This window comes from Pseudarthrobacter sp. TAF60_1 (assembly GCF_052113505.1).
Classification (GTDB): domain Bacteria; phylum Actinomycetota; class Actinomycetes; order Actinomycetales; family Micrococcaceae; genus Arthrobacter.
Map to the genome: position 1 here is coordinate 1 of NZ_JBFRDI010000010.1, position 115,343 is coordinate 115,343.

A 115,343-nucleotide genomic window follows, 5' to 3' on the forward strand; every position below is an offset into this window, starting at 1 on the left:
CCACGGCAGCAGCGGTCCAGCAGGCCACCACCGCCGAGGGCCTGCTCACCCTCACCTGCGGCCCCGCCGGAAACGTCGTCCGCCTCATCCCCGCCCTCGTGGTCACGGCCGAAGAAATCACCACCGGCCTCGAACGCTTCGAAAACGCCGTCGCCGCCGTCGTCGGCTCCGTAGCCGTGTCCACTGGATCCTGAGCCACTCATGATTGACGCCGTTCACTCCCCCGCCAGCCCGGTAACGGGCGGCACCCGCCGGTCCGGGGCGCCGGACCCCGGCCAGCCGGCTGTCCTGGCACGCCTGGCCTCGGCGGGTGTGGCGGCGGATAATTCCCCGCGCCGGCTTGCGGAATACTCCTATGACGCGTCCAACTACCGGGTTGCCCCGCTGGCTGTGGTGTTTCCGCGGACAGTGGAGGACGTCGTCGCGGTTGTCGCTGCGTGCCGTGAAACGGCAACGCCGCTGATCGGCCGCGGCGGCGGGACGTCCATGGCGGGCAACGCCATGGGCCCGGGCGTCGTGCTGGACTTTTCCCGCTACATGAACATGATCAACGCGGTCGACGAGAGCTCCGGCACCGTGGCCGTGGACCCCGGCGTCGTACTCGCCGTCCTCTCCCGTGAAGTGGAGAAAGCAACGGGCAACCGCTTCACTTTCGCCCCGGACCCGTCCTCTAAGAACCGTGCCACCGTGGGCGGTTCGCTGGGCAATGATGCCTGCGGAAATCATTCGGTCCGTTACGGCCGGACGTCTGACCACGTGGCAGAGATCGACGTCGTCACTTCCGACGGGGCCAGGCTCACCGCCAGTGCCACAGGGCTGCGTGCCACGAACCCGGAAGATAAGACCTCGGAAGCCCGCGCTGCCGCCCTGTCCACGTCTTTCAAGGACCTGGCCCACAACCACCTGTCCGAATTCCGCCTGGAACTGGAGCGCATCCAGCGCCAGGTTTCCGGGTACCACCTGGCCAACCTGCTGCCGGAAAACGGGTTCAACATGGCCCGCGCCCTCGCCGGGTCCGAAGGGACCTGCGCCATCATTGTGGGCGCCCGGATGAAGCTCGTTCCCAAGCCTGCCAGCGCCTTGTTGGTCTGCCTGGGCTACGCGGATGTGGTGGACGCGGCGCGCGACATCATGACCATCCTGGAGTTCTCACCGGCCGCCGTCGAAGGCATCGACGAGGCGATCGTGGACACCATGCGCTTCCGCCGCGGCGACGGCTCCGTGACGGGCCTGCCCGAGGGCAAAGCCTGGCTCTACGTTGACCTCGACGGCGACAACACGGACCAGGTCCGCGCCGAAGCGGACCGGCTGCTGGCCCGGCTTAGGGAAAACGGCCGGCTGCTGGATGGCCGGACCATCCCGGACCTGCAGGAACGGGCGTCCCTCTGGCGTGTCCGCGAAGACGGCGCAGGGCTCTCCGCGCGGCTCTCCACCGGCGGCGAGTCCTGGCCCGGGTGGGAGGACTCCGCCGTTGCCCCCGAAAATCTCGCGGATTACCTCTCCGACTTCCGCAGCCTTCTTGCCCGCCATGACCTTACGGGCGTGATGTACGGTCACTTCGGTGCCGGCTGCATGCACATCCGCATCACCTACGACCTGCGCACCGAGGCCGGCAGGGCCGTGTTCCGCGCCTTCACCAGGGACGCCGCCAAACTGGTGGTTCGCCACGGCGGCTCGCTCTCCGGAGAACACGGCGACGGCCGGGCACGCTCGGAACTGCTGCCCCTGATGTACTCCCCGCGCATGCTGGCCGCCTTCACCACCTACCGCCGCACGTGGGACCCGGCAGGAATTCTCAACCCTGGATCCCTGACCGACCCCGATCCGATGGACGGCAACCTGGCACTGGAGGGCATCCCGCAGAGGCAGTGGCGCACCAGCTTCGACCTGCGGCCGCTCGGAGCCGCCGGCGGTTCGGCCACCGAAACCGACACGCCCGAAACTTCCACGGGCGGCGGCACCGACCCCTGGGTTCACGCACTCCAGAGCTGCATTGGCGTGGGCCGTTGCCGCACGGACACCGGCGGCGTAATGTGCCCCAGCTACCGCGCCACAAAGGACGAAAAAGACTCCACCCGCGGCCGGTCCCGCGTCCTCCAGGACATGGTCCGCGGTGCCCGCACGGTGGAGGAAGGCTGGAAGTCGGAGGAGGTCCGCGAAGCCCTGGACCTTTGCCTGTCCTGCAAAGCCTGCTCCAGTGACTGCCCCACAGGCGTCGACATGGCCACCTACAAATCAGAATTCTTCTCCCACTACTACGAGGGCAAGCTCCGCCCGATGTCCCACTTCTCCCTGGGCTGGCTGCCCCGCTGGCTCAAGATCACGGGCCGAATCGCGCCGCTGGTCAACACCGTAATGTCCACCCCGCTCGCCAAGGTAGCCTCCGCCCTAGGCGGGCTCACCACCGAGCGGGCGCTGCCACGCTTCGCGGGTGCCAGTGAGTGGCGCCGCGAAGTGGCGGCGGCCGGCGTCGGGCCCGTTACCAGTTACGAGGACGGCGCGGGGTCGGATGCCGACGGCGTGGTGCTGTTCGTGGATACCTTCACCCGAGGCTTCCGGCCGGAGGTGGCTGGTGCTGCGGCCCGCGTCCTCGCTAATTCAAGCTCCACCACGGAATGCTCGGCGGATGCCTGCTGCGGCCTGACCTGGATTTCCACCGGCCAGCTGGACACCGCCAAGAGGCTGATGGGCCAGGCGGCAGTGGCACTCGACGACGGCACGGACCGGCCCATCGTGGTGGTGGAACCCAGCTGCGCTGCGGCGCTGCGCAAGGACCTTCCCGAACTGGTTCACACGGACCAGGCCCGCCGAGTCGCGGCCCGGGTGCGCAGCTTCGCATCGCACATCGAAGAGCTCACCAAAGCGGGCTGGAAACCGGCGCCGGCGCAGCCCCTGCCGAAGAACGTAGTGCTGCAGACGCACTGCCACGAGTACTCCGTCTTCGGAGCCGGCACCCAGCGTTCGGCGCTCGGCGCGGTGGGGGTGGAGGGCGTCGTGGACGCCACCGGCTGCTGCGGTGTGGCCGGGAACTTCGGTTTCGAAAAGGAGCACTTCGATGTCAGCATGCTGGTGGCGGAGCAGTCGCTGGCCCCGGCGCTGCGCCAGACGGAGGCGGACTCTGTGGTCCTCACAGACGGCTTCTCCTGCGCCATGCAGGTCAAGCAGCTCGACGATTCCAGACCGGGCCGCCACCTGGCCCAACTTCTAGACCCCGGCGAACAGGCGGCAGTGGATTCCCAGCGCAGCAGCCAGCCACTCCCTTCCATCCAAGAAAAGGATCCCTCATGAGCATCCAGGCAACCACTAATACTCAGATCTCGCAGAAGGCGATCGACGCCGTCGCCAAAGTCAGCACCAACCTCTACATTGACGGAGAATGGGCCGAAGCGGCTTCCGGCGCACGGTTCGATGTCATCAACCCCGCCACCGAGGAAGTCATTGCTTCCGTTGCCGACGGCGGCCCCGAGGACGCCCGCCGGGCGATCGAAACGGCCGGCCGGGTGCAGAAGCAGTGGGCCAAGACCGCGCCCCGGGAGCGCAGCGAGATCCTGCGCCGCGCCTACGACCTGATCATGGCCCGCCAGGACGAGCTGGCCTTGATTATGACCACGGAAATGGGCAAGCCCTTCGCCGAGGCCAAGGGTGAGGTGGCCTACGCTGCCGAGTTCTTCCGCTGGTTCTCGGAGGAAGCCGTCCGTATCGGCGGTGATATGACCACCACCGGCGACGGCAAGAACCGCATTCTGGTCACGAAGGAGCCGGTTGGCCCGTGCGTCCTGGTGACGCCGTGGAATTTCCCGCTGGCCATGGGCACCCGGAAGATCGGCCCCGCCATCGCAGCGGGCTGCACCATGGTCTTCAAGCCGGCCAACCTCACCCCGCTGTCCTCGCTGGCGCTGGCGGACATCCTGATCGAGGCCGGCCTCCCCAAAGGCGTACTGAACGTTGTCACCACCACCAAGGCCTCCTCGGTGGTGACCCCGTGGATGGAAAGTGGCATTGCCCGCAAGGTCAGTTTCACCGGTTCCACCGGCGTGGGCGTGCGCCTGCTGGAGCAGGCGGCCAAGAACGTGATGCGCTCCTCGATGGAACTGGGCGGAAACGCACCCCTTATCGTGTTTGAAGACGCAGACCTGGACCGCGCCGTGGAAGGTGCGTTCGCCGCCAAGATGCGGAACATGGGCGAGGCCTGCACGGCCGCCAACCGCATCTTTGTCCAGCGCTCCGTTTCCGCCGAGTTCTCCGCCCGGCTCGCCAAGCGGCTGGGTGACCTGAAAGTGGGCGACGGCGCAGTGGACGGCACCGACGTCGGACCCCTGGTGGAGGAGAAGGCGCTGAACAAGGTCCAGGAACTCGTGGATGATGCCGTTTCCAAGGGCGCCACCGTGGTTTGCGGCGGGTCACGTCCCGAGGGCAAAGGCTACTTCTACTCCCCCACTGTGCTGTCCGATGTCAGCTCCGACGCCGCACTGATGAGCGAGGAAATCTTCGGCCCGGTGGCTCCGGTCATCCCCTTCGACACCGAAGAGGAAGTGGTCCGGCTGGCCAACGACACCCCGTGGGGCCTGGCCAGCTACGTGTTCACCCAGGACCTTGACCGAGCCTTCCGCGTCGGCGACGAACTTGAGGTGGGCATGGTTGGCCTGAATACGGGCATCGTTTCCAACCCGGCAGCGCCGTTCGGCGGCATCAAGGCTTCCGGCCTGGGCCGTGAGGGCGGCCGCGTGGGCTTGGACGAGTTCCTGGAGATCAAGTACATGGCCATCCCGCGCGTCTAAGGAGCGCAAACCGCTCTCACCTATCGGAATAAAAGCCCCAACCCTCTCTCACCTTTTGCACCAAAACATCAAACGTTCTCTCACCTTTACCAAGGGATTCTCCGCAGGTGAGAGAGCGTAAGGGTGGAACGTGCGAAAGGTGAGAGAGGGTTAAAACGTAGATTCTGGTTCCACGCATTTAGAACGCAAACACGTAGTGGCCAGTAGGAGGAAAAGAATGAGTGATCTGACCGATCTGACAGCGGTGGACCTGTTGGCGGGCTACCGCGAGGGCACAATCTCCCCTGTGGACGCCACCCAAGCTGCCCTGGATGCTATTGAAGCGGTAGACGTGGACGTCAACGCTTTTGTCTCGGTTGAAGCCGAGAGCGCACTGCAGGAAGCCCGCGAGTCGGAGGGAAGGTGGCGCAAGGGCGAGCCCCTGGGTCCCGGTGACGGCGTCCCCACCTCCATCAAAGACATCTTCTACACCCGCGGCTGGCCCACGCTCCGCGGCACCAACCTCATTAACGCCGACGCGGCGTGGGTACAGGACGCGCCTTGCGTCGCTAGGCTGCGGGAAACAGGCGCTGTGCTGATCGGCAAGACCACCACCCCTGAGTTCGCGTGGAAAGGCGTCACCGATTCATTGCGGCACGGCTCCACCGGGAATCCGCGGGCGGCAGGTCTCACGTCCGGCGGCTCGAGCGGCGGCAGTGCCACGGCTGTTGGCCTGGGAATGGGTCCCTGGTCGGTGGGGACCGATGGCGGGGGTTCCGTCCGCATCCCCGCAGCCTTCACCGGGACGGTGGCCATCAAGCCGACTTACGGGCTGGTCCCCATGTTCCCGGCAAGCCCGTTCGGCACCCTGGCGCACGCCGGTCCCATGACCCGCACCGTGGAGGACACAGCGTTGCTGCTGGACGTCATCACCGGCTTCGATTCACGTGACTGGTCCGCCCTTCCCACGCCCACCCGGTCCTTCCTGGACGGCCTTAACGACGGCGTGAAAGGCATGCGAATCGCGTTCTCGCCCACCTTGGGGTTCGGCACCAACGATCCGGAAATCGAGCGGCTGGTCCGGGCGGCGGTTGAGGTTCTGGCCGACGCCGGCGCCGTCATCGAGGAAGTGGATCCGGGCATCCACGACCCCGTTGAGGCCTTCCACGTCCTTTGGTTCGCCGGTGCGGCCAAAGTGCTGGAGGCTTACGGCCCGGACGCCATCACTAAGGTGGATCCCGGGCTGCGCCGCTCCATCGAGGAACAGGGAGATCTCAGCGCCTCGGACTTCCTGGACGCCACCGCTGTGCGGATGGACCTGGGGGTGAAGATGGGCCTCTTCCACGAGACCTATGATCTGCTCCTGACTCCTACGCTGCCCATTCCGGCCTTCCCCCGCGGCACGGATGCGCCAGAAGGTTGGCATTCCCCGGACTGGACCAGCTGGACCCCGTATACGTACCCCTTCAACATGACCCAGCAGCCCGCAGTAAGCGTCCCCTGCGGCTTCACGCAGGCCGGCCTTCCGGCCGGCCTGCAGATCGTCGGCCCGCGTCACGCCGACCGCAAGGTGCTCCGTGCAGCGCAGGCCTACGAGAAGGCCGCTGCATGGGGCACGGAACGGCCGGCACGCATACCTGCCCGCCGCAGCTAGCAACTACAAGTACGAAAAAGCCCCCGGCTGCCCCTGAAATTCAGGAGCAGCCGGGGGCTTTCTACCGGCCCGCGACGGATCCGGCCTGCAGATCATCGGCCCGCGCCACACCGACCGCAAGGTGCTCCGCGCAGCGCAGGCCTACGAGAAGGCCGCTGCATGGGGCACGGAACGGCCGGCACGCATTCCTGCCCGCCGCAGCTAGCAAGTACAGGTACGAAAAAGCCCCCGGCTGCCCCTGAAATTCAGGAGCAGCCGGGGGCTTTCTGCCGGCCCGGGACGGATCCGGCCTGGAGCTACCTTTCCAGACGGCGCGGAATGGGCGCTTTCTTGATTCCGGGGATCTTCATGTTGCGAAGCGAAGCCCCGGCAGTCTCCTGCATCTTCCAGACGGCCACCAGGCCGATCAGGCAGGCACCCATCATGTAGTAAGCCGGCATCAGGACATTGCCTGTGGCATTAATCAAAAGCTCGTTCATCATTGGTGCGGTGCCGCCAAAGATCGCCGTGCTGACGTTGTAGGTAATCGCGAAGCCGGCATAACGGACCTGGGTGGGGAACATGGCCGGGAAGGTGGCGGAAATGGTTGCCAGCTGCGGGAGGTACAGGAGGCCCAGGACGGCGAACCCGAGCATCGCAAACCAGAAGCCGTTAGCCATGATCATGTACATCGGGATGGCCAGCACAAACAGGCCGATTAAGGAGAAGAACCACATTGGCTTGCGTCCGATCTTGTCGGAGCGGGCGCCGGCCAGCGGAATCATCAGCATCATGACAATCTGCCCCACGAACATCAGAGTCAGCACCGTGTTGGCATCCATGCCCACCGAACCCTCAAGGTACGTGGGCATGTAGGTAAGCAGGGTGTAGTTGACAACATTCAGCGGAATGACAAGGCCGGCCATGATCAGCATGGGGCGCCAGTAATCCCGCAGCAAGTCCTTCAGGGCTGTGCTCGTGTGTGGTTCCAGCTCTCCGCTGGCCTCCAGTTCGCGGAAGACCGGGGTGTCTTCAAGCCTGTTGCGCAGGTACATGCCGATGATGCCCATCGGGCCGGCAATCAGGAAGGGAAGCCGCCAGCCCCATTCAGTCATGGCGCCTTCACCCAGGAGCAGGGTGCAGAGCAGAACCACGAGGGAACCGAGGGCGAAGCCGCCCAGCGTGCCGAACTCAAGGAAGCTGCCATAGAAGCCGCGTTTCTTGTCCGGTGCGTATTCGGCCATGAAGGTAGCCGCACCGCCGTACTCTCCGCCGGTTGAGAATCCTTGGATCATGCGCAGCAGGATCAGCAGGGCCGGGGCCAGCCAGCCGGCCAGCGAATGCGTCGGGAGCAGGCCAATGGCGAAGGTTGAGCCTGCCATGAGGATAATGGTCAGCGCCAGGACCCTCTTGCGTCCGATCCGGTCGCCCAAGGGACCCCAGAACAGCCCGCCCAGTGGCCGCACGAGGAAGGAAAGGGCAAAGGTGGCAAGCGTCCAGACTGTTCCCATGGCACCTTCGCCGGGGAAGAAGTTGGCGGTGATATACGTGGCGGCTACAGCATAAACGCCGTAATCGAACCATTCAGTGGCATTACCCATAGCCGAGGCAGCGATGGCCCGGTGGAGCACTTTTCTGCCTGCTGGGGATGTTTCGTCTGGAGTCGTGAACCCCGCGCCGGAGGCGGCGCTATGTGGTGCGTTAGACATGACAATCCTCGATTGGGAGCAAATGTATCGCTCATCACAATACGCTCATGTCTCATTGTTGACAATAGGAGAGTTGAGTTGTGGGCGCAACAAAAGGCCGCCGGGAACCTCGGCGGCCTTTTTGTGAAACGTCAGGATGCAGCCAAGGGCGCTACGGAATCAGCCGCATCAGTGCGTCATCCATATGCTCGGCCATAAGTTTCTCTGCGAGGTCCGAGTCGCCGCGGAAGATGGCCTCTGCGATGCCCTTGTGCTCGGCGATGCGCCTCTCGGCCGTGTCGTAGGTGCTCTTGAGGGCGTTGAGACACATCCGCGTCTCCGTCAAAAGTGTGTCGTGCATTCTTGTCAGGCGCGGACTGCCAGCCAGTTCCACCAGGAGGGCATGGAAGCTCATGTCCGCCTCGGTCATCGCTTCGCTGTTTGGGGAGTCGGCCGTTTCCTCCATGGCACGCACCGTTTCCATCAGCTTGGCGGCACTGCCCTGCGGATCCATACTGATCACGCGGTTAATGGCGGCAGCCTCAATAGCGGAGCGGGCCAGGTAGACGTCCCGGAAGTCGTCCTCGTCCATGGAAACTACAAAGAGGCCTCGGTTCCGGTGACTGACCAGCAAGCCTTCCTGGGTGAGCCGCTGCATGGCCTCCCGCAAAGGGCCGCGGCTGACTCCCAGTTCCTTGGCGAGTTCGGCCTCACCGAGCTGGACAGCCGGAGCGAAGTCACCGCGGGCAATAGCGTCGCGGATTTTGCGGGCGATAATGGCCGGCGTGGACTCCTGCACAACCGGGTCTAAGGCTCCCCTTTTCATCCTGTTTCCGTCCTTGCTGCGATGAGCTCTACCAGGCGGGCCTGAGTGAGTTCTGGAACTTTTAGCGGTCACTGCCATCATGTCTCATAGTTGACAATTTAATAGTTTACTATGCGGACGTCACATCGCTGGGGGTGGCGACCGCCCGGTTGTCAGGTGGTCAGGTAACCGGAAAAAGTTCTTCGATTGTCTACAATCAAACTGTATGCTATTTCTGCAGAGGTGGAAATACCCTTCTGCCGGAAATGCGGCTCATCTCACTGGAGAAACCATGACAACTGTTGGAATGCTTTACCCCGGCCACAGCGCCGAGGATGAATACCCGTACCTGGAGTCGATCCTCGGTGAGGACATTCACCTGCCCGTGGTCCACACCTCCGTAGGCGGACCTGACGAAATCACCACCCACGAGGTGCAGGCACTGCTGGACCTCGGCAAGTCTGAGCGGCTGCTCGAGGGCGCTGGCGAGATCGTGCGGAAGTACAGCCCCGACGCCGTCATGTGGGCGTGCACCTCCGGCAGTTTCGTATTCGGCTGGGACGGCGCGCACCAGCAGGTGCGCGAGATCCAGGACGTCATTAATGTACCCACGTCCTCCACCTCACTGGCCTTCGCTGCTGCACTCCGGCACCTGGGCATCTCCAAGGTTTCCGTCTCAGCGACCTACCCCGACGACGTGTCCCGCCACTTCGTGGAGCTCCTGGGCCACCAGGATATCCAGGTCCTCGATCTCGCCTCCCACGACATTGCTTCAGGCGAAGATGCCGGCGAGTTGGACCACGACGGTGTGGTTGAACTGGCCCGAAGTGCCAACGCGCCGGACGCCGAGGCAGTCCTGATCCCGGATACGGCCCTGCATACTGTCCGTTGGCTTAATGAGCTGGAGTCAGTCCTCGGGAAGACCGTCCTGACGGCCAACCAGGTGACCGCCTGGTACGGCCTACAGTTGGCCGGCCGTACGGTGCACTCCGACCAGCTGGGCAGCCTGTTCCGCCGCTGACCCTGACGAGCAACAGAAAAAGGACCTCCTGGCCGTCGGTTCATCCGATGGCCAGGAGGTCCTTTTTTGTGCGGGATAAGGCGGGTTGAGCTACCCTTCCGTGGCCTGAAGCAGGGCCTGGTGCGGCCCCACGGCTTCGCGGCCCATCAGCCGCAGGGCGCTCCACGCGGTTACCTGGTTGGCCGTGATCACCGGTTTCCCCAGTTCCTGCTCCATTTGGGCAATCAGGTCGTAGGTGGGCAGGTTGGTGCAGCTGACGAAGATTACCTCCGCGTCCGGACGGTCCGCCCGGCGGATGAGCTCGCAGGTGGTGGCATAAGGGATTTTCCAGATGTCCCGGTCCAGGCCCAGCCCTTCGTGCGAGACCACCGACTTCCCGCCCTGCTCAAGGAAGGACGTCAACCGGTCGGTCAGCTCGGCGAGATACGGCGTGGCTACCGCAACCCGGGTCATCCCCAGGGCGTCCAGCGCCATGAGCAAGCCTTCGGACGTAGTCACCGCTGCGGGGGCGCCCGCGGCGGCCATGGCCTTGGAAAGGTTCCTCGCACCCTCGACGCCATGGATAAAGCTGCCGGACGTGCAGGCGTACGCAACCACCGCCGGGCGAATGGCCATCACGCTGCGGACGGCGTCCTGGATCTCGCCGTGATCGCTGATCTCTTCCGCCATGTCCAGGCCTACCGGCTGGTCGTAGTAGGGAGTGCGGGTGAAGATAAGGTTCACGCCATCAGGCATCCACCGCCACAGCTCGTGATCAAGGGCCATGTCGAAAGGGCAGACGACGCCGATGTCTTGCCACGCCTGCGGACCCGGCAGGTCTGAAACGGCCGCGAAGGAGGGGTTTCGTTCAAGTGTCATGAGTCACTTTCTCACATTTGTTCAATTGTCTACAATGGCTAGTTATGGACGACAACCAGAAACCGATCACGCCGCTTCCTCCTACCCCGGTCCCGGCTGGGAACTACGTGCCGGTGCGCGAAATAGCTGGTGTTCTATACACGGCAGGCCACACGTCCTCCGTCCAGGGAAACCTCGAATACCGCGGGCGGGTGGGGGAGCAATTGACGGTTGCGGAAGGACAGGCTGCTGCGGCCACCGCAGTCCTGAACTGTCTGGCGTCCCTTGCAGCCCATGCCGGCGGACTTGACCGCATTAGTGAGATCGTCTCCATGACCGGTTACATCGCTGCCGGGAGCGATTTCACGGACCATCCGCTGGTGATGAACGGGGCGTCCGAGGTACTGGTGTCCTACTTTGGTGAGCACGGGCGGCCGGTACGCGCCGCCGTCGGCGTTTCCAGCCTGCCCGACGGCGCGCCCGTGGAGATCTCGCTGATCGCGAGCCGCCGCAGCAGCTAGCTCAATGCTGCATGACGGCCCGGAGGAAGCTCCTGGTCCGCTCCTGCTGCGGGTTCTTGAAGATCTGGGCCGGCGGTCCGCTCTCCACGGCCGCGCCGTTGTCGAACATCACCACCCGGTCCGAGATCTCTTCAGCGAAGCGCATCTCGTGCGTGACCATCAGCATGGTCATGTCCGTGGTGTGCGCCAAGTTGCGGATCACGTTCAGTACTTCGCCGATGAGCTCGGGGTCCAGCGCCGATGTGGGCTCGTCAAAGAGCAGTACTTTGGGCCGCATCGCCAACGCCCGGGCAATGGCCACGCGTTGCTGTTGGCCGCCGGACATCTGCGGCGGGGTGTGGTTCATGTGCTTGCCCAGACCCACCAGGTTCAGCAGTTCGGCCGCGCGTTCGCGTGCCTCAGCCTTGTTCAGGCCGAGAACGTGGATGGGCGCTTCAATGATGTTTTCCATTGCAGTCATATGCGGGAACAGGTTGAACTGCTGGAAGACCATGCCGATCTTCTTGCGGGTCTCGCGCAGCTGCCTGGTTTCGCGCACCTTCTGGCCGCGGGTGACATCCCACAGGGTGTCCCCATCCACAGTAACTTTTCCTTCGCTGGGGGTTTCCAGCGTCATCAGGATGCGGAGGATGGTGGTCTTGCCGGAGCCGGAGGGTCCGATGATGGACACCTTCTCGCCCGGCGAAACGTCGAAGTTCAGGGACTTTAGGACGTGGTTCGTTCCCCAGTTCTTGCTGACGTTCTCGAACCGGATGAGCGGTTCCGGGGGCAGGACAACGCCTGCGGTCCGGGGTTGGGGTTCAGTGCTGGGGCGCATAGCGCCGCTCCAATCTGTTGACGAGGCGGGAAGCCGGGTAGCTGACTGCCAGGAACAGCAGGGCTGCCAGGGTCAGGGGTTCCAGGTAACGGAAGCTTGAGCTTCCGATGGCTTGGGCTGTTGCCATAAGTTCAACCACCGTGATGGCGGACAGGACTGCGGAGTCCTTGAACATCTGGATGAGGTAGTTGCCGAGCATCGGGACCACGGTCCGGATGGCCTGTGGCAGGATGATGCGGCCCCAGGTCCTTGAACCGGGGAGGCTGAGCGCCGTTGCCGCTTCCCATTGGCCGGTGGGAACACCCTGGATGCCGCTGCGGTAAACCTCGGCCATGTAGGCGCTGTAGTTAACGCCGATCACCACAATGCCGGTGGTGAGTGCATCGAAACTGATGCCGTAGGCAGGCAGCACGAAGAAAGCCACGTAGGCCTGCACCAGCAGCGGCGTGCCGCGGACAAACATCACCAAGAAGGTCACCACCTGCGACAGCACGGGAATGGCGAGCCGCCGGAGAACAGCGAAGACCAGCCCCAGACCGGCCGCCAGCAGCGTGCCCATCACCGTGATATGGACCGTGGTCCAGAGCCCCTGCAGCAGGACCGGGAGAACGGAAAACGCAAAACTGTTATCCCAAATCATGCTGCACCTACCTTCATGAGGGTGTTTTCCTTCTTCTGCAGGGTCAGGGCCTTGCGGTCAAGAGCGAAACGCTTCTCCAGCCAGTTGGTCAGCAGGGTCAGCAGATAGGACAGGGCGAAGTACATCACCAGGATGGTGATGAAGATGGCGGTGGTCTGCCCGGTGGTGCTGCGGATCATCTGGGCGCTGAAGGTCAGGTCCGCCACCGTGACCAGCGAGACCAGCGACGTGTTCTTCAGCAGGTCCACCATGACATTGCCGAATGGCGGAAGCATGGCAGGGATGGACTGCGGAATGATAATCCTGCGGAGCCTCAGGGCCGGTTCCATGCCCAGGGCGATGCAGGCTTCCGTCTGGCCCTTGGCCCGGCTGGCGATGGCGCCGCGGACCACTTCTGCGGCATAGGCCCCCTCGTTAAGGCCGAGAGCCAGGACTGCGGCCGTCAGAGGGTGGAGCTGGATTCCGAAGAACGGCAGCGCGAAAAACAGCCAGAACATCTGCACCAACAAGGACGTTCCGCGGAACACCTCGATGAAGACACCGGCTGGCCACCGCAGGATCCAATGCCTGGACAGGCGTGCCAGGCCGGCCGCAAATGCGACTATCAGGCACAGCGCGCCACCCAGTACCGTCACCAGCAGGGTGGTCAGCAGCCCCTGCCACAGCAGGGGCGCGTACTCGATTATCGCTTCCACGCGGTACTCGCTTTCCGATTCCCGCGGATCAGCCCTCGGTCTTGCATAGTTCCTCGGTAGTGACGCCTACGACTACGGCGGGGTCGAAGCCCCATTTGGTGAGGATCTCGCCAAACTCAGGAGTGGCCTTGAACGCCGCAAGCTCCTTGTTGTAGGCCTCGCGGAATGACGTGTCAGCCTGGCGGAAAGCAGCACCCGAGCCCGTGCGGGGGGCGTCTTCGATCGGCGCTGTGATGTCGAAGCTACTGTCATTCTCTGCAAGTGACTTAAGCGACAGGGTGGGGAGCATGAAAGCGTCCGCACGGTTTGCCTTCAGCGCTTCGAGGCCGCTTCGACCGTCATTGACCTTAACCTGCTGGTTGGCAGGAACGTTAGCCGCCTTGAGAACTCCTTCTTCAAATCCACCGGGGAGAACGGCGATACGCAAAGCGGGATCTGCGATGATGTCAGCGACCGTGAGGATGCTTTTCGGATTGCCCTTGGGCGTGGCGAAAGATTCGGTAGAAACAATGACTGGCTCGGAGTAAAGAATCTGCGAGCATCGTGACTGCTTCATGAACAGGCCGGCTGCGATAACGTCCCAGCGGTTGGCATTCAGTCCGGGGATCATGGACTCATACGGCGTGATGATGCCCTGAACCTCGTCGATTCCCAGGCGCTTACAGACTGCCCGCAAGACGTCGGGTTCGCATCCTGTGACCTGACCGTCCGGGCTGACCTGCGTATACGGCGGCTCATTGGCTATGCCTACTCGGATGAAGCCCTGCGCCTTTGCAGTTTCCAGCAGGTTGCTCGTCGCGCCCGTTGCCGGGCTACCAGCGGGAACAGTGGAGCAACTGGTTATCCAACCAGCTACCGTCACTCCGAGAGCGGCTGTGCCAGCACCTCGAAGGAGGTTCCGCCGTGTGATATTGCTTCTCATTTCTTCTCCATTCGCCCGGCCTCGCCGGCACTAAATCAGGGCAACCGCCCTGTGAGCTGTGTTACACAACCTAAGACAATGGTGTAGTATTGTCAACAATACGAATGTACGATGCTTCACAGAAACTCCCCGAATCCCCCAAGGGGGACATCGATATACCGGAGGGCCTGCAGAAGAGCTTGGATTGGAGCTACGAAATGATCATTGGTGTCCCCGCAGAAATTAAGAACAACGAATTCCGGGTGGCTATCACCGCTGCCGGTGTCCATGAGTTCCGCACCCACGGACACACGGTCCTTGTGGAGCGCGGGGCGGGACTTGGTTCGGGCATCACGGATGAGGAATACGCCATCGCCGGTGCCGAGATCGTCAACGAGGCGGACGACGTCTGGGCCCGCGCGGACATGGTGATGAAGGTCAAGGAACCCATCAAGGCCGAGTACCACCGGTTCCGCAAGGGCCTGATCCTCTTCACCTATCTCCACCTCGCGGCCGAACCTGAGCTCACCCGCGAACTTATCAACTCCGGCGTCACCGCGATTGCCTACGAAACTGTCCAGGAGGGGCGCGCGCTGCCGCTCCTGGCCCCGATGTCCGAGGTAGCCGGACGGCTGTCCGTGCAGGTAGGCGCCACGTCCCTGATGGCACCCGCCGGCGGCAAGGGTGTTCTTCTGGGCGGCGTTCCGGGCGTCCGCCCGGCCAAGGTTGTTGTCCTGGGCGCCGGCGTTGCCGGCACCAACGCCGCTGCCATGGCACTGGGCCTCGGCGCCGACGTCAGCATCCTGGACATCAACATCAACCGCCTGCGCGAACTGGATGCCCAGTACCAGGGCCGGCTGAAAACGGTGGCGTCCAACAGCTACGAGATCGAAAAGTCAGTGGTGGACGCGGACCTGGTGATCGGCTCAGTCCTGATCCCGGGCGCCAAGGCCCCCAAGCTGGTGACCAACGAACTCGTGGCCCGCATGAAGCCCGGCTCAGTCTTGGTGGACATCGCCGTGGACCAGGGCGGCTGCTTCGAGGACACCCGCCCCACCACGCACCAGGAACCCACCTACAAGGTGCACAACACCATCTTTTACTGCGTGGCCAATATGCCCGGCGCCGTGCCGAACACTTCCACCTACGCCCTGACCAACGTGACCCTGCGGTACGCCGTGTCGCTGGCCAACCTGGGTGTCAAGGCCGCCTTCGACCGCGACCCCGCCCTCGCCTCCGGCCTGAACACCGCCGCCGGCCACGTTGCGCACCGCTCCGTGTCCGACGCACACAACCTGCCCCTCGTAGCGGACTGGCACGAACTGGTTTCCGCCTAGATACCCCAGAGCTCCAAACTCGCTTACAGAAAATAGGGAGAAATGAAAAAGCGAATCCAACTCAAGTCCCCCGCGGAGCGCAACCTTTCAGCGTCGTACAGCGTGCGGACCGGGGACCACTGCCCTGCAACCGGCTGGTGGGCCCGGCTCGGCGATGGTGGGACCCGCCGCTTCATCACGGAGGGGAGCATCATGCCCTCAGCCAACGGTGAACCCAGCAACTGGAAACTCCTTGTTAGCAATCACCACCCGTACCAAGTGCCCCGACATGATCTACCGTCGAAGGAAAACTCCCTGGACGCCATTTGACTCTGCGACCTTATGGGAACCGCCGTCTAGGTGTGCATGCTGAGCGGAACTATCACGGCTCGCAGGCTGTCCTACGGGGTTATTAGGGCAAGGACTCGAGCCCGGCATAGACCGGGACTTTGTGCTGTCCATCCTCTAGCCAATGAACGTATGCAAAGGAGAAGCTGGTGCGAGAAACGGAAGAACTTTCGGTCCACTCCTGCTTAGATCTACTGCCTGGAGACGAGATTACTGCGGCTCATATGGGGACAGTCGTACACCGCGGGCGGGTGAGTGATATAGCCACTAATCACGGAATATTCTGGATCCTGGATGATCTAAGCGGCGGGCGCCGGTTGCTTGACTTGTCGGAGGTGCAAGTCATGCGCACCAAGGGTAGAGCACCTGAGATCCCTCTGTCATCTGAAAACGAATGAACCGCAGCTCACGGTTCTCCTCTTTCTTCTACAGGGTGTCTAGGACTAGAGGGACGTCTAACGGCAACTCAGCATCAGGAACACCAAAGGACCATGCCAACAGTCGAACAGCAAGTGCAGCAGCACCAAGACGTGCGCCCCACTGCAACAAGCGGGGGACCTCGCACCGGTCAGTGGGTGGTGGAGGCCCGACGGCGACCCTGCGCCATTTCGCTACCGGGAGCAAGGTGAAACCATGCCACGACTGGGTGGAAAAAGTACCCTATGGGCCCTTGTGTTCGAGTTGGCACCCACAGTTAGAGCCCACGTTGGCATATCGACGCCCGGACGTGAGAGGCCTCCCACCCCAGGACCCACCACGAAATGAGAGTAGGGCTACAAGTAGTTAGCCCGGAAACAGAAAGCAAGCAAAGGGTGAACCCTGAAAGCATCTTCCACGACCCGCTCGCCGACCTCGATGCACGCCAAGCACACCCTGAGCGCAGCCAAAAACCGGACCGCATCCCTCCAAAGCACACATATTCGAAGAAACTCAGAGGTAGTCGCACGCGGATGGAAGCGATCGAAGCTGTTTCGCAAGAACTAGCACGCCTCCTATCCCAAAAGTCCCGCGTGCGGTAACCAGCCACGAAAGGACCCGTGCTCTGAGCGCGAACCGTCCTCACCTTGGCTGCACAAACGCGGAATCTCCCGCAGTCCGAGTAGCCAGTACAGCAGGATCTATAACAAAGAAAACCCAATGAGTGATACATGGTTCGCAGTAGAGGACAACAACGGCAAGTTATTCTCGGTGGACGAGGTGAAGATTTCCTTTAGAAAGGATCCGCAAGTTGCGAGTGTGTGGACTATGTCGCAGGCCCAGCTATCCGACCTTCAAAGTGCCATCGAAACCTACTTGGCGATGAACTGACTAGCTTACCGCGGCAGGTTTGCAGAGCTCGGCTTGGTCTGCCCGCATGACAGCCGCTGGGAGGCTAACCGCCATTTCCCGTGATCTCGCAATCTTTGCGCTGAGGAGAACGACTCCGCGCGAGAGCTATCTCGCAGGCTAACAGTAGGAGTACGGCCGACGGCATAAAACGTCCTTTGAAGGCATGGCGTCTTGTCAGCCTGAAGTACAACCAAACCTGACTCGGAGCGGCCTGACGTGGGAGGACTCGGCCTGTGGGGTGGAGCTCTGGATTGTTCTCCGACGTCCGGCCAGTTTTACATCAGGTGACATGGCCGCCCACTGCCCCAAATAGACTTCATAAGGTGTGCAACTCCATGGACTTTCCGTGTTTTCGAACTTCCGGCGACTGTCAGGGTGGATTCTGAGAACATCATGGAGCCACTGTCAGGGAAGCGGAATTTCGCTCTATTCTGATACCAGCGCGTGAGAGCGGCGCGTGCCCTCTCCGAGAAATGCAAATTAGGACGATCGCCCGAACCGAGTAAGCCACCACTATCGGGGTGGCCACCCGAGGCCGGCTTCGGGCGGCCATGCCGCAAAGGATCTTTATCGGTTGAGGGATGCCTTGGGTCGACTCACAACCACCTCATCGTCACGGAGGCCTTTCTTCATAAGGGCAATTGCGCTGTTGTACGCAGTTCTTCGGCTGTCGCAGTGCCGAATCCGAAGAACTCGAGGTAAGCGGGGATCATCTCGAACAGCATGTCGCTGCCCACCTGAACTGTGCATCCCTTCTGCTTGGCGGCCTGCAGGAATGGGGTCATTCCGGCCTTCAGCACGACGTCTCCGACATAGGAGCCGGGGGATGTCGACAGGCATGGGGTCACCGTCCCTCATGCCGAGCGGGGTGGCGTTGACGATCAGGTCGTAGCCCTCGGGATCTTTGGACCCCACGGCGATCTGCACGTCAGGGTAGTGCGCGCTGATGCGCCGGGCGAGCCCATCGGAGGCACCTGTATCGGGGTCGAACAAGCCGATGCCGGCAAGTCCGAGGCCGGCCAGTGAGGCGGCGATCGGCGAGCCCACGCTGCCGTTGCCGACGACCAGGGCCCGCTTGCCGTGAGGGTCGAATCCTTTGCGCAGGGCGCCGCGGACGAAGCCTGCTCCGTCGAACTGCTCGGCCAACAGTGATCCGTCATCTCGCCTGAGGACGGCATTGGTGGCACCGGCGATCTGGCAGTTGGGCTGTGTCCCCGTCCGAGGTCTGAAGCGGGATCCGGACGGCGAGCACGGAGCGCATGTGACTGGCGGTCATGGCTGCGATGAATCTTGGCCACTTGGTCTCCGCCCGTGTGTCCACGACTTCGGCGGCCCGTCCTGTCAGCGCAGCCTTGATGCAGGGGCCCTCGTTGGTCGCATACTGGACCTCATCCAACGCCGCCGTCTCCGGGTCACTGCTGGCAATCGTCATCGGACGGCGCTTCCGCCACACCGTCACACTGCAGTGCGCCAACTCTTCCCCATTGGCAAATTCCGCGCCCGCAATCTACACCAGGCCCTGCAGGAAAACGCGGAGGTCGGCGCTGTCAAGGAGCGCCTCGATGAGGGCGCCGAGGCCTGCGCCGGTCAGCCCGTCATTCATCAGTTCCTCCAGTTGGGAAGATATTGCCTCGAAGGTATGGGCCTCACAGTTTGCGCTAGGGATTAGGTGAGTTGGACAGCTGGCATCCTTTGGGCAGGAGAATTGTTGGCTCCAACGATCTGCGCGCGGTAGTTTCAACAGCTCTTGCCACCGCGCGAGTTACGTCGCGGTCCTGCCGGTCCGGGACTACCTGATCACGCCACAGGTGCTTCTCCGCGGCAATGTCGGCTATAGCACCCGCTGCCGCGATCTTCATGTCCAACGTGATGCACTTAGATCCGCCGTCAAGGGCACCCTGAAATGTGCCTGGGAACGCGAGAAACTTGTTGATCCGAGTGGAAAACACGGGCTTCCCGGCCCCATCTGTCGGCTCCCTGGAGGGTGCAACCCAGGGATGCGACGGAACGAGTTCAAGAACAACGGCCTCGCGGGCCAGCCCTTCAAGGTGCAGTTTAGTCATTGCCTCACCATCTGATGCGATAACGGCGTCTGCTCCGTTGACGCTTCCTTCAATCCGCCTGTCCGATTACCCGGGTTGGTGAGCCATGCTAAATCATCCTGCACGGCATTCAACTCACTACGGTCCCGGGAAACAATGCCTTGGGAGTCCACGAGAATAATGTCGGCGGTGCCCCGGGCGAGGAGAAGCTCAGCTATCCCCGTGCAAGCGGGGCCATCTCCTGCTACGACCACTTTGAGTTGCCCAACTTTTCGGCCCCTCAATCGAGCAGCATTAATCAGCGCAGCATAGGCAACGATGGCAGATCCGTGTTGCTCATTATGCATAACGGGAATTTGCAGTTCGTTATTCAAGATAGTTTCTATCTCATAGCATCGTGAGGCCGAAATGCTGTCGAGACAAATGGCATCAACGTGGTGACTGATCTGCTTTACACTGTCGACGAACTCAACCAGATTTTGACTCCCAAAAGTTATCGGGAGCAGTTGCAATTCACCACAAACCCAGGAGCGGGCTTGCCTTGCCGCCTTGCCGGGCCCGGAGTCGCCGCTCCGTGCGCCGGGGCCACTGATGCGCGACCGCCTGTCGCTGACCACCGCCACCTTTCGCAGGTTCCTATCGCGGTCAGTGGAGTGGCACCCCGAGACAGTCCAGCCATTCTCAAGAAGGCCCGCCCCTGCCTCCATCCGCACGAAGGGTTTGGGTATGCCTCGGCGATGTTCATGCATGGCCCACGATTCTTTCACTTTTTCGGCTTTCACTTTGCTCTCAAGGGCTATCGGTAGTCCTACATCTGGATTACGGAAGATGTAGAACTTCTGTTCCAGAAGACCGTTTGGACTTGGTTGGCCGGCTTCTTCTGCCAACGCGCCTTCTTCATCGCAGACATCTGGAGCTCATCGGCGGATCTTGTCGGCATCTCGAGTGGATTTCTCTGGTTGCCTCAAAGGGCTAAAGAATCTAGGAAATGCTCGATCGCGGCAACTACTTCGGCACTCTTTTGCTCCATAAGAGGGATCCGACCACCTTCAACTTCCACGATCTGAACAGATTTTGCGTTTGAATATGCGGCCGCGATCTTGTGGGTGTGCGGGTAAGAGACCGGGTCTTCAGTGGGGGCGAGCAACAGGATTGGAGCTGTGACGAGCCCAACGCGGTTTTCCATGACATACCGTGCGCAAGCACGGTGGCCCTCGGCTGGGTCGACGCCTGGCGCCAGCGCATCCCGAATGAAGCGGTCCAGGAGATCGGGCCGCCCCTCCGGATAGAAGGAGTACCGCTTCGCCCACAGTTGCTTGAGATGCTCACCGTCCTCCTGCCCGGTGACCACGTCTACGCCTTTGCCCGGGGACGTGCTTTCGCTCATTTGGCGGGTGGTGCGAAAAAGCGAATCGGCGAAGGCCCCGGCTGACAGGACTGACGCCGAGACGCGGTCAGGCAAGGCGGCAGCAACCTCGGAGGCCACAAACATTCCTGTGTGATGACCGACTAAAGCGAAGCGCTCCAATTTAAGGGCGTCAGCGAGTGCGATCACACCAGCTGCGTACTGCTCAATGGTCTGAGGGCAGCCTGGCGCGGGTTTGGCGGACATCCCAAATCCGTACATGTCCATCGCTATCACCCTGCGTTTCGCCGCCAGCAGTGGGTGCACCTCGCGGAACTCATCAAGAGAACGCGGCGTCTGGTGAAGCAGGATCACAGCTTCACCTTCACCTGCCTCGGCGTAATGCAACTGACCGAGTGGCGTCTCGGCGTACCCGTAGCGGAGCGTTACTTCGGACATGGATTTCCCTTCGATGTTTGCTGTCAAGCATCGCCCTGCTGTTACTGCTCTACACAGCGAGTGGTCCGCTCACCGGACCGCTCGCGTAGGATCCGTGGTTAAATAATGAACAATTTGGATAGCGGCTCGAACCGCTGCGCCATCATGGACTAGGAGAATGCAAGTGAGTACTGTGCAGCGAAACGTCCAAGCACCGGGACGGCCGGACGTCAGTCAGCCCGACTCTGTACTCTCGAAGGCACATCTGTTGCTGAGCGCGTTTAGGCAGGGTGTTTCGACGCTGGGGTTAACGGAGCTTAGCCGCCGTTCCGGCGTCTCTAAAGCCAGCGCGCACCGGCTTGCTACGGAACTGGTGGAACTGGGCTATCTCACGCGGACTCTTGGCGGCTACCAGTTGGGTTTGCAAGTGTTCGAATTGGGTCGAATGGTCCCCGGTCCAGCGATCCTCCGCGACGTAGCGCGACCAGCAATGCAGGATCTCCGGGTTGTGACTCGTGGAATCGTGCACCTCGCGGTCCCTGAGGGTGGCGAGTGTGTGTATCTCGACCGAATCGCTGGACGGAACGAAGTCGTGGTCATCAGTTCCGTAGGTGACCGTGTCCCGTTTCATACGACCGCGTCAGGTCGTATCTTCCTGGCACACTCGGATCCGGGCACGATAGATCAGCTTGACACCGCCGGTCTGGCGGCACTCGGTGCCCGCAACCAAGCTGAGGCTACCGCTATATTGGCGGGGATCCGGACGCGTCGCTATGCGGAAGAGCGATCGACATGCTTCCGGGGGGCCAAGGCGCTGGCAGTTCCGGTTGTCTACCCGGATTCGGAGCAGGTGGTTGCAGCAATCTCTGTCACTGTGCCTCTTGAGCGTCGTGACGAGCAGGATTTGTTGCGCGCTCTGTGGGCAACGTCGAGCGATATCAGGGGGGGTCTCCTGCGGACGTACGACGACAGCATGCCGTATCATTCAACGAAAAGCCACCACTAGCTGTCAGGCGAAATCAAAGGCCAATCCGCCCAATGGACCAAGCACTTCCGTTCGACCCACACGGTAGGGAGAGTGGGGGCATGGACGAAAAAGCCACCACCATCGACACCCTCGTCAAGCGCATCGAGATCCTTGAGGCTGAAGCGGAAATCCGCCGGATACAGGCCCGCTACATGTTCCTCTGCGACACGCCATGTCCGGAGTTCGGGGTGGAAAGCGATCAGCAGCGTATCGAACTAATACTCGACCTGTACACCGAGGATGCGGTGTGGGAGGGGGTAGGCGAATACTACGAAAACCAGTTCGGCCGTTGCGTCGGGAAGGAAGAGCTGCGCGCTCATCTGAACCGGTTCTGGGCATCCGACCAGGACCCGAAACTCCTGCTGAACGCGCACTTTCTGACCTCAGAGCAGATCAACGTTCACGGCGACGAAGCGGACGGGCAGTGGATCCACTTTCAACCGTGGCTCTTCACAGACGGAACGTCTCTGATCCGGAGCAGTCGACTCAACAACGCCTTCCGCAAGGTCGACGGCGTGTGGAAGATCGCCCGAACCCGTACAGAGAACGTCGCGATCGTCGACCTTCCGAAGTTCTTCGCCACGAGCTACCCCGGCAAGTCTGTGCTCATGAAGCCTGCGGAAACGAACCAAAGCACCAACCACGTCCAAGTAGACGCATAACCGGTTGCACCTCTACCGGAGCTGGGCGAAAAACGGCCAACAAGCGCCGATATAGGCCAGCAGCCGCTCAGACCTTCATGGTTCCCGCGACGATGAAGGCAGCTTGACCCAGGAAACGTGCACCCTTCTCTAACCGTATCGGCGACGACGAGGTGTTCCGGCCGTGGACACCCGCCCTGGTCCCGGTGCCCCTGATGCCAGTGAGCCGGCAGACGACGGCTGAGCCTGCGTGCTGGCGCTGCTGCAGGACCAACCGCAGACGGAGTTCGACAATGATGTCTCATTACTGGTGAAGAGGGTTCGCAACAATGGCCGCCAGGTTTGTCTGGAAGGGACGAGTCTTAGAGGTGCCGCTCAGCCCACGCCGCTGCACGCAGCGCCTGGATTTCGGTTGCGGCAACAACCTGGAATCCCAGGGGAAGGCCGCTGGCGTTGCGGAGGCCCGGGACGGCGACGGCAGCCAACCCCAAAGCCTGCCAGGCGCGGCTCAGGACAGGATCTCCGGTGTTTGTGGTTCCGAGCGGTGCAGACCCAGGGGCGGCGGGACCGATAATGGCATCGTGATGCGCAAGTACTCGGTCAACGTTCCGGCGCGCGTCGGTCACCAATCGTCTTGCTTCCGTGTAATGTGCCTCGGGCATCGAGGATCCGGTCGTGAGGAGGGTAGCAAGGGGTTCACTGAGCTGGTCGATGTGTTCAAGTTCCGCGGCGCGTTCCCGCGAAGCTTCATAAGCCATGACAACCCGGTGGGCGGCCGTCACGTCGGCGATCAGCGCCTCATCCGGAAAGGGGTGGATTTGTGCTCCATTGTCGGAGAACGAAGCGCACGCGGCGGACATGGCCGTGCTCATCTCATCGGTGACCACCCCTAGCGGGTCGGCGGTCCAGAAGGCAATCCGTGGTGCCATCATTTTCCCCGGCAGATCTGGTTCCCCGCTGAGGGCCGACCACGCCAGTGAAAGGTCGGACGCAGTGGCGGCGAATATGCCATGTGCATCCAGGCTCGAGCTGAGGCCAACCACGCCAGTGAGTGGAAACTGCCCATTTTTCATCACCAGTGAGGCCACGCCGCAGTATGACGCGGGTCGGGTTACGGATCCGGCGGTTTGTGATCCGATTGCGATCGGTACCTGGCCTGCAGCCACCGCCGCTGCAGAGCCGCTGGAGGATCCCCCTGGTGTGTGATCGACATTGGCCGGATTCCGGGTGGGGCCGGGCTTAAAATAGGCAAACTCGGTAGTTACCGTCTTGCCCACTGGGATGGCCCCTGCAGACCGCCAGGCTTCGACGATCGTTGCGTCCTTCAGTGCCGGCTTGGCCGCTGTGCGTAGGACTGAGCCGCACCGGGTGGGCATGCCTGCGAGATCGATGATGTCTTTCACCCCCATGGGGACACCTCGGAGCGGCCCGACGCCGGTAATTGCGGGGGTCGGCACTAGATCGACCCACGCCTGCACAGCGGAGTCAGTCTCACGGATGCGGTTCAGTGCCCGTTGCGTTCCTTCTTCGGGACTTGTACGGTGCGCCGCCAAGTCCGCCACGAATTCTCGAAGGGACCACGGCTGCAGTAGGTTCATTCGTCACCCCAGGCTGCGTCCGCTTCCCAGTAGTCCATGCCATTGGCGCTCTTCAGGTGACGCCACTCCGAGGTCCGTAGGAGGGTGGGCTCAACAGTTGCTGTCACCTCGTCCGCAGCATCGGGACCATCAGCCGGCACCCCCCAGTGAACCCAGTTCAGTTCGAGGCCGCTTGCCTCCCGCACGAAGAGGTCAACATGTTTCCACCCGTAGCCGTAGGTGTCGTTGTAGCAAGTGAGGGTCATATGAGGTCGCGGATCAGCCATAGACCCATGCCATCGCAAATCTGCTTGCTGCACGAGCCAGTGGTTCGCTCAGCGGTCCAACCCCTGCGCTTGATCGGCCCTGATGCCTAACCATGGGGTTATCAGATTGCGAACGAGGAGGACCACCATGGGCAGCATGCGTACATCGTCGAAGGAGGAGATGTGGGATGCGGTTCTTGCAGAGCTCGCAGAGCGTCGTCAGGAATTCCATGTTCTTGGCTACGTACCACGCGATTTCATCGAGAAGTTTTTTCCGCTGGGGCTCTACCGTGCCGCGACTCCAATACAATTCGGCGGGGTCGTTATGCCTCCTGCGGACTTCCTGAGGAGCATCGAACGTATAGGCCGGATTGACGGCTCTACTGCCTGGGTCGTGGCGTTTGCGTCGAGCAACACCTATTGCGGGGCCCTTCCGCTCGAAACGCAGGCCGAAATCTACAAGAACGGCCCTGACGTTGTCTTCACTGGCGGCCTGTTCCCCATGCAGAAGGCTGAACGCACTCCTGGAGGTTTCCGGGCCACTGGTCGCTGGAAATTTGCCAGCGGATCCATGGCTGCGGACTACATCAGCGTAGGGCTGCTTGACGATTCCGCAGGGGGCAAACCTCGAGCTGCGGTGCTTCCCGCCGACAAGGTCAAAATCGTTCAGGACTGGGACGTGAGCGGTATGCGCGCCTCCGGCTCGTTCGACACCGTCGTCGAAGACCTTGAGATTCCCCTGGAATGGACCTTCATCCGCGGGGGCGAGTCACTCATTGACGAGCCGCTTTTCCGTTACCCGCTCATCGGATACCAGGCTCAATGCCATGCGGCCATTGGTCTCGGAGTCGCCCAGGGTGCTCTTGATTACGCGCAGTCTGCCGGCTCATACCGGGGAATCACAGGGGCCCCGCCGGTGGGGGAACGCGCCTACTATCGCGTCGAGTTCGCTAAGGCATTCGTTGCTCTCCAGTCAGCACGTTCCTACCTCCTTGATGTCGCGGAGGAAGTGTGGGAAACGGTGAGCAAAGGGCAGGAAGTGACCGACGATCAGAAGGCCCGCGTCCGGCTTAGCGCCGTCAACGTGTCAGATACCGCGAGCCAGGTGGTGCACGACGTAGCGAAGGTCTCCGGCGCTGCAGTCATCAACAACTCGCATCCACTGCACCCGATACGGATGGATGCCCAAGTCCCGCAGCTGCACGCATCACTCAGCCAGCACATGTACGACGACGCAGGCGCCGTACTGCTGGGTTTGCAGGCCACCACTCCCGGATTCCTGTGACATCAAATCCTGTTGCCCACCACCCATCAACACTGGAGCACTAAGACCATGACCATTGAATTCACCTCAGAGAACATTCATGACGTACATCCAGCAGACCTTGTCCAGGCTGACCGTGTGGCCGCACGGGTTTATACCGACCCGGAAATCTTTGAACTCGAGATGAAAAACATCTTCGAGAAGACTTGGATCTGGGTCGCGCATGAGAGCGAGCTTCCCAGTCCCGGCAGCTTCAAATCGACTTACGTCGGCCGGAACCCGGTCATCGTCACCCGGGACCGCAAGGGGACGTTCAACACTTTGGTCAACCGGTGCCGCCACCGTGGCGCCAGCCTCTGCGAACAGCGCACAGGAAAGTCCAATGGATTCACCTGTCCTTACCACGCCTGGTCTTACGGCCTTGACGGAAAGCTTCGTGGCATCCCATACCCCGAGGGATACGAGGGAGTTATCAAAAAGGAGGAGATGAGCCTGCAGAAGCTCCGTACCGAGAGCTACCGCGGCATTATCTTCGCGACATTCAATGCCGAAGCAGAGCCCCTCGAGGAGTTCCTCGGCGACGCCAAGGTCTGGATAGACCGCTTCCTGCAACAGGGTGGCGACTACCCGATCAAGGTCATTGGAACCCACCGCTTCAAATACAGCGGCAACTGGAAGATCCAGCTGGAGAACACGAGCGACGGATACCATTTCCCTATCGTGCACCGATCCTGGATGGCCACGGTTGACGCGGAAACAGCCAACATGCTCAGCTTCATGACCGACCCCGCCTCGACATGCCATGACCTGGGAAATGGCCACTCCGTCATGCACATGGTGCCCGAGCACATGGATCTGGGCGCCGACGACGGAACCGAACCGCTCCAACCGCGCTTTGACGACCTGGTCGCCGAACTGAAAGCGGCCGGCGTTGACGACAGTCAGATTCGAAAACAAGTACACGCCATGCACGGCACAGGTTCGAACCTCGTTCTCTTTCCCAACATCGGGCTCTCTTCAGCGTTTTTCCGCGTGCTGCGGCCAATCAACGCGAACGAGACGATCATCGAACACCTTGCCATCGGCCCCGACGCGCCACCTGAAATCGCCGGCCCGGTGAGCCGTGAACGGCTGCGCGTCCACGAACATTTCCAAGGCCCGTTCGGCTTCGGTACCCCCGATGATGCAGAGGGATGGGACCGCGTGCAGCGAGGAGCGCAAGCATCTCCGGAGATGCCGATCTTGGTCAACCGAGGGCTGAACCGTGAGGTCAGCACTTCCGAAGGCTGGCCCACCTCACACAGCACCGACGAAACCGGCATGCGAGCCGCCTACCAGATGTGGAAGAAGATGATGAGCAATGACTGAAGCCGTAACGATTTCAACCCCGCTGACCACCCCAATCGACGACGCCCGGGTCGTGCGTGCGATCCAGCTGATTTGGCGCGAAGCCGACCTGCTTGACCGCAAGGATTACATCACTTGGAACGAGCTGTACGCCGACGAAGGCATCTACGTCATCCCCGTGGATTCAGAGACTGATGATTTCGACAACAACCTCAACATGGTTTATGACGATGCCCGCATGCGAGCTCTCCGTGTGCAGCGTCTGGTGGAGGGTTATGCGATTTCAGCAGTGGACTCAGCGCGGACAGTTCGTACGGTGTCGAGGTTCGTCCCCGGGGAGGTAAGCGAAGATATCGTTTCCCTTCGCGCCGGCCAGGTGCTGGTGGCACACAAGCGGGGCAACTATGACCTGTGGGCCGCCGATGTCGACTACGTTATCCGGCTGGGACAGACTCCCGTTGATGACCGCATCGTCCGCAAAGCCATCCGCCTTATCGACGCTGGGGACGTGGTGCCGGCTGCCGGATTCCTCCTATGAGGGACGTACTGGTCGTTGAGGTCGCGGAGATCCTCCACGAAGCCGAGGAGATCCGCTCACTGCGGTTGAGAAAGCTCAACGGGGCTCCCTTTACGGCCTTTGAAGCCGGGGCCCATGTCGACGTCGCCGGCCCGACCGGGATTGTGCGCCAATATTCGCTGGCCTCTGACCCTCGCGACTCCTCTTCAATCATGATCGCCATCAAGCGCGAGTCAGCTTCGCGAGGCGGGTCCGAGGCGCTGCACCAACTTCGGGTAGGCGATCACCTCAGGATTGGCAAGCCCCGGAATCTGCTCTCGATCGTCCCCAACGCTGACCGCCACCTGCTCGTTGCAGGGGGCATCGGTGTCACTCCCCTACTCAGCATGTCCTATGAGTTGCACAGCCGCGGCGAAGAGTTTGCCCTCCACTACTTTGCACGGTCAAGGGACCAGCTTGCCTTCGCAGACTTCCTGGAGAACCGTGCGGAGTTCCGTGACCGAGTCACGATTCACCTCGGCACTCCGCGCACGCAGCTTCCTGCAACGCTGTCCTCTATAGGGGAAGGCCTCACGGGATCCAGCCACGTGTACACGTGTGGCCCCACCGGTTTCATGGCCAAGGTGGCCGAAACCTTCACGCCGGTGGTCGGCACCGACCACGTCCACATCGAACACTTCGCTGCCGAGGAGACTGAAACTTCGAGCAACCGGGCCTTCGATGTCCAACTCGATACTGGTGAGTCCTTTGAGATACCGGCGGATCGTTCGATTCTGTCTGTCCTTGAGGAAAACGGGATCGAAGTTTTCAAGTCGTGTGAAGAAGGTGTCTGCGGATCGTGCGTATCCGGGCTGCTGGAAGGAGTTCCCGACCACCGCGACCACTGTCTTTCCGAGGCGGATAAAGCGGCGGGGAAGGACATTGCGCTCTGCGTCTCCCGCGCACTGTCGGACAAGCTTGTCATCGAACTCTATTAAGCCTGAACAAAGAAGGACAGTCAGAATGCGCAGCCAGAAAGAGCGGACAGATACTCCTCCAAGGGATCACCCGGAGCGGAAGTCGCAGTGGCGTCAGGTTCTCGGAAAGTACCCCACCGGCGTCACGATCATCACAACGGTCGATGAGGCCGGACAACCAGTCGGGATGATTGTCGGGACGTTTACGTCGGTCTCCGAAGATCCTCCACTGGTCGGTTTCCTGCCTCAAAAAACCTCATTTACCTATGCCAAAATTGAGAGTGCTGGTCGCTTCCGCGCGTCGGTCCTCGGGGCTGGACATGAAGAGCTGTGCCGCGCATTTTTCCACGCGGCACCCAATGACCGTTTCGCCGGCGAGGAGTGGGAATTCGACGAGGGCGGCATCCCCAGGCTGAAGGACGCTGTTGCCTGGTTTGACGCCACCGTCCACAACATCCACCCTGCCGGTGACCACGTGATGGTTCTTGGCGAGGTAACGGACTTCGGGCTGGGTCCTCGAACAGGTGGACTGCCATTGGTCTTCCTCAACGGCGGGTATGGTTCATTCACGATCCCCCGGCAGGATTTCAACCTCGACAACCTGGGCGGCCAGTTGCGCCTCGCGACAAGCCTCGGGGATGAGGTTGAGGAGTTATCTCACAGCTTGGGACTGGAGTGCTCCATCTCAACGGTAGTTCAGGACACTGTGGTCGTGCTGACGGCATCTGATAGCCGATCACCGTACGTCGGCACTTACTTTCCCTTCGTCGCTCCAATCGATCCCGGCTTCGCGGCCTGGTCAACGCCCGCACTGCACCGCACGTGGACCGAAGGCTCCCGACATCTGAGAGGGCGGGTAGATGCGGCGCTGATCGAGGAAATCCTGACGCTCGTGCGGAAAAACGGCTATGCAATTTCCTTTGGACATACGAGAAGTGAGCAATTCAGCGCAGCCTTTTCGTCAGCTAAAGGCGACTGGGGCACGCTTTCGCCCGTTTGGGATTCCCTCGTGTCCGCCTATGAGGAATACTGCCGGCACCCCGAACCTGCAGCCCATGCAACCCTGATCCAAGTACCAGTCTTTGGACAAGACCAATGCGTGGCCTTCGAAATCGTGGTGAGCGGATTCGGACCTGGCGCCACCAGGGAACGCTTCCGGGAAATCGTATCGCGCACCCTTGATTGCGCGGCCCGGCTAACGGATAAGATCGGCGGGCGCGCCCCTAGCGATTACTCTATCCAGTTGCCCTAAAGGCAATGAACCGCACAAGCATAGGCCCCGGCGCGGGTTGCCGGAGCTACTCAGCGCCATGTGGAGTGGTGGCCACAGACCTTCACTCCACTTTCAGACGAACGATTTGCGAGGAAGCACCATGACCGCTCTGCACTCCATTCCCCTGACCCTCATCGACGGATCGGCCACTGATTTCGGCCGCTTCAAGGGCGAGGTGGTGCTGGTGGTAAACGTCGCCTCCCGGTGTGGTTTCACCCCGCAGTACGCCGGGATGGAGGCGCTGCACAACAAGTTCCGGGAGCAGGGCTTCACTGTCCTTGGAGTTCCTTGTAACCAGTTTGCCGGGCAGGAACCAGCCGCCGACACCGAAATCGCCGAATTCTGCGAACGCAACTTCGGTGTGACGTTTCCGCTGACCACCAAGGCCGATGTCCATGGCGGGAATCAGCACCCGCTCTATGCTGAGCTGACAAAATTCCGGTCCACTGGACTCCCGGAGCAGGTGCAATGGAACTTTGAGAAGTTTCTGGTCACTCGCGACGGGGCCGTCGCGGCACGTTTTGCCTCCGCTGTGGCGCCGGATTCCCCCGAGATCATCGAAGCTGTCCGGGCCGCTTTGAACGAGCCAGGGCAGAACCCCAGTGCAGGCTCCTATAGCTCTTGAGGAAAGAACCCGCATCCGGCGGCGAGACTCGCGGCGTTCCATTATGAGCCTCTACGAAGGCCTCACTTGGAACGGGTAAAGGTTCCCCGGGCACGGGCTACGCCCCCCTTCTCACGCCGGCCTGAAACTGTGGACGTGGATGGGCCCAGCAGCAGCACTGGGAGGGCTCCCAAAACGCAGGCAAAACAGTCCGTTAGGAAACTCGTCAAGCAATCACGTGGGTAATGAACCGGTACCGGCCGGGGTCAACGATGAGCAGCTGTAGTAAAAGCAAAAACAATCGGGGACCCCGGCTGCATCGGGTTCTCCCGCGCTGTATAAATTGTCGGCTCGGCCAGCTCCCCCTACGTGGTGTTAGATCCGGACTCAAAGAGCGTCAGAACAGGGCCCATCACCATTCCAGGACCCTGCCAAGGCCAAGACGCAGATCCCGCACAGAGGCGCCAATGCCAACGGTCACTCGCGTTTGTCCGCTCCCACTACGGCTTCATTCGTTCACCCAGCGTCTACTCGATGTGATCCGTGTGTTCGTGGCGACATGGCGGGGGTCGGGACTCCAGCATCCACTACTTCCTCGTGAAAGCCGGGCAACATTCGGCTGGATGGCGATGTGGGCGGAGGTGCGGTAATGGACACCGGCTATTGTGGGTGAACGACCCCGCATCGATCTGCAAACCGTCTTCGTGCCGTCGTTCTCCCCGGTGGTGCCAAGGGCACCCTGGTTTCCGTCTCCGGGACCGAATCCGCCAAAGTGCGGCCCCTCTATCAGGGTGAATCCCATTCGTTTGTATGTGCAGTAGGCGACGGAGCGGTCCCGGATCTCTATGCGGGAACCACGGGTTTAGAAGGTTTCTCCAACTCGGCAGGGCGTCCAAGGCATGCAACAGACAGTTGCGTGAAGGTTTACCGCACCGGCGACGACGAGCGGGGAGCGACCGTCCGGCAAGAGTCGGGGTAGGTGGCTGCTGCCGAGCTCTGGTCGGCAGACAGATAACTGAGGGAGCACCAGCCGCTGCTCTACCGGAAAAGGAAATCCGCTTTCGGGGTGATCTGGCTGCCTCACTTCGGCCAGGCCTAACCTGACTGATGCAGGTATACTCCGGCCTATTTGACGTCCGATGGGTGCTTTGCGAGCGGCACCACCGTGATGTCCATATAGGGGAACAGCGGAAGATTTTGCAGGACCTCGTGGAGTTCATCGTTTGAATCGACGTCGAAGATGGAGTAGTTGGCGTACTCCCCCACTACGCGCCAGATTTCCGGCCACTTGCCGGTGCGCTGCAGATCCTGGGAATAGGCCTTTTCCCGGGCCTTGACTTCGGCGGCTTCGGCCGGCGCCAGGTTCTCGGGCAGTTTGACGTCCATGTGGACCAGGTACTTCATGGTGTCCTCCCAATGGTTAGCGGTCAGTGCGGTAATGGTCCAGCTTGTCCTCGTCAATGGCAGTGCCTACGCCCGGTTCCTCGGGAACGCGGATGCGTCCGCCGGTGATGGCCAACGGCTCGGCCAGAAGATCGTCGGACATGTCCAGGTAGTTGGACAGTTCTGCTGCGCGTTTTGCCGTATGTGCGAAGGCTGCGCCGAAGGCAACGGACGCGACCGTACCCACTTGGGTGTCGATCTGGTTCCCAATGTAGACATCGATACCCATGCCCTCAGCCATCCCGACGATTTTGGCGGCCTCCGTAAAACCGGAGCGCGCTGTCTTCACTGCCAGGAGGTTTGCGCCGCCGGTCAGGATTTCCCGCGCTGCTTCACCGAGGTTGGCAGCGGATTCATCAGCAGCGATGGGAATGGGCGCATTTTCCACCAGGCGGCGGCGGCCCAGTACTTCGCGGGCGTCGTCAGGTTCCTCGAGGAACTGCAGGCCCAGATCGGCCGTGCGCCGCAATACCTCGGCCGCCTCGTTGGCGGACCAGCCGCGGTTGGCGTCCATGTAGAGCTCGGCGTCCGCGCCGAGCCCTTCCCTAAGGACTCGGGCGGCTTCGATGTCAAGGTGGAGCGGGTTGCGTCCGGTTTTAAGCTTGAATGTGTTGATGCCATATGTCCCACGAAATTCCAAGGCCAATGCCAGCAGTTCCTCCGCTGGTTTGAAGCCGAGCATGTGGGAAACCCGCAACGAGTCGGAGTAGCCGCCCAGGAGTTTCGTCACGGGCTGTCCAAGCGTTTTGCCGATAGCGTCCCAGACCGCGATATCAACGGCGCCCTTGGCTGTCTGGTTGTGGACCGTCCGGTGAAGTGTTGTCTGCATCTTCTCGCGGTCGAAAATGTCCACGCCGACCAGCTGAGGGGCGAAAACGTCTTCCACGATGGCAACAATCGATTTTTGCGTTTCACCGTACGTGTAGGGGCGCGGCGGCGTGTCCGCGGTGCCCACTGCCCCGTCGTCCGTGCGCAGCCGGATCAGGACATGGTCTGCCTCGTGCACGGAACCGGATGCGAAGTGCAGCGGTTGGAGGTACGGGATTGAGTAGGGTATCGCCTCAATGGATGCGATCTTCATCGTTCAGGAAGCCTTTCATCAGGCAACAGATGTGGACCCTGGCAGGCGGAAACGGGTGCACCGCGGGATCGGCGTCTTGGGGAAACCACATTAGCGGGCGCCAAAGAAGTTCCGTTTGGCGGGTACGACCAAGGTGAAGCCTCGCGAGGAGGCTTCACCTTGTCAGGAGCGTTTTGGTCTTCCCTGTCTATCAGTCCTCGGGGTCGAGGATGAAGTCGTAGGTCACTTCGCGGCCGTTTCCTCCAGCGCGTTCCGTCGGCACAAGGATCAGCTCGGGCTTTACGGCCGAAGCGATGTCGTCATCAACATGTTGATCACCCGGGAAGTACAGCTGTGTGGTGATGAGCTGGTGTCCCGGCGCCGAAACCTTGACGTGGAGGTGGGCTGGGCGCCACGCATGCCAGCCCGCTGCTGAGATGAGTGCTCCGCAGGCGCCGTCGGTGGGAATCTGGTAGGGCGCTGGCTGCACAGTGCTGATCTGAAAGTTGCCCTGTTCATCCGCAACGATAGAGCCGCGAAGGTTCCACTCCGGCAGGCCGGGGGCGAACTGGGAGTAGAAGCCGCGGTCATCGGCATGCCACAGCTCGATCAGGGCACCAAGGAGCGGTTCGCCGGCCGTATTACGGACCTGTCCCTGCAACAACAGCGCGGTGCCCGGCTCATCTTCTCGCATCGGAAGGGTTGCCGGTGTGCGCAGGGTCGGCGCGTTGGGAATGTAGTAGGGACCCTCGATAGTGCCCTTCGAGCCGTGGCGATTGGCGTTGGCTACTTCCTCCACCGAATGCTCGACCCAGACATCCAAGAACAGCGGCCACTCGCCGTCTTCCCCCACCTGGATAAGCCAAGCCTTGAATGCGTTGTATTCGTCGTAGCTCACTCTTTCTTCAAGGACCGTTTCATTAATCGCTTTAATGACGCGCCCTGCGAGAGTAGCAACGCGTTCTTGGCTTGCGTCAGCCGCGAACTTCTTATTTTCTCTGAAGCGCGCGGTTGCTCCAGCTCCCGAAGCTGCTGCGGTCGCTTGGGTTTCGGTCGTCATGTTGACTCCTTTGTCGCTGCACGCTCGGCGTGCCTTTTTCGATGCCCGCCAACTCAATTCTGACGGCGGATAGAGGATAGATCTGACATTTTGCGCGCTGGCATACCTGCGCGGTTTATTCAGCACGCGGGACGGGATTACTTGGATAGGAACACCACGAAATGCCGGTCCCGCAGCGCCGACTGACTTGATTTGCAGCCAAACACAAGCGGGCTGGTACAGCGATTAGATCTTTGCCTTATACTTCGCGAGGGGATTGACCAGCAACCGCAGGGCACGGTCGAAGAAGAATCCCAGGACTCCCAGAGTGATGATGCCGACAAATGTCCAATCGATACGGCCGTAGTTGCGGGAGGTCCATATCAGGACGCCGAGCCCTTGATCAGCAGCGACCATTTCAGCGGAAACGATGGTCAGGAAGCTGTTTCCCAGTGCCAGGCGCGCGCCCGTGACGATATGCGGAACAGCGGACGGAAGGACAATGGAATAAAGCGTCTGGAAACGGCTTGCACCCAAACTGGCTGCCGCCCGGAGCTTCGTCCCATCCGTTGCTACTGCGCCAGCCATTGTATTAATAACCACAACGAATACGGAAGTATAGAAAATCAGGAGAATCTGAGATATGTCGCCGAGACCGAACCAAACGACGGCAAGCGTCACGAACGCGATCGGAGGGATAAAGCGAAAGAACTCAATATAAGGCTCGGCGAATTCGCGAATTATTCTCACACGTCCCATAAGCAGCCCCAACGGTGCGCCAACGGCAACGCCGAGCAGCCATCCGAGGATAATCCGATAGCTTGAAGCGGTGATTGCCTCCCAGAGCGTCCCATCAGTCAGGAGCTCCAAAGCTGCTTCTGCCGTCTTGACGGGGGAAGCAACCAGAGCCGGCCCGAACTGCAGAGACAGAAGTTGCCAAATGACCAACCCGGCCAAGATAGACATACAAGGGATTGCAAGCTTGCGAAATTGAAAACCATACCGCGCACTCGGTCGTGCGATCGGCGGCGTAGCCCGTTGGGCCACCTGTACCTGCGTCATGAATTCTCCTTAGCGAGCCCCTGGTTACGGAGCGCTGCTCGCACTTCTTCGCCAATATCTGAACGGAGCTTCTTGTGCAACTCGATTGCCCCTGCCGAGGTCTCGTCCCTCGGGCGGGGAAGATCCACCTCATAGCTGGACTTGATTTTCGCTTTCGGTCCCGCAGACATAACCAGGATCCGGTCGGCGAGTAAAATTGCCTCGTCAATATCGTGCGTGACGAAAACTATGGTGCAACCGCTTTGCTGCCATATCCGATCCAATTCGGTCTGCATAATGTGACGCGTTTGGGCGTCCAACGCGCCGAAAGGTTCGTCCATAAGGACCACTCGTGGTTCGTTGGCGAGGACCCGGGCGATCTGCGCTCTTTGGCGCATCCCTCCGGAAAGCTGCGAAGGAAATTTATCCGAGGCTCCCGTCAAACCCACCAACTCAAGGTGCCGCTCTGATATTCGACGCCGTTCCGAAGAAGCCACGCCCCGCATCTTGGCGCCGTACTCGACATTCTGCCGGATGGTGAGCCAGTCGAATAGCGCCTCGGTCCCCTGAAAGACCATGCCCGTTTCCGGGCTCGGTCCATTAACCGGTAGGCCGTCAATGAGGAGGGAACCACCCTTGATCTTGTCAAAACCGGCCACAGCGGTAATGAGCGTCGACTTCCCACACCCACTTGGACCGAGAAGGCAGATAAACTCGCCGGGCGCTGCGGCAAAATCAACGCCATCAACCACCATGAAGTTTCCGAAGCCTAGTTGGACTCCTTCGGCGGCAAGGGCCGCTCCTGCCTTCGTCGGAAGGGTTTCTGTTTCGGGCATCATACTGACCTCAATCACTTCACATTTTCCGAATACCAGGACGGGATGAAGATTGTCTTCAACGCTGGTGCTTGTTTCAAGGTTCCGGCCTTGACGAAGAAGTCGGCCTGCTGTGCTATGGCGCTGTAATCTGATTCTTTGTAAGCTCGGGCGCCATAGTTCACAATCGCCATATCCTTTTCGCTCTGGTTTTTATCGCCCCCGGTCGCTTTAGCAATAGCAGCAGAGGCCTTTTCAGGTTCGCTCCGAATGAAGTCCGAAGCCTGTTGCAGGACCTTCGCGATCGTTACCACTTCGGTTGCATTCTGGTCAATCCACCCCTGGCTGCCTGCCATGACCTGCATGATCGGCTGACCGAAGGATCCGCTGTCCTTCAGGACTGTCAGCCCCATCGCGACTCCTCGGCTAGGCCAGGGCTCCCAAAGCACGAACGCGTCCACATCGCCTTTCTGGGCGAGGCTGGGAAGGGTCGCCGGGTCGCTGGAAACGAACTTAATATTCGCGGGATCGATGCCTTCAGATTGCAGATAAGCGTGGGCGAGAAAAGTACTCAACCCTGGAACTACGCCGAAGGTCTTGATGTCAGCGGCCGCTTTGATGGCCGGCCGTGCGACTACCTTCGTGTAGGAACCTGAATCCAAGTAAACAAATGGGGCGCGCAGATCCGGGTTTTCCGCTGCAACCGAAAGAAGCGTCGTCGGACTGGAGCCCGCGAGCTGGACCTCTTTGCCGGCAATTGCTTGGATCGCGTCGCCGCCAGCGGCGAATTTCCTGATCTTGACGTTCAGGCCGGCCTTCTTGAAGAGCCCCTGGGCATCCGCTACAAAAAACTGCCCATAAGTGGCATCGGCACCTACGCCGATAGTAATTTGGTTGGTCGAGCCGGATGTGCCAGAGCTAGCCCCATCCGCACCACTGGCGCACCCGGCAAGCAAAAATATGGCAAGAGCACCAAAGAGCATCTTTAGCACCCAACGATGACGTGTCTGCATGGGTTCAATTCCTTTGTCTGGGCCAGCCCAGCGCTGACCTGAGCGGGGCATAGGAATCAAGGTCCTCCTCGATCCCTGTTGAACTCAACACACAGGTTCGCTGAGCGGACCAAACAGCTGGGCCGGAGCCTTTTGTGACGGGGATAACCACTCAGAGGCGGCTGGTGGCAGTCACCCGGAGATGGCGGGTCCGCTCAACGAACCGAGGCGCCCAATCCTTCAGTCGGACGATGCAGGCTATGAGAACCCTTACTCCTAGCGTGAGAGGCTTTTCCATGCGCGCCGCCCTGATTCACGAGTGGAACACTCCCCCCCTCATTAGCGATGTTGCCGAACCGCACCGTCTTCCCGGCGAGACTCTCGTCCAAATTGATGCTGCAGCGGTAGGCCACCTTGACATCACAGTGGCAACCGGCGAGTTCACCCTGCAGCCGCCACTGCCCTATGTCCCAGGCGTGGAGGGATCAGGGACTGTGCTTGAATCGGACACGTTCGAGCCCGGGACTCAAGTAATTCTCCGGGACGGAACGATAGGCGTGGACCGTAACGGCACCTGGCGCGAACGGGCCGCTGTTCCTGACGCTGCGCTGACTCCACTCAGAATTCGTGTAAATCCGAGCGTCGCGGCGACCTTCTTTGTCCCGACTGCAACTGCTTACATCGCCCTGCACGACCTCGGAAGCCTCAAAAACGGCCAGACCGTCATCATTTCTGGCGCTACCGGAGCCGTGGGCTCAATGGCCGTCCAACTCGCGCTTCAAGCGGGCGCAAACGTGATCGCACTCGTCTCACGGTCCTCACGTCTGGCGCAGCTGCCCGACGGCGTACGTGGGATAACAGCAGATGATGCGGCAGCGTCCGCCCTTCTCGCAGCCGAACGACCGGCCGACCTGCTCTTAGACACTATCGGCGGCTCCGACCTAAGCCAACGAATCAAATGGGTAAGGACAGGAGGAAGGGCAATTTGCGTGGGATACACAGCCGGCGCGAAATTCACTATCGATCTACCAAACTGGTTACTCACTGACGTCAGCATCGTGCCCCTGAGTCTGATAAGCAAGCAAGCACGCGCCAAGGAAGTCATAGCGCAGCTGATACCCAAGATCGCCGATGAAACTATCCGCGTCGATTTCACCGAGTTCCCGTTCGAACAGACAGCAGACGCACTCCACCTGCTCATGAGCAGGGAAATTCGTGGACGGGCTGTAATCCGCTTTTAACCATGGGCCGGCCTGCTAGGCCCGGTACCAGTACTTACCCTCGGAGGAGCCACGGGTCGCCTGCCCCATGCGGAATCATTCGTCCAGATTCTTTGGACCTTTTCGACTGTTCTCAATGACCGCACCGCCGGTTACGTCCGACGCCGCTATGCGTAGGGCCCATAACTTGAAAGGAAGTAAGCCATCTTGGACCTACCAAAATACCTTGCCCTCTTGTTCGATCAGCAGACTTTGGACTTCGCCGCTTGGGAGAAGGAACTCTCACGCAGTAGGGTCACGTTGACATCGTCAGCATGGGCTGGCTGGTATGACGAAGACAGTTAGCGCAACTCCTGCAGTGCGGCCTCTCCGTGGGGAAACAGCGATTTGAGGTAGCTCCCGCCAGCCCACCTGTTAAGCCGGGGTTTCAGAATCTACCCGTCCCGCTTTGATGTGATGCCTCCGGCGTTTCGCGGCTGAGCATTCGATGGTGAGGGCGGCAGCACTACAGCGGCGTATGGCTGACCTACACCCCAATCTGACGTCAGGCAGCCCACACAAGGTTGTCAGAATAGGGTTTTATTTTTACTTTCCCTACAATGAGTCACGGGACTTATAGATCCCAACCAGACACTGCGAGCCTCCCCCAGGAAACCGCACGCGCCCCCGCTCGGACGCTACGAATGAGTCAGCATTGTGTTAAAGGTTTGAGCTGACCCTCACCCAGAAGCGGCTGCCGGACGTGGGAACCAACCCTCCGGTGTCGTCTTCGCCTCTAGGTGTTCGGATCACGATGTCCCTGCACTTACGGAATTGGTCGGTGTGTCCAACAAGGACATCTCCCGATCCCCGCACCAAGGCAGGAACCGCAACGAACGGTGCCCGCCCAACTGCAGACAGATCATTTTTGGCGTCTCAACGCGCAGACACTCCCTCATACCCGATAAGCGTAGACGCATAGTTCCCAAGGAATCATCTTGATTATCCAGTCTTCGAAAGGTCCCAAATGCTTCAGCCTTTAACCCAAGCCCACTCCGAATTCCGCCTAGACATCCTTGTCGATGATCCACAGGATCTGGATCGGCTCCTGGATCAGGCAGTACAGCGGTTGATTCCAGCAGCTCTAGAACGCAGGCAGGGCATTCTCGTTACCCAAGTCTTACCGGACAAGTACACCGTGGAAGTCGACGAAGGCGTTTTGTGTGGGGTGGTCCAGGAAAGACGAATCGACCCAAACGCACACGAGCCTCAGTTGCAAACCAACAGCATGAATTGAAAGGACGCTCGGATCCTTCGTGCAGGCGATATCACGGCTGGGGGCTTAGCCGCGACTAGACGAACGCGTCACCCGCGGCCCCTTCGGACTCCTGGAGCGCTGGCTGGGAAGCATGCTCGTCGTCGCCCGGGGACTACTGCGGTCATGTTCCTCAGTCGCGGCCGTGAAAGCCGCCGGCCACGTGTTCGGACCGGGCATCAGGTTCGCGCGGACCTCTGATTCACCTCGTCGATATTCAGACGGTTGGGTCGAACAGTTCCCGGAGGGATTCATGCCATCGTCGACGAGACATCCACGGTAAGCCGCAGGCGGCAAGTATCGACCGGTTAGGCCCTTCTAGTCAGTGCCTTCTATGGTCCCTGTGTCCGGTTCGGCCCATTCGAGGGCTGCTACGAGGTGCCCCTCGTTGGGGAGTGCTTGTTGTTCGGCTGGCGGGAGCTTGTCGTAGGTGTAGGCGGCGACGGCCATCGGTGATGTGGATCGGCCGAGGCTGTAGCGGACGCTGCGGTCGTTCTTGGTGCCGCAGATGAGGATGCCGATGGTTTCGTTGTGATGGTCGCGGCGGAGGACGTCGTCGACGAGGGCTACATAAAAATTGAGCTTGCCGGCAAATTCCGGCTGAAACTTCCCAGTCTTAAGTTCAATCACGACGTAGCGGGACTGTTCTATATGGAAGAACAACAGGTCTACGTAAAAGTCGTCGCCGTCAACGTCGAAGTGAACCTGCCGGCCGACGAAGGCAAAGCCCGGTCCAAGTTCGCGCAGGGTCTCCGTGATCCTGCTCATGAGGGCATTTTCGAGGTCCCGTTCTGCTACGTCACCGGAGAGGCCGAGGAATTCGAAGTTGTAGGGGTCTTTGGCCATTTGTTGGGCAAGTTCGGAATCCGGTGCCGCAAGCTGCCGGCTGAAATTTGATGGCGCCGTGCCGGTGCGCTCCATTGAATGGTTCATCATCATGTTCAGCAGCACGTTCCGGGACCAGCCGTATTGAACGGCGGCGGCCGCGTACCATTCTCGTTCCTCGGCGCTGGCAGCTTTGTCCAAGATCGTGCGGATGTGGCCCCAAGGCAAATGTGCCACAAGCTGTGGCACATTTTCGGTCGCGTCCCAAGCGCGAACCATCGCTGTCATGTACTGCAGATTCCTGTACGACAAACCCTTCATATCGGGAAATGAAGCCGCCAGATCGGCGGCAAGCCGGCGGATGACACCGCTCCCCCAACCCTCTCTTGCCTGACGGCCGATGATGTCCCGGCCCAGAGACCAGTACAGCTCGATGACCAGGGTATTGACGGTGCGCTGCGCATGGATCCTGGCACCGGAGATGCGGGTCTTCAGAGCCTCCAGCAGCTCGGCGTAGTCTGCTGGCAGATCGATTTCTGAAGACACCATGGCTCAACCCTACCGAGGATCAAATGTGCCACTGGATGCGGCACATTTGATCCCGCAAGGACGGGCATCCCACGGCCACCCCATCCCGGAAGGTTGGACTTTTTCTGGCGGCACTACGCGAGGGACCGGCAACGCAATTTCATCTCGAAACCAAGAGGCCGTGGCCATACATTGGCGAAGCCCCGGATCAAATAGCGGTTGACCGGGGCTCCATCCGAGATCTTGTCCCGCCCACCTGAAAATTCGCTGGGAGACCGCGCGTCGCGAGGGCTTGGTCGTTGGGTGCGTCCGGTCTAGCCTTCGCATTCGATGCAGTAGGAGTGGCCGCCACTTTCGCGGGCGAGTTGGGACCGGTGCCGGACCAGGAAGCAGGAGTAGCAGGTGAATTCGTCGGCGGCCTGGGGAATGACCTGGACAATGAGTTCCTCGGCGACGATCTCCCCGCCTGGGGTCAGGCCTTCATCGAGAGCGTCGGCTTCATCAAGTTCGCTGACGACCCTGCGGGCATCCGGGGCGTTCGCGGATTGCAATGCCTCCAGGGAACGGTCCTGAGATTCCTTGACGTCAGAACGGACTTCATCGTAATCGGTTGCCACTTTAAGTGCTTCTCATTTCTCACGGTCATGCCCGTGTGTTCATTGCTGACGTGATTCCAACACACATCATGGGGATGTTGTTCCCGGGCACATCAAGGACCAGCCGGATCATTGGTGTACTAGCGGCTGAGTCCACTCTTGCGTCGTTCGGCGCCTCGGGCTGCCCCGGCCCGTGTCTTTCTGGCCTTGGCCGCGTCTTTGCCGGGGGTGATGGCAGCTGTGGGGTGTGTGCCTTCGCTGCGGGCGGCGGCGAGGCGGCCACGGATCTGGGTTTCGTTCGCGCCGGTGTTCGACAGGGATTCGGCGAACTTTTGGTGGTGTTCGGCCGTGCCGTAGCCAGCTGCCGAGGCGCTTTCCTCTTTGAGTCCCTGGTCCAGGAGGCGGCCGGACTCATTGCCGGTGACCCGATTTTCGATCTCCAGGCCGACACTTTCCATTCGGGCAAAAAGGTCCTTCTCCGCCTTTTCGTACCGTCGCTCCAGTGAGGTGTCCCGGGAGCCGGTGAAGCCGCCTTCGGCGAGGATTTTTGTTTCGTGCAGGTCCGTGGCGGCCTTCACGAACCCGGCGTCCTGGAAGTGCGAGTCCTCGACACCGTTGATCGTGGCGGTGGTTTCAGTGCGGAGCCGGTCAATGTCGGGGCCGTTTATGCCATCCTTACCGATGAGGAACATCCGCTCCTTAATCTCCGCGTCGGCGGCTGTAACGGCGGTGGGGGTTTTCGCGTTGTGCGCCCGCTGCAGGGCCTGTGCCAGCTCAGGATTCGCCAGGTATGCGACGGGCACCTGGTGGCGTTCCATTTCCGGTGCGAGTTTCTCAGCCTGGGCGCGGAGCTCTTCGGCCCGGGCTGCTGCGATCAGGGCCGTTGCCTTCTCGTGCTCGGCGGCTTCGCGCTTCGCGGTGACGCCTGTGACGGTCTCCCAGTGCTTGATGAGAGCCCGTTCGCTGGAGCGTCCCTCTTCGACGGTGTCAGCGAAGCCATGGCGCTCCTTCCACTGGGCAAAGAACTTAGGCTCGTGCTCCGCGGCCCAGGCGCTGGCCTGTGCCAGCAGGGCTTGGTGGTCGTCCTGGCCTTGGCCCGGCTGCTCCCCCTTACCGGAGATGGTGCGGATGCCTGACTCCAGGTAAGCGGCGTCGGCCCCGACGTCGTGGGTGTCGATGCCGTAGCGGGTCAGGACTTCCTGTCGGATGCGTTCTGAGGCCGCCAACGCTCGGGGGTCGTGGTCTTTCCAGCTTTCGGCGACTGCGTGCGCTGTGGCAATGTCAACCGGCTGTGCCTTGTCCCACCACTGGTCCCTGTCAACCCCTGCCAGGGCCGCGTGGGCGGCGGTGCGCTCGGCTGCGAGTCGTGCCTGGGCTTCGTGCGCTGCCTGGGTGTCGTGGTGTTCCTGCTGTCGCTGGGTCTCCTGCCGGCGGCGTGTCAGCGTTTCGGCGATGCGTGCGGCGATCATCAGGGATTGCCGCATCCCATTGTCGAGAAAGTCGTCGATGCCGTCTGATTCACTCATGGTGTTCCCCTTGCACTTGGTGGTGAGATTTATCGGTCGAGTCCCGGTCCGGAGTCGCGCCGGCTGGGCGGATAGGTCTTGGCCGGGGTGGGTGTCGTGGGAACCACTGATCCCGGCCGGATGGGAGCCATACCGCGGCGGGCAATATCTATCGCCCTGGGAGGCATTGCCGCCTCTGCAGACGGCTGCTGCGCAGCGCCCACTGATACGGCCTTGGGCATCGTGGCAGTGAAGGGGGCCAGCTGGTTCTCCACCACTGACCGGATGCGCCGGGCTTCCCTTGCCCGGCCGGACTGGGCATGCATTTCGTACACCGCGAAGGCGGTGTTGATCAGCTGCACCATGAGCGCGGTTTGCGCGGCCGTCTTGTTCTTGCTTGACGCGGCCATGAACAACATCGCTGTGCCGGCGATCGAGGGCAGCGCGACGGGTTTGCTGTGCTGCCGGGGAGCCCGCAGTTGGGCTGTGCGGGACAGCTCAGCTGCCGTGGCCGCCAGGGGCCCTGGCGTCGGCTCCAGCCGGTGCGACCAGGCTGCAAAGGCACCGGAAACCTCGCGCGCAGCTTTCGCCCAAGTCGCGTGATCATCCCGCGGAATCGTGCGCAGCTGGTCCGCCAATGCCGTCGCGTTGCGGGTGTACTGAACCCACACATCTGCTGAAGGGGTCGCGTTCTCGGGCCCGGTCCTGGAGACCTTGCGCTTGTTGCGTGCGGCCGCGTTCCATTCCGCTGCGGCCTCGGTAGCCAGGTGGGGGGTGTCCTGCCATTCCTGGCGAAGTTGGCCGAGGCGGAGGTCCGTGGCGAGGGTGCCGCCGCCGAACCAAATCGGACGCTCTCCAGGCTTCGGCCGCTCGGCGACGGAGTAGCCAACAATGACGTCGGTGGTGTTCTTCGCGTAGCGCGGCCGGACCAACATTCCTGTGTCACGGGCACGGCGGACGAACTCCGCCTCGGTGGCCGAGGCACCCGCGCTAGCACGTACCTTCCGGGCCAACGAAGAACGGTGCATTTCCCGGTCATCACGTACAGCGGTGGCTTTCTCGGCCCGGTCGTAACCGCGGGTGGCGTGCACGGACGAGAGTTCCTCGAGCCCGTACTTGGTTTCCAGTTCCCGGCACGTCTGCTGGGCGCGTTTGTAGTCGCCGTGGGTGGAGGCTTTGGTGCCGTCTTCCCGGACGAGGGACACGGCGATGTGGATGTGGTGGTTGCCGTTCTCACTCGTTCCGTGGTTGATCGCGACCCAGCGGCACTGGGCTTTGCCGCTGGCTTCGGTGAAGCCCATCGCGTCGACGAAGTCGTTCGCGATATCCCCCCACTGCTGATCGGTCAGGGCGCCTTCCTCGGCGCGGAGGCTCAGCGAGCAGTGCCACACGTCGGCCTGCTTGTGCCCGTTCGGTACGCGTTCCTTCTTGACCGGGTCCCAGCGGAAATCCTTCTGCAACACCTCCACGCCGAACGCCTTGCGCGGCTGATCCAGATGCTTCGCAATCGCGACCGCGTCATCACGGTCGAGGACCCCGTCGTCGTACCATGCCATGATCGCCGCGTCCCCCGCGACCATGTGTGGATCCCTGTGCGAATTCTTCGTCTTATCCGTATCAGTGGAGGCCAGGTAAAGGAGCAGCCCGGACATCCGGGACCCGCGGGTGATGTTCGGAATCATCGCCTACATCAACCCCTCAATCGTCCGGTCAATCCGCATCGCAACCTCACGCACATACGCCAAAGCCGCCGCCGCGTCCTGGGGAAATTCATCGCCGGCGTTGGCGTGCCGGGCAATCTGATTCACGTTGTTCGACACCCGCGCCAACAACGTATGAATCGCCATCAGTTCAGCCATCGCCGCCCGCCGCTCCGTCGGCGTCTCCGACCCCTCCGACAACGCGGCCGTGAGCAGCAGGTTCGGGACAGTGACCCTCTCCCTCGCTGCCCGGGCCACCAGGGCCGCTTCCTCCTCAGCCGTCACCCAGACATCACGGCGCTTCTTCGACCCCGCCGGGGAATTCGCACGCCGCCGCTTCGAGACCCGGGAGCGCGGCACATCCTCTTCAGACACGCACTCCCCCAATCCCCTCAAAGCCCAGCGCAGCGACCCGAAACCCGGGACCACACAAGCCAGTGTGCCAAACGCCGACACAGGAGCAGTGCAGGACACGCCCATTTACACCCGTGTAAATGTATAGCTTGCTCCGCCTCAAATTGGTTTCCGACCCGCCGACCACGGGTCACCGGCCACGGGCTCTCCGGCAGATAGGCTGACACCGTCTGCACAGCCAACCTTGGGGGGAAACATGCTCACAGAACACGACTACGCACACGAGCCGGCGGCCCGCGTCACCTGGTCCACGTACGAGCAGGCAACCGCCTCAGCTCCAGCGCAGGTCTTTGTCGAACTCCGAGTTGACCGGAACCTCAACCGGGCCAACCTTGCCCGGTTAAGGGTTGCCGAAGACCGTCTCATCGGCGGCACCGACCAGGTATGCGGAAGCATCGATAATGTCGCCACCGGCCACCTGCAGGAACTCACCGGAACAAGAGCCCGCATCGCCGATAGCGGTTATGCCCTCACCATCGAGATGCACCTCCCAAACAGTGCGGAAGTTTCCAAAGGTCCTGCCGCATCTGGCACTGGCAACGATGCAGCATCCCCTCTGACATCAGATCAGCAATGGGTGCTTCCGGAACTGGTGCGAAGCATCGAAGCAGCACTGCCCCCTCAGGAACGCCACCGCACCGAACTTCTGGCCCTGATGATCGCCAGGGAGATCCCACCTACCGCAGACGTGATCCGCTCCAGCGACCGGGTAACGCTCGAGGAAATCATCGACCACCATGAACAGAGGATGGGAAGCGACGAGGTGCCGTTGCCGGCGTCGATACGACTCGCCGGGATCTCCTTCCCGCACCACCCGGGCGCAGCCCTCCACCACGAAGACACCACCGCGTCGGCATCGACAGGTGCAGCGCGCCCGCACCGCATCTCCCCCGCCCTCGAACGCTAAACAGCACCACCACGAAAGGCACCCGAACACCATGGCTTCCATCAACATCGAAGAAACCAAAAACCAAGCCCGCGCCCTGCTCAACTCACGCATCAAGTCCGTCGAAGAACTCGTCCAGGCACGCCAGCGCGTGACCGACCTCAAAGACCAGCTCACCGCCGCCGAACGCGACGACAAACGCGCCTACGTGCGTGCCACCCGAGACGGCTGGAGCCCCGAGGAACTCAAGAAGCTCGGCCTCGAACCAGCCGCAGCAGGCCGCCGCCGCAAAGCCCAGGCCAAAACCGCCGGCACCAACACCGAGACCACAGCACAAGCCGGCCCAGCCGACGAAGAAACCGCGCAGGATCACTAAAACCCTCTCACCCACACAGGCACGGCAAAAGCAATATTCCTTACGGTGATTGAGGCTGGATTGGGGGCGTTGTAGGCTCTCGACCAACCCAGGGGTGCCGGGTATGGCTAAAAGCTAAACGCCGGACTTTGAGTGACGGCTCCGAAGGAATGGCCGCCCGGCAACCCGAGATGGCTCGACCGCTAATTGAGAGAAGCGACCCGATCGCAATGTAAGGACACGACGGCGCGGCCATCCGCTTGGGCCCATAACTGGACAACGCGATGGAGGGGTATATGCCTGAACTCTGGGCCGGCATCGACGCCGGAAAAGCTCATCACCACTGCGTGCTCATCGACGACGAAGGTAACCGGCTGCTGTCCCGCAGAGTAGCCAACGATGAGGCCGCACTCATTGAACTTCTCGCCGACGTCGACGCCTTGGCCGCAGGGAGGAAAGTCCTCTGGGCAACTGACCTGAACCGGGGCGGTGCCGCGCTCCTCATTGGAGTTCTTGAAGCACACCACCAGCCGCTGGTCTACATCCCTGGAAGGTCCATCTACCACGCCGCCCGAACGTACCGTGGGGACGGCAAATCAGACGCCAAAGACGCAGCCATCATCGCCGACCAGACACGAATGCGCCGGGACCTCGACGCCATCCGAAGCAACGATCAGATCAGTACCGACCTACGACTGCTCATCTCCAGGCGCACTGACCTCGTCTGCGACCGCACCCGCGCGATCAACAGACTCAGTGCCATCCTGCTCGAATACTTCCCCGCCCTGGAAGCAGCCTTCGACTACGCCATGATCAAGGCCGCAGTAGTCCTCCTCACCAAGTACACGACCCCGGCCGGCATCCGCCGGGCCGGCAAAACCCGCATCGCCTCCTGGCTCCGCAGCCAAGGCTGCTACAACGCTAAGACCATCGCTTCGAGAGCAGTTGCAGCCGCCCGTGCCCAGGACACCACAGTGCAAGCCCAAGAAATAGGCGCCGAGCTCGTAGCAGCTCTCGCACGCACCATTCTCGACCTCCACGGACAAGTCGCAGAGACAGAGAAGCGAATCGAAGCCCGATTCCGGGCACACCAACATGCAGAGATCCTCCTCAGCATGCCAGGCTTCGGCACGCTGCTCGCCTCCGAATTCCTCGCTGCCACTGGCGGCGACATCACCGCCTACGACAACGTCGCCCGCTTGGCCGGCGTCGCCGGGCTGGCGCCAGTTCCCCGCGACTCAGGACGCATCAGCGGCAACTTCCACCGCCCCAAACGCTACGACCGTCGGCTGCTCAACGCCTTCTACCTCGCAGCCCAATCAGCAGCACGCTACTGCCCCCAAAGCCGCACCTACTACCAGCGCAAACGAAGTTAAGGCAAAAACCACAAACAAGCAGTCCTGTCCCTGGCCAGACGACGCCTCAACGTCCTCTGGGCCATGCTCCGCGACGGCACTCCGTATCGACAACCTTCCCCAGTCGGCTTCTGACCAGAAGAAGGGCGTCGAGCCATGAGGTCAGACAAGACCGCACGCAAGTTCCTTGCCGCTGTTCAACTCGCTGCATCTCTCGCGTGGCTAGAAGCGAGTTTTAACAACACACCCTAGGGCCTCTCCTGGGCATCACTACCCCGACCAGACACCGGACGCCAGAAGGTCAGTAAGGGCCTGGGATGGGTAAACCCAACCAGCGCCCCAGCCACGCCGGTACGTGACATACAGGTTCTTGTCAGGAAAACCGTAGGCGAGGTACGTTTGGCCGGCTGGCAGGCCGGGCTCCTGGAAACGGCCCTGCCATGTCGATGTCACTCCTCCGATCGTGATCGGAGGCACCGTCTCCAGGGAGGGCCCGCCACTCCAACTCATGACATCGGATTCCGACACAGAATATGGAGCGACTTGAAGTTCCGCATGAACCATTGGACTACAACCCACACAATCATTTGGACCAAGGGTGACACGAGTCGTGTCATTTGTCAGATCCTGAGCATCGCTGTCATTGCCCATCGGCTGGCCTACATTGGCCCACTGTGACGAGGGGTAATCCAGAGTCAAGGAGCCGACCGTGATCCGCGTGGACGTCGAACCGCCGACGAAGATGTTGTATGTGATCGTGGCGGACATCTCCTGACTGTCGACCACTGTAACGACGACTGTGGCCTGGCCGGTCGTTGAAAACGTTCCGGCCAGAATGCCGTTCTGCGACAACGAAAGACCGGGGGCGCTGCCTGATTCCAGGGTCCACCGGTACGGGGCGGAACCCGACTCGATAGAGGTGTTCAGATCGACCTGATACGGACTAGCAAGGTCACCGTTCGGTAATGCAGTGCTTCTCGTAGTCACTCGGGGAAGAGCTAGCTTAGTTGTCTTAGAGATGTTAGTTGCTGCCGAATCCACGAAGGCCACTCCAGCACCGCCAGGTTTGTAGTCATAGGAGTGGATCCGTAAGCCATCGGTCAGGCTCAAATGGTTGAAATCGCAGACAAGGTCACCTGCGTCGCAAACGGAGTGGAATCGTGAGGGTGACCAGGTCGGGCTAGGCGCGCCAACAGTGGCTACGGGAGGGTATGTGTACCTGATTCCCTTTGCCAGAGGCGCCCAAGACACACCGGATGCATCGGCCGTGGCCGTGCCGTAGGTCGAGCCGTTCTGATTGGAGTACCGATCTCCGTCAGCAATGGCCAGGACCCCATCGATACGCGGTGTCACTGAGCGACCCATCGCAGTGTCGGTGCCGCTAGCCGTGAGTACCTGTTGCAGAGTGCGGTGCATGACCATGGCACCTTGGGAGTAACCCGCTAAGACATAACGCTCATGGGGGCACATCGAATAACGGGCTCGGAGAAATGTCAGAGTCTCTTTCACCCCAGAGTCGACTGATGCGAAATATTGTTTGCGAATGGACCCATTGAGCAGCAGCAAGTCCGCATCAGGAACGGCCATCGCCGGGTACGGCACGGGGTAGTACCCGATGGTGTATCCGTCCATGTGCGACGCGTACGCATCGAGTCCTTCGCGCACCTCGTCGCCGAGTCCGTTCCACTGAGAGTACGTCTGACCGGAGCCTTCGGCACCGATCCATACGACGTTCTTGCACGGCGATGTGGATCCGATGAGAGTGGGTATCGGAGAATAGGCGGTGGCCGACGCATGGCCGACGCCTACCAAGACCCCGGCAAGGGTGAGGGACAGCATTAGTGCGAGTCGCTTGGCGGACCTGATCATGGCGTCAGTATCCTTTGAGCAGATCACGAAATCTGTCAGCGACACGATTCGCAATCCCATTGCCCACCTGCCGCGAGGTAGGGATGGTCTTGACGCCTACTGAAATGCTCCCCCAAGCCTAAGAACCGCACCGAAGTGAGAAGCGTGAGAAGGCATATGCGGAACACATTGCCGAACGTAAGGCATGGCAGCCGATCTTCCTGGCACTCGAGTTCCTAACACGAGAACTCACGGACAAGTGAGTCTGGTATCCATCGCCAAACCGGACTGGTTCCAGCTCAACGTGTAGCCCGCTCTCCCCCAGCATGTCCTTGACAATCCCTATTGAGATTCCTTCGGGCTTTTCTCGCACCCATGTGGACGACGGGACCCACCTGACCGGCTGCACACAAACGCCAGGACACCGCAGGAAGGAATGTCACCGCCGGGACCGGCGAATGTGCACAGCCTGGGAACCGATCGGTCACCAACGGAGCCCTTCCCCATGGACCAAGACCGGCGCCGCCGGCCAACCCGCCGTGCGGGTCAGGATTCTTTCAGCAGGGACAACACACCCCGTCCAGGCGGGGGCGTGGTTGGGCAGCGAGGGAACCGCCAGCAGTGAGCGGCTTCCAAGGCCGCCCGGGGGCTTCCAGCCTGGTCACCGGCGGTGACAACCACAAGCGGCAGGGCGGCCGCACGTCACCACCAAACACCGGCAGGCCCGCGTGAATCCACGCAATGGCACCAACCGCACAGACCGGCATCACCAACAACCGCCACGACGACGAAGGCCGGCACATTGGTGCCGGCCTTCATGCTGCTGTGGGGCTGGATCCTCTAACCGTCGGCAGGGACATCGCCGTCCGGAATGGCCTGGTCCTGCCCGGCCGCCGGCCGCAGCTCGTGATGGTCGCGCCATGCTTGCTCGCCGTCCTGGTACTCCACGGTCCACTCGTCCACTCCAACGCGTTCAACGATGACAGCCTGCTCCCAGCTGGACCCATCGCCGCGCAAAACTTCAACGGCGCTCTCGTCAGGGAACGGGTTATGGCTACCCAGGTACTCCCGGATGGTCTCCTCAAGCGGTGTTCGCCCGCCCTCGGGGGCCGCATTCACCCACTGCTCCATGGGGTCGGTTCCAGCCCAGCGCGTTGCAAGGCCAGCTACGTAGTTCGTCCCGTCATCGCTCATGGCTTCTCGCTGCTCCAATCCGTTGTTGTTAGGCCGGGAAGACTCTGTCGCCAGGTGGCCGTTATCGGTCGCGCTGCAGAGAGGTTCCCGATGGGAACTCACAGCCGATCCGAAACTCCCTCCCAACGAACGGCTCCCCCCGGCCATCGACTCCGTGACCGAAACCAGCATGGACGACAACCTGCTCCTGAACGGTATCGCCACCCGGTTCCTCGGCGACGTCCACGATGATTGGCAGGTCATCAGGCAGCCCGGCGAGGGCGTCACGCAACTGCCCTACGGTCCAGGCCTGAACGGCGTGTTCGAAGTCCATTCTCAGATCCTTTCACCTGCCACTGACAGCCAAGGCGATGACCGTTGCTTCAGTCCTCGCCGTCGAGGGCTTCAGCCTTGATGGTTCCGGCGGCGATGCGTTCCTGGGTCTCCTGGTAGCAGCGCTCCAGGTAGTCCGCGAGGTCATCCTCACTGACACGCCACATGCGGCGGCCTCCACTAAGCTGCAGGGCACGCAGCTCCCCCGATGAAACCAAGGCGTATACGGCCGGCATGCCCACGTTCAGGATCTCCCTGACCTGGGCGAGAGTCAGCAGCCGCGGGAACCTCGGCTGCCCCGGTTCAAATGCTGGCATTTCCTCGATGTCGTTGCTCGATTTCGGCATGCTTACTTGTCCTCGTTCCGGTGTCGGATTTCTTCGCGGGTGCGCTGCCCGGGGCGGAGTTCCCCCGCGGGGACCCCCGGCCATTTCCTGCCGCCGTTGTATTTGCGCTGCAGCCGCTTCACTTCCCGCAGCGTCGCCGCCTCGATCAGGTCGCTAATGGACGCGTACCCCTCGAGATGCCCGGCTTCCTGGACGGCCGCGCGCACCTGATCGGCGTCGGATTCAGTGAAGTAGGGCGAGAAGGATTTGGTCTTCTTAGGCACCGGGAGCCTTTGCCTCCGGGGCAACGCGTTGCAGCAACGCGTTGTGTACCGTCTCCAAGGTGGTGCTGCGCGCCTCGGCGCTGGCGAGCTTCTTCTCCGCCTCCGCTGCCGCGCCCGCGGCAGCACGTTCTGCCGCACGTGCTTCGTCGAGCTCCGAACCCAGGGCGGCCAGCCGCTGCTCCAAAGCCTTCACTCCTGACTCCACGGCGGTGATGCGGGCCTGGAAGTCCGCGGCCGCGGATTCCTTCTCCACGGCGGCCCTGTCCAGATCCGCCACCAGTTCGGCGATTTCCTGGTCCTTGTCCTTGCGTTCCTGCGCCCACGCCGCCTCGACCGCGGCGTGCCGTTCGGCGGCCTGGGTCGAGGCCTCGGCCCAGCAGGCCGCGGCGAGCCGGGTCGCCTGCTCGAGCAGAGCGGCCGGCGTCGCGGCCACCTGTCCCCCGGCAGCGAGCTTCTCCTCGTTCCATTCCTTCAGATACCGGGTAGCGTCCGCGTTGCTGACACCCGCGGCGGCACGGACCGTGGAGACGGTCGGGCGGCGCTCGGCGCTGATCTGCTCGGCGGCGGCAAACACACGGTCTTTCACACTCGTCATCATGGCGGCTTCTCCAGTAGTAGGAGTAGTAACGCTACTACTCCTACTACTACTTTTCAACGCTTAGAACGGCGGTTCAGAGTCGGGGCCGGTCCCCCAGCCGCCGGCGGTACTGGCCGCCGGGATACCCCACGGGTCATCCTGCGGGGCTGACTGCGAGCCCCTGCTACCGTTCCCCTGGTCGCCGAAACCACTACCTGCCTGCCCGCCTTGATAGCTGCGCTGGGTTCTGTTGACCTTGGCGTACCGGAGCGAGGGGCCGATTTCATCGACTTCGAGTTCGATCACGGTGCGCTTTTCGCCTTCCTTGGTTTCGTAAGAGCGGGACTTCAGCCGACCGGAAACGATGACGCGCATGCCCTTGGTCAGGGACTCGGCGACGTTCTCAGCGGCTTCGCGCCACACGGACGCCCGGAGGAAAAGCGTCTCGCCGTCCTTCCACTCACTGGAGGCACGGTCGAAGGTCCGGGGTGTGGAGGCGATGGTGAAGTTCGCGACCGCTGATCCACTCGGGGTGAAACGCAGCTCGGGATCGTTGGTGAGGTTGCCGATGACGGTGATCGTGGTTTCTCCGGCCATGAGGGTGGGTGCCTTTCGAGAGAGGGGGTTCCGGGTGTCGTTCTCGTCCTCGAACCCGGTCCAGTCCGGGTACGGGGCGTAGTGGTCCACGAAGGGGACGCTGATGGTGCCTTCAGGGTTGGCCTCGAGGCCGAACCATTCGTCCTCGTTGTAGAGTGCGCGGGGCAGGATCGGAAACCGGTCCTCTTCCATGGTGCCGGTCACGGCCTCTCACGCAGCCTTGTGGGTCATGCCGGCATGCACGAGCTTGTCGCGCCGAAGCCCAGACCAGTGGTCCTGATCATCAGAATTGTTCACAACAACGGGAGCCTGGGAGTAGCCCAGTTCAGCGGTGATGTACTCCAGGGCCGCGGGCACTTCGGTGATGTCCACGGACGTGTAGGTGATGCCCCTGGAGTCGAAGTACTCCTTCGTCTTCTCGCAGTTGGGGCACTCGGGCTTGGTGTAAACCGTGTAAGCGGTAGGTGAAGCAGTCATTTTCAGTACCTGGTTTCGTATCAACTGAGTTTCGTTCGTCTGGCTGACTTGCTACTTCAATTTTAGCAATCATTCAACTGAATGACTAGTGGTTTTACCGCCTATCTCGAGCATTTTCCTATACATATTTATACGTACAACGCGCACTTCCACTGTTCCTAGGCCGCGGGAACTGCTGTCATTTTCCGAAGTCGTCTGCATACATTTCAATACTCGTTTGCACAGCTGAGGCGGTCTGCTCGAGAAGGCTCTCACCCTCGGAGGACGTTCCCGCATGGCGCGCATTGGTCGGGAGACATTTCTCGCAAACGAAGGATTTCAAGAACAGTTTGAATCGAGAATCCCGGCCTCGATCGCTCATCGAAGTGGCGTGTGACTTTCGGCGTTAAATTGCGGTCTTTTGCGGCCCTATTTGGCGCCGTACGCTGCCCGCAAGGGGATCCTTTAAGGGACACCACCTGAACCACCGCCCTTTACGCCACCGTTCGGGTCATGGTCGTTGTGTTCATGAGGTGGTTGCTCCGTTTCGCTGGGGCGGGGCGGGTGCCTGACGTACCGGATTCCGTCTCCCCACCATGTTTTTGCCTGCTGGCGGAGCAGCGCGTAGCTGTGCCCGACGGAGCCGGGGCAACCCGAAGGGCAAGCAGCGGATGGATTGTGGGAGGAAATAAGCGAAGCGCCGACACAAGGCATCCGGTGCGTAGCCGTCCGCAGGACGGTTGAGCCGGTGGAGCGGGCACGTACGATCCACCGGACAGCAGCAAAAAACAGAAAAACGCTTCTACAGCCCGAGCGCAGCGAGGACCTTTCCTCCCGGCGCGGGCGCTGCATCTTGGCCGGAAGGGCAACGGCAGGTGGGAGCCGCGCGTATTAACGGGTGAGGCCGGCCCTTTTGGGGCCGGCCTCTGTTTTTCCCTCAGCAAAAGGAAACCTGTGGGGCAGCGTCGTCGCTGGGGAGTACTTAGTCCAGCGGGGATTTTTCCCAGCAAATGTCAACGGCGGCGGAGGGACCCTGAGCCATGGTCAATAGGGACAGCTCGAGCACGTCCTGGGCATGGGTGGCGCCGGCGGGTGCGGCGTCGTCGTCCGTGAGGATGAAGTCGTGGCTCAAGGTTCTGCTCCGTGGCGTGAGTCGGGTCCGTTGCCTTCTCACTGTAGCCCGACGGCAGTCTTTTGCCTCGCCCCTGTTGCTTCGCCCGCGTCAGCGTTGATCGGCGGCCGGAGGAGCGCCAGCGGGGGAGGCCGCCACCGCGGAGGAGGCCGAACCGATACCGGTCCGGCCCCCGTTCTTTTTAGCGGTGCCTCTTATACGCGGTGGCGGCGTCCTGCGCGACCGGGGCGATGGTTCCCCGGTTCACCAGCTGTTCCATCAGTTCAGCGAGCCGGTAGCCAGGCGTGTCAGCGATGGCCAGGGCGAAATGGTCACCGGCCACAGATGACTGGCCCTTGAGGTACGCCAGCCAGCCGATCAGGGTCAACAGGGGCGCCCGGTAGCCTTCCGGCGCCGCGTCGATCAGGAGCCGCGCCAGTTCCTGGGCCCGGTCGACCCGGTTCCAGTCCGGCGCGATTCCCTGCCCGATCAGAAGGTCGCCGCTTCCCTCCGCGTCGGGCTGTTCCGGATCGATCACGTTGCAGAACATCACGTCGCGCAGGTCAGGGCGCTGAAAGCAAGCCAGCAAAGCCACCGCCGTTGCCGGGTCCGTCCAACCGTCCCGGGTCAGGGCATCTGCCCACAGTGTCCGGCCGCTGTGCAGCTCTCCGGCCAATACTCCGGGCAGGGCTTCGCGGATCTGCTCGGCGGTGTCCGCGGGACCGGTAAACAGCGCGTAGGTGGTGCCGGGTTCCTTTTGGTAGCTGCTCCCCCGGAAGATCAGTTCTGCGTTCAGTTGCCCGTCGGTGATGGATTCCAGCGGTTCGGGCAGGCAGCACCCGGCGTCGCTGTCGCACAGCAGGTTCTGCCAGTGCTCCGAGGTGACCAGCCACGCGTCCTTCAGCGGGGTTCCAGCAATCTCCAGTTCCTGAATCACGGCTTCGACGTGGTCGTGGAACGGGCGCGGCGCCGACGCGGCCGGTGCGTCGTCCGTGTAGATGGCCAGCAGGACTGCGGTGGCCTGTTCGTCTACCGCGAGGTAGTTCACCATGGACCGTGCGAAACCGACGGCGTCCCCGAATAGGGGCGCGTCAACGCGGAGCGTCGCGCCGAGGGTGTTCTCGCGCAGGGTCAGGAACACGAAGGACTCCCGGGGTGTGAACCCGAGCGTGTGCGGGATGAAGCCGAGGATGTCGGCGGGGCTGGAAATGCGGATTGCGTCGTTCATGGTTGAAAGTCCTTTGCTGAGGATTCCGGTGGGTGGGGCGGCTCAGGTGACCGGCCAGCTCCCCTTCTCCCCCGACGCTTCTATGTCTGTCAAGCGGCTGGGAACGGGTGCGGACGCGGACCAAATCGGTGCCGGGGGCGGCCTGGTGACCGGCTAGTGTCCCCTCTCCCCCCTTGTTGTTTTGGCTGCTGGCGAAGCTTGCGGAGCTGTGGCCGACGGAGGCCTGTCTACCCGCAAGGGCAAGGGGCGGGAAATTCCCGGAGGAAATCAGCGACGAAGGAGCGCCGCAGGGAAATTCCCGTCACGCAGGCCCCGACGAAGGAGGGGCTAGACGGGCCGGAGCGGACACGTACAATCCGTCAGGACAGCAGCCAAAACGGTAATACTGGAACAGTCCTTGAGCCGGCGTGACCCAGCCAAAAATTGACGTACCAGGCGGCACTGTCTTCCCGACGATCTGTCCGCCGGCTCAAGGTCCGTTAAAAGGGGTGTCGGGCCAGGCGGACATGACCTCATAGGAGCCTGATACGACCAGTCCCATTACCGTTTTGTCTGCCCACCTGGCCCGCGCCCGATCAATCAGCATTCGACGCGACTGAGGGGCAATTTCCATCTTGGCAAGCGAACCAATAAAAGTCATCGCGGGTATCGACACCCACGCCGACACACACCACGTAGCCGTGATCAACGAACACGGCAAACCCCTTGCAGACAGGGAATTCCTGGCCGTGGGATCCGGATACCGGAAAATCATCGACTTCATCACTTCCTACGGCACAGTCGTAGCCGTCGGGGTCGAAGGAACAGGCTCCTACGGTGCCGAACTCGCCCGAACTCTTCGGGGTGAAGGGCTCACCGTGCTGGAGGTAAACCGCCCGAACCGGGCCGCCCGTCGCCTCAAAGGGAAGTCAGACCCGTTGGATGCCTACCAGGCCGCCAAGTCCGTGCTCGAGGGGCGGACCAAGGCGATCCCTAAGGCCAAAGACGGCCCCGTCGAATGCCTGCGGATCGTACGTTCCGGGCGCGCATCAGCCATCAAGGCCCGCACTGCGGCCATCAACCAGATCAAGGCGCTCCTCGTTTCAGCCCCGGACAAGATCCGGGCGAAATACCGGGCGCTGGCCACCTCAGCGCTGATTCCTGCCCTGCAGCGCACGAGACCTTCCGGGCATATGGCTGACCCCGAGTACGTGACTCTGCTGACGCTCAAGGCGTTGGCAGCCCGATGCCAAGCGCTGGGAACGGAAATCGCGGCTGCTGACGCTGCACTCAAGGAAATCCTGGACGGCTATGCTCCGATGCTTTGTGATCTCCCAGGAGTCGGAACCGAAGTGGCCAGCCAGTTGTTGATCACCGTCGGGGACAATCCGGACCGTCTGGGGAACGAGGCCCAGTTCGCTTCGCTCGTCGGCGTCGCCCCGGTGCCAGCCTCATCGGGCAAGACAACCCGCCACCGGCTCAGCAGGGGCGGCGACCGCAGCGCCAATAATGCCTTGCACCAGGTTGTTCTGGTGCGCATGGGCTCGTGCCAACGGACCAAGGAGTACGTGGCTAAACGCACGTCAGAGGGAAAGAGCAAACGCGAAATCATGCGCTGCCTCAAACGCTACGCAGCCAGGGAAATCTACCGTCAGATCACCAATCCCCGGCCCGCACCCGACAACTCCGACCTCCGCCGCAGGCGGACAGACCTCGGCATGACCTTAACGACCGTCGCCGGCGAACTTGGTCAATGGGTTTCCATCATTTCGCGTCTGGAACGCGGACATATCCGCAACGATGCCCTGGCCGGCGCCTACCGGAAATGGCTCATCGACCAGGCCGAAATGCCACGCCGCACACCTCCGACGACAGCTGCAGCAAGGACAAATGCGTTACCGGGCGCCGTTAGCTGAGACTCAAGGCTTGACGCTTTACTCAAACCAGACTTACTCTAAAACCACAAGGTTATATAACGACAAGGTTATGGTTTTGATGGTTGATGAATTGAGTGCAGTGTTCGCGGCGTTGGCCGATCCGACTCGGCGGGCTATTCTGCAGCGGCTCGCTGACGGTGACGCGCAGGTGTCCGACCTCGCGGCGCCTTTCAGGATCAGCCAACCGGCGATTTCGAGGCATTTGAAGGTATTGGAAAATGCTGGCCTGATCTCCCGGAACCGGGTAGCGACTGCCCGGTTCAGTCATCTGGAGCCCGACCGGCTTAAGGAAGCGAGCGAGTACATGGAGCGGTACAAGAAGTTTTGGGGTGAGTCCTTCGACAAACTCGACGGCGCGCTGGCCTCGTTTCAGCGCGACACCCCACCTACGGGAAAGGGCCGAGATGTCTGAGGGGCGCCAGCAGGAAGTCACAGAACACGATGTTTTCATTTCCCGCTCTTTCGCCGCCCCCAGGGACACGGTCTGGCGGTTCTGGACCGAACCCCAACTCCTCGCCTCATGGTTCGGGCCTGAAGGAGTTCACGTACCCGTGGACAGCATCATCGTGGAGCTCGTGGAGCAGGGCCGGTGGGAGTTGACCATGGTCGACAACGCTACCGGGGCCGGCCACCCCATCCGGGGGCGCATCACCGCCTTTCAGGCACCGGAATCCCTCGAGATTCAACTGACAGCGCTGACCGAGGCTGGGCCCGTGGACGACGTCGTGCTGCGGCTTCAGTTCCACGATCACGGCGACCGGACGCGCATGACCCTCCATCAAGGCCCGTTCACCGACGAGATCCGGGACATGACCCACGCCGGATGGATACTGTCCTTCACCAAACTCGACACCCTCCTCGAAAGGCCCACAGCATGAAAACCAGCGCCGCCCAAAGCCAGGTCACCCAGATCACCTCAGCGGACGGAACCCCCATCTCCGTCGAACACATCGGCTCCGGCCCCTCCCTGGTCCTGGTTGACGGCGCCTTCTGCGGCCGGTCCTTCGGCCCGGCGCGGGCCCTGGCCACCACGCTGGCCGACTCCTTCACCGTGTACTTCTACGACCGTCGCGGCCGCGGCGACAGCGGTGATACACGGCCCTACTCCGTGGAACGCGAAATCGAAGACCTAGCCGCCGTCATCACCCATGCGGGCGGAGACCCCTACGTCTATGGCATCTCCTCCGGTGCGGCCCTCGCCCTCGAAGCAGCAGCGGCGGGTATCCCGATGCGCAAGCTCGCCACCTACGAGGCCCCCTACACGGGAATCGGGAACGTCGACGGAACGCCCGTCGACCACGCCGGGCACCTGAACTCACTGCTCGCCCAAAACAAGCGCGGCGCGATGGTCTCCTACTTCTTGGTCAAGATGATCGGCGTCCCTGCATTTGTGCCCCTCATGCTGCGCCTCATGCCAAAGATCTGGAAGAGCCAAAAGGACGCCGCCAACACCCTCCCCAATGAAATTGCCGTTACCAACAACTTCACCGCACCCACCGGCCGGTTCGCCAAAATCACGGTGCCGACCCTTGTCATGGTCGGTGGAAAAGCCGCCCCGGTCATGACCTCAGCTCAAGCAACAACAGCCGCCGCGATCCCCCAGGCCCTTCACCGCACCCTCGAGGGCCAAACACACCAAGTCTCAGACGCAGCAATGGCAGCCGAACTCCGCGGGTTCTTCACCAACTGACCCGTTGACCACTCTCACCAAATTCATTTCGCCCACAGACCGGAATAGACCATGCCCAAAATCAGCTATCAGACCGAACATCAGGGATCCCAACGACGCCCGCCCGCCTCCTCTGCCACGCGGGTATTGCTGGCCTGTGGCATCACCGCCGGCCCCCTATACCTTCTGGTCAGCTATGCCCAGGCGTTTCTTCGCCCGGGCTTCGACGCGGCACATAACGACCTCAGCGTCCTAGCCAACGGCGACCTAGGCTGGATGCAAACCACAAACCTGATCCTCACCGGCGCCCTAACCCTCCTGACCGCCGTCGGATTCCGTCGCGCACTCAACCCCGGACGAGGAGCCACCTGGGGGCCGGTTCTCGTCGGAATCTACGGTGCCGGATTAGTGGGTGCGGGGATTTTCACCGCCGATCCCATGAACGGATTCCCTCAAGGCGCACCTCCCGGACCCCCTATCTCCGGGTCCCTCCACGGGTTTCTTCACTTCGTTACCGCAGGGATTGGCTTTGCCGCCTTCATCGCTGCCTGCTGCGTTATGGCCCGCCGGTTCTACACATCCGAAAACCGGAGGCTCGGAGCATTCTCCCTTGCTACCGGAATCCTCTTTCTCGCCGCCTTCGTCGGCATTGCCAGCGGGTCAACGTCAGCCGTCATCGTTCTTAGCTTCACAGCAGCCGTAGTCCTCGCTTGGACCTGGCTGGCAATAACGGCCGCCCACCTACGACGCAGCCAACCCCTGCCTCCCACCGTCCGCACCAGCTGAGCGAGCCAACCACTAAAAAGCACGATCAACAGCAATTTGACGACTATAGGAGCATCGTCGAAGACGTAAACAACAGGGCCAGGGGCGGCGGAGCTCTGCGGAGCCGGCACTGGACCCCACAGCCGGCCGCGCCAGCGGACGCCCTTTTCCTGGTGAGCTCTGCGAACCCTCCACGGCACCCCGGATCTCCTTTCGGCGTCCCTGACTTCGGCGGCCGCGCGCCCCGGTCTCCCACATGCGTCCTTGGCTGTTGGCGGTCCGCCGCCGCCAACCCACGGCGGAAGCCAGCCACGACGGCGGACCGCCCGCGGTGACCGCCCCGGCAACGGGACGGCCACCTGAAGGGACTAGTCTGCGAGGAGTTCGGCCAGTTCGGCCGCGTCGGACACCAGCACCGCCCCGCCTTCTTTCAGGAGCCTGTGGCATCCTGCCGAGTTGGCGCTGTGCACGCTCCCGGGGACGGCGGCGACGTGCCTGGCAATGGTTTCGGCGTGGTGGGCGGTGTTCAGCGCCCCCGAACGCCAGCGGGCTTCCACGACACAGGTCACCCCTGCGAGGGCGGCAATAATGCGATTCCTGTGAAGGAATCTGGCCCTACTAGGGGCGGAACCGGGCGGGAGCTCTGAGAGCGTCAGGCCGTTGCCGCGGATCGCGGCCGCGAGATCAGCATTGCCGGACGGGTAGTCCCGGTCAAGGCCACCGGCCAGCACCGCGACGGTCACCGGTCCTCCTCCCTGGTTCCCGGCCAACGCGGCCCGGTGCGCGTGCGCATCGATGCCGTAGGCCAGCCCTGAAATCACGCAGATTCCACGCTGGGCCAACCCGTATGCCATATCCCCTGTCACGGAGGCGCCATAGCTGGTGGAATCCCGGGATCCGGTCAGGGCCACGCATCGGGAAGGTGCCGGGATGCCGTTGTCGATGTTGCCCCGGTACCAAAGCCCGTACGGGGCGTCGGGCAGGTCGTCCAAACCTTCCGGCCAGTGCTCATCTCCTGGGATGAGGAACCCGCCGCCGAGGCGTTCGATGGTGGCCAGGTCTTCCTCCGGGTCGACCTCCGGCACCCGGGGCGCCCAGCGCTTCAACGCATCGGCCAGTTCCTCGGGCGTCACGTCCGGGAGGGTGTGCGCGGGTTGCGCGCCGGTAGCAAGCCGCAACGCGGCGTAGGCGCCGAGCCTGCCCATAAGGGCACGCCCGATACGGTCGCCGGGTTCGAAGAGGCGGGTCAGGGCGGCGCGTGCAATGCGATCGTTCATGGTTTCTCTCGTCCTTTGCTGAGGATCCGGTGGGTGGGGCGGACTTTGGTGACCGGCCAGCTTCCCCTCTCCCCCGGGCGTTTTTTGCCTGCTGGCGGAGCAGCGCGTAGCTGTGCCCGACGGAGCCGGGGCAACCCGAAGGGCAAGCAGCGGATGGATTGTGGAGGAAATAAGCGAAGCGCCGACACAACGCATCGGCTGCGCAGCCGTCCGCAGGACGGTTGAGCCGGTGGAGCGGGCACGTACGATCCGAAGGACAGCAGCAAAAAACCAGAAAAACGCTTCTACAGCCCGAGCGAAGCGAGGCCCGTGCAGTAGACCTCGGCGCCGGCTCAACGAAGCCGGCAACCGGAATCTTCAGGCAGCGTGCGGTTTCCGGGCTAGGTTGTGGTGCTCTCGCGTGCTGCACGGGCTTGCTGGTGGCGGTAGAGCGTTGCGCGGCTCCAGCCAACGAGACGGGCGGCGTCCTCGGCGGTGCGGCCCTTGGCGCGGGCGTCCTGGGCGATCGCGAGTTTGTCGGCAATGACTGCGGGGTCGGACAGCGGCCGGCCGAAACGTGTGCCGTTTTGCCGGGCGGCAGCGATGCCAGCATTGACCCGCTCGACGATGAGTTCGCGCTCATACTCGGCAAGGGTTGCGAGCATGTTCAACATCAGCCGGCCGGTCGAGGTTGCCGGGTCGATGCCATCGGAGATGGACCGGACCTGGACACCGCGGCCGCGCAGCAGGGCCACCGTGTTGAGCACGTCAATCAGCGACCGGCCCAGCCGGTCGACCCGCCACACAACAACGGTGTCGCCTTCCTCGGCGTACTCGAGGAGTCTTTTCATTCCGGGCCGCTCGATCGCCGTCTTGCTTCCGGAGGTCACGTCGGCAAAGACATCGCGTTTCTGCACGCCAGCGTCAACCAGTGCATCCAGCTGCAGCTGCGCGTCTTGGCTGGAAGTACTGACCCGGGTGTAACCCAGTTGCCTCACGAAGCAATTCTGACTCGAAAAGTCGCCGACTCGCCCACTACGAGACGAATTGCGGTGATACGCCTTTACGAGACGCTGAGTGGCCGGTTATTCCGCCTGCTCGCGCGGCCGCCGCTGCCCCTCCGGAGGGCCGTGGACTGTGTCTTGAAAAGCTGTTGCTTTTCGAGACACTGTCTCTGGTCTTGGTGAGACGTCTTAGAAGTCAAGGGTTTTGAGACGATCTCTTATGTAGCTTTCACAAGCTCACCCAGAACCCGGGAAGATGCACGATCGGGATCCATTTCCGTTCATCCACCGCTTCCTCAGTCGGGAGTTATGGGGTAGCTCTCTCTGTGCCGCAGTGGCGGCGCACAAGAATTCCTCCCCGGCGACGTAAGACAGTTCTTCTTTCAGTTCACACGAGGATTTGTGGTCTCCGACCATGGGCCGAGCTTTTCGCGGTTGCTGCCACTCACTCCCCCTGGGGTGGAGTCGGCGAGGTCGCCCACCTTGTGCACCTTCAGCGAGTTGGTGGAACCGGCCTTTCCAGGAGGCGAACCGGCGGCGATGACCACCAGGTCACCGTCCTGCACCAGGCCCATCTCCATGAGGCTGCGGTCAACCTGTGCGGTCATGGCATCGGTGTGGTCCACCATCTGCACCAGCACCGGCTGGATGCCCCACGTCAGTGCAAGCTGGTTCCACACGTGCTCCACCGGGGTGAAGGCGAACACGGCCTTGATGGGCCGCAGGCGGGAGAGGCGCCGGGCGGAGTCGCCGGACTGGGTGAAGGTACAAATGTACTTGGCGTCCAGCTGGTCGGCGATTTCGACGGCGGCACGGGTGATGGCGCCGCCACGGGTCTTGGGCTTGGTTCCCAGCGGGGGGACGCGCTCCAGGCCATGGACCTCGGTGGACTCGATGATCCGGGCCATGACCTTCACAGTTTCGATCGGGTACTTGCCCACGCTGGTCTCGCCGGAGAGCATGACCGCGTCAGCACCGTCCAGGACGGCGTTGGCGCAGTCGGATGCCTCTGCACGGGTGGGGCGCGGGTTGTCGATCATGGATTCGAGGACCTGGGTGGCCACGATGACCGGCTTGGCCCAGCGGCGGGCCAGTTCAATGGCGCGCTTCTGGACGATCGGCACTTCCTCCAGTGGCAGCTCCACGCCAAGGTCGCCACGGGCCACCATGATGGCGTCGAACGCGTCGATGATCTCGGGCAGCTGCTCCACGGCCTGCGGCTTTTCGATCTTGGCGATGACCGGCACGCGGCGGCCTTCCTCGTCCATGATCTCGTGCACGCGGGTGATGTCGGAGGCGTCACGCACGAAGGAGAGGGCCACCAGGTCAACGCCGCGGCGCATCGCCCAGCGGAGGTCGTCCTCGTCTTTTTCGCTCAGCGCGGGAACGTTGACGGCCACGCCGGGAAGGTTGATGCCCTTGTTGTTGGACACCATGCCGCCGACGGTCACCTCGGCGACCACCTTGACGTCGTCGACCTCGATGGCGCGCAGTGCCACCTTGCCGTCGTCGATCAGCAGGGCGTCGCCCACCTTGACGTCCTCGGTGAGGCTCTTCAGGGTGGTGGAGCAGATTTCCTGGGTGCCGGGAACGTCCTCGGTGGTGATGGTGAAGATGTCACCCAAGGCCAGGGCGTGCGGGCCGTCCACGAACCGGCCCAGGCGGATCTTGGGGCCCTGAAGGTCGGCCATGATCGCCACGGCCTTGCCCAACTCTTCTGCTGCTTTGCGGACGTTTTCGTAGGTGTTGTCGTGCACGGTGTAGTCGCCGTGGCTCATGTTCATGCGGGCGACGTCAACGCCGGCTTCCAGCACCGCCAGGGTGTTTTCGTAGCTGGCAATTGCCGGGCCAAACGTAGCCACAATTTTTGCGCGTCTCATATACCTACCATTGGTTCTCTTGCGGATTTGATGTTGAGCCTGAATTTGGGTCTGTGGTGCTTCGAATGCCCTTGGGTAGTGGGTGTCGGGTCAGGCGCCGTGGAGCTTGCCACGAAAAAGCACCCGCCCGTGTGACCCTCGGGCGGGTGCCTTGGTTTCCCGCGCTAAGTGAAGCTGAGCTGCAGGAGGCTTGTTCCGATGTCTTTGCCGATTTTTTGCAGCAGCGCAGCGGAAAGTTGGGGGTCTTTGGATGAGTCCCGGTCGGTGTACTCGGCCAAGGTGAATACACGGGTCAGATCCATTTCTGACCACCGCTCCTTGGGAAGCAGGGAGCGTCCGGCAACGGCGATGATGGGGCGGTTGCCTGAGCGCCGGGCCACCGCAGCAGGGAGTTTCCCGGCGAGGGTTTGTTCGTCGATACTGCCTTCCCCGGTGATCACTACATCGCAGTGGTCCTTGCGGCCGTTGAAGTCCAGCAGATCAAGGAAGTAGTCAGCCCCCGAGACCTGTTTCGCCCCCAGCAGCAGGCAGGCGTAGCCAAGCCCTCCGGCGCTCCCTGCGCCTTCGTGTGCTGCCAGCGCCCCTGCGTCGGCGAATCCTGCTTCTGCCATTTTGATCACGAAGTGGCCCAGGCTTTCATCCAGGAACGCCACTTGCTCTGGTGTGGCGCCTTTTTGGGGCCCGAAGACTGCGGGTGCCCCGTTGGGGCCGCGGAGGGGGTTGTGGACATCGCTGGCGACGATCAGTTCTGTATCGACAAGTTCGGGCAACGGGGTTCGGTGGATGGATTCTATTTGTCCCAGCGCTGTTCCGCTTCCATCGAGCTGGTGACCTTGCCCGTCGTAGTAGGTGAAGCCGAGGGCGGACAGCATGCCCATGCCGCCGTCGGTGCTGGCGCTGCCGCCCAAAGCCAGGACAATTCTGGCAGGGCGGAGGCTGAGCGCGAACAGAACCGCGTCTCCGAACCCACGGCTGGAGGATTTCAAGGCCTCCAACGTGCCGCCCGGCAACAAAGCGAGACCGCAGGTGTTGGCGACTTCGACAACGGCTGTGGTGCCGTCGAAGGCGATGCTGGTCTGAACGGGGTCGCCGGTCGGACCAGCGACGGTGTAGCTGCGGCGGGTGAAGCCCGCGGCGACGGCGGCATCGACGCTGCCGTCGCCGCCGTCGGCCAGGGGTAGCAGTTCGCACTGGACCGCTCCCGTTGTGCCGGCTTCATCAGCCGCGGAGCGAAGCCCCGCTGCCAGGGCCTGTGCGACCTCATTGGCGGTGAGACTGCCTTTGAACTTGTCGGGGGCGATGAGGGTCCGCACGGTTTTCAGGGCGGTAGTGCTGGTCATGTCAGACTTTTTCCGAGTAGGCGGGACGGGGGTCAGCAGATGGTGCTACAACGTCGACAGCGTGTTTAGGGGCCGCATCCGCGGATTCCTGCTGCCTGGGAGAGTGGTGGCCGTATTCGACGAGGTCATCATCGATGTCTGTAACGTCACCGACATGGGCGGGGTCTTCGTTCGGCATCGGTTCGACGGTTTCGCCGGCAAAGACACGGCGGACGCGGTCGGCGTCCAGGGTACGGTCCCACCAGGCGATGAACAGGGTGGCCACCGCGTTGCCGGTAAAGTTCACCAGGGCGCGGCATTCGGACATGAACTTGTCGATGCCGAAGATGAGCATGATGCCGGCGGCCGGGATCGTGCCGATGGTGGCCAGTGTGGCCGTCAGGGCGATGAAGCCGCCGCCGGCGACGCCTGCTGCGCCCTTGGAGGTCAGGAGCATGACGGCGAGCAGGCCCAGTTGCTGGCCGATAGTCAGGTGAGTATTGGTGGCCTGGGCGATGTAAAGGGCGGCCAGGGACAGGTAGATGGCGGCACCGTCGAGGTTGAAGCTGTAGCCGGTGGGGACCACCAGGCCGACGGTTTCTTTTTTGACGCCGGCGTGCTCGAGCTTGCGCATCAGGCCGGGCAGGGCGGGTTCGGCCGTGGAGGTGCCCAGGATGAGCATGTATTCCTCTTTGAGGTGCCGGATCATGCTGAAGATGTTCAGCTTAAGGAACGCCATGACCGAGCCCAGGACCACCACCACGAACAGGATCGACGTGGCGTAGAACAGTGCGATCAGGCCACCCATGCTGGTCAGGGACGAGACGCCGTACTTGCCCACGGCGAAGGCCATGGCACCGAAAGCGCCAAGCGGTGCTGCTTTCATGATGAAGCTCAGGATTTTGAACATGACCCCGGTGAGGCGCTGCACACCGTCCAGGACCGGGGCGCCGACCTTACCCATCGCGTTCAGGGCGATACCGAAGACGACCGCGATGAAGATGATCTGCAGGATGTCACCCGCCACGAAAGGCTGCACGACGCTGGTGGGAATGATGTTGGTAATGAACTGCCACCATTCCTGGTGCTGGCCGGCGTCGATCAGCTTCGCGGCCGAGTCAGAGGTTTTAATGCTGCCGGGGTCGGCGTTCACGCCTTCGCCAAGGCGGAATACGTTGATGGCCACCAGCCCGAAGGCCAGGGCGCAGATGGTGCCGACCTGGAAGTAGGTCAGCGCCTTCAGCCCGGTCATGCCGACCGTCTTCAGGTCAGCGACACTGGCGATGCCACCCACGATGGTGAGGAAGACGATGGGGCCGATGAGCATCTTCATCGCGTTCACGAACGTGGTGCCGATGGGTTCCATGGCGATACCGGTGGACGGGGCGAGCCAGCCGACCAGGATGCCGATGACGATGGCGGTCAATACCCAGAAGTACAACTGCTTGTACCAGCGGGGTTTGTTGGCCGGTTTAGCGTTACCGGCGGTGGTGATGTGGTCCATGATTCCTACCTCATTGTGGAATGTCGCTGGAGGATGTTCTGAAGAAAGATTGGTGCGGGGCGGGCGGCGGTACTGCTTCACCACCCGCCCCGTGCTTGGCACCGGCACCCGATGTCGGTGCCGGGGGGGGTACTGCGTGCTTAGACTGCTGCCGGGGCGAGCGTCAGGGCCTTGATGATGGCTTCGGTGACGTCCTCGGTGTTGGCGTCGCCTCCCACGTCGCGGGTCAGGTGGCCGGCGCCGGTGGCGGCTTCGATGGCGGCTTCAACCCGGCGGGCTTCCTCGTGCAGGCCGAAGTGGTCCAGCATCAGGGCAGCGGAGGCGATGGCGCCGATCGGGTTGCTGATGCCCTTGCCGGCGATGTCCGGGGCGGAGCCATGGACCGGTTCGAACATGGACGGGAAGCGGCGCTCCGGGTTCAGGTTGGCGCTGGCGGCCAGGCCCAGGCTTCCGGCAAGAGCGGAGCCCAGGTCGGAGAGGATGTCGGCGTTGAGGTTGGAGGCGACGACGACGGAGAGGTCCTCGGGCTTGAGGATGAACTTGGCGCTCATGGCGTCCACCAGGACGCTTTCGGTCTGGACGTCCGGGTAGTCCTTGGCCACGCGGTTGAAGACTTCGTCCCAGAGGACCATGCCGTACTGCTGGGCGTTGGACTTGGTCACCGAGGAGACCTTCTTGACCGTGCGGGTGCGGGCCAGGTCGAAGGCGAAGCGCATGATGCGTTCGCAGCCCTTTTCGGTGAACAGTGCGGTCTGCAGGGCCACCTCGTTGCCGGGGCCGCGGCCGCTGAGGTTGCGGCCACCCAGGCCGGCGTATTCACCTTCGCTGTTTTCGCGGACCACCACCCAGTCGAGCTCGGTGTTATCGGCCTTGCGCAGCGGGGACTGGACACCGGGGAGGAACTTCACGGGGCGGATGTTGGCCCACTGGTCGAAGTTCTGGGTGATGTTCAGGCGCAGGCCCCAGAGGCTGATGTGGTCCGGGACGTTTTCCCAGCCAACGGCACCGAAGTAGATGGCGTCGAAGTCCTTGAGGGCATCCAGGCCCTTGGGGTCCATCATCTGCCCGGTCTGTGCGTAGTACTCAGAACCCCAGGGGAACTCGGTCCAGTCGAAGGCGAACTTGCCGTTGGAGTTTTCGGCCAGGGCGTCCAGGACGCGGCGGCCTGCGGCAACAACTTCCTTGCCCACGCCGTCGGCCGGGATCGAAGCAATGTTGAACTTCTGAGTGGTGCTCATGGTGATGTGTCTCCTCGTTGAGTATTGGGTGCTTGCCTGTTAGCAGGGTCACACCGTTCCTTCCTCTTCAAGTAGACGGGCGTCCACCGACCCGCGTCCAAGACCAAGATTCAATCCGCTAAATAGGATCGGCCTATGAATGCTGATGAGGCACGTCTTCTGGCCTTGTTACATGCAGCTCGGCAATTTTCAGGAAAGCCCTTGCGGCTGGGGTGAGGTCCTGTTTGCGGCTCAGGATCGCCACGTCGAGGTGGGACACCGGCTCGATGAGAAGGGTGCGGAGCCCGGACTTGTGCGCCAGCGGGGCCCAGGATGATGGCATGACGGCGTGCCCGACGCCAGCCAAGACCAGCGGCAGGATAGAGGTCCGGTGCGCCACCTCAACGACGATCTCCAGATCGACACCGCCGGCCAGAGCATCATCGACAAGCCAGCGCATCAAAGACCCACGCTGACTCGCGATCAACCGGTGCCCTGCCAGATCTTCCCGTTGGATAGCAGTTCCAGGCCGAAAAGTATCGGCCTGCGGATTCACAATCAGGATCAGCGGCTGGCGCTCCAGCTCCAGCACCTGCACTCCGGGGACCCGGATGGGGTTCGGTGACCCAGCGAGTCCAACCTCAGTGCTGCCGCTGCGGACCGATTCGATGACTTCCTCCGGGGTAAACGCGGCTACCACGTTCAGTCGAACCGACGGGTGCGAACGGGTGAATCCGGCGATCATGGAGGTCAATGGTTCAATCCCAGGGGACGGCATCGTAATAATGTCCAGCCTGCCGCTCCGGATACCTCGAAGTGCCTGAACCGCGGACTGAGCCGCGTCCAAATCCCGCATCACTAACCTGGCTGGACCCACAAGTTCCTGCCCCGCTTCGCTGAGAACAGCCCGCCGACCGATTCTATGGAACAGCGGAACCCCCAATTCCCTCTCCAAACTTGCAATCGTCTGCGAAAGAGACGGTTGCGCAATCAGCAGATGTTCCGCAGCGCGATTAAAACCTTCGTGATCCACGACGGCCAGAAAGTACTTTAGTTTCCGGGTATCCACTCAAACTCCTCAACCAGCCGGGGCCCTGCAAGCGGCTAGGGAGCGGCCTGGCCCGTGCTGCAGGGAAGCACTAATAGCCTAGGCCTATCAGCTTCATTGCAAGTAGGTCTTGGACGCGCGGTAGGAACAGCGGCTCTAATGGGAGCGACGAGGCCATTCTGATCGCAGTCGACGTCCGGGCTCACGTCACCGGCCCGACCCAGTACGGTCGGCTACATCCTCCGCTTCACCCGATCCGCTCACCATCGCCAGCAAACCCCCGGAGGTGCAACCCCCATGGAACCTGCCCAGCCCGCCACGTCCTACCCTGTGGACTGGCACCCGCCCCGCAAGGAGATTACGACTTGGCGTGACTTGGCTCCGGGAGACGCCGTCGTTCTTCTAACTTCAGACCGGCGGAATGCCAGGATCTCAGGGAAAGTGGACGACCTATCCATCGACGGATCCTTCCTATGGCTAGTTCAAGACAATGGCGCCGGTCGGCGGCTCTTCCACCGACCCGAAGGGTACACAACTCTGCTGGACTCTACCGCCTCCTGATACGGGTTTGACCCGTACGGTCACGCGAATGAAACCAGATAGAAGAAGCGCCCCCTTCTGGTGCAGATCCATGACTTTGGCAGGAGCGCCGTGTCATGTGTCTCGAAACCTCAGCGTCTCAGAACCCTAGGGATTTGAGATGGGCACTAAGGCCGGTTCCGCCGTGGCATAGAGGGTATTAAGTTGGCGGTAGAGGGTTCGGGCGATGTAACGCTTGAGGGATCTGCGGATTTCCCGGTAGCTACGACCTTCTTGGGTGCGTTTGGCGACGTAGTCCCGTGTTCCGGGGTCGTGGACCATCCGGGTCATGGTGATGGTGTGCAAGGCTCGGTTGAGGCGCCTGTCACCGCCCCGGTTGAGCCTGTGCCGGACGGTATTACCGCTTGACGCAGGCAAGGGACTCACCCCTGCCAGTGAGGCGAAGGCAGCTTCGCTGCGAACCCTTCCTGGATGCGACCATGCTGTCAGGACAGTGGCGACTGTGACAGCCCCTGCGCCCACCATTTCCAACAGCGGTGCAGCGGGGCTTTGCTGGATCAGCTCTGTCATGCGCTTCTGGTTCGCAGCCAGTTGGGTGGTGACTTCGAGGACGCGCCGGGCCAACCTGACGGCTTCTTCGCGCGCGATTGATAGTTCGATCTGTTCCTGTCGTTCCCGCCACCTGGTGATCGTGGCGATCTGGGAGGGAATCAGCGGTTTACGAGCGTCGATTCCCAGATCATGTGCCCGGAGCAAGGCAAGTAGTGCGTTGGCATTCAATGTTCGGTCCCGGGTCAACTGGTCCCGGGCGGCGCTCAGGATCCTGAGCCCGGCACGGGTTCCTTCATCCCGGCGCGGGGCTCGGAGCTGAGACTCCTCCAGGCCAAGGACAGCGGTTCCAATGGCAGCCGCGTCCAGCGGATCGGATTTGCCGATCCCCCGGCGACCCCGGGCGTTCATCCGTGGAGCTTCGGCGACCTCGTAGCCAGCATGGCTTACTGCCCTGGCCAGACGTGCACCATAAGTGCCGACACCCTCAATTGCCCATAGACACGCCATATCGCCATCCGTCCTCCGGCCTACCCAGGCAAGTGCGCGGGAAATCCCTGCCGGCGTGGTCGGGAACTGCTCGCTCGCGACTTGTCGCTTGGTGCTGGCCTCAATGACTGCGTAAGTGTGGGTGCGGGCGTGACAGTCCACGCCGATGACGAACGGGCGGGTCTGAGCAACGATAGTCAACGCTGCAACCCTCCTTCCTTTCGAACGGACAAGAACGGCCGCATGACGGCCGACATTGAACCTGGGAAGAGTCACCTCGAGGCAAAACTGTGATGAGCCACAACCTGCAAAGGCTGGGCAAGCTTCTAATCAAGCCACCGACGTGGGACAGGCAACACCGGCCGCTCCACCCAGCGCGGACAAGTCGGGGGAAACGCACCCACAAGGGGCAAGTTGTTTTTCGAGTCACGTACCAGGCAGAACGACCGGCATCAACACTGCCAGCTAGTCCCAGACCAACCACTGCAAGACTCACAGTTGTTTTTTGGTTGCTGGCAAGCTTGCTTGCTTGGCGGCCGACGGAGGCCTGTCTACCCGCAGGGCAAGGGACGGGAAATTCCTGGAGGAAATCAGCGACGAAGGAGCGCCGCAGGGAAATTTCCGGGCCGCAGGCCCCGGAGGAACGACAGGGGCTAGACGGGGTGGAGCGGACGTCTAGAATCCGCAGGACAGCAACCAGAAAACGTCGTAGACAAATCAGGTGATGACGGGCAGGAGCCCTGCGACGGACCGGCAGCGCCCACCAGCCGGCTGCGCCAGCGGACGCCCATCAACTGGTTGGAGCGCAGCGGAGACCAGGTGCCTTGGCCAGGTGCCCTGGTCTTTGGGCTGTGTCGTGGCCAGAGGCCAGCCCCTGGGGCATGATTGAAGATGTAAGCAGCAGGATGTTTGCAAAGCAGGGGGTCCGCATGTGAATGCGGACCCCCTGCTGTTTCCCGAAGGATCCGGGAGGCGTTGTGCCCACTGGCGGGCAGGTGGAGCCCTTCGCGCAGCTCAAAGCTGTCCCCATTGGGTACAACCCCCCAGGCATCGTAATGCGGATCCCCCCTTAGGTTCCAGGGAAATTCAGCAGGCTGTCATCTCCGGCTGCTAGTGTCCGGCCATGGATGAACTGTTGCTAGTACCGGGTTCTGCTGCACGTGATTTGTCGGACCGGGAAGGGTTCGACACCGACTTCCTTGGTGTGCCCGTCCCGGTGCCGGCTTTGGCGGGCATCGGGACGGTCCTGCTGACTTACACGCACTTCTCGGTCCTGATGCGGGTGGATAAGCGGCTCGCCGCTGTCACGGCGCTCGGGATCGACGGGGAGAAGCTGATGGATCTGGACCGGTCCGGGATCCAGTGGCGTCTGGACCCCCGCTTGCCAGAGGACCAGCAGACCGGTGAGCGTTTGTACGCCCGCAACGACATCGACCGCGGGCACCTGGTGAGGCGTGCCTCAGCGGTCTGGGGTGATACCCGGGCCGAGGCTGCCCAGGCGAACGAGGACACCTTCCACTACACGAACGCGGCACCGCAGGCCGCGAAGTTCAACCAGGGTCTGGACCTGTGGCTTGGTCTGGAGTCCTACATGCAGGAACATGCCGCCGACTACGGCCGCCGGTTGGTGGTGTTCACCGGGCCCATCTTCGGGAAGAACGATCCGGTGTACCGGAGCGTGGACATACCGCTATTGTTCTTCAAAGTCGCCGCGTTCCTCCAGGACGGCAAGCTCGCCGCGACCGGCTACGTCGTGGACCAGACACCACAGCTGGCCGACCTGCCTGACGTGCCCCGTCCCGCGGCCGTGGATGAGGCTCCCCCGCTGGGCCCGTTCCGGACCTTCCAGGTCCCCGTGCGGGACATCGCCGCACTCACCGGGCTGGACCTGGACCAACTCATTGCCGCGGACCGGATGCCGATCGCGTCCGAACTGCCCAACGCCCGGGTGACCTCCACCTGGCGGGAACTTCTCTCCCCCGAATGCCTGGACCTGGACTTCGACCTGAACGGCGACTAACCAGGATGTACGCCAAAAGGCCCGATCCGCTATACGTTCCCCACGTGTACCGGGCAGTGTCAGATCTAGCCTCACTCTACTCATTAGCGGTTGAAGTGCTGGATGTCCTGCCCCCGCGCAAACTGGTCCTTTGACTTCGACGACGGCGTGAGCGCCCCGACGCTCAAAGGCCCTGAATCATATAGGTGCGGACGACGGGGGTGAGGAGCAGCATGATGCTGATTTCCAGTTTTTCATTTCGGTCCCATTCAGTAAGTAATGCGGCGATCGAGAAGGGTAAGCGACGTTGGGTATCTGACGCTTGAATGAGGGCCATGGCTACAGTCCAAGGCTTACGGCGGCGATGCCGGGGAACACCGCGAACGAGTGTCCCACCTGTTTCATCGGGTGCGCGTTTGCCCGCATATGATGGGCCAACAGACCTGCTTGGGGTTCGAGGTCATCACGAAGGACAATTTGGGGGAAAGTTGCAGAAGCTCCGTCGAGTATCGTCACTAAGCGCGCTGGGTCTCGCCTTGATGTTGGCAGGTACCGCCTGTGCTACGGCGGTCGAAAAGGACGCTACCTATAGGACCCTGGACGATTTGATCAGAGCTGTGCAGTCGACTGGTCTCAAGTGCGAGGGTAGCGTCCAGAAATTCCCGGACGGTTCCAGCGAGTCCCGGACCTGCGGAATGAACGGATGGGCTGCCATGTATGGAACCCCCGCCGCGCGAGACCGCCAGGTGAAGCTCCAAACCGGCAGCTCAAGCGCCGTTATGGTCGTCGGCCCAAACTGGATCGTAAAAGCGCCGATGGGCGACGCCAAAGTTGTCAACGGAAAACTCGGCGGCACAATCCGTGAGTAGATAGCTCCCGGAAAGAGCACGTGCCCACGAAAAAGCCCCGCCGAACGATCATCAGTCCGCGGGGCTTTTGGATTCCCATGAGTAGTCGAGCCCCGGGATTCCGGCCATGCTCGGCTCCGAATTCTCACACGTACGGTCTGGGCAGCGGAATCCCGACGGTACCCAGGTTTTGTGCTCCGCCTCGACAGCCGAGGCGTTGGACCATTGGAACGAAAGACGCCGCGCGCACGCGGGGCAATTCGGCGGTCGATAGTCCGATCGTTCCAGGCGCGTGTATTCCTTCACGTTCCCTCAGCCCCTCGCCACAGTCGTTGCGGGTAATGACCCGATGAGGTCCGATTGAAGCGAATCAAAAAGGCTCGCACTGGACTCCCCCTCGATTCCCCAGCGAGGCAACCCGACGGCCACCGGTTCAAGGCCGTCAAACGTTGCCGTGAAGGAAACAAGGTCAGGCCGCGCCGATGAGTCGTCATGCTCGACGTGATGCAGCGTCAGACTTCGGATCGCCGTGCGCGGAATTATGCGGACATCTCCAGACGGTGGGTACATGGCAGCCAGGTCGACAGTTAAGTGCCCGCTGAAGATCGCGTCCTCGGTGAATAGCGTAGCGACGTAGCGGCGTGGCTGCTCGTTACCACGAACACCCTCGACGGTTGCGGTCGCAAACACAATCTCACGGCCACCGATGGCCCGCGCCAACCTCCGCTCCAAGAATTCTGCTTGCTTGTCCGCGTTCGAGAATGGACGACTTGGCCAATCGTTGTTCGACGCCGCCAGCCTCTCCCGGATGACTTCAAAACCCTCTGCGGACATTTTTCCCCAATTCATTCGTGACTCATAGACCTTTGATAGTGCGCACCGGCAAAGACGAAGCTATGCCGACACCATGACCCTATAGATGAAGAACGACATTGCGAGTCATGGTTGAAGCGTTGGCTCCAACGTGGCCTCGAAAGTAAGTCAGAAAAAATTCGGTCGACGGGTCGTTAGGCCTGCTGATTTTGAGCGGTTGCATGGTCCACACAAGATTTGCAGGTTCTCCGCGTTATTACTTCCGCCCATTTTTAGCGGGATGATGTGGTCGTACTGCAGCTCGCTCGTAGAGCCGCAAGCTCGGCATTGGCCTTGGTCACGGGTCCAGATGTACTGCTTCAGATCGTCAGGGATCACCTGGCGGACGGTAGCGCCACGGGGCGCGGAGGCCATGGCGACAGTTGCTTGAGCGCGGTCGATATGCTGCCTTTTGCGTTGCTGCTGAGTTATCAACAGGGCGTGCACTTCATCCGATTTGAGGCCTTCTGATTCCCAGTAGAACTTGTTCTGGAACTGCCAGTAATGTCGGCCCCCGATCCGCGTAATGCGCATCGGGTAATGCATCTGTTTTTCTAAGCGCTCCCGAAAGAGTTCTTCCTTGACTTTGCCCAGCACATAGCGCTTTTGGCCAACGGTAATGGTGGCCTCCCCGTTGCTGGTCCAGAAGCCCCGGCGGTGTGAAATTTTAACGTTGTCGGCCCTGCGCAGCATCCCCAAATACCTACCTGATCTTGTCGAGCGGACGCGGGCCGCTCACCATCTGAAGTTTTCGGCTGAGTTTACTCGGTTTCCCAGTCAGGGCCGTCTTGTTCCCGGTCGAAGGGAGCTTCGGCGGTTCACATATATTCATCCTCTGTTGATAGAAGATCGTTCGAAAACTAACAGAACCGAGTGCACCCTGATCCTGGACAGAGAGACGCAGCTACGAGGTGCTAACCGGCTGGCGCGAAGTCCGCACCGACCCACTCCTTTGGGGCTCCGGGCTTCTCGAGACGGGGCGAGCATTGACCCCTTTGTCATCCCTCGGACTGAGGCTTTCGGCTGTTACTCGTCGGTAGACTCGAAAGACTATCGAACGGCCACCTTTTGGGGGAACAGCCTTGAGCGAAGCACTCGTCCACATTGACGGATTCAAGATGGATTTCGGGGACAAGACGGTCATCCGGGACCTGTCCTTCGATGTGGCCCGGGGTGAGACATTCGGGTTCCTGGGCAGCAACGGGTCGGGCAAGACCACGACCATCCGGGCGCTGCTGGGCATCTACCAGCCGACGGCCGGGATCCTCCACATCGACGGCAAACCGTTCAAGCCCGAGGACGGCGGCCGCCTCGGCTACCTGCCCGAGGAGCGCGGCCTGTATAAGAAGGAAAAGGTCATCGACATCATGGCCTACTTCGGCCGGCTCAAAGGCCTGGACCGGCACGCCGCCAAGACCTGGTCCCTGCAGTACCTGGAGCGGGTCGCCCTGGCGGAGAAGGCCAACGTCCAGCTGGACAAGCTCTCCGGCGGGCAGCAGCAGAAGGTCCAGCTCGGCGTGACGATCATGAACGAACCCGAGCTGCTGATCCTGGACGAACCGACCAAGGGCTTCGACCCGGTCAACCGTCGACTGCTGATGGACATCATCGCCGGCCAAAAGGCCAAGGGCGCGACCGTAGTGATGGTCACCCACCAGATGGAGGAAGTCGAACGGCTCTGTGACCGGGTGATCCTGCTCAAGAACGGCACCGCCGAGGCATACGGGACCATCGACGAGGTCCAGAACCAGTTCGGCGGCCGCGTCATCCGCCTCAAACACGCCGGACCCATCCCCGCCTCACCCCGCTACACGGTGACGGTAAACGACACCAACTACTCCGAGCTATCCATCGCCGATGACACCGACGAAGCGGACATCCTCAAAGACCTCATCGCCGCCGGCGTCACGGTCCGGTCGTTCACGACCACAAAGGTCTCCCTGGAAGAGATCTTCATCCGGGTCTACGGGGACCAGAACAAGGCGGCCGCCACCTACGAGATGGCGGGGGCATAACCATGGCACAGCACAACCTCGGCACCGTCGTCAGCTTCGAGTTCTTCCGGACCATCAGCAAGAAACGCTTCTGGGTCGGCACCCTCGCGGTCCCGTTCATCATGGCCGTCGTCTTCGGGCTGCTCTTCGCCTCCAACAGCGCCACCGACACGGCATCAGACGCGCAAAAGAGCGCCGAGTTCACCATCTCCTACACCGACGACTCCGGACTCATCACCCCCGAGCAGGCCGCCCTGTTCCACGCCACCCGGGCCGGCTCAGCCGGCGACGGCATCCAAGCGGTCCAATCCGGGACGGTGGATGCCTTCTTCGAGTTCCCCGCCGACCCGGCCAGTGAACACGTCCAGGTCCACGGGGCGGATCAGGGATTGTTCGAGAACAACAAGTACTCCGCCGTCGCCCAGGCCATGCTGACCCAGGCCGTGAACGCCAAGATCGGTTCCGCGGAGCTCTCTGCCCTGGCCGCCTCGAAAGCGGCCATCGAGGTGAAGACCTACAAGGACGGGGTGGAGTCCGGCGGGTTCATGTCCGCGGTGCCTCCTCTGTTCTACGTGGTGATCTTCTACGGCCTGATCATCCTGCTCGCCGGGCAGATGCTTTCCTCCACCCTGGAGGAGAAGGAGAACCGGGTCACCGAGATGATCCTGACCACCCTGAAACCGACGACGCTGATCAGCGGCAAGGTCCTCGCCCTGTTCGCGATCGGGCTGCTGCAGGTCGCGATCTTCACCGCCCCCGTGATCATCGGCTACCTGTTCTTCCGCGAACAGATCAACATCCCCGACTTCGACCTCTCCGCCCTCGTCTTCGAACCGATCCCCATGATTCTCGGGTTCCTGATCCTGCTCGGCGGATTCGCCCTCTTCACCACCACCCTCGTCGCCATCGGCGCCGTTATGCCCACCGCCAAAGAGGCCGGGAACTTCATGGGCGTTATGATCGCCCTGATCTTCGTCCCGTTCTACGCGGTGTCCCTGATCTTCTCCAACCCGTCAGCCCTCATCGTGCAGGTCTTCACCTACTTCCCGTTCTCGGCGCCGGTCACAGCGATGATCCGGAACGGGCTCGGTTCCCTCAGCCTCCTGGAAGCAGCCGCCGTCCTGACCATCCTCTACATCGGCGCGGTACTGATGTTCTTCCTCGCCGTCCGGCTCTTCCAGTACGGATCCATCTCCTACACCTCCAAGGTCAACATCAGGACGGCGCTCAGCGCAGGCAGCAGATCAAACCCTCCTGCAAAAACCAGCCCCCGCTAAAACGCGTATGAAGGCGGCACCCAAACCGTTCGTGCATGTTCTTCGGCGCCAACTGGCCAACAGACGACAGCTATCTCGCACTCCGAGCCGCGCCACTGGAATACTCACATCCATGGTGTACAGGCCGGAGATTCGCGTCTTTATGTTGCAAAGCTGAGGACAGCCGCGGCCGGCTTTGCCCTTTTCAAGGGGTAGACACATTGCTAATTTATAAGCATTCTTAGCTTTTCGCTGTGGTCACGTGCGCAGAGCCAGGGAGAAAACGTATGCCGGTCACAACAGTGGCTGTCGGTGTCCATCGATTCTCCGACGCCTTCGTCAACTTCTACGTACTGGAAGGCACTGACGGGCTCACGGTCGTGGATACTGGCCTTCCAGCGATGTGGAATACCCTGGCCGCGGGCCTGTTGAGCCTCCGTCTATCACCGGCCGATATCAAGGCCGTCGTCCTCACGCACGCCCACTTCGACCACTTGGGTCTGGCACACCGCCTCCACACCGAGCACGGCATCCCGGTATGGGTCCACCCCGGTGACGCCTACATCGCCCGCCACCCTACCGCTACCGCCACGAAAAGTCCCGGCTGGTCGTCATGATGACCCACCCGTCCGGGCTGCCGGTCCTGGCGCGGATGGCCAAAGCCGGTGCGCTCAGGGTTAAAGGCCTCGGGGACACCACCCCCATGCCGGACACCGGCACACTCCCCGTTCCCGGCGCCCCGGAAGTCATCTACTCTCCCGGCCACACCGCAGGTCACTGCGGGCTGTTCCTCAGGGACCGGAACATCCTGTTCACCGGGGACACCCTCGTCACGCTGGACCCCTATACGGGTAGAAAAGGACCTCATATCGTCGCTGGCGCGGCCACGGCGAACAGCATTCAGAACCTGGAGTCACTGACACAATTCGCGGCAACAGGCGCGAGCCTGGTCCTGCCCGGGCACGGCGAGCCCTGTCACCTGGGAATCGAGGACGCCGTTGCCATTGCCAGACGCCATGGTCCTGCCTGAACCCACCACAGCATGGACCGTCCGCATCGAACCCGGCGGCCCCCTTGTGGCAGGGCGGACACGGGTAAGAGGGGAGGTGCTGTAGTCGTCAGTACTGACTCCTCCTTGAGAATCAGATTGAAATGGTGGCGCAGGAAGGGTCCCACCATTGGCCGCTGTTCCGAGTCAGAGTCGTTTCGCTGGCATAAGGCTTTAGGGGCTGTCAGGACTGAGGCTCTGGGCGATGCCAATGGTAACCAGGAGACCCGAGACCGTGGCCACGACGCCAGCTCGACGCCGCATCAAGGAGGCGTAGCGTCAGGGAGACATGCTGAGGGTCGAAAGGCGCATAGTTGGACGATGACAAGTTCTTATACCCGGGGCGACTCGATAAGCGGCGGGGCTTGGCGGGAACATATCGAGCGGGCACTCGTGGCCTACGGGGCGACTGACGTGCTTCTTAGTCACCGTGGAAACCGGAGCGCAATCGCGTTCAGGGGCGACGGGAGAAAATTCCGGATCGTCGTTTCATTGCCGCAGCCGGATGGAATCTCGACAATCCGGGGGACACTGCTGAGGGCCCCGTCCGCGAAGCAAAGGCAAAGGCCTTCGAACGCGCCACCCGCAGGTTTTGGCAAGCCCTGGCCCTGGCCATAGATGCCAAACTCGGGGCGGCGGAGTCAGGCATTGCCACCCTTGAATCCGAGTTCTTAGCCCATGTCGTACTCCCCGGGAACCGGACTGTACTCGACGAACTCCAACCGGTTATCGACTCCGCCTACCGGTCCGGCCGGCACCCCTCATTCGGTCATAATGCGGCCCCGTCTTTCCCCTGACAAGGTTAGGCCGCGAGAGCGGGTAGCTGCACGGGGTCCACGTTCCAGACGGCCACGGCCCTCGCAGCGTTGTACATAGACCAGTTCCGAGGCCCACCGAGCCGTGGATTCGGCGTAGGCGTTGGACGTTGGGCTCCCCGGGGAAATGCCGATAATTCCTGCTAGTCATTCGTACGGGGGACTCCAGTCAGCTCATGAGGACCTGAGGCTCCGCTGATGTGCTTCCGGACGCGGAATCCATCGAGAACCAGTCCATTGCCTCTGCGCAGGGACGGGACCTCAAAATCGGTAGGAGCTCCTACGTCGAGCCGCTGGACGTTGCAGGAGATCCGCGAAGCCATCGTAGGGGACGCAATCCCGCCCGCCGTTCTGATGCCGATAACCAGGCATTCCGTCAAAGCCGCTGACTGCGTAACGGCCTGACAGAACGCTGGCGAACCAGCGCTGATCAGCACCTGAGTTTTACGAATCCGAGCCATCGGCTTGACCGATTTCGCTTTCCTCCTGCCCAGCATGGACTCCTTTAGTGCTAATAGCCAGCCGGACTGACTATCGCAACGCTCCGTCACTTAGTGAAAGTGATCCAAGTGGCCTGGGCGCAACACTCGGGGACATCCGGCAGGCCGGCCTGGTGACCGAGAAGTTAGAACCCTGGGCCTTTAGGCGGCCGGCTCGATGAGATCCGGCCCGTTGTTGCCCACCCTGTTCACCTTCGTGCTGACGATCCTCGGGGTAAGGACTGGCTCGGGCAGGGAGTCAAGCAAGCTCCGCACCTCGGTCTTGTCGGTCATATCCGGGTTAAGCCACTCCGCGAATGAGTCCCGCGGGATGATCACTGGCGAGCGGTCATGGACGTGCCCCAGGGCGTCCTGGGTCGTGGTGGTGAGCACGGTGCAGCTGAGCAGCCATCGTCCCGGGTCGTCCTCCGGCATCTGGGGATCAGGCCAGAACTCATACAGGCCTGCGAAACCGAGCAGTGGTTCCTTCTCGGAATAGAGGTAGTTGGGGATTTTCTTGCCGTCTTCGGTCTTCTGCCACTCGTAGTACCCCTCTGCCGGAATGAGGGCCCTGCGCTTGAGGGCGGCCTTGCGGAACGAGGGTTTGTCCAGAATCGTCTCGCTGCGGGCGTTAATGAGCTTGGAGCCGATCTTGATGTCCTTCGCCCAGGAGGGCACCAGACCCCAACGGCCGATGAGCAGGTGCCGGTTGATGCTGTCTTCATCCAGCCGTTCGGCGATGATGGGCACGTCCTGAGTGGGCGCGACATTCCAGCTCGGTGGCGGCGGACTGCCCTCTACTTCTTTGGCGTCAAAGTAGCTCAGGAGGTCACCCGTGGCTTTGGACATCACGTATCTGCCGCACATGGGCCCATTCTGCCTTACCACGTCAAGGAACATACGAATGCCTGCCCACTCCCCCGCGCAGCTTCACGAAGCCGGTTCGTGGCTGATCCCACATAAGAAACAGGCTCCCTTACTCCGGGCAGAGGTTGCCCTGCCGGGAGATAATTACCAGGACCGGGAAAGCACGCCCCTGTACCGGGGCCTCCCGCCTCGCTTCCCCACTACTCCGGAGATGGCCGTCGATGCCAGATGCTGAAACGTTTACCCTTGCCCTCACCTACACCGGAACACTGGCGGTGGCTGCTTTGATGTTCCTCGGCCAACTCGCCGCTTTCACCGTCCTCCTGGCTCTAGCGGGGATAGTCAGACTCCTGACCCTCCCCGCCGCCGCGCGGACACGACGTAAAAGATCAACCCTACCGAACACTAAAGAAGCACCAAATGTGGCCTTGCAGCTGACCCAGGCATGAGGCAGTCAGTGGCCGGGGCGAGGGGCCAAGGACAGCGTTCGGTGACTGTGAACTGTCCACAGCTAGGGTCAATTCGGGTTATCCAGGGCTGGAAATGGGAGCCATTGGGGCAGCTCCCTCGCAGCCGTAGCGGTGGATAACCTCTGAGAATTGTCCCCGGTTGTGGGCAGCGGAGCCGGGGCCTGCCCGTTGTCTTTTGGCTCCTCCGGCCACCTGCAGAGGATGCCCCATGGTGGAGAAGAGCCAATGTCAGGGTCAGAGAGTAGGATAAGGAGTCGAACATATATTCGAATAAAAGGTGTGTTGTGGTCGTTATTGTCGGTCCCCGCGTGATAGATGCGGGCGTCTCTTTGTTGTCGGTGCTGATATCCCCGGTGCCGGTCGCTGCCGGGTACCCATCGCCGGCGCAGGACTATTTTGACGGCCGGATCGATCTGAATGAGCACCTGATCAAGGACATCACCAGCACCTACGTGGTGCGGGTCTCCGGGGACTCGATGGAACGCGCCGGGATCAGTGATGGCGATGAACTGATCGTGAACCGGGCACTGGAACCGCGCGACGGGTGCGTCGTCATCGCCGTCCTGGACGGGGAGCTGACGATCAAGCGGCTGCCGATCACACCCACCGGGGTCGTGCTGCAGGCGGAGAACCCGGCCTATCCGGACATCCGGGTGCCGACCCTGTCGGACCTGGTCATCTGGGGTGTCGCCACCAGGTGCCTTCACCATGTCTAACGCGCGCTTTTCCGCCCAACGGGAACCTTGCACCCTGTTTGGGGAAGATGATGTCTAAGCTAAGCCGGCACTGATGCGGCACATGCCGCAGATCGCGCACGTGGACGTGAACTGCTTCTACGCCTCCGCGGAACGGGCCTTCGACCCGTCCCTGGAAGGCCGGCCCGTGATCGTGCTGTCCAACAACGATGGCTGCGCCGTGACCCGCTCCCCCGAGGCCAAAGCCCTCGGCATCCCCATGGGTGAGCCCTGGTTCAAACTCGCACCCCGGGCCAGGGAATGGGGACTCGTGGCTCTGTCCAGCAACTACGAGCTCTCAGCGCCCGGGTCATGGAACTGCTGGGCCGCTACTCGGCCTGGCTGGAGGTCTACAGCATCGACGAGGCCTTCCTCGGCGTCAAAGGCACCCCGGCCGAACTCCTCGCCCTGGGCCGGGAGATGAAGACCGCGGTCCGGCGGAACGTCGGCGTGCCCGTCTGCGTCGGCATCGCCGCCACCAAAACCCTGGCGAAGCTGGCCAACAAATGGGCGAAGAACAATCCCGCCTTCGGCGGGGTCTGCCACTGGGACTCCATCCCCGCACCCGAGCGCGAACGGCTCATGGAGCGGCTCTCGGTCATCGAGATCTGGGGTGTCGCCACGAGGCTGACGAAGCGGCTGAACGTGATGGGCATTTTTTCAATCCTTGACCTGACAAGGGCCGACCCGGTGATGATCCGGGACCGGTTCTCCATTGTCATGATGCGCACCGTCCTGGAACTCCAGGGCACCCCCTGCATCCCGATGGAGGAGGAACGCATCGGCCGGGACCAGCTGATCTTCTCCCGCTCCTTCGCCACCCCCATCACCACAGCCGCGGGGATCCGGCAGGTCCTGAGCGTGTACGGGCAGCAGGCCTCCGCCCGGCTGGCCAAACACGACCTGCAGGCCAAAGTTCTCACCGCTTTTGCCGGGACCTCCCACTTCAATCCCAACGACACTTCCTACCCCTCCGTCTGTGTACCGCTGCCGATGCCAACAGCGGACCCGGTGATCCTGACTAGGGCCGCCCACGCCCTGCTGCCCCTGATCCACGAGGGGATCCGGTACGCGAGGGCCGGGATCATGGTCACCGACCTGCGGCCCACCGGCAACCAGGCACCACTGGCCCTGTTTGAGAACCCGCACGAGGAACGCCGCGTCGGGAGCCTCCTCGAAGACGTCACCAAAAAGTATGGTCGTGGCTCGATCGGCCTGGGGTACGGCGGGATCCGCGGCGGGCCGGACTGGACCATGAAACGGGACATGCTCTCCCCCCGCTACACCACCCACTGGGACGAACTCCCCCTCGTCAAAGCCGCCTAAACCCCACCCCTGCACGACAGCACCAGTACCAGCACCACGGAAGAACGAACTGATGACGATCAGCCCCGAAGCACCCGCCCGGACCCACGACCTGCAGGTCCGCACCGACCCCGCCGGCACACCCCTGGCCATCCGCCACGACGGACAGATCTGGCTCGTGGACCCCGCCACCGACACCCAGCACTGGTACGGGCGCGACGCCTGGTGGGACACCCGCCGCACCGCCGCCGTGGGCAGCGGGGACCTGGTCAGCGTCGAATACTGGCGCGTCCAAGCCCAGATCCCCGGCACCAACAGCCCGCTGCGGACCTTCACCCTGCGCCGCCAGCCCCTGGCCACGCAGTGGCTGCTCGAGTCCATTGACGACGGCAGCTGATGCCACCACCCATCATCGGCAGACCCGTGCCCGACGAGGTCTGGGAAGCCGTCAGGGCCGAGTTCGCGCTGCCCACCCTGGAGCAGGTCCGGCGCCGGCTCGCCGAACTCATGGAGGACCCGGAACCGGTGATGCGGCAGCTCGTCCGGGTCTTCATCGACGACGGCACCTACTGCCCGGGCTTCCAATTCCTCCCTGACGGCCAGCTCCACCCTGCCGTGGTGTCCCTGTTCCGGCACGCGATGGAACTGAAGATCCCGCACAACTACTTCACCACCTGGATGATCACCCCCGCAGCAGACCTTCGCGGGGCACGGCCCGTGGACTCCCTCCCTCACCTACCGCGGCTGCATCACGCTTTGGAGGGCTTCGCCGCGCAACCGGCGGGAACCCGGTGAGCCAACTAGGCTGATCCCGTGGAAGTCACCGGAACAATCCAAAGCACCGACGGCAGCATCGACCACATCACCGCCCACGGCAAGGATTACGAGACCGCCAAAGCCGCCCTCGAGGCCGCCATCCCCGAGGGCACGAAGCTGATCACCATCCGCACGGACAGCTGACCGGAATGCCCGAACAGAAGCGGGAAGCACCGCACCCTGAGTGGGTCCAGATGTATCGGCAAGGCCTCACCACTACCAAAATCGCCGCCACAATGGGCGCGGCTCAAAGCACGGTCCGCTACCACCTGGCCATCGCCGCCGCGGCAGAACCGTTCATCAGGGATGACCACCGCAATGCGTCGCGCAAAGCTCCGGCCACGCGCGTCACTCTCGCCGGGCTGCAAAACCTTCACGACACCATCGCCCTGTACAAAGCCGAAGGGCGGCTCCCCTCGACCAAGTCCCCCTTCACCCGGGAACGAGCCCTGGCCACCTGGCTACTCCGACGACGCCAGGACCACGACCAAGGCACCCTCTCCCCCACCTACAGCGACGGCCTGAAACAAATCCCCGGCTGGGAACAACGCACCCGCAAAGACGACGACGAAAAACGCTGGAACCAACGCCTGCACGAACTCACCACCTACATGGCTGCCGGGAACGACTGGCCCCGCCACAAGAAGACAGGCAGCGAAGAAGAACGACTCCTGGGCATGTGGCTGCACATCCAACGCATGAAATACCGCCGCGACGAACTGGACCAGAACAAAAAAGCACAGCTCAACAGGCTCCTTCCAGGTTGGCGTGACGGCAGAACGCGCGGCCGTCCACCCGGATCCCGGAACGTCCGGCGCGGATAGCGCCTCCGGGAGTCGAACGTTCCGTGACGCTTATCCGCAGGAGCATCCTGGGCCGATATCGGCCGCGCCGTTGGCATCAGCCGACAGCCCGCACACGAACGGTGGAACGACAAGTGAATTGCCAGGGAATCGGAGGTCAGGCATGCCGCCTCGCACTGCTTGGGTCTGAGACTCAATTAAGCCCATGCATTTAGGGATGAGAGCTCCTCACTATTACTCAATCAATCCACGTTTTAGGTCCTTATTGAGAGCCGAACACTGACAGCTACAGCAAATTGGGTAAGGTCAACGTACTAGGGACGGGGAGGATGAGGTATGACTGTACGTGCGCCCATCCATGGCCCGACCCTCCTTTGGGCCCGGGAAGCCCTTGGCCTGGATGTTCCCGGCCTCGCCGCTAGCCTGAACGTGAGTCCACAGCAGGTTGAGAAGTGGGAGAGCCAGGAGACCTTCCCTACCTTGGTCCAGCTACGAAACATAGCCAAGCGCCTGGACCGGACCCCGGCATTCTTTTTCGTAGCGCCTCCCGAGGACACAGGCATACCCGCCACGCCGGATTTCCGTGGCCGCCAGGATGAACATCTACCTGCAGCGCTCCTCAAAGAGATCAAGCGCGCCGAAACCTACCGGAGAACGTACCTGGAACTGGCAGGGCCTCCAGCCCCAATGCAACATGGACCTTTCTCTTGGAACGAGATGACATCCAGGGCTGCAGAGTTCAAGACTGCCGTCGTCGGCTCCGCGGAAGGGGGGGATCCCCTTGCACGCCTCTCCGCCAACGAAGTTTTCTCCTACTGGAGGGCAAAACTCGAGGATTTAGGCTTCCAGGTCTTCCACACCACCGGCATCGACGTCTCCACCTTCCGCGGGTTATCAGTCCACCACGATGTCCTGCCCCTCATCTTGCTGAACGGCGCTGATTCCGCGTATGGAAAGGTCTTCACTCTTTTCCACGAAGTCGGACACCTCCTCAACCGTTCCAGCGGTGTGTGCCTCGTTCTGGATAACAGCGACACGGAGGCATTGTGCAACGCCTTCGCAGCGGAAGTTTTGATGCCCGCGCAACGGGTCGAATTATTCCTCAGGGCGATACCTCCTACCGAAGCCGCGGAAGCCATCGCGAACCGTTTCAAGGTCAGCGAACTAGCCGCAGCAGTCCGCCTCAAAACCCTTGGAATGATCGATCATGCAGCGTTAGAGGCTGCTCGAGCGGCATCTGACGAGCGCTGGGCGGAGACCCGCCGCCGTCAGACACAGCGCGACGGTTTTGTTCCGCACTGGCGGCTTCGCTACAGAGACCTCGGACCCCGCTACGTCAAAACCGTCATACGAGCCTTGGAAACGGACCGCATAGATGCCCTCGACGCTTGCTACATGCTCCAGACCCGGGTACCAACCCTCGTGAAAATGCAGGAAGAACTGCATAGGAGCGGAGAAGCATGAGCCGTTTCACCGTGGACACGAACATCCTCATCAACCTCAACCGGCACTATCCCCGTGACATCTTTCCAGGGCCGTGGGACGCGCTGGAGTCAATGATTGACGTCGGTAGGCTTTGCATGTGTCCAGACGTACTCGATGAGCTCTCCCGCGGCGGTGACGACCTGCACGGCTGGGCCAAACGATACGACGGTTTTGTCTGTGAAGTGTCCGATGAAGAGGTAGCCACTGTGGCGGAAATTGCCCAGCTATTCCCTGGGTGGGTTCAGGGCGAGTTCAACGCTGCTGACCCATGGCTCGTCGCTCACGCTTCAGCGGAAGCCCGGGCCATCGTCACGGAAGAAAAACTTGCTGGCCACGGCGTGTTAGACAAGAACCAAAAAGTACCAAATGTTGCCGCCGCCGTAGGTGTCGAAACAGTGAACTTCTTTGGCTTGGCGAGATCTGAGTCCTGGTCGTTCTAGCTGACCCTCCTGCTGCGTAAGTCACTCATTCGTGGGGGGTTCCCTCAGGATTGCCCCGCTGCTGGCGCGCACCCCGCACTGCCTGGCGCAAGGCAACGGCGCTGCTAGGGCCGCAAGATGCCCCCGCCGGGGCGTCATTGGGCGCACGACGCACCAAGAACAGGCCCTGCCCTCAATGAGTAGTGGGGAACGTAGGATCGTCGGATGGAACCGTCGGAAATGCTCAAACCTATTTCAGCACTCGCCAAGAAAGCCGTTAAGCCCGTGATGGAGAACGCTTCGGATCACAGCCAGTATCAACGGCTGATTGTGCAGAGCATGGCCCCGATCATTCGGAGATTACAGAAGCCACTGCACCTCACTGAAGCACGCGCGGCACAGCGCAACGTCTCAGCAGAGACAGCCGCCGAGTTCGCGGCGCTGTCTGAAGATGTCGGAATCATGGTTGATCTGATGGCGAAGCCGGAATGGTGGAAGCACCTATTGCGGTTGCTGGGGAAGCAACCGGATTGTCGCCCGGCATTGAAAGAGTTCAACGGCGCGTTATCCGAATCATCCTTATGCCTGACTCGTGCTCAGCGGACATTCTCTGATTACGAGGAGGCTCGCCGTAACTTCACGAAGACTAACGCAGCCGCCGAGGAGGTCAATGAAGTAGCCGACGAGCTACTGCTGAAGCTAGCGCGGCTAAAAACTGCCCGGGACGCTGCGGATGCCTTTGTTTTCCAATGGGCCAGGGACAGGGCCTAATGATTGAGTGTGACGGTGACATCCCAAGGAAACGCTGAGTAGTAGCGGGCGTCCGACGCTCCCTGCTTTTCCTTCAGTGCAGAGCATGCAGGCACTCCCGCTTGTATTCGGAAGATAGATGTTCACGGCCATCCAAGCGTCTTCACTGGCCCGGACGCCTATGTGCGAGGCTGAGTCCATGAAATTTCTACCCTCTCCAGAGCGGACAACCGCCATGCAAGCGCGCAAGGGACCGCCCTCGCAGGAGACCACCGAGTGGTCTGAGCGTCGGCGTCCCTTCGTTGAAGCGGGCTCTGTCCGGGACGCACAGGAACGCGCCGGAGCCCTCGAAAGAAGCGGCGGGCAGGAAAAGGCCCTCAAACTCCTTGACCAGGCGCAACTGTCCGGCGACAGCGTGATGGTAAAGCTGTTGTGCAACAGTCCCTTGAAAACGGCTGAAACAAGGTCGTCAACCTCTACGCGCAGAACAACCGTCTGGCCGCACAAAACTCGAAGAACTCCTTGACCTCCAAGCGCCCAGCGGAGTCCTCTCAGGCGGCCGGACGGCATGGACGACGGCTTCCTCCTCCACATCCCCAAGCCTAAAGAAGTCTTCTCAACGGCCTGGACTTGGGCGCCCCTTGGGTATACCCGGAACCAAGGGGCGCCTCAGCGTCTACCTCGGTCCAGAAGCTGGGCGCGCTGGCTATTAGGGATTACCGGGGGGAGGCCAAAAGTTGCAGCGCGTTACCGGTGGCGTGAATCTGGCGGGCCATACGGTCGTGTCGTCGTAACACACCCTGCGGACATCATTCAGAACGAGAATAGCCCCTTCCAGGTTTGCCCATGCCAAATTCGCTCCCCTCAAATTGGCGGAAACAAGGTTGGCGTCCTTTAGATTTGCCTGAAATAAAGATGCCCCTTGCATGTTTGCGCTATTTAGCTCGGCCCCGGATAAATCGGCCTCTCGTAGGTTGGTACCTACAAGGTCAGATCTACCCAGCTTTGCATCTTTTAGAACAGCCCCACTGAAGTCAGCCCCAGAAAGCTTGAGGCCTGTGAGGTTCTGCCCGGTTAGATCTATCTCCTGAAACGGCCTTTCCACCACTTGCGAGGACGACCGATCCCTAACGAAGCGAAGGTTTTCTTGCCGTGCCTCTCTAGCGGACCGCAACTCCTCCCGCTGTCCTTCTCTTTCAGATCTTATATCGTCGATTCGGGCTTGCTCGGAAACAGACCAGGCAGCCACGACGGTTCCTGACAAGCCCCCGGAGGCCAGCGCGATGCCCACCTCAAGCAGTAGCAGTGGCAAGGAGAATTTCCGGCGGGAGACTCGTTGCGCATTTTTACTAGGAACCTGAGAGGGCTCCTTAGCTTTCTCCGGGCTGGCGGCAACCATAACCCGACATTACGACAACTGACATGCAGTGCCTAGATCCCGCTTATGGCGGGTTTTTCCATACCTAATAACAGGAGTAAACGCTAACGGCGTACATGAAAGATTCCAGCGGGCACAAACCCAGCGAATACTCTCGGGCTACAGCCTTGACTCCCAGATCGAACAGATCGCCAACAGCGCCGACTAGCGGCGGTGCGGGTCATGAGGGTGCGGGTCGCCCTCATCAAGGAACAGGCGGCCACAAGTCCTCGCACCTCAGGGTGGAAATGTCCGGCCCCTGCACCCCAGCAGGCCATACAGTTTCGGAGTCCCAACACGGAGGGAGCCCGTAGGAGAAATTGGATTTGACGAGGATAGATCCGTACCCGAAAGATCTGCTCCCGAGAGGTTCGCGTTGGGGAGATCAGCTCCTGCCAATCTGGCCGCCCTCAAATTTGCGCGCCCGAGGTTGGCTTCAGCCAAACTAGGAAGCCTCAAATCCGCGGCGTAGAGGTTAGCTCTCTTAAGCGTCGCTGACCGCATATTAGCGTTGGCCAAATTCGTGAAAACAAGAGTTCGGTGCCATTCCGCCGCGAGGTCGGGTCTGAGCGTGGCTAGATCGTTGAAGCCCGTAAGCAGACGGTTCCCGGCGCAGAACGGGCACCCTTGGCCTAGCAGCCGATTGTACGCCGATGACTCCCACTCGTGGCCGCAAAGTCCGACCCACCAGACCTTCTTCGGAGACCCTGCGCTGAGCGCAGCAAGGTCTATCCCGGCATTCCGCTCCGCAACAAACTGTGCAGCCAGTTCAGGGGCGACCATGGCGAGCAGGCGGCTTCCTCGCGGCGCCTTTGATGTTGTCATTCCCTCAGGGTACGGATCGCTACCAACACCTCCGGGTCCGGGTCGGGTCTCATGATGAAGTGTCGTTTTTCGAACTCGACTGCAGGGAATGTTCGAAGCCGTTGCTCCGTAGACGCAGGGGGCCCTGCACGAAGATTTATCTTCCAAATTGATGACGCCCAAGTGTCAACCATGCACTCTGAGCTACTACCTATAGCATTAGCTCGCCGTCGTTCTGTGCGCCGGTCTATGGGGAAATGGGATAAACCGTGGCACTAGGGATCAGCACTAAGTCAAAGGTGCTTAGCAGTACAGAGATGACCAGGCGGGCACAAGCCTTCGTGGCTAAGTGGAAGAACGAAGGTCGCGAGAACGCCGAAGCGCAATCTTGGTGGAATGACTTTTTCAATATCTTCGGCGTTGACCGCTACTCAACGGCCACATTTGAACGCTGGGCCAAGCGAGCATCTACGGGACAGCAGGGGCGCATTGACGTCTTCATGCCCGGAGTGATGATCGCGGAACACAAGTCGCTCGGCAAGGACCTTGACGGGGCTGGCAACCAAGCCGATGACTATCTAGCAGGGGGCGATCTCAAGCCTGCGGAAATGCCCCGCTACATCGTGACGAGCGACTTCGCTGAGGTCCAAATCACCGATCTGGAATCACCTCTGGATCCGCCCTTCCGTTTCCCGATCTCCAAACTGCCAAGGAACATTTCGCGTTTTGCCTTCCTCTCCGGCTATCAGGCTCCGAAGCGGTCGTCTGAGGAGCAACGAGCGGTAAGCATCAAGGCAGCCCGCGCTATGGGCGCCCTCTATGACGCCCTGTTGGGCGATGTAGATGCGGCCGTCGACACTCAGGACGGTGAGCAGGCATCGATTTTCATGACCAGGCTGTTGTTCCTTCTGTACGGGGACGACGCTGAAGGGCTCTGGGAGAAGGATGCTTTCGAGACCTTCATCCGTGAGTTCACGGCAGAAGACGGTTCGGACACTGGCGCCCTTATGGCTCAGCTCTTCCAGGTTCTCGATTCGCCCACCAGGTCTTCCAAACTCGATAGTCACATGGCCGTTTTCAAGTACGTCAATGGCGGGCTCTTCAAGGACCGGGTAGACATTCCAGCCTTTGACTTCGACATGCGTCAGGCGCTCCTACGGGCAACGGAAGAGGAATGGAGTCAGGTCTCCCCGGCCATCTTCGGGTCCTTGTTTCAAGGCATGTCCTCCAAGGCGAAACGTCACGCGGGCGGCGAGCACTACACTTCTGAAGCCGACATCCTCAAGACTCTTCGGCCACTGTTCCTTGACGAGATGGAGGAGCGCTTGCAGGACGCATGGCTCTCCGAACAGGCCTTGGTCAAGCTTCATAACTCGTTCGAGAACATCAGATATCTAGACCCTGCCTGTGGATCGGGAAATTTCCTCATCGTTGCCTATCGCGAGATGCGTGACCTTGAACTGCGGTTGCTGGAGCGACTGCGCGAACTCCGGGGCGAGCAAAATACCTTCACTTTGGACGCCACGTGGGATCTCAAGGTAAAACCCGATCAGTTCGGCGGTATCGAAGTCAGCTGGTGGCCGGCCAAGATCGCCGAAACAGCAATGTTTCTCGTCGAGCACCAAGCAAACACCAAAATGGCTCATACGCTCGGGGGCGCCCCCGACATTCTGCCGATCAAGGCGGCCGCCAGAATCGTTCACGATGATGCCTTGACCACGGACTGGAACGCTGAATTTCCCACCGACGGGGTCACGACATACGTCTTTGGCAACCCGCCGTTTTTGGGAAAAAAGGAACGCAGCGACGTCCAGACTGCCCACATGAAAGGGGTCTGGGGCAAGGACTACTCCGGCGAAACAGACTTCGTCACAAGCTGGTTTATTCGGGCGCGACAGTATCTCGACAAGGCGGCCGGCCGCTTTGCCTTCGTCTCCACAAACTCCATCGTGCAGGGAACGAACGTTCCTCCGCTCTTCGGAAAACTGATCACCGATGGTTGGCGCATCCGTTTTGCCCACCGCACATTCCTCTGGAAGTCAGAAGCAACCGGGCCCGCCCAGGTTCATTGCGTAATAGTGGGCTTCGACCGTGAGGCATCCACGCCTCGACTCTTCGATTACCCACTGCTAAAAGGGACCCCGGTCGAGGTTCTCTCCGTATCGACGATCAACGGCTACCTCATTGACGCGCAAAATATTTACGTCGGGGAAAGGTCCACTCCACTAAACGAGTCCCTGACCAGCACGATCGGGTTCGGATCCATGGCTGGGGACGGTCGCAATCTTTTCCTTACCGACGGTGAGGCAGAAGAACTCCGCAAGGATCCTTCCGCAGCCCGCTATGTAAAGCGCTTCATCGGAGCTAAGGAACTCATCAACGACAAGGTCCGCTGGTGCATCTGGATGCCAGAGCCAGATGCCAAACTAATCACAGAGAACGACATCCTACGCGAGCACATCGCGGCTGTTAGAGCCTGGCGCAGTGAAGACGACCGCGACAAAGACATAGCGAAAAACGCAAACAAGCCGTACCGGTTTCATCGTCCAAAACAGCCTCTGACAAACTTCCTTTGCATCCCCCGCCACTTCAGCGAGGACCGGGACTACGCGACTGTCGCCTATTTCACGCCTGACGTTGTGCCTGGGGACGCAACGTTCACAACACCGGATCCTGACGGTTTCCTGTTCGCGGTTATATCCTCTGCCATGTTCATGACGTGGCAGAAGACCGTAGGGGGAAGACTCAAATCTGACCCCCGCTTTTCCAGCACTTTGACGTGGAACAACTACCCACTCCCGAACGTCGACGCGTCCATGCGGCAGCGCCTAATTGAAGCGGGAAAAGCCGTCATTGCCGCTCGCGAAGCACACCCACAAGCGAGCCTGAATCAGCTCTACAATCCCTTGGCGATGCCAACTGACCTGATCGAAGCGCATGAAAAGCTCGACAGGATAACTGACCGTCTCTTCGGTTTCGCAAAGCTGCCCTCGCTCATTCAACGACAAGAACGACTTTTCGAGCGATTCTTGGCGCTGATCGACGACGATCAATGACCAAACTTTTCCTCTTCCACGGCGGCGCTCCTGGGCTCGAGGACAACCGACTGATACTGCCCCCGAGCCGGACTGGTATCTTGTCCACCACCCTCCAATCGACTCTGGAAGGCGGCCTAACCGACATAGCCCAACGCCCGGACAAGGTGTACTTGACCTCGGATGTAAAGCTGGCCCGTGTATATGCCGGCATGTGGTCCGATCCAACGACCAAAACCCAGCCAGCAGGGGGCGGATCGGTCTATGAGGTTGAAGTTGACGACGGAAGCTTGGAACCGGATGAAGATCTGAAGTCCCTGTCCGGGGTTTCTTTCCAGGCCAACACGGCCGTCATCGTCCGCATTCAGTACAAGAACGTCCCCTTCAACAGAGAGCTGTTTGCAAAGAACTGAACGACGTTCTTCGTGCGCATGCACATGCCAAGGGAAGTTGACGTGGAGTACCAGGGGCCCAATCACGAAGAAACATGCCTTGAGTGTTGACGGCAGTGAATCTGCCGAGAACACGGACGCGGGAGTCTGCGCGGGCTTGGGCCGGTATGCGCCGTGATTTCGCTGCCATCAGTGACTGGCATGAAGGGAATATAAAATCCTACGAAACCGCTCCTGGGTCGCTTTTGCACCTTGCTGACGCGATGAGCGAACCGCACCAGGCTTCCCACGTAGTCGGCTACCTCCTACTAACCGCTGTAGACCACCTCCACGCCCTCAGAATGGTGATCGTCGACGCCGGCTCGCAGCACATATTTGCCCCGTACACCCTGATTCGTGGAGCAATTGAGAACGCATCCACGGCTCTTTGGGTCCTGCAACAGGATGAGCCACGCTCGATCGCCGTGCGCGCACTCACTCTGGAGTACCGCGGTCTCCTCGACCAGATACGAGCAGCCAGGGCTGTGGACCACACGGCTGAGATAGACAAAGATCTCCAAGACATTTTCACTGCGTGCCTGGACCGGCATGGATTTACCCAAAAAGAAGTCAAGACGGCTCTCCAACACCTGCCTCTCATTGACGAAATTTCCACGCACTTCCACGTTCGAAACGCCGCCCTGACCTGGCAATTTTGCTCCGCAGCTGCCCATGGCCGCCAGTGGGCTTGGAGGTACCTGACAGTGTTTCAAGCACAGGACGACGACGGGGTGTCCAAGGTCCTCAACGGCCAGTTGACTTCCAACGAAACGATCATCGCGTATTCACTCAACACTGCCTGCAATGTTGTACGGAAGGCCCTGACCGTCCGCAAACTTCATTCCCGGGACGCGTCCCATACCGGCACTAGCTTAGTAAAATCGGAATCTGCGCTCGACGTGGTCCGAGCCGGCCTTTACTTACCCGGTCGACCGCATGAACGGCCGTTCTTGGCGCATCGATGGCCTGGTCGGAAATACCCTCCGGGAGCGGCACATCGGCAGCGCCGGTTCAGATATATCGTAGCCGTGTGAGCGATGACAGAGCAGGAATATTCTGGGTAGGCAATGGCCCCCGCATCCCAGGGACTCTATCGCTGGAACAGAGCAGTTATTCTTTGGAGCTTGAAGGATTCTGCGTCACCCCACAAGATCTCGAGGTACACCCTGGCTACATCACTATCAGTGATGACCCTGCGGCGATTGTCGCGGACTTCGCGCCCCGCACGATCCTGGGTGAGCTGGATGCTCATGGCGCAGTAACGCTTCTCAATGCCCATATGGACACCAGCCCTTTTTTCCTTGGCCCTCTTACACAGACTTTCCATGGTTCCTTCCATGTCCTGGGCACTTACGTCGACGGCCACGAACACCCGATTCACGGCATCCGATGGACTTGGAAGTTCTCGTCCGGCCACGCGGGATGGCTCAACGACCCTCCGTCTGCTGTCACCGAAGGCCCTTGGCGCGGTACGCTAAAACCTTGGACCTTTGAAGACAGACCTGGTCTAGAAGTCCAACTGTCGGACCCCGCAGAACTAAGAGTCGTTCGGCAGGGAGTCATGACGGCGATCACGCAATTCCTGGTGCTGTGGACGGGTTGCCCGATTGATCTGTCTCACGTAGAGATTCAGCTCGACAACGGGAACTGGTACAAATGCTCTCCACCGCCCTCAGACGCGGCAAAGTTTTCGAGAACAAAGCTTCTGCCGCTCAACGAGATCTCACTCCAACACTTGGCTCGCTGGCTACTCATGGCGTTCAAGCTGGACCCGTTGCCCTACATCGCTTCCGCCACAGCCGGCGTACTCCAGATCGATGCCCAGGCGGTTGCCACCGCCCTTGAAGGACTTCACCGTCGATTGTTCGGCGAACGTCGCCCGTTCGCCCCCCTCAGTAATGGCGCCGTGAAGCGCGCCACGCGCGCGGCACGAGAAGCGGGCGTTAGGGATCTTGTCGTAAGCGGTTTCGAGGATGAAGCCCTTGCTGGCAGGTTGTTCAGCGAAGCCCTGAACCATATCGATCAGCCCAGCTACCAGCAACGTGTGGCGGAGCTGGCAGCCCCAGTAGTGGGCATGGCGCCGGGTCTCTGTGGGCCGGACCTGATCTCTTGGGTCAGGACCATGAAGAACATCCGCAACGATCAGAGCCACCAACTGCTCGACCGCTTTTATGACGAAGAGGTCACCCAGTACCACATCGCCAGTCTCTCGGGGCGGTGGGTTCTTAAGCTCAGGATCTTGATTGAATTCGTTGATGCCGTCCGGCTGAGCACTGCCCTTCGGGAGTCGCAATCTTTCGCCTTCACGCTCGCCAACATGGACGTCGAGCATTATTGGAAAGGGTTCTCCTGCTTGCAAACCTTCCGGCAGGGTGGTGAATACGCTTCGACCGCGGGAACAGGTTGATGTAAGAGCCTCAAGTCGCCAGCCTGTCGCCACACGCTGTTAGGTTCTCATAAATGCAGCAGGGCCGGCATGTGCCGGACCTGCCTGGTTTCCCTCTGCAAAGGAAATCCGGGGTTTTCGGGAGGTTCCCGGCCCTGCTGGGGTGGGTGGCCGGGCGGCTGCATTGGGGTCAGCCGTCCGGCTCGCTGTCCGGTTACTCGGTGTTGGTGGTGTGCTTGTCGATGATGATCTGCTCCACTGCGCTTGCGGTGTAGCTTCTCCGGACCACCCCGGTCAACGGTTCGGTCCTTTTGACACGGCCATTGCTGAAGGTCACGTCCCGGCACCCTGGTTTCCGGCGGCGTTCAACGCATGCTGCGCACTTCTCCATGGAGCTCATCGGCGGACCCAACGAGGTTCTTGCTCACGATTCCAGTCTTCGTTCCGGAAGCGCCAATTCTTGCCGTCCCCTTGTCCGCTCATAAAAGGGTGCCGCCAACGTTTTGACTGATTTAGTTTTCGCAGTCGACTAGCGTAGCGGAACGCTTAAATAGGCCTGTCTCATAAGACATTCCAGAACCGGTCCCCCCATGCATGCGGAAGTAACTTGTGGCGCAGTCGAGACTGGCAGGCATCTCAGGAAAGGATCCTTTGACAGGACTTTGCCCACCCGGTCGCCCGGTCCCGCCGACGCACCCCTCCGTACCCGGGTTTTCGCGCTCCCCCACTGTCCCAATAATGTGTCTCAACCTACTCGTCCAAGAAACAAGGGAAATTGCCCTTTGATAAGAAAATTGGGAGGGCACCGTATGAGGCGCCTCGGAGGATACGCCCCTGTGAGCCCGGCCGAGCAGGACACCGCCCTGCCACCCCGGGATCTGGAGGCCGCGGCGTGCGAACGCATCTATCGAGACCACGGAATCAGGGCACTTGAACCAGCCTCCCCGAGCTGGACACAATGATCGATCGCCTCAGCGGAGGGGACTAGGTCGCCACGTGGAAGCTGGACAGGCTCCGCCGCGGCACACTCCAAGTCAGCCCGCTAGGCTCACTCCCCCGCCAAATGGTCCAAACGTCCCTTCCGACCTTGCGACCGAGTTGGATTCCGGCAACGAGCCTCAAGCGGTCGTTTCGGACCCACCCAGCACACCCTGACTGGTCATGAACCCCTCGGCCCTTTAGTCCCTCGGCCATGCTCCTCAGCGCCACCACCACCAAACTTTGTGAGTCTGTGACTCCGGGAGTTCCCGCATCAGTGGGATCGAGGCCGCCGGAGCCGGCCAGGGAACACCCCACGCAACTTACCCAACTCACGAACTCTGTGACTCCGGCACCCTCAAACCCACAAACTCACAAGCCACCGGAGTCTGTTACTACGGAAGTACCAGAGTCATGCAGCATCCGGCGCCTCACGACAGCCAGTTCAAAGCTCTGTGACTCCGGCGCCCGCGAACCCAACAGACCACCGGAGTCTGTTACTACGGAAGTACCGGAGTCGGTGAGTCCGTAGGCCATACTCCTTAGCGCCACCACCAAACTTTGTGAATCTGTGACTCCGGGAGTTCCCGCATCAGTGGGATCGAGGCCGCCGGAGCCGGCCAGGGAACACCCCACGCAACTTACCCAACTCACGAACTCTGTGACTCCGGCACCCCCAAACCCACAAACTCACAAACTCACAAACTCACAAACCACCGGAGTCTGTTACTACGGAAGTACCAGAGTCATGCAGCATCCGGCGCCTCCACGACGCCCAGTTCAAAGCTCTGTGACTCCGTCGCCCGCGAACCAACAGACCACCGGAGTCTGTTACTACGGAAGTACCGGAGTCGGCGAGTCCGTAGGCCATACTCCTTAGCGCCACCACCAAACTTCGTGAGTCTGTGACTCCGGGAGTTCCCGCATCAGTGGGATCGAGGCCGCCGGAGCCGGCCAGGGAACACCCCACGCAACTTACCCAACTCACGAACTCTGTGACTCCGGCACGCTCAAACCCACAAACTCACAAACCACCGGAGTCTGTTACTACAGAAGTACCAGAGTCATGCAGCATCCGGCGCCTCACGACAGCCAGTTCAAAGCTCTGTGACTCCGTCGCCCGCGAACCCAAAAGACCACCGGAGTCTGTTACTACGGAAGTACCGGAGTCGGCGAGTCCGTAGGCCATACTCCTTAGCGCCACCACCACCAAACTTCGTGAATCTGTGACTCCGGGAGTTCCCGCATCAGTGGGATCGAGGCCGCCGGAGCCGGCCAGGGAACACCCCACGCAACTTACCCAACTCACGAACTCTGTGACTCCGGCACCCCCAAACCCACAAACTCACAAACTCACAAACCACCGGAGTCTGTTACTACGGAAGTACCAGAGTCATGCAGCATCCGGCGCCTCACGACAGCGCCCGCCCAACTCCAAACTCCTCTCATTTCATTTCAGTCTACGAACGAACCTGACCGCTGAATCCCGCGCCGGAATCCTTGGTCTTAGGGCTGCCAGTCGAGCAACATAGGAGGGAATCGGACGTTCGCGGGGGAGGGGTACGCACTGCAGGCCACGCTGACTGACTAGCTAATCAGCAGCACCCGCAGGACGAAGACGACGCCGGGTCTACGGAAGTAGGGCCTTCACCTTGACCGATCATCGAAGAAATGCCAGCCCAGTAAGCCTCGGGAATTCGTGCCAGGGTTTCCAGGGGCGTGTTGGCTGGGGGAGTGCCGCCGCCGTGAAGTAACCATCGCATTCCTTTCCCTCTTAATCGTCAAACCCCCGAACTCTCTGAGTCTGTTGCTCCGGGAGTAACAGAGTCCGGGGAATAGCGCCCCAGGGCCCGATCCCAGACTGCGCGAGTCGAGGATCTTCTGTATCTGTCCGCCAATTCCCTTGATTTGGAGAGCGCTCACTGGACGCTTTCGCTCCCATAATCCCTTGAGGGATGCTGGCCGAGCGGCAATAAGAAGGACGCAGGCATTCCCGAGGGGCGAACCGGCTGCTAACGAGAACACAAAAAACCACAGACTAACAGAGTTACGGAGTCATGGAGTCACAGACAACCGCACTCACTGACTCTGTGCGTCGACGGCGATTCGTACGGCTGTTGAGGAGAGTGACTGGTAATTTTGGCGTAGCGCTTGCCGGCGACTAGCAGATGTTTCTCCGTTTAATCGAGATGAGCAACCCCTTTGGGTTGACCACCTTTGGCGGAGTCCTATCCGCAGTCCGTCCGAGTGCCACGGAAACCGAAATTAAGGAAGCACTCATGAGAGTCGTATCTGTCGTCAACCAAAAAGGCGGCGCGGGAAAAACCACCACGGTGATGAATCTTGCCGCCGTTGCCGCTCAGAGCTCGAAGGTGCTTGTCGTTGACGCCGACCCACAAGGTTCAGTAACGATGTGGGCAACCAACGCCGAGGAACTTCCGGAAAAGGAGCAGTTGCAGTTCGACGTTGCAACTGAAACTGATCCCGAAGCGCTCACACAAATGCGCAGTCTCGACTATGACACGGTCTTCGTCGACACTCCTGGCAACCTAGAAAACATTCAGGTGCTCAAGGCGATCGTTGGCCAGTCAGATTTCATTGTGATGCCGACAGAAGCCACTCCTCTGGCCCTCTTACCTCTCGTCTACACTTTCGAGAAGATAGTCCAACCCTCCGGTCTGGACTACAGAGTTGTTGTCACTAAAGCCGATTCTCGCTCCCCGCAGGATGCGCTGGACGCCCAAGAGATGTTGCGAGAGCAGGGGATCCTCGTATGCAACTCTTTTGTTCGCTCCTACAAGGCTCACGAACGGGCGCCCATGTACGGGACGGTGGTCACTTCCTACGAAAAGACCCGGAACTCTGAGAAAGCAACTATGGATTATAAAGACGTCGCCCTGGAACTCTTCAGTCTCTGGGCCAAGACCAGAAAGGGCTGAACTCAATGGCGCTCAGAGGTGGATTCAAGAACTTTGCAAACCAGACACGGGAGATTAAGGAAGCCCCTCCTATTGACCTCGGTGGAGAGGCACCCACCCTGCATATTGTCCATGAGGCCGCTGCTTTGCATAATGAGTCACAAGCACCCTCGACAAGACAGGCTGACGCACCCGTTCCGGCTGCTGACCCTGCACCAGAGTCAAGTGGGGGAGTGAAGTCGGACATTCCGGCCACGCAGGAGAGGACCGACGCTCATTCTTCTTCGACTCAGACGGCAGATGAGGCTGAGCGACCCATTGTTTCCAGTCATACCCATTACACGGAACTGGTCCGAAAGGAATTGCGCCTGCATGCAGACCAAGCCGATGAGCTGACGGTACTAGCTACTAGGGTTCAACGCGCCCGTCGGGAAAAGGGAGAGCGGATTACGGACAACACATTGATCCGAGTTGCCGTAGACCTACTTCTGCAGCGCCAGAACGAACTGGTGGGTTCCACTGAGGATGAGCTCCGCGTTGCGTTGGGCCTAACCCCACGGGCCTAAATACATACGGAGTGTCACGTCCGCCTGGCCCCTGCGAACCTGACGCCTTCGGGGATAGGACACCGCGACTCTGTAAGTTCGCAAATACCGGACTTACAGAGTACGTCACTACCAGACTCTAGGGCTGGCTGACTCGTTTAGGACGCATCACCCTGCCCGTGTGAACGCCATATCTGCCATGGCCCAGTCGTCGGGCGGACCTTCGAAGTCCTCCCACGGGTAATCCTCACCGGGGGAGAGGAGCTCAGCTACAGTGTTGACGTTCTTGGACAGCCATTCCTTCCAGAGGATTCGTTCTATCCGGTAGCGGTGCATCTGCGCGGCGACAGCTTCCATGACCCCGAAATACTCGGCAAGGTCCTTTAACGACGTCCCAGCGACCACTGACCAGGCTCTTTTGTTGTCCCGGGCGATCATGTTCCATGCAGCCATTACCTCGAGGGCTTCGCTGACAGTCGTCCTGGAAAGCCTAGTCAGCGTAATGATGTCGGTCGTCGACAGTCCGGGGGAGTGCTCCAAGGCCTCGTAAACAAAGGCCGCCGGCAGGCCGAGTTCGCGGAATACGGGCCTCATGGCATGGATTTTGCCTTTCTGCCAGGACAAATCCTCGGCTGCCGCCTTCACATCTTCCGGCACGGTAAGCATGTAGAGATCCCCTTTAGTGCCGCGTCCTTCCTCGACCAGGGTCACCAAGCCGTCGTTCTCTTCCCGAAGGGCTCTCAGATGGGCTCCGACAGTCGTGTGGTCAAGTCCTGTAGCGATTGCGATCGATCTGACACCAAATTCCACAAACCTGGACGCGGTCATGTGTGCAGCCTCCCCAAGCGACCTTAGAACCATCCTGCGAGCCAGCCCGGTCCTCGAATCGGTGTAAGTGTGCTCCTTAAGCCTTAGAGCGTTGCGCCAGGTTCGGATGTGCTGGTGCTCGGCGTTGGAGTTCGTAGAGATCGAGTTTGCTTGGTTCCCTAGGGCGTGTGTAGCTGGCTGGCTTGTGGGGGATTTATGGGCATTGTTATTTCCTACTTTGGATCCTGGGTTTTTCTTTACATAGGAAACCGCTTCCAGCCAGTCACGGTGCAGCGATTGACGTCGGTGCCGGGAGGCATAGCGGGCGTAGAAAGAGGCCAGTCCTGGCCAGGTCCCCTGGACCATCCGGCGTTCCACATCGGTTAGTTCCATCCCGGCTGCCGCTGCTGCGACGAGGATTGCCTGCCGGGCATCGGAGTCGGACGCGTAGCGGTTCGCATCATAGAGTCCTGTTTGTGCCATTTGGTTCATAAGCCGGGACATACGGCCGGTGGGGTGTTGAACTTTGGGTGTTTCGTCGTTCGTTGGCGTGAACGTCTGTTCCAAACGCAGCACACGCACAGCGCTGATCTCGAGGGCTAGGTCGGCGTTCATGGCGGCCCAGACGGAGGTTGAGTTGGGCCGGCGGGCGACGTCGTAAGCCATGCTGAGGCTCATGGCCAGTTCCTGGTGGCCGCCGCGCTTGTGGGGAGAACCCGGAGTCCGCATGCAGCCGTGCAAAAGGTTCTGGTGAGGGGACTTATCGAGGCTTCGGTGACGGTTACCCAAGGCCTCTACAAGATCTCGGGCTTCCGAAAACGTGACACGCTTCTCCAGCGGGATGTAGACGTGTCGTCCGCCGTTGGGGGAGTAGTCCTCAATCCACCGTGCACCGCATGAATGCAACCAGGTCTGAACGGCTCGGACATCGGCTTCTACCCGGTCGATACCCGCGACTGAGGAGTCGAAGTCAAGGAAGATCGCCGTGCATGTGCCGTCCTTGCCGAAGATCCGGACTGCCGCAGGAAAAGCCGGAAGTGCTGGCGTTAGGGTTCGTTCATGTTTCTGTGGGTAAGTCTTTCCGCCGTCGCGGGAGAGGCGCATGCGAGGCTGTCCAGCAAGCAAGGGAGCTAGCGCGGTCCAGGCTTCGGTGGGACGGCTTGGTGCATGCGGCGCGCCCGGACTCTGTGAGTCTGTGCATGCGCGCATCTCGTGGGGTACGATGATGCTATTCCTCTCAAGGGATAGGAAGATGCCCGGACCGTAAGGCCCGAGTTGATTCTCAAGGACTCTCTACCTCGTCGCCGGCAAGCAAATAAGGTAGTGAGTCAAATGCTTAGAAGGCCCGCCTCGTGCGGGCCTTCGTCATTTAAGAGGCGATGCCGATGGGCAGCTCCTTTTGAAATTTGTGGTGGTCATGACGCCTTCGCCATAGGCAATTTGTCCTGGGCGTCGAGTGCTTCTAAGTCGATGGTCTGTAGGTGTTCATGTAGGAGCCTAGCCACGATGTCAGACCGGGTCTCAGCAGTAAGTTCTACGACTCTACGTAACTTATCTGCATCGGCCCTTGGAATCTTTGCCGTGACAACGTGACGGTCGCCTTTGTACATGCGTGCCATGAGTCCTCCTAAATAGGGTGCTGGGACCAGCCAATCGCAATTAGATTGCATTAAGTGGGATGCTGCGGCTCGGCGTGTCGGGGCCTCAGCCATGGGTCGACTCAGGCCCCGAAGCCTGTCCCAGTTCGGCATTACTTTTGCTCCGCATATTGTCACCAGGCTGCAGCGGACACGCCGGGTCGCTCCGCTCCTCTGACGCGGCCGGATCTTTGCATCCGCTCCTCAATCTGCTCCGTTCGTGGTCGACGCCAATTCAACCTCATTCCAATACTAGTGCAACTGCACTGCAATTAGTCGAGTTCATTGCATCTGCTGTCCTTCAGGCGCGTCCGGGCGGTGTTTACTGGCGCGCCTGTGTCCTCAGAGGCTTCACGTTCTCTGAACCATGCAGCAACCTCGTCTTCGAACAGCTTGGGTGAAGAGTTCCATTCGCACTGGTGGGGGACAGCCGGGAACTCCTTGAGCGTGACCTTTTCTGGATTGGCCATCGCGAACTCAGCCGACAGAGAGTAGGGCACTTCGGTGTCGCCGCGTGAATGCAGTACCAGTGCAGGAACGTCGAGTCGGGCAGGTGCGTGAGTCCAATTGAGCTTTCCAAAATCTACTGGCTCAGCGAGCGAGGCAAGGCGGCTGAGCAAGGGCGCTGACAAAATCTTCGGAACGATCTTTGCGATCATTCGGGGGAGGCCCGCGGTTCGGGCATTCTCGGCGATAACTGCTTCTGTGTTGGGTCCCGGTGAAACCAAGACGAGGCCAGTGATAAGAGACCTGTAGTTGGACGTCTCGGTGAGAAGGAGTGAGATCGTTGCACCCATTGACCACCCAAATAGATAGATGGCCTTTGCACCGTGCTCGGCTGCATAGGCGAGTGCCTTTTCAACGTCGTTCGCTTCAAGACTGCCGTAATGGCAGACCTGTCCTTGGGAGTGATTCTCGGCGTCTCCGAAGTAGGACGGGACTAGAGAGGTCATCCCTAGATTTGTGGCTGATTCAACGCTGCGAAGCATCGAATAGCGAGACGACCGGAGCCCGTGTACGTGGATTGCCCACATGTCAGGTGATGGGTGCGCGGGGTGGAAAATCCAGGCCGGGAGTTCCCCGGCTGCTGCCCCAAGGCTGACCTCTTCATAATCCATGTTTAGCTTTTCCGGTGCCGCAATTGCCTGGCCCGTCCAGCTGCCGCGCACCTTGCCTGCTACCAGGGGTCCGGTCCATTCAATTATTTCTCGGGTCACCTCAGATGATTCAGGGTTTTCCGAGACGACGGCTCCTACAACGATATGAATGCCGGGCAGGAGTAGTCCGTACGTACCAGGCGCCCGAGTTCTCGCATCTGCCTGCAATGTCACTTCGCGGCGGTCGGGGGAGATCGTCAGCTCCCGTTCTTTGGGTTCCTTCCAGGCAGTCATTTTCTGCCCTAGGGCAGCTGCTGCGGCGACTGGCAGCGCCAGCGCAACGAGAGCTGTAGCGCTGAGCCAAAGATTCGGAGCCATGCGTAAAAATTCCTTAGGTTGAGGACGTGAGTGGGAAATCGGTAAGAAGAACATCGGTCCGATGTGTAAGTGCCAGCTCCGAACCGGTGACGTTGAAGTTGTCAAGCGTCATTAGGTCTCGGAGGAGGATCAACGTTTGATAGCAGGCAATCTTCGGGTCCCGCAGCGCGTGGGCAACCGTGGGCTGTTCTACATCTGTCCGCTGGAGAATTCGGCGCAGCCGTAGTGCGCAGTAGAGAAACGCACAGTACTTGCGCAACGATCGGACGGAACCCCTCAGAAATCCAATGCAGAGAACGATGGCACCCGTGAAAAAGGCCGCGACGTACGAGGAATAGAGCAGAACCGATGCTTGACTACTGATGGAGCCAGTGTGCTGCAGCCAGAGAAGGCAGATATCGATGACGTTGCCTAGGGCGACCAGCGAGAAGCCCGCAATAAATACTCTGGAGCGCTGCTGTGAGTGCAGGACTGCCTCAAGTGAGAGCAGGGAGATCGTCGCAACGGCACCCAAGTAGATGGTGAGATAAAGAGCTGTCCAGGGTTGATCAATAAGTGCGCCAATGAACTCGTCCACAGACATAAACGTCTGTTCATCTGCAATCAGAATGAATGAGGCCGAGTACGAGAGGATGCCAAATATCAGGAACGGATGATAGCGTCTCGGTGCCGTTCTGGATGTGTGTATAAGGATGGCTTGATACATGAAGTGGAACGACAAGGTCGTGGACGTCGCACCCAATAGATTCCAGTAACCCTTCGATCCTAGTAAAGCGTCTATTTCTGGGACGGGCACCACGAAGCCGAGACAGATGACAGCCATTAAGCCAAAGGCGCCGGCAAGCCATCCGGGCCGCGAGGCTTTCGCCTTCAACGCGTACGGCCCCCTGAGCACCAAAATAAGCGCAGTCAGATAGAGCATTGGAGTCGATAATTCCTGCATTATCCAAAAGCCTGACTGTTGCGAGTTTTACGGCTAATGAGAGTAGTGATCTTGTAGGCGAGAAACTCTGCTTCCCGCTCTGCATCGTTCCACAGCAGTTGGTCAACTGTGCTGGTTTCAAGCGGTGTGGTTGGCCGTTCGCACAGCTGATGTCCGCAGAGAAGGTGGCCAAGTTCATGAAACAGGCTGTGCATCTGGTAGGCGTGTGGATCTATGCCGCGGAAGACAATTACGACAAATTCTGGCGTCATGGCGAAGCTGCCTGTAGTTGTTTTGAACCTGGCGTCTACCGTTGATTCGAGAAATATGGGCTTCGCTATTGCCGCTGAAACAGCTCCTACCACTTCGCAAGCGGTCATGCCGGGGGCCAAGTGAATCGCTGAGAGCGCAGTTGCTGTTACGGCCCGAGATTTGCGCGAGAGCGCGACAGGGAGTCGGTCGTACTTAAGAGCCACCGCTCAGTCCTTTTCGGAAGCGTCCAGTCTTTTCTGGACTAGCTCCGCAAGCGCTTGAAGTGCCTCGGCGTCCAAGATTCCTCGGCCGCCGAAGCCGGTAACCCCCGCGAGCAACAGCGCGTGCTCAGCCCGCATGCGGTTATCAACTTCCCGGAGGACTCTTTCGTCGTCCGTCAGAAGGTAGGCTGCGTTGCCCGTGATGACTTCCGATATATGGGCCAGGACATGGTCGCTGGCGGGCCCTCCTTGGTCCAAGAGAGTGGACCAAGCCCTGTATGTCAGTACGATATCGCGCTGAGCAAGAAGGGGACCGTACTTTTTGTAGGCCTCTCGGGCGTCGCCTGCCTCTTTCATGGCAATTATTTGATGCAGGCGCGCGGCCACCGCCGCCGAACGGTTCTTCTGCATCTCGGCCGGCGACTGCGCTGATAAGAGGTCAGCAATAGGAGTTTGCTGTGCCCCGAAGCGTTCTTGCAGTACATCTGATGGCGCTACGTTGCCCTGGAGCTCGCGCAGCAGACGCACCAGTGTGTTGGTGCTTTCAATCGGTAGGTCAGAAAGGAAGGATTTTAGAAGAGTAAAATCCGTCGCAACTATGGCGGATGCAGCTGCGGTGCCTTCAGGAGTAAGCGACCATAGGACTTTCCGTTTGTCCTCACCCGATCCACGCTCCACAAGCCCTTTGACTACGAGGGAATCTACGGACCGAAACGGATCTCGATTGAGGAGCAGCATCTGCCCCAGATCCTGCATGGAATGAGGACCGGATTCATTCAGCACCAACAGGATCTCGACCTGAGCACTCGTTAGCTCACGCGTATGTGCATGCTCAAGAATTGCTCGCTCCCACTCCTTAGAAACAGCCAGGAGTAGGTAACGAAGCTCCGACGGGGCCAGATGTTGGTTGGACATAGCTCCCTAGCGTCGGTTGATAACTTGCACCCATTCTAACTCGGTCCGTAACACCCTCCCCGGGTTGGTCTCCGCCCTACGGGGTATGACTTGCGCAAGTCGCAAAGTACTGCTAATCCATTATATTTCTATAGTTACAGTGCATATGCACTCTAACGTGTTAGATTTGCTGCATAGGTTCCCAAGCGCCTCGAGGTGAACTGCCGTAGTTCACCAAACAACTCTGCCGTTATGTTCGGAAGGTAGGTGACCCGATGCAGCGCAAATCGTTGTGCCTGATGGCCCTGATCGTGGTCCCTGGCCTCGTATTTGGCTTAGTTTTTTCCGTACTTTTGTTGCTTGCTCCGGCGAAGCCTGCCGTGGCCGCTTGCGGCTCCGCCGTCTCTGTTGTCATCGATGCCGACACCAAGGTCGAGGGCTACACCGAAGAGCAGCTGAAAAACGCCACGGCGATCATGAATGCAGCCAATGTCCTGGATCTGTCGGTCAAGGGTCAGATGATCAGCGTCATGGTTGCCCTGGGGGAGTCGGGGCTGCGTGTCCTGGATCACGGCGACGGGCCCGGGCCCGACTCGCGGGGCTTGTTCCAGCAGCGTGATAACGGCGCGTGGGGTTCCTACGCGGACCGCATGGACCCGACCATCAGCGCCAAGAACTTCATCAAGGCCCTGCAGGCCGTTGAAGGTTGGGAGCTGCTGGAGCCGACCATCGCCGGTAACAAGGTCCAGCGCAGCGCCGACCCGTACCACTACGAGAAGTACTGGCCCGAGGCAGTCAAACTCGTCCAGACACTCTCGGACGGGAAGTTCCCGCTGGAAGGCAGCGACTGCGCCATCCCGGGGCAGTCCGGTGCCGGTGACGACTACCCATGGAAGGCCTCTCCGACCTGGTTGCAGGTCGGCGCAGGCTCAGCCGCCGCATCGCCGCTTGGAATGTTCTACCGCGAGTGTGTGGACTTCGCCCTGTGGCGGGTGAACCAGCAGATGGGTTCCACCAGCGCCCCGTTCAAGGTCCTCAACGGCACCTTCCGCCCGGACGGGCAAGGCCTCGGTTCGGCCCTGACATGGAAGGCCGGCTGGGATGCCAAGGGCTGGTCGACCGGCAATACACCCCGGGTCGGTGCCGTCGTCTGGTACGCGCCCGGCGCCGGGGGAGCGGACCCGACCTTCGGCCACGTTGCCGTGGTCAAAGAAGTCAAAGACAACGGGACCTACGTCGAAGAGGGCTACAACGGCAACCCGCCCCCGGATGACCACAACTACTACACCCGGACCGTCAGTAACAACCTCCCATCAGCCTTCCTGTACCTGCCCACCCAAGAGGAGAAGAAGTGAAAAAGCCCCTGGCCCTCATCGCCATGGTCCTGCTCTGCGCTGCATGCGGCCCGGCAGCGAACACCACACCGGCACCGGCAGAATCAACCACCACGACGCTATCGGCTCCCGTGTCCCTGAGCGCCAACAGCGGTCCCCAGGCACCCGGTGGCACCGTCCCCGCCACTGTCGATATCTCCTGGGATCAGGCCAGCAAGGATCGGGCCGTGGACGTCGCTGAGAAGGCGATGGCTGACTTTGCCCGCCCGGCCGTGGAGGAAGGGCAGTGGGCCAACGACCTCGCCCGCTGGCTGACCCCACAGGCCACTGCCGACTACTCGGCGGTGGACCCGGCGAACATCCCGGCCAGCCGCGTCACCGGGCCGGCCGCGCTGAGCTTCGATGAAGCCAACGGCTACGGGGTCATCGCAGCGGTCCCCACCAATGCCGGGACCTACACCGTGCAGCTGCTCCGCACGGGCAAGGACGCCCCGTGGAAGGTCAACCGCCTCACCCCACCCTCGTCCTAAGCGCCGCACCTCTCCACCTCACACACGTAAGGAAGAACTTCATGAGCACCACACCAACCGAGGTCATGGCCTTTCCGAAGATCAGGGCCATCGTCCGCGATAACGGGACTGCCGAGGTCGTCGTCGCGGGTAACTCCCGCATCGTTCCTGACGGGGACTCCCTGCAAAATCTTCGCAACAACGCCCTGGCCCTCGTGGTGGGCGAGGCCCAGACGCTGCAGCGCCCCGTCAGGGTCCAGATCGAGGATCCCGAAGGGCACGGCGAACTTATCGTGCACCCGGACAACAAGATCGAATCTGTCTCCTACGAGGCCCGCCCCGCACGCCGCCGGGCAGAAGCCCCGGAAACCACGCCCGAGACCGTCGCTCCGACCGTAATTGATACCGTCCCTGTTCCCGCTCCTGAACCGGTAGCCGCCCCAGCAGAGCCAACTGCAGTTCCGGCCCCTGCCGTGGCGGTGGACAACCAGCCATGGCCGCCCCCACCGGTCGCCTCCGACACCACCCCAACGCCGGCCAACCCTGAACCACAGACGGCGGCCGCCGCAGAAGAACCGCACACCGCCGTTGTCTCTGTGGAGACAACGGCGACCCGGCGGAGTTTGAAGGACACCTCGTTCCTGGTCAGCGCCCCGGTCCTGGAACCGGCCACACAGGGCTGGCGCGGGACGCTTACGCGCCTGGGATTCCGGATGGACCCCTCAGAGGAAGAACTCTCTGAGCGGGAGGATATTCGCACGGTCAGCCAGCACTGGCCCGGTCCCCGGACTATTGCCGTGGTCAACCGCAAGGGCGGGGCGAACAAGACCCCCACGGTAGTCATGCTCTCGGCCATCCTCGCCCGCTACAGCGGGGCCGCCACCGTGGCCTGGGACAACAACGAATCCCAGGGAACCCTGGGGTGGCGGACGGAAAAGGGGTCCCATGACCGGAGCGTCCTGGACCTGATTGATTCCTCGACCGAACTGCTCTCACCGGCAACGAACGCGGCAGAAATCGCCAAGTTCGTCCACCACCAGACCGCTGACAAGTTCGATGTCCTGCGCTCGGATGAGAACGAGGAAGGCGACCACGAAGTCACCGCTGAGGAAGTCGACATCGCCCACCAGGTCCTCACCCGCTATTACCGGCTGGTGGTCATGGATTCGGGTAACACCGCACGGGCAGCGAACTGGCGGCGGATGATCGACCACACCAACCAGCTCGTCGTGCCCGTGACAGCCATCGAGGACCGCGCCGAAGCCGCCCGGCTGACGCTGCAGACCCTGGAATCCCGTGGCGGCCACGACGCCGAGCTCGCCCGCAACGCCGTCGTGATCGTCTCCGAATCCACCGACGCCAAGCGCAGCATGACCGGGGACGCCCTCAAGCGCGCCAAGGATGAAGCCCAGCGGATCGCGGACGGCTTTGAGCCGTTCGTCCGGGCCGTCGTCCGGATTCCCTACGATCCGGCCCTGGTCAACGGCCCCATCCGCTATGAAGCCCTCCAGCCCGCCACCCAGCGGGCATGGCTGGCCGCAGCGGCCGCCGTCGCTGACGGCTTCTAAGACAGTCACCAACGGACTCTGGAAGGAGGAACCTTGCAACAGTCTCTGAATCCTTGGATCACCAGCCCAGCCACCGACAATGCGGAAGAAGCGACCGATACGCACAGGCCGCCGGCGGCCGTCATTAGTTCACCGCTAAGGGGCATGGTTGAACCCGACGCTGCAGACCGCCTGGCACGCCGCACCTTGACCGGTTCGGCCGCGTTGTGGATCACCGGCACACACGGGGGATCCGGCGAAAGCAGAATCGCTGACCTCCTTCACGGGGCACGCGTCACCGATCACTGCTGGCCAGTCCTGCAGGACGGCAGTGAGCCGAGAGTGCTTCTGGTTTGCCGGGCAGATATCCGCGGCCTGACAACCGCCAGGAGTGCGCTGACCCAGTGGGCCGCCGGCGCCTCACCGGAAGTTGATCTGCTCGGCCTTGCCATCCTGGCAGACGCACCGGGAAAGACTCCCAAAGCGCTGCGTGACTTCGCCGCTATCGTCGGCGGGGGAGCGCCCCGGCTCTGGACCCTGCCCTGGGTAGAGGCCTGGCGGCACGGAGACAACACACCGCCAACAGCCCGCGAATACCAACGCTTCATCACTGACGTAGCCGCTCTGGCTACCGACACCACGCCCACCACCCACTGAAAGGTCTCACCATGAACTCATTCTCCGCACTCACAAGCAGCGTCATCCCCAACCCCACCCCGACCCTCCCTCCCGAAGCTGACGGGCTGCTTCTGGTCCTGAACTGGGCCTCCGGTGTCGGTCTGGTCCTTGGTGTCCTGGGCGTCATCATCGTCGGCATTGGCATGGTGATCCAGCTCCAGCGCGGCGAAGGTGCCCAGGCCATCGGCAAGCTCGGCTGGGTCCTGATGGGCTGCATCATCATCACCGGTGCTTCCGGCATCGTTCGCGCCTTCGTCTAAACCAGCACCAACAATGGGAGATTCACCATGAGCCGGTCAACAGAGAGCACCACCGAACCCAATCCGTTCACCAAACCCGGATTCATCATTGCTGGCGCGCTGGTGGTCGCGCTGATCGCAGCAACCGTCGTCATCTTCCTGCTCCCTAAAGGACAAGGCACCGCACAGCCGGCCCCTGCCCCGGCGGAGCCCAGCAGCACCTCCTCAGCCAGTCCCAGTGCTTCGGCTGCAGCTGGCGCGAGTGTCTGCGGACTGCCCGCCTCGTCGGAGACAGCCCTGGGAACAGCACCGAAGACCAAGTGGGAACTCGTCGGGAAGATGGCGGCACCTACCGATCCCAAGACTTTCGGCCCGGGCGTGACGGACGAGGACGGGTGCCGGTCCTGCTTCGCTAACTCACCCACGGGCGCACTCTACGCCGCCGCCAACATGATCGCCCTTGGCTCATCCGGAACACAGGATGAGCTCAAGCTCGCCGAAAATTTTCTGGTGCCGGGCCCCGGACGTGACGCGGCTATTAAGGCGGCCAAGACGCGGACTTCAACTGCGGGAAGCGGTGAGACCGCTCAGGTCAGCGGCTTCCTAATCAAGTCTTACAGCCCGAGTGAGGCAGACGTCGATCTGGCTATCAAACTCCCGAACGGTGCGCTGGCACATTCAGTTCTTTCGCTTCGATGGGTAGCCGGAGACTGGAAGATGAAGGCTTCCGATGACGGCCAAATATTCAATGGTGTCGCCCAACTCAGTGATCTGAGCGGATTCATTCTCTGGTCAGGCGTCTGACATGGCTGAGTGCAGTTTGGGGGACATGACGTGCGTCGCCGGCAACGTCGTATCCGACCTAGCCGACGACGCTATGGGCAACATGGCCAACGCCATCTTGGATGGCATGAGCCAGATGGTGACGGCACTGTCCACCTTCTGGGTGTCCATGCCCACGGTGAACCTTGCCAGCGGCGACGGAACGGAACCGAGCCCTGTCGTCGCGATTGTGAACAGCGAATTGATGCCCTGGACGCTGGCTCTGGCGGTCCTCGCCGTCATTCTCGGCGGCATGCGGATGATCTGGGAACAGCGCGGGGCGCCGCTGAAAGATCTGCTCCGTTCATTGCTTACGCTCACCTTGGTGTCGGGCCTGGGCCTGGGCGTCATCTCGATTCTGGTAATCGCGACCGACGCCTTCTCTGTCGCCATCATCGAGCGTTCCACAGACGGTAAGGGCTTCGCGGAGGCGATGAGCATCCTCGTCATGACCAACCAGGCCGGCGTCGGGGTGTTCATCCTCATCGTCCTGGGCCTGATTGGCCTGATTGCTTCCCTCGTCCAGATCGTGCTGATGGTGGTGCGCAGCGGCATGTTGGTGATCCTGGCCGGCATCCTGCCCACCACGGCCGCTTTCACGAACACGGAGATGGGGAGGCAGTGGTTTCAGAAGGCAGTTGGTTGGACCATCGCCTTCATTCTCTATAAGCCAGCTGCGGCGATCGTGTACTCGATCGCATTCCTTCTGATGGAAAACAACAGTGGGGTCCCCTTGATCGGTTCCATCACGGGTTTCACGTTGATGGTCGTTGCCCTGTTCGCACTGCCTGCGCTGATGCGGTTTGTGACGCCGATGGTGGGGGCTGTCGCCTCCGGTGGGGGAGCAGGGGCCGGGGCAGCCGTCGGGGCCATGGCCACCGGCGCCGTGTCCTTGGGCCGCAGTGGCAGCGGCAGGGGCAACGCCGCACCGACACCAGCGACGACGCAGAGCAACCAGTCAGGCGCGTCTCCAAAGGGCAGCGCAGGAACGTCGGGCCCTCGAGGCGGGGGAGGTCAGCCCATACCCGGTGCTACCGGTCCGGGTGGAGCCGCTGGCGCCGCAGCAGCAGGCAAAGCCGGCACTGCAGGAGCAGCGGCAGGGGCAAGCGGTGGGGCAGCAGCAGCAGGCCCGGCCGGGATGGCCGTAGCTGTCGGGGCACAGATGGCCTCCGGGACGTCGCAGGTAATCGCAAAGACAGCGCAGGATTCAACCGGGGAGGGCCCCAGTGGCAGCAATTAATACCGAATACAAGGAACCGTCCTACGGAAACTGGCGCGTACCCCGCTCGGCCGGTCTGGGCAATCTCGGTGCCATTGGCACCGGGATTGTCATGGCCGGGTTGCTGCTGGGCATCATCAGCTTCGCCATCTGGGGCCTCTTTGTTGGTCTGGGTGTGCTGGCAGTGGCCGGGGCCTCTGCCCTGTTGCTGACGGTCAAGGACAAGCACGGCCAGTCCGTGGTGGACCGCTTCGGCACCCGGATGACCTTTCGCCTGTCGAAGTCTTCCGGAACGAACCTCTACCGTTCCGGCCCTCTGGGCGTAACGCAGTGGGGCATGTACCAGCTGCCCGGGCTTGCAGCGAAGTCGACCCTGTACGAGTTCGCCGACTCCTACAAGCGCCCGTTTGCGCTGCTGCATGTCCCGACTACCAGCCACTTCACAGTGATCTTCTCCACCGAACCTGACGGAGCCTCCCTGGTCGACCCTGAGCAGGTCGACGCGTGGGTGGCGAACTGGGGCGGCTGGCTCGCCGGCCTGGCCGATGAGGCCGGCCTGGACGCCGCAGCCGTGACGGTCGAGACCGCCCCGGATTCCGGCTACCGGCTGCGGAATGAAGTGGAAATGAACATCGACCCGGACGCGCCGGCATTCGCGCAGGCCATTCTGCGTGAGGTCGTGCAGAGTTACCCGGAAGGTTCGGCCACGGTCCGCGCTTGGGTGTCCCTGACCTTCAACGCCTCCCTCCGGACAGGATCGAAGAAGCGCACACCGGAAGATGTTGCCCGCGACCTTGCTTCCCGGATTCCGGGCCTGTCGGCCCGGCTGCAGTCGACCGGTGCTGGTATTGCCCGGCCGATGTCGGCACAGGAACTGTGCGAAGTCGTCCGGGTCGCCTACGACCCACCCGCGGCTTTGATCATTGATGAAGCCCACGCCGCCGGCTCGCCGGTGTCCCTGACCTGGGGTGAGGTCGGTCCCACCGCGACGCAGGCAAGCTGGGATGACTACCGGCACGACAGCGCCTTCTCGGCCTCGTGGACGATGACCGGTGCCCCGCGCGGGTCGGTGAATTCCTCGGTCCTGTCCCGGCTACTGGCCCCGCATGGGGACATTGACCGTAAGCGGATTTCGCTGCTGTACCGGCCGATGGATTCCGCCCGCGCAGCGGCAGTGGTCGAGCGGGACCAGAACAACGCCAACGTCCGCATCACCTCCGGGACCCGGCCCAGTGCCCGTGCCCTGGTCGATGCGCGGTCGGCCGTGCAGACCGCGCAGGAAGAAGCCCAGGGCGCCGGGCTGGTGAACTTCGGCATGGTCGTCACGGCCACCGTGACCGATAAGGAACGGCTAGCAGACGCTGTTGCTGCCATTGAACAGACCTCCGGTACTGCCCGGGTGCTGTTGCGCCGGGCTTACGGGGCGCAGGACACCGCGTTCGCGGCGTCCCTGCCGCTGGGGCTGGTTCTGCCCAAGCACAGCATGGTCCCCTCCGAGATCAAGGACGCGCTCTAAGTGGCCCTTAAAGAGTTTTTGACATCAATGACCGCAAAGACAGTAAAGCCAGCAAAGAGTGCGCCCAGGAACAAGGTTGGGAAGCAGCCCCGTGAGGCCGGCCCGGGTGCCCGTGGGTGGGCCGGCCGCGGCGGGGGCATGGCGCAGCTCGTTCCGTCCGTGACGGAGTACCGGGGAACGACGGTCCAGGTCTGCGGGCTGTGGCCATTTTCCTCCGGGGCGTCCTCGCCCATGATCGGGGTTCCGCTGGGCCGCCACGAGGAAACACAGGCCACAGTCTGCTGTGACCCGATTAGCTGGTTCCAGCGGGCCCGGCTCATTTCCAACCCCTCCGCCTTCATCCTGGGCAAGCCCGGGCTGGGCAAGTCCACACTGGTGCGCCGCATGTTCCTGGGCCTGTCCGCTCAGGGTGTCCACCCACTCATTCTGGGCGACCTGAAGGGCGAGCACATCAAGGCGGTGAAGGCCCTTGGCGGGCAGGTCATTTCCCTCGGCCGTGGCGTGGGCTACCTGAACATTCTTGATCCCGGCCAGGCTGTCGAGGTCGCCCAGCTCCTCGAGGCGAACGGCCACCATGAGGCCGCCACCCGGGTCCGGGCTGACGCGCACGGCCGCCGCCTGAACATGGTCGTCTCACTGATCACGATCAGCCGGAACAACCCGCCTACCGATCAGGAACAGACGATCCTGGACCGGGCGCTGCGGGTCCTCGATGACCGGTTCGACGGGATCCCGGTCCTGAAGGACCTCCTGGACGTCATTGTCTCCGCACCGGATGAGCTGCGGCAGGTCGCACTGGACCGTGGCGACATGGCGGTCTACCTGCAGGAGACCCGGGCGTTGGAAGCAACTCTGCTGGGCCTGACCGGGGGAGGGAAGCTGGGAGAAATCTTCTCCGCCCAGACCACCAACCCCATGAAGCGGGACCGCGCCGTGGTCTTCGATGTCTCCAGCATTGACGAGACTGAGACGGACCTGCAGGCCGCCGTGCTGCTCGCGTGCTGGTCCTACGGATTTGGCACGGTCAACGTCGCCAATGCCCTGGCCGACGCGGG

105 protein-coding genes and 3 pseudogenes (1 of these 108 running past the window's edge) are annotated in these 115,343 nt (G+C 61.3%); 54 read left to right on the forward strand and 54 right to left on the reverse strand.

Features of this window, described 5'->3' with window-relative positions:
* The 4 genes and pseudogenes from AB4Y73_RS12555 to AB4Y73_RS12570 all read left to right on the forward strand — a co-directional run.
* Positions 1-194: pseudogene (locus AB4Y73_RS12555) on the forward strand (aspartate aminotransferase family protein); the annotation flags it as partial.
* 7 nt (positions 195-201) lie between these two features.
* Complete coding sequence (locus tag AB4Y73_RS12560; RefSeq protein ID WP_441872026.1) at positions 202-3,288, forward strand: FAD-binding and (Fe-S)-binding domain-containing protein; 3,087 nt, start codon at positions 202-204, stop codon at positions 3,286-3,288.
* Positions 3,285-4,778: an NAD-dependent succinate-semialdehyde dehydrogenase gene (locus AB4Y73_RS12565; protein WP_441872028.1), complete on the forward strand. Its 1,494-nt coding sequence runs from the start codon at positions 3,285-3,287 to the stop codon at positions 4,776-4,778. Before AB4Y73_RS12560 ends, AB4Y73_RS12565 begins: the two co-directional genes overlap by 4 nt.
* A 217-nt stretch (positions 4,779-4,995) precedes the next feature.
* Positions 4,996-6,411: an amidase gene (locus tag AB4Y73_RS12570; RefSeq protein ID WP_441872031.1), complete on the forward strand. Its 1,416-nt coding sequence runs from the start codon at positions 4,996-4,998 to the stop codon at positions 6,409-6,411.
* A gap of 296 nt (positions 6,412-6,707) precedes the next feature.
* Here AB4Y73_RS12570 and AB4Y73_RS12575 read toward each other — a convergent pair whose 3' ends face one another.
* Together AB4Y73_RS12575 and AB4Y73_RS12580 are read right to left on the reverse strand one after the other, a co-directional pair.
* Positions 6,708-8,099 carry an MFS transporter gene (locus tag AB4Y73_RS12575; protein ID WP_441872033.1) on the reverse strand — a complete coding sequence of 464 codons (1,392 nt, stop codon included), beginning with the start codon at positions 8,097-8,099 and terminating at the stop codon, positions 6,708-6,710.
* 151 nt (positions 8,100-8,250) lie between these two features.
* Positions 8,251-8,904, reverse strand: a complete 654-nt coding sequence (locus AB4Y73_RS12580; protein WP_441872035.1) for a GntR family transcriptional regulator — start codon at positions 8,902-8,904, stop codon at positions 8,251-8,253.
* Positions 8,905-9,175: 271 nt separating this feature from the next.
* Here AB4Y73_RS12580 and AB4Y73_RS12585 point away from each other — a divergent pair, with 271 nt between their 5' ends.
* Positions 9,176-9,904: a maleate cis-trans isomerase family protein gene (locus AB4Y73_RS12585; RefSeq protein WP_011691609.1), complete on the forward strand. Its 729-nt coding sequence runs from the start codon at positions 9,176-9,178 to the stop codon at positions 9,902-9,904.
* Between the two features lie 90 nt (positions 9,905-9,994).
* On the opposite strand, the gene AB4Y73_RS12590 is transcribed toward AB4Y73_RS12585, so the two are convergent.
* Positions 9,995-10,762 (reverse strand): maleate cis-trans isomerase family protein, encoded by a 768-nt coding sequence (locus tag AB4Y73_RS12590; protein WP_441872038.1) that lies wholly within the window; start codon positions 10,760-10,762, stop codon positions 9,995-9,997.
* 44 nt (positions 10,763-10,806) lie between these two features.
* On the opposite strand from AB4Y73_RS12590, the gene AB4Y73_RS12595 reads away from it, so the two are divergent.
* Positions 10,807-11,262, forward strand: coding sequence for a RidA family protein (locus AB4Y73_RS12595; RefSeq protein ID WP_441872040.1), 456 nt, complete (start codon positions 10,807-10,809; stop codon positions 11,260-11,262).
* Position 11,263: 1 nt separating this feature from the next.
* Here the strand turns inward: AB4Y73_RS12595 and ehuA are convergent, their stop codons facing one another.
* The 4 genes from ehuA to ehuB are packed head-to-tail and all read right to left on the reverse strand — an operon-like array spanning position 11,264 to position 14,276.
* Complete coding sequence (gene ehuA, locus AB4Y73_RS12600) at positions 11,264-12,079, reverse strand: ectoine/hydroxyectoine ABC transporter ATP-binding protein EhuA (RefSeq protein WP_441872043.1); 816 nt, start codon at positions 12,077-12,079, stop codon at positions 11,264-11,266.
* Positions 12,063-12,719 carry an ectoine/hydroxyectoine ABC transporter permease subunit EhuD gene (gene ehuD / locus AB4Y73_RS12605; protein WP_441872045.1) on the reverse strand — a complete coding sequence of 219 codons (657 nt, stop codon included), beginning with the start codon at positions 12,717-12,719 and terminating at the stop codon, positions 12,063-12,065. The genes ehuA and ehuD overlap by 17 nt, the downstream gene beginning before the upstream one ends.
* Positions 12,716-13,414 carry an ectoine/hydroxyectoine ABC transporter permease subunit EhuC gene (ehuC, locus tag AB4Y73_RS12610; protein WP_441872048.1) on the reverse strand — a complete coding sequence of 233 codons (699 nt, stop codon included), beginning with the start codon at positions 13,412-13,414 and terminating at the stop codon, positions 12,716-12,718. The genes ehuD and ehuC overlap by 4 nt, the downstream gene beginning before the upstream one ends.
* A 28-nt stretch (positions 13,415-13,442) precedes the next feature.
* Positions 13,443-14,276 (reverse strand): ectoine/hydroxyectoine ABC transporter substrate-binding protein EhuB, encoded by an 834-nt coding sequence (gene ehuB, locus AB4Y73_RS12615; protein ID WP_441872051.1) that lies wholly within the window; start codon positions 14,274-14,276, stop codon positions 13,443-13,445.
* 257 nt (positions 14,277-14,533) lie between these two features.
* Between ehuB and ald the strand changes: the two genes are divergently transcribed.
* The 3 genes from ald to AB4Y73_RS12630 all read left to right on the forward strand — a co-directional run bounded on the left by ald (position 14,534) and on the right by AB4Y73_RS12630 (position 17,287).
* Positions 14,534-15,652 carry an alanine dehydrogenase gene (ald, locus tag AB4Y73_RS12620; protein WP_441872275.1) on the forward strand — a complete coding sequence of 373 codons (1,119 nt, stop codon included), beginning with the start codon at positions 14,534-14,536 and terminating at the stop codon, positions 15,650-15,652.
* 42 nt (positions 15,653-15,694) lie between these two features.
* The gene (locus tag AB4Y73_RS12625; protein WP_441872053.1) at positions 15,695-15,961 is read left to right on the forward strand and encodes a hypothetical protein; all 267 of its coding nucleotides are present in this window, start codon (positions 15,695-15,697) and stop codon (positions 15,959-15,961) included.
* A gap of 1,155 nt (positions 15,962-17,116) precedes the next feature.
* On the forward strand, positions 17,117-17,287 hold the full coding sequence (locus tag AB4Y73_RS12630; protein ID WP_441872055.1) for a hypothetical protein: 171 nt from the start codon (positions 17,117-17,119) through the stop codon (positions 17,285-17,287).
* 588 nt (positions 17,288-17,875) lie between these two features.
* Here AB4Y73_RS12630 and AB4Y73_RS12635 read toward each other — a convergent pair.
* The 3 genes from AB4Y73_RS12635 to AB4Y73_RS12645 all read right to left on the reverse strand — a co-directional run bounded on the left by AB4Y73_RS12635 (position 17,876) and on the right by AB4Y73_RS12645 (position 21,181).
* Positions 17,876-18,454, reverse strand: coding sequence for a hypothetical protein (locus AB4Y73_RS12635; protein ID WP_441872058.1), 579 nt, complete (start codon positions 18,452-18,454; stop codon positions 17,876-17,878).
* A 913-nt stretch (positions 18,455-19,367) separates the two neighbouring features.
* Positions 19,368-20,237 carry a malic enzyme-like NAD(P)-binding protein gene (locus tag AB4Y73_RS12640; protein ID WP_441872060.1) on the reverse strand — a complete coding sequence of 290 codons (870 nt, stop codon included), beginning with the start codon at positions 20,235-20,237 and terminating at the stop codon, positions 19,368-19,370.
* Positions 20,238-20,314: 77 nt separating this feature from the next.
* On the reverse strand, positions 20,315-21,181 hold the full coding sequence (locus AB4Y73_RS12645; RefSeq protein WP_441872062.1) for an alpha/beta fold hydrolase: 867 nt from the start codon (positions 21,179-21,181) through the stop codon (positions 20,315-20,317).
* Positions 21,182-21,311: 130 nt separating this feature from the next.
* On the opposite strand from AB4Y73_RS12645, the gene AB4Y73_RS12650 reads away from it, so the two are divergent.
* Both AB4Y73_RS12650 and AB4Y73_RS12655 read left to right on the forward strand, forming a co-directional pair.
* A complete protein-coding gene (locus tag AB4Y73_RS12650; RefSeq protein WP_441872064.1) occupies positions 21,312-22,139 on the forward strand; it encodes an IclR family transcriptional regulator in 828 nt (275 codons plus the stop codon).
* Positions 22,140-22,219: 80 nt separating this feature from the next.
* The gene (locus AB4Y73_RS12655) at positions 22,220-22,822 is read left to right on the forward strand and encodes a nuclear transport factor 2 family protein (RefSeq protein WP_441872066.1); all 603 of its coding nucleotides are present in this window, start codon (positions 22,220-22,222) and stop codon (positions 22,820-22,822) included.
* Positions 22,823-23,163: 341 nt separating this feature from the next.
* On the opposite strand, the gene AB4Y73_RS12660 is transcribed toward AB4Y73_RS12655, so the two are convergent.
* Both AB4Y73_RS12660 and AB4Y73_RS12665 read right to left on the reverse strand, forming a co-directional pair.
* Positions 23,164-24,399 carry an amidase gene (locus tag AB4Y73_RS12660; protein ID WP_441872069.1) on the reverse strand — a complete coding sequence of 412 codons (1,236 nt, stop codon included), beginning with the start codon at positions 24,397-24,399 and terminating at the stop codon, positions 23,164-23,166.
* Positions 24,396-24,665: a hypothetical protein gene (locus AB4Y73_RS12665; protein ID WP_142061211.1), complete on the reverse strand. Its 270-nt coding sequence runs from the start codon at positions 24,663-24,665 to the stop codon at positions 24,396-24,398. The genes AB4Y73_RS12660 and AB4Y73_RS12665 overlap by 4 nt, the downstream gene beginning before the upstream one ends.
* A gap of 127 nt (positions 24,666-24,792) precedes the next feature.
* Between AB4Y73_RS12665 and AB4Y73_RS12670 the strand changes: the two genes are divergently transcribed.
* The 6 genes from AB4Y73_RS12670 (at position 24,793) to AB4Y73_RS12695 (ending at position 30,626) form a co-directional block, all read left to right on the forward strand.
* A complete protein-coding gene (locus AB4Y73_RS12670) occupies positions 24,793-25,929 on the forward strand; it encodes an acyl-CoA dehydrogenase family protein (protein WP_220126185.1) in 1,137 nt (378 codons plus the stop codon).
* Positions 25,930-25,977: 48 nt separating this feature from the next.
* On the forward strand, positions 25,978-27,276 hold the full coding sequence (locus AB4Y73_RS12675) for an aromatic ring-hydroxylating oxygenase subunit alpha (protein ID WP_441872071.1): 1,299 nt from the start codon (positions 25,978-25,980) through the stop codon (positions 27,274-27,276).
* Complete coding sequence (locus AB4Y73_RS12680) at positions 27,269-27,793, forward strand: aromatic-ring-hydroxylating dioxygenase subunit beta (protein ID WP_441872073.1); 525 nt, start codon at positions 27,269-27,271, stop codon at positions 27,791-27,793. Before AB4Y73_RS12675 ends, AB4Y73_RS12680 begins: the two co-directional genes overlap by 8 nt.
* Positions 27,790-28,749, forward strand: coding sequence for a PDR/VanB family oxidoreductase (locus tag AB4Y73_RS12685; protein ID WP_441872076.1), 960 nt, complete (start codon positions 27,790-27,792; stop codon positions 28,747-28,749). The genes AB4Y73_RS12680 and AB4Y73_RS12685 overlap by 4 nt, the downstream gene beginning before the upstream one ends.
* Positions 28,750-28,774: 25 nt before the next feature.
* Positions 28,775-29,980, forward strand: a complete 1,206-nt coding sequence (locus AB4Y73_RS12690) for a flavin reductase family protein (protein WP_142061219.1) — start codon at positions 28,775-28,777, stop codon at positions 29,978-29,980.
* Positions 29,981-30,101: 121 nt separating this feature from the next.
* Positions 30,102-30,626 (forward strand): glutathione peroxidase, encoded by a 525-nt coding sequence (locus AB4Y73_RS12695; protein ID WP_142061221.1) that lies wholly within the window; start codon positions 30,102-30,104, stop codon positions 30,624-30,626.
* Positions 30,627-31,730: 1,104 nt separating this feature from the next.
* On the opposite strand, the gene catC is transcribed toward AB4Y73_RS12695, so the two are convergent.
* The 6 genes from catC to AB4Y73_RS12725 form a co-directional block, all read right to left on the reverse strand.
* A complete protein-coding gene (catC, locus tag AB4Y73_RS12700; protein ID WP_142061347.1) occupies positions 31,731-32,009 on the reverse strand; it encodes a muconolactone Delta-isomerase in 279 nt (92 codons plus the stop codon).
* 16 nt (positions 32,010-32,025) lie between these two features.
* Entirely contained in the window at positions 32,026-33,129 is a 1,104-nt protein-coding gene (locus tag AB4Y73_RS12705) for a mandelate racemase/muconate lactonizing enzyme family protein (protein ID WP_142061223.1), read from the reverse strand.
* Between the two features lie 190 nt (positions 33,130-33,319).
* Positions 33,320-34,168, reverse strand: coding sequence for a catechol 1,2-dioxygenase (gene catA / locus AB4Y73_RS12710; RefSeq protein ID WP_441860040.1), 849 nt, complete (start codon positions 34,166-34,168; stop codon positions 33,320-33,322).
* A gap of 225 nt (positions 34,169-34,393) precedes the next feature.
* Positions 34,394-35,209 carry an ABC transporter permease gene (locus AB4Y73_RS12715; protein WP_142061227.1) on the reverse strand — a complete coding sequence of 272 codons (816 nt, stop codon included), beginning with the start codon at positions 35,207-35,209 and terminating at the stop codon, positions 34,394-34,396.
* Positions 35,206-36,027, reverse strand: a complete 822-nt coding sequence (locus AB4Y73_RS12720; RefSeq protein WP_441872080.1) for an ABC transporter ATP-binding protein — start codon at positions 36,025-36,027, stop codon at positions 35,206-35,208. The genes AB4Y73_RS12715 and AB4Y73_RS12720 overlap by 4 nt, the downstream gene beginning before the upstream one ends.
* An 11-nt stretch (positions 36,028-36,038) precedes the next feature.
* Positions 36,039-37,016, reverse strand: coding sequence for an ABC transporter substrate-binding protein (locus AB4Y73_RS12725; protein ID WP_441872082.1), 978 nt, complete (start codon positions 37,014-37,016; stop codon positions 36,039-36,041).
* Positions 37,017-37,291: 275 nt separating this feature from the next.
* Here AB4Y73_RS12725 and AB4Y73_RS12730 point away from each other — a divergent pair, with 275 nt between their 5' ends.
* The gene (locus tag AB4Y73_RS12730) at positions 37,292-38,236 is read left to right on the forward strand and encodes a quinone oxidoreductase family protein (protein WP_441872085.1); all 945 of its coding nucleotides are present in this window, start codon (positions 37,292-37,294) and stop codon (positions 38,234-38,236) included.
* Positions 38,237-39,827: 1,591 nt separating this feature from the next.
* Here the strand turns inward: AB4Y73_RS12730 and AB4Y73_RS12735 are convergent.
* From AB4Y73_RS12735 to AB4Y73_RS12755, 5 genes are all read right to left on the reverse strand, one after another.
* Complete coding sequence (locus AB4Y73_RS12735; RefSeq protein ID WP_441872087.1) at positions 39,828-40,883, reverse strand: PDDEXK nuclease domain-containing protein; 1,056 nt, start codon at positions 40,881-40,883, stop codon at positions 39,828-39,830.
* Between the two features lie 293 nt (positions 40,884-41,176).
* On the reverse strand, positions 41,177-41,479 hold the full coding sequence (locus AB4Y73_RS12740; protein WP_441872090.1) for a DUF4193 domain-containing protein: 303 nt from the start codon (positions 41,477-41,479) through the stop codon (positions 41,177-41,179).
* 119 nt (positions 41,480-41,598) lie between these two features.
* Complete coding sequence (locus tag AB4Y73_RS12745) at positions 41,599-42,984, reverse strand: hypothetical protein (protein ID WP_441872092.1); 1,386 nt, start codon at positions 42,982-42,984, stop codon at positions 41,599-41,601.
* A 29-nt stretch (positions 42,985-43,013) separates the two neighbouring features.
* A complete protein-coding gene (locus AB4Y73_RS12750; protein WP_441872094.1) occupies positions 43,014-44,645 on the reverse strand; it encodes a relaxase/mobilization nuclease domain-containing protein in 1,632 nt (543 codons plus the stop codon).
* A 3-nt stretch (positions 44,646-44,648) separates the two neighbouring features.
* Positions 44,649-45,038 (reverse strand): MobC family plasmid mobilization relaxosome protein, encoded by a 390-nt coding sequence (locus tag AB4Y73_RS12755; protein ID WP_441872096.1) that lies wholly within the window; start codon positions 45,036-45,038, stop codon positions 44,649-44,651.
* Between the two features lie 235 nt (positions 45,039-45,273).
* On the opposite strand from AB4Y73_RS12755, the gene AB4Y73_RS12760 reads away from it, so the two are divergent.
* From AB4Y73_RS12760 to AB4Y73_RS12770, 3 genes and pseudogenes are all read left to right on the forward strand, one after another.
* Positions 45,274-45,984 carry a hypothetical protein gene (locus AB4Y73_RS12760; RefSeq protein ID WP_441872098.1) on the forward strand — a complete coding sequence of 237 codons (711 nt, stop codon included), beginning with the start codon at positions 45,274-45,276 and terminating at the stop codon, positions 45,982-45,984.
* Positions 45,985-46,015: 31 nt separating this feature from the next.
* A complete protein-coding gene (locus AB4Y73_RS12765; RefSeq protein ID WP_441872100.1) occupies positions 46,016-46,339 on the forward strand; it encodes a hypothetical protein in 324 nt (107 codons plus the stop codon).
* A 275-nt stretch (positions 46,340-46,614) separates the two neighbouring features.
* A pseudogene (locus AB4Y73_RS12770) lies at positions 46,615-47,808 on the forward strand (IS110 family transposase).
* A gap of 135 nt (positions 47,809-47,943) precedes the next feature.
* Here AB4Y73_RS12770 and AB4Y73_RS12775 read toward each other — a convergent pair.
* From AB4Y73_RS12775 to AB4Y73_RS12820, 10 genes are all read right to left on the reverse strand, one after another.
* On the reverse strand, positions 47,944-49,602 hold the full coding sequence (locus AB4Y73_RS12775) for a cutinase family protein (RefSeq protein ID WP_441872102.1): 1,659 nt from the start codon (positions 49,600-49,602) through the stop codon (positions 47,944-47,946).
* Positions 49,603-50,361: 759 nt separating this feature from the next.
* Complete coding sequence (locus AB4Y73_RS12780; protein ID WP_441872104.1) at positions 50,362-50,715, reverse strand: tudor domain-containing protein; 354 nt, start codon at positions 50,713-50,715, stop codon at positions 50,362-50,364.
* Positions 50,716-50,776: 61 nt separating this feature from the next.
* Positions 50,777-51,028: a DUF6225 family protein gene (locus AB4Y73_RS12785; protein ID WP_441872106.1), complete on the reverse strand. Its 252-nt coding sequence runs from the start codon at positions 51,026-51,028 to the stop codon at positions 50,777-50,779.
* A 49-nt stretch (positions 51,029-51,077) separates the two neighbouring features.
* Positions 51,078-51,374, reverse strand: a complete 297-nt coding sequence (locus tag AB4Y73_RS12790) for a helix-turn-helix domain-containing protein (RefSeq protein WP_441872108.1) — start codon at positions 51,372-51,374, stop codon at positions 51,078-51,080.
* Between the two features lie 2 nt (positions 51,375-51,376).
* Positions 51,377-51,637: a ParB family protein gene (locus AB4Y73_RS12795; RefSeq protein ID WP_441872110.1), complete on the reverse strand. Its 261-nt coding sequence runs from the start codon at positions 51,635-51,637 to the stop codon at positions 51,377-51,379.
* Positions 51,630-52,235 (reverse strand): DNA-binding protein, encoded by a 606-nt coding sequence (locus AB4Y73_RS12800; protein WP_441872112.1) that lies wholly within the window; start codon positions 52,233-52,235, stop codon positions 51,630-51,632. Before AB4Y73_RS12800 ends, AB4Y73_RS12795 begins: the two co-directional genes overlap by 8 nt.
* Positions 52,236-52,295: 60 nt before the next feature.
* The gene (locus AB4Y73_RS12805) at positions 52,296-53,015 is read right to left on the reverse strand and encodes a single-stranded DNA-binding protein (RefSeq protein WP_441872114.1); all 720 of its coding nucleotides are present in this window, start codon (positions 53,013-53,015) and stop codon (positions 52,296-52,298) included.
* 6 nt (positions 53,016-53,021) lie between these two features.
* Complete coding sequence (locus AB4Y73_RS12810; protein ID WP_441872116.1) at positions 53,022-53,288, reverse strand: glutaredoxin family protein; 267 nt, start codon at positions 53,286-53,288, stop codon at positions 53,022-53,024.
* Positions 53,289-54,249: 961 nt separating this feature from the next.
* Entirely contained in the window at positions 54,250-54,399 is a 150-nt protein-coding gene (locus AB4Y73_RS12815; protein WP_441872118.1) for a hypothetical protein, read from the reverse strand.
* Between the two features lie 181 nt (positions 54,400-54,580).
* Complete coding sequence (locus tag AB4Y73_RS12820; protein WP_441872121.1) at positions 54,581-55,606, reverse strand: DUF4192 domain-containing protein; 1,026 nt, start codon at positions 55,604-55,606, stop codon at positions 54,581-54,583.
* A 614-nt stretch (positions 55,607-56,220) separates the two neighbouring features.
* Between AB4Y73_RS12820 and AB4Y73_RS12825 the strand changes: the two genes are divergently transcribed.
* Genes AB4Y73_RS12825 through AB4Y73_RS12845 form a run of 5 tightly spaced genes read left to right on the forward strand, consistent with a single transcriptional unit; the run spans position 56,221 to position 59,977 of the window.
* On the forward strand, positions 56,221-57,501 hold the full coding sequence (locus AB4Y73_RS12825; RefSeq protein WP_441410707.1) for an IS110 family transposase: 1,281 nt from the start codon (positions 56,221-56,223) through the stop codon (positions 57,499-57,501).
* A 10-nt stretch (positions 57,502-57,511) separates the two neighbouring features.
* Complete coding sequence (locus AB4Y73_RS12830; protein WP_441410706.1) at positions 57,512-57,934, forward strand: ArsR/SmtB family transcription factor; 423 nt, start codon at positions 57,512-57,514, stop codon at positions 57,932-57,934.
* Entirely contained in the window at positions 57,927-58,400 is a 474-nt protein-coding gene (locus tag AB4Y73_RS12835; RefSeq protein WP_284987857.1) for an SRPBCC family protein, read from the forward strand. The genes AB4Y73_RS12830 and AB4Y73_RS12835 overlap by 8 nt, the downstream gene beginning before the upstream one ends.
* Positions 58,397-59,212: an alpha/beta fold hydrolase gene (locus tag AB4Y73_RS12840; protein ID WP_285242557.1), complete on the forward strand. Its 816-nt coding sequence runs from the start codon at positions 58,397-58,399 to the stop codon at positions 59,210-59,212. The genes AB4Y73_RS12835 and AB4Y73_RS12840 overlap by 4 nt, the downstream gene beginning before the upstream one ends.
* Positions 59,213-59,263: 51 nt before the next feature.
* Positions 59,264-59,977: a DUF998 domain-containing protein gene (locus tag AB4Y73_RS12845; protein ID WP_285242556.1), complete on the forward strand. Its 714-nt coding sequence runs from the start codon at positions 59,264-59,266 to the stop codon at positions 59,975-59,977.
* 347 nt (positions 59,978-60,324) lie between these two features.
* Here AB4Y73_RS12845 and dprA read toward each other — a convergent pair whose 3' ends face one another.
* From dprA to AB4Y73_RS12885, 8 genes are all read right to left on the reverse strand, one after another.
* Entirely contained in the window at positions 60,325-61,233 is a 909-nt protein-coding gene (gene dprA, locus AB4Y73_RS12850; RefSeq protein WP_441872124.1) for a DNA-processing protein DprA, read from the reverse strand.
* Positions 61,234-61,613: 380 nt separating this feature from the next.
* Positions 61,614-62,210, reverse strand: a complete 597-nt coding sequence (locus tag AB4Y73_RS12855; protein ID WP_441872126.1) for a recombinase family protein — start codon at positions 62,208-62,210, stop codon at positions 61,614-61,616.
* A gap of 389 nt (positions 62,211-62,599) precedes the next feature.
* Positions 62,600-64,096: a pyruvate kinase gene (gene pyk / locus AB4Y73_RS12860; RefSeq protein WP_441872128.1), complete on the reverse strand. Its 1,497-nt coding sequence runs from the start codon at positions 64,094-64,096 to the stop codon at positions 62,600-62,602.
* 164 nt (positions 64,097-64,260) lie between these two features.
* Positions 64,261-65,436 (reverse strand): glycerate kinase, encoded by a 1,176-nt coding sequence (locus AB4Y73_RS12865; RefSeq protein ID WP_441872130.1) that lies wholly within the window; start codon positions 65,434-65,436, stop codon positions 64,261-64,263.
* 1 nt (position 65,437) lies between these two features.
* Positions 65,438-66,919, reverse strand: coding sequence for a C4-dicarboxylate transporter DctA (gene dctA, locus AB4Y73_RS12870; RefSeq protein WP_441872131.1), 1,482 nt, complete (start codon positions 66,917-66,919; stop codon positions 65,438-65,440).
* A gap of 140 nt (positions 66,920-67,059) precedes the next feature.
* Positions 67,060-68,157 (reverse strand): tartrate dehydrogenase, encoded by a 1,098-nt coding sequence (locus tag AB4Y73_RS12875; RefSeq protein WP_441872133.1) that lies wholly within the window; start codon positions 68,155-68,157, stop codon positions 67,060-67,062.
* A gap of 133 nt (positions 68,158-68,290) precedes the next feature.
* A complete protein-coding gene (locus AB4Y73_RS12880; RefSeq protein WP_441872135.1) occupies positions 68,291-69,205 on the reverse strand; it encodes a LysR family transcriptional regulator in 915 nt (304 codons plus the stop codon).
* 666 nt (positions 69,206-69,871) lie between these two features.
* Positions 69,872-70,963: an IS110 family transposase gene (locus AB4Y73_RS12885; RefSeq protein WP_441872137.1), complete on the reverse strand. Its 1,092-nt coding sequence runs from the start codon at positions 70,961-70,963 to the stop codon at positions 69,872-69,874.
* A 922-nt stretch (positions 70,964-71,885) separates the two neighbouring features.
* Here AB4Y73_RS12885 and AB4Y73_RS12890 point away from each other — a divergent pair.
* Complete coding sequence (locus AB4Y73_RS12890; protein WP_441872139.1) at positions 71,886-72,782, forward strand: DNA/RNA non-specific endonuclease; 897 nt, start codon at positions 71,886-71,888, stop codon at positions 72,780-72,782.
* Positions 72,783-72,945: 163 nt separating this feature from the next.
* On the opposite strand, the gene AB4Y73_RS12895 is transcribed toward AB4Y73_RS12890, so the two are convergent.
* The 3 genes from AB4Y73_RS12895 to AB4Y73_RS12905 all read right to left on the reverse strand — a co-directional run bounded on the left by AB4Y73_RS12895 (position 72,946) and on the right by AB4Y73_RS12905 (position 75,154).
* On the reverse strand, positions 72,946-73,098 hold the full coding sequence (locus AB4Y73_RS12895) for a hypothetical protein (RefSeq protein ID WP_441872141.1): 153 nt from the start codon (positions 73,096-73,098) through the stop codon (positions 72,946-72,948).
* Positions 73,099-73,921: 823 nt separating this feature from the next.
* A complete protein-coding gene (locus AB4Y73_RS12900) occupies positions 73,922-74,458 on the reverse strand; it encodes a hypothetical protein (protein ID WP_441872143.1) in 537 nt (178 codons plus the stop codon).
* A 132-nt stretch (positions 74,459-74,590) separates the two neighbouring features.
* Entirely contained in the window at positions 74,591-75,154 is a 564-nt protein-coding gene (locus tag AB4Y73_RS12905; RefSeq protein WP_441872146.1) for an HNH endonuclease, read from the reverse strand.
* Positions 75,155-75,579: 425 nt separating this feature from the next.
* Here AB4Y73_RS12905 and AB4Y73_RS12910 point away from each other — a divergent pair, with 425 nt between their 5' ends.
* The 4 genes from AB4Y73_RS12910 to AB4Y73_RS12925 all read left to right on the forward strand — a co-directional run bounded on the left by AB4Y73_RS12910 (position 75,580) and on the right by AB4Y73_RS12925 (position 78,741).
* Complete coding sequence (locus tag AB4Y73_RS12910; RefSeq protein ID WP_441872276.1) at positions 75,580-76,476, forward strand: ABC transporter ATP-binding protein; 897 nt, start codon at positions 75,580-75,582, stop codon at positions 76,474-76,476.
* 2 nt (positions 76,477-76,478) lie between these two features.
* Complete coding sequence (locus tag AB4Y73_RS12915) at positions 76,479-77,732, forward strand: ABC transporter permease (RefSeq protein ID WP_441872147.1); 1,254 nt, start codon at positions 76,479-76,481, stop codon at positions 77,730-77,732.
* A 266-nt stretch (positions 77,733-77,998) separates the two neighbouring features.
* A complete protein-coding gene (locus tag AB4Y73_RS12920; RefSeq protein ID WP_441872149.1) occupies positions 77,999-78,328 on the forward strand; it encodes an MBL fold metallo-hydrolase in 330 nt (109 codons plus the stop codon).
* Entirely contained in the window at positions 78,325-78,741 is a 417-nt protein-coding gene (locus AB4Y73_RS12925; protein ID WP_441872151.1) for an MBL fold metallo-hydrolase, read from the forward strand. The genes AB4Y73_RS12920 and AB4Y73_RS12925 overlap by 4 nt, the downstream gene beginning before the upstream one ends.
* 1,474 nt (positions 78,742-80,215) lie before the next feature.
* Here the strand turns inward: AB4Y73_RS12925 and AB4Y73_RS12930 are convergent.
* Entirely contained in the window at positions 80,216-80,920 is a 705-nt protein-coding gene (locus AB4Y73_RS12930) for an SOS response-associated peptidase (RefSeq protein WP_441872153.1), read from the reverse strand.
* Positions 80,921-81,674: 754 nt separating this feature from the next.
* On the opposite strand from AB4Y73_RS12930, the gene AB4Y73_RS12935 reads away from it, so the two are divergent.
* The 10 genes and pseudogenes from AB4Y73_RS12935 to AB4Y73_RS12980 all read left to right on the forward strand — a co-directional run bounded on the left by AB4Y73_RS12935 (position 81,675) and on the right by AB4Y73_RS12980 (position 87,723).
* Positions 81,675-82,106: a LexA family protein gene (locus AB4Y73_RS12935; protein WP_441872155.1), complete on the forward strand. Its 432-nt coding sequence runs from the start codon at positions 81,675-81,677 to the stop codon at positions 82,104-82,106.
* 82 nt (positions 82,107-82,188) lie between these two features.
* Positions 82,189-83,183 (forward strand): annotated as a pseudogene (locus AB4Y73_RS12940) (Y-family DNA polymerase); the annotation flags it as partial.
* Positions 83,184-83,210: 27 nt separating this feature from the next.
* On the forward strand, positions 83,211-83,450 hold the full coding sequence (locus AB4Y73_RS12945; RefSeq protein WP_441872278.1) for a DUF4113 domain-containing protein: 240 nt from the start codon (positions 83,211-83,213) through the stop codon (positions 83,448-83,450).
* 52 nt (positions 83,451-83,502) lie between these two features.
* The gene (locus AB4Y73_RS12950; RefSeq protein ID WP_441872157.1) at positions 83,503-83,826 is read left to right on the forward strand and encodes a hypothetical protein; all 324 of its coding nucleotides are present in this window, start codon (positions 83,503-83,505) and stop codon (positions 83,824-83,826) included.
* Complete coding sequence (locus AB4Y73_RS12955; RefSeq protein ID WP_441872159.1) at positions 83,826-84,224, forward strand: hypothetical protein; 399 nt, start codon at positions 83,826-83,828, stop codon at positions 84,222-84,224. Before AB4Y73_RS12950 ends, AB4Y73_RS12955 begins: the two co-directional genes overlap by 1 nt.
* Before the next feature lie 18 nt (positions 84,225-84,242).
* Entirely contained in the window at positions 84,243-84,389 is a 147-nt protein-coding gene (locus AB4Y73_RS12960; RefSeq protein WP_441872161.1) for a hypothetical protein, read from the forward strand.
* Between the two features lie 5 nt (positions 84,390-84,394).
* Positions 84,395-85,069, forward strand: a complete 675-nt coding sequence (locus AB4Y73_RS12965) for a helicase associated domain-containing protein (RefSeq protein ID WP_441872163.1) — start codon at positions 84,395-84,397, stop codon at positions 85,067-85,069.
* Positions 85,070-85,384: 315 nt separating this feature from the next.
* Entirely contained in the window at positions 85,385-86,512 is a 1,128-nt protein-coding gene (locus AB4Y73_RS12970; protein ID WP_441872164.1) for a helix-turn-helix domain-containing protein, read from the forward strand.
* Positions 86,509-86,973 carry a DUF4411 family protein gene (locus AB4Y73_RS12975; protein WP_441872166.1) on the forward strand — a complete coding sequence of 155 codons (465 nt, stop codon included), beginning with the start codon at positions 86,509-86,511 and terminating at the stop codon, positions 86,971-86,973. The genes AB4Y73_RS12970 and AB4Y73_RS12975 overlap by 4 nt, the downstream gene beginning before the upstream one ends.
* A gap of 204 nt (positions 86,974-87,177) precedes the next feature.
* A complete protein-coding gene (locus AB4Y73_RS12980; RefSeq protein ID WP_441872168.1) occupies positions 87,178-87,723 on the forward strand; it encodes a hypothetical protein in 546 nt (181 codons plus the stop codon).
* Positions 87,724-88,411: 688 nt separating this feature from the next.
* Here AB4Y73_RS12980 and AB4Y73_RS12985 read toward each other — a convergent pair.
* Complete coding sequence (locus AB4Y73_RS12985; protein WP_441872171.1) at positions 88,412-89,101, reverse strand: pentapeptide repeat-containing protein; 690 nt, start codon at positions 89,099-89,101, stop codon at positions 88,412-88,414.
* Positions 89,102-89,356: 255 nt separating this feature from the next.
* Positions 89,357-89,944 (reverse strand): pentapeptide repeat-containing protein, encoded by a 588-nt coding sequence (locus AB4Y73_RS12990; RefSeq protein WP_441872174.1) that lies wholly within the window; start codon positions 89,942-89,944, stop codon positions 89,357-89,359.
* 296 nt (positions 89,945-90,240) lie between these two features.
* Between AB4Y73_RS12990 and AB4Y73_RS12995 the strand changes: the two genes are divergently transcribed.
* Together AB4Y73_RS12995 and AB4Y73_RS13000 are read left to right on the forward strand one after the other, a co-directional pair.
* A complete protein-coding gene (locus AB4Y73_RS12995) occupies positions 90,241-92,979 on the forward strand; it encodes a DNA methyltransferase (RefSeq protein ID WP_441872177.1) in 2,739 nt (912 codons plus the stop codon).
* Positions 92,980-93,059: 80 nt separating this feature from the next.
* Complete coding sequence (locus AB4Y73_RS13000) at positions 93,060-93,371, forward strand: hypothetical protein (protein WP_441872179.1); 312 nt, start codon at positions 93,060-93,062, stop codon at positions 93,369-93,371.
* 287 nt (positions 93,372-93,658) lie between these two features.
* Here the strand turns inward: AB4Y73_RS13000 and AB4Y73_RS13005 are convergent, their stop codons facing one another.
* Positions 93,659-94,063 (reverse strand): hypothetical protein, encoded by a 405-nt coding sequence (locus AB4Y73_RS13005; RefSeq protein ID WP_441872181.1) that lies wholly within the window; start codon positions 94,061-94,063, stop codon positions 93,659-93,661.
* Positions 94,064-94,419: 356 nt separating this feature from the next.
* Here AB4Y73_RS13005 and AB4Y73_RS13010 point away from each other — a divergent pair, with 356 nt between their 5' ends.
* The gene (locus AB4Y73_RS13010; RefSeq protein ID WP_441872183.1) at positions 94,420-95,796 is read left to right on the forward strand and encodes a HEPN domain-containing protein; all 1,377 of its coding nucleotides are present in this window, start codon (positions 94,420-94,422) and stop codon (positions 95,794-95,796) included.
* A gap of 193 nt (positions 95,797-95,989) precedes the next feature.
* On the opposite strand, the gene AB4Y73_RS13015 is transcribed toward AB4Y73_RS13010, so the two are convergent.
* Positions 95,990-96,112, reverse strand: coding sequence for a hypothetical protein (locus AB4Y73_RS13015; protein ID WP_441872185.1), 123 nt, complete (start codon positions 96,110-96,112; stop codon positions 95,990-95,992).
* Positions 96,113-99,032: 2,920 nt separating this feature from the next.
* Here AB4Y73_RS13015 and AB4Y73_RS13020 point away from each other — a divergent pair.
* Complete coding sequence (locus AB4Y73_RS13020) at positions 99,033-99,692, forward strand: ParA family protein (RefSeq protein ID WP_441872186.1); 660 nt, start codon at positions 99,033-99,035, stop codon at positions 99,690-99,692.
* A gap of 692 nt (positions 99,693-100,384) precedes the next feature.
* Here AB4Y73_RS13020 and AB4Y73_RS13025 read toward each other — a convergent pair.
* The 5 genes from AB4Y73_RS13025 to AB4Y73_RS13045 form a co-directional block, all read right to left on the reverse strand.
* Positions 100,385-102,127, reverse strand: a complete 1,743-nt coding sequence (locus AB4Y73_RS13025; RefSeq protein WP_441872188.1) for a MarR family transcriptional regulator — start codon at positions 102,125-102,127, stop codon at positions 100,385-100,387.
* 805 nt (positions 102,128-102,932) lie between these two features.
* Positions 102,933-104,051 carry an alpha/beta hydrolase family protein gene (locus tag AB4Y73_RS13030; RefSeq protein WP_441872191.1) on the reverse strand — a complete coding sequence of 373 codons (1,119 nt, stop codon included), beginning with the start codon at positions 104,049-104,051 and terminating at the stop codon, positions 102,933-102,935.
* Positions 104,052-104,148: 97 nt separating this feature from the next.
* Complete coding sequence (locus AB4Y73_RS13035) at positions 104,149-105,057, reverse strand: hypothetical protein (protein WP_441872193.1); 909 nt, start codon at positions 105,055-105,057, stop codon at positions 104,149-104,151.
* 20 nt (positions 105,058-105,077) lie between these two features.
* Entirely contained in the window at positions 105,078-105,533 is a 456-nt protein-coding gene (locus AB4Y73_RS13040) for a hypothetical protein (RefSeq protein ID WP_441872195.1), read from the reverse strand.
* A gap of 3 nt (positions 105,534-105,536) precedes the next feature.
* Positions 105,537-106,445, reverse strand: coding sequence for a MarR family winged helix-turn-helix transcriptional regulator (locus AB4Y73_RS13045; RefSeq protein WP_441872196.1), 909 nt, complete (start codon positions 106,443-106,445; stop codon positions 105,537-105,539).
* 254 nt (positions 106,446-106,699) lie between these two features.
* On the opposite strand from AB4Y73_RS13045, the gene AB4Y73_RS13050 reads away from it, so the two are divergent.
* The 9 genes in view from AB4Y73_RS13050 to AB4Y73_RS13090 are tightly spaced (at most 41 nt apart) and all read left to right on the forward strand, a layout consistent with a single transcriptional unit that may run on beyond the window.
* Positions 106,700-107,779 carry a CHAP domain-containing protein gene (locus tag AB4Y73_RS13050; RefSeq protein WP_441872198.1) on the forward strand — a complete coding sequence of 360 codons (1,080 nt, stop codon included), beginning with the start codon at positions 106,700-106,702 and terminating at the stop codon, positions 107,777-107,779.
* Positions 107,776-108,288: a hypothetical protein gene (locus AB4Y73_RS13055; RefSeq protein WP_441872199.1), complete on the forward strand. Its 513-nt coding sequence runs from the start codon at positions 107,776-107,778 to the stop codon at positions 108,286-108,288. The genes AB4Y73_RS13050 and AB4Y73_RS13055 overlap by 4 nt, the downstream gene beginning before the upstream one ends.
* Positions 108,289-108,329: 41 nt before the next feature.
* The gene (locus tag AB4Y73_RS13060; RefSeq protein ID WP_441872200.1) at positions 108,330-109,835 is read left to right on the forward strand and encodes a chromosome partitioning protein ParA; all 1,506 of its coding nucleotides are present in this window, start codon (positions 108,330-108,332) and stop codon (positions 109,833-109,835) included.
* A 33-nt stretch (positions 109,836-109,868) separates the two neighbouring features.
* Positions 109,869-110,471, forward strand: coding sequence for a DUF6668 family protein (locus tag AB4Y73_RS13065; RefSeq protein ID WP_441872201.1), 603 nt, complete (start codon positions 109,869-109,871; stop codon positions 110,469-110,471).
* Between the two features lie 11 nt (positions 110,472-110,482).
* Positions 110,483-110,752, forward strand: a complete 270-nt coding sequence (locus AB4Y73_RS13070; protein WP_441872202.1) for a hypothetical protein — start codon at positions 110,483-110,485, stop codon at positions 110,750-110,752.
* Between the two features lie 27 nt (positions 110,753-110,779).
* Positions 110,780-111,535 carry a hypothetical protein gene (locus AB4Y73_RS13075; RefSeq protein WP_441872203.1) on the forward strand — a complete coding sequence of 252 codons (756 nt, stop codon included), beginning with the start codon at positions 110,780-110,782 and terminating at the stop codon, positions 111,533-111,535.
* A 1-nt stretch (position 111,536) separates the two neighbouring features.
* The gene (locus tag AB4Y73_RS13080; RefSeq protein WP_441872204.1) at positions 111,537-112,793 is read left to right on the forward strand and encodes a hypothetical protein; all 1,257 of its coding nucleotides are present in this window, start codon (positions 111,537-111,539) and stop codon (positions 112,791-112,793) included.
* Positions 112,780-114,288, forward strand: a complete 1,509-nt coding sequence (locus AB4Y73_RS13085) for an SCO6880 family protein (protein ID WP_441872206.1) — start codon at positions 112,780-112,782, stop codon at positions 114,286-114,288. Before AB4Y73_RS13080 ends, AB4Y73_RS13085 begins: the two co-directional genes overlap by 14 nt.
* A gap of 27 nt (positions 114,289-114,315) precedes the next feature.
* Positions 114,316-115,343, forward strand: partial view of a helicase HerA domain-containing protein gene (locus AB4Y73_RS13090; RefSeq protein WP_441872208.1) — the 5' portion only. 541 nt of this gene lie beyond the right edge of the window; only the first 1,028 of its 1,569 coding nucleotides appear in the window; the start codon lies at positions 114,316-114,318; its stop codon lies beyond the right edge, outside the window.

Bases quoted from the DNA above. Each gene is read 5' to 3' on its own strand.
- AB4Y73_RS12560 (WP_441872026.1), top strand. From the start codon at position 202: ATGATTGACGCCGTTCACTCCCCCGCCAGCCCGGTAACGGGCGGCACC.
- AB4Y73_RS12565 (WP_441872028.1), top strand. From the start codon at position 3,285: ATGAGCATCCAGGCAACCACTAATACTCAGATCTCGCAGAAGGCGATC.
- AB4Y73_RS12570 (WP_441872031.1), top strand. From the start codon at position 4,996: ATGAGTGATCTGACCGATCTGACAGCGGTGGACCTGTTGGCGGGCTAC.
- AB4Y73_RS12575 (WP_441872033.1), bottom strand. From the start codon at position 8,099: ATGTCTAACGCACCACATAGCGCCGCCTCCGGCGCGGGGTTCACGACT.
- AB4Y73_RS12580 (WP_441872035.1), bottom strand. From the start codon at position 8,904: ATGAAAAGGGGAGCCTTAGACCCGGTTGTGCAGGAGTCCACGCCGGCC.
- AB4Y73_RS12585 (WP_011691609.1), top strand. From the start codon at position 9,176: ATGACAACTGTTGGAATGCTTTACCCCGGCCACAGCGCCGAGGATGAA.
- AB4Y73_RS12590 (WP_441872038.1), bottom strand. From the start codon at position 10,762: ATGACACTTGAACGAAACCCCTCCTTCGCGGCCGTTTCAGACCTGCCG.
- AB4Y73_RS12595 (WP_441872040.1), top strand. From the start codon at position 10,807: ATGGACGACAACCAGAAACCGATCACGCCGCTTCCTCCTACCCCGGTC.
- ehuA (WP_441872043.1), bottom strand. From the start codon at position 12,079: ATGCGCCCCAGCACTGAACCCCAACCCCGGACCGCAGGCGTTGTCCTG.
- ehuD (WP_441872045.1), bottom strand. From the start codon at position 12,719: ATGATTTGGGATAACAGTTTTGCGTTTTCCGTTCTCCCGGTCCTGCTG.
- ald (WP_441872275.1), top strand. From the start codon at position 14,534: ATGATCATTGGTGTCCCCGCAGAAATTAAGAACAACGAATTCCGGGTG.
- AB4Y73_RS12625 (WP_441872053.1), top strand. From the start codon at position 15,695: ATGAAAAAGCGAATCCAACTCAAGTCCCCCGCGGAGCGCAACCTTTCA.
- AB4Y73_RS12630 (WP_441872055.1), top strand. From the start codon at position 17,117: ATGAGTGATACATGGTTCGCAGTAGAGGACAACAACGGCAAGTTATTC.
- AB4Y73_RS12650 (WP_441872064.1), top strand. From the start codon at position 21,312: ATGCAAGTGAGTACTGTGCAGCGAAACGTCCAAGCACCGGGACGGCCG.
- AB4Y73_RS12655 (WP_441872066.1), top strand. From the start codon at position 22,220: ATGGACGAAAAAGCCACCACCATCGACACCCTCGTCAAGCGCATCGAG.
- AB4Y73_RS12660 (WP_441872069.1), bottom strand. From the start codon at position 24,399: ATGAACCTACTGCAGCCGTGGTCCCTTCGAGAATTCGTGGCGGACTTG.
- AB4Y73_RS12665 (WP_142061211.1), bottom strand. From the start codon at position 24,665: ATGGCTGATCCGCGACCTCATATGACCCTCACTTGCTACAACGACACC.
- AB4Y73_RS12670 (WP_220126185.1), top strand. From the start codon at position 24,793: ATGGGCAGCATGCGTACATCGTCGAAGGAGGAGATGTGGGATGCGGTT.
- AB4Y73_RS12675 (WP_441872071.1), top strand. From the start codon at position 25,978: ATGACCATTGAATTCACCTCAGAGAACATTCATGACGTACATCCAGCA.
- AB4Y73_RS12680 (WP_441872073.1), top strand. From the start codon at position 27,269: ATGACTGAAGCCGTAACGATTTCAACCCCGCTGACCACCCCAATCGAC.
- AB4Y73_RS12685 (WP_441872076.1), top strand. From the start codon at position 27,790: ATGAGGGACGTACTGGTCGTTGAGGTCGCGGAGATCCTCCACGAAGCC.
- AB4Y73_RS12690 (WP_142061219.1), top strand. From the start codon at position 28,775: ATGCGCAGCCAGAAAGAGCGGACAGATACTCCTCCAAGGGATCACCCG.
- AB4Y73_RS12695 (WP_142061221.1), top strand. From the start codon at position 30,102: ATGACCGCTCTGCACTCCATTCCCCTGACCCTCATCGACGGATCGGCC.
- catC (WP_142061347.1), bottom strand. From the start codon at position 32,009: ATGAAGTACCTGGTCCACATGGACGTCAAACTGCCCGAGAACCTGGCG.
- AB4Y73_RS12705 (WP_142061223.1), bottom strand. From the start codon at position 33,129: ATGAAGATCGCATCCATTGAGGCGATACCCTACTCAATCCCGTACCTC.
- catA (WP_441860040.1), bottom strand. From the start codon at position 34,168: ATGACGACCGAAACCCAAGCGACCGCAGCAGCTTCGGGAGCTGGAGCA.
- AB4Y73_RS12715 (WP_142061227.1), bottom strand. From the start codon at position 35,209: ATGACGCAGGTACAGGTGGCCCAACGGGCTACGCCGCCGATCGCACGA.
- AB4Y73_RS12720 (WP_441872080.1), bottom strand. From the start codon at position 36,027: ATGATGCCCGAAACAGAAACCCTTCCGACGAAGGCAGGAGCGGCCCTT.
- AB4Y73_RS12725 (WP_441872082.1), bottom strand. From the start codon at position 37,016: ATGCAGACACGTCATCGTTGGGTGCTAAAGATGCTCTTTGGTGCTCTT.
- AB4Y73_RS12730 (WP_441872085.1), top strand. From the start codon at position 37,292: ATGCGCGCCGCCCTGATTCACGAGTGGAACACTCCCCCCCTCATTAGC.
- AB4Y73_RS12735 (WP_441872087.1), bottom strand. From the start codon at position 40,883: ATGGTGTCTTCAGAAATCGATCTGCCAGCAGACTACGCCGAGCTGCTG.
- AB4Y73_RS12745 (WP_441872092.1), bottom strand. From the start codon at position 42,984: ATGAGTGAATCAGACGGCATCGACGACTTTCTCGACAATGGGATGCGG.
- AB4Y73_RS12750 (WP_441872094.1), bottom strand. From the start codon at position 44,645: ATGATTCCGAACATCACCCGCGGGTCCCGGATGTCCGGGCTGCTCCTT.
- AB4Y73_RS12760 (WP_441872098.1), top strand. From the start codon at position 45,274: ATGCTCACAGAACACGACTACGCACACGAGCCGGCGGCCCGCGTCACC.
- AB4Y73_RS12765 (WP_441872100.1), top strand. From the start codon at position 46,016: ATGGCTTCCATCAACATCGAAGAAACCAAAAACCAAGCCCGCGCCCTG.
- AB4Y73_RS12775 (WP_441872102.1), bottom strand. From the start codon at position 49,602: ATGGGATTGCGAATCGTGTCGCTGACAGATTTCGTGATCTGCTCAAAG.
- AB4Y73_RS12780 (WP_441872104.1), bottom strand. From the start codon at position 50,715: ATGAGCGATGACGGGACGAACTACGTAGCTGGCCTTGCAACGCGCTGG.
- AB4Y73_RS12785 (WP_441872106.1), bottom strand. From the start codon at position 51,028: ATGGACTTCGAACACGCCGTTCAGGCCTGGACCGTAGGGCAGTTGCGT.
- AB4Y73_RS12790 (WP_441872108.1), bottom strand. From the start codon at position 51,374: ATGCCGAAATCGAGCAACGACATCGAGGAAATGCCAGCATTTGAACCG.
- AB4Y73_RS12800 (WP_441872112.1), bottom strand. From the start codon at position 52,235: ATGATGACGAGTGTGAAAGACCGTGTGTTTGCCGCCGCCGAGCAGATC.
- AB4Y73_RS12810 (WP_441872116.1), bottom strand. From the start codon at position 53,288: ATGACTGCTTCACCTACCGCTTACACGGTTTACACCAAGCCCGAGTGC.
- AB4Y73_RS12820 (WP_441872121.1), bottom strand. From the start codon at position 55,606: ATGAACGACGCAATCCGCATTTCCAGCCCCGCCGACATCCTCGGCTTC.
- AB4Y73_RS12835 (WP_284987857.1), top strand. From the start codon at position 57,927: ATGTCTGAGGGGCGCCAGCAGGAAGTCACAGAACACGATGTTTTCATT.
- AB4Y73_RS12840 (WP_285242557.1), top strand. From the start codon at position 58,397: ATGAAAACCAGCGCCGCCCAAAGCCAGGTCACCCAGATCACCTCAGCG.
- AB4Y73_RS12845 (WP_285242556.1), top strand. From the start codon at position 59,264: ATGCCCAAAATCAGCTATCAGACCGAACATCAGGGATCCCAACGACGC.
- dprA (WP_441872124.1), bottom strand. From the start codon at position 61,233: ATGAACGATCGCATTGCACGCGCCGCCCTGACCCGCCTCTTCGAACCC.
- pyk (WP_441872128.1), bottom strand. From the start codon at position 64,096: ATGAGACGCGCAAAAATTGTGGCTACGTTTGGCCCGGCAATTGCCAGC.
- AB4Y73_RS12865 (WP_441872130.1), bottom strand. From the start codon at position 65,436: ATGACCAGCACTACCGCCCTGAAAACCGTGCGGACCCTCATCGCCCCC.
- dctA (WP_441872131.1), bottom strand. From the start codon at position 66,919: ATGGACCACATCACCACCGCCGGTAACGCTAAACCGGCCAACAAACCC.
- AB4Y73_RS12875 (WP_441872133.1), bottom strand. From the start codon at position 68,157: ATGAGCACCACTCAGAAGTTCAACATTGCTTCGATCCCGGCCGACGGC.
- AB4Y73_RS12890 (WP_441872139.1), top strand. From the start codon at position 71,886: ATGGATGAACTGTTGCTAGTACCGGGTTCTGCTGCACGTGATTTGTCG.
- AB4Y73_RS12895 (WP_441872141.1), bottom strand. From the start codon at position 73,098: ATGGCCCTCATTCAAGCGTCAGATACCCAACGTCGCTTACCCTTCTCG.
- AB4Y73_RS12900 (WP_441872143.1), bottom strand. From the start codon at position 74,458: ATGAATTGGGGAAAAATGTCCGCAGAGGGTTTTGAAGTCATCCGGGAG.
- AB4Y73_RS12905 (WP_441872146.1), bottom strand. From the start codon at position 75,154: ATGCTGCGCAGGGCCGACAACGTTAAAATTTCACACCGCCGGGGCTTC.
- AB4Y73_RS12910 (WP_441872276.1), top strand. From the start codon at position 75,580: ATGGATTTCGGGGACAAGACGGTCATCCGGGACCTGTCCTTCGATGTG.
- AB4Y73_RS12915 (WP_441872147.1), top strand. From the start codon at position 76,479: ATGGCACAGCACAACCTCGGCACCGTCGTCAGCTTCGAGTTCTTCCGG.
- AB4Y73_RS12920 (WP_441872149.1), top strand. From the start codon at position 77,999: ATGCCGGTCACAACAGTGGCTGTCGGTGTCCATCGATTCTCCGACGCC.
- AB4Y73_RS12925 (WP_441872151.1), top strand. From the start codon at position 78,325: ATGATGACCCACCCGTCCGGGCTGCCGGTCCTGGCGCGGATGGCCAAA.
- AB4Y73_RS12930 (WP_441872153.1), bottom strand. From the start codon at position 80,920: ATGTGCGGCAGATACGTGATGTCCAAAGCCACGGGTGACCTCCTGAGC.
- AB4Y73_RS12945 (WP_441872278.1), top strand. From the start codon at position 83,211: ATGGTCACCGACCTGCGGCCCACCGGCAACCAGGCACCACTGGCCCTG.
- AB4Y73_RS12950 (WP_441872157.1), top strand. From the start codon at position 83,503: ATGACGATCAGCCCCGAAGCACCCGCCCGGACCCACGACCTGCAGGTC.
- AB4Y73_RS12955 (WP_441872159.1), top strand. From the start codon at position 83,826: ATGCCACCACCCATCATCGGCAGACCCGTGCCCGACGAGGTCTGGGAA.
- AB4Y73_RS12965 (WP_441872163.1), top strand. From the start codon at position 84,395: ATGCCCGAACAGAAGCGGGAAGCACCGCACCCTGAGTGGGTCCAGATG.
- AB4Y73_RS12970 (WP_441872164.1), top strand. From the start codon at position 85,385: ATGACTGTACGTGCGCCCATCCATGGCCCGACCCTCCTTTGGGCCCGG.
- AB4Y73_RS12975 (WP_441872166.1), top strand. From the start codon at position 86,509: ATGAGCCGTTTCACCGTGGACACGAACATCCTCATCAACCTCAACCGG.
- AB4Y73_RS12980 (WP_441872168.1), top strand. From the start codon at position 87,178: ATGGAACCGTCGGAAATGCTCAAACCTATTTCAGCACTCGCCAAGAAA.
- AB4Y73_RS12985 (WP_441872171.1), bottom strand. From the start codon at position 89,101: ATGGTTGCCGCCAGCCCGGAGAAAGCTAAGGAGCCCTCTCAGGTTCCT.
- AB4Y73_RS12990 (WP_441872174.1), bottom strand. From the start codon at position 89,944: ATGACAACATCAAAGGCGCCGCGAGGAAGCCGCCTGCTCGCCATGGTC.
- AB4Y73_RS12995 (WP_441872177.1), top strand. From the start codon at position 90,241: ATGACCAGGCGGGCACAAGCCTTCGTGGCTAAGTGGAAGAACGAAGGT.
- AB4Y73_RS13005 (WP_441872181.1), bottom strand. From the start codon at position 94,063: ATGGGCAGCTGCGGAGCAAAATTGCCAGGTCAGGGCGGCGTTTCGAAC.
- AB4Y73_RS13020 (WP_441872186.1), top strand. From the start codon at position 99,033: ATGAGAGTCGTATCTGTCGTCAACCAAAAAGGCGGCGCGGGAAAAACC.
- AB4Y73_RS13025 (WP_441872188.1), bottom strand. From the start codon at position 102,127: ATGCGCCTCTCCCGCGACGGCGGAAAGACTTACCCACAGAAACATGAA.
- AB4Y73_RS13030 (WP_441872191.1), bottom strand. From the start codon at position 104,051: ATGACTGCCTGGAAGGAACCCAAAGAACGGGAGCTGACGATCTCCCCC.
- AB4Y73_RS13035 (WP_441872193.1), bottom strand. From the start codon at position 105,057: ATGCTCTATCTGACTGCGCTTATTTTGGTGCTCAGGGGGCCGTACGCG.
- AB4Y73_RS13045 (WP_441872196.1), bottom strand. From the start codon at position 106,445: ATGTCCAACCAACATCTGGCCCCGTCGGAGCTTCGTTACCTACTCCTG.
- AB4Y73_RS13050 (WP_441872198.1), top strand. From the start codon at position 106,700: ATGCAGCGCAAATCGTTGTGCCTGATGGCCCTGATCGTGGTCCCTGGC.
- AB4Y73_RS13060 (WP_441872200.1), top strand. From the start codon at position 108,330: ATGAGCACCACACCAACCGAGGTCATGGCCTTTCCGAAGATCAGGGCC.
- AB4Y73_RS13070 (WP_441872202.1), top strand. From the start codon at position 110,483: ATGAACTCATTCTCCGCACTCACAAGCAGCGTCATCCCCAACCCCACC.
- AB4Y73_RS13075 (WP_441872203.1), top strand. From the start codon at position 110,780: ATGAGCCGGTCAACAGAGAGCACCACCGAACCCAATCCGTTCACCAAA.
- AB4Y73_RS13080 (WP_441872204.1), top strand. From the start codon at position 111,537: ATGGCTGAGTGCAGTTTGGGGGACATGACGTGCGTCGCCGGCAACGTC.